The 115,343-nt window shown below is 36.1% G+C and carries 121 protein-coding genes, 1 other RNA gene, 1 pseudogene and 2 riboswitches (2 of these 125 running past the window's edge); of the genes and pseudogenes, 21 read left to right on the top strand and 102 right to left on the bottom strand.

Annotated features, from left to right (window positions below):
- Positions 1-68 carry the final stretch of a hypothetical protein gene (locus LRP84_RS05040; protein ID WP_230574072.1) on the top strand. The gene continues 364 nt to the left of window position 1, outside the view, so 68 of the gene's 432 nt are visible here — the last part of the coding sequence; its start codon lies beyond the left edge, outside the window; its stop codon occupies positions 66-68.
- Between the two features lie 323 nt (positions 69-391).
- On the opposite strand, the gene LRP84_RS05035 is transcribed toward LRP84_RS05040, so the two are convergent.
- From LRP84_RS05035 to LRP84_RS05005, 7 genes and pseudogenes are all read right to left on the bottom strand, one after another.
- A complete protein-coding gene (locus tag LRP84_RS05035; RefSeq protein ID WP_335379620.1) occupies positions 392-703 on the bottom strand; it encodes a 2-acyl-glycerophospho-ethanolamine acyltransferase in 312 nt (103 codons plus the stop codon).
- A gap of 22 nt (positions 704-725) precedes the next feature.
- A pseudogene (locus tag LRP84_RS05030) lies at positions 726-1,163 on the bottom strand (IS1595 family transposase); the annotation flags it as partial.
- 479 nt (positions 1,164-1,642) lie between these two features.
- Positions 1,643-1,891: a DUF4176 domain-containing protein gene (locus LRP84_RS05025; RefSeq protein ID WP_230574070.1), complete on the bottom strand. Its 249-nt coding sequence runs from the start codon at positions 1,889-1,891 to the stop codon at positions 1,643-1,645.
- Positions 1,892-2,094: 203 nt separating this feature from the next.
- Positions 2,095-2,286 (bottom strand): hypothetical protein, encoded by a 192-nt coding sequence (locus tag LRP84_RS05020; RefSeq protein ID WP_230574069.1) that lies wholly within the window; start codon positions 2,284-2,286, stop codon positions 2,095-2,097.
- A gap of 4 nt (positions 2,287-2,290) precedes the next feature.
- The gene (locus LRP84_RS05015) at positions 2,291-3,514 is read right to left on the bottom strand and encodes a T7SS effector LXG polymorphic toxin (RefSeq protein WP_230574068.1); all 1,224 of its coding nucleotides are present in this window, start codon (positions 3,512-3,514) and stop codon (positions 2,291-2,293) included.
- Complete coding sequence (locus LRP84_RS05010; protein ID WP_230574163.1) at positions 3,511-3,849, bottom strand: DUF3958 family protein; 339 nt, start codon at positions 3,847-3,849, stop codon at positions 3,511-3,513. Before LRP84_RS05010 ends, LRP84_RS05015 begins: the two co-directional genes overlap by 4 nt.
- Positions 3,850-3,917: 68 nt before the next feature.
- A complete protein-coding gene (locus tag LRP84_RS05005; RefSeq protein WP_230574067.1) occupies positions 3,918-4,193 on the bottom strand; it encodes a TIGR04197 family type VII secretion effector in 276 nt (91 codons plus the stop codon).
- Positions 4,194-4,574: 381 nt separating this feature from the next.
- On the opposite strand from LRP84_RS05005, the gene LRP84_RS05000 reads away from it, so the two are divergent.
- Positions 4,575-4,886, top strand: coding sequence for a BRO-N domain-containing protein (locus LRP84_RS05000; protein ID WP_230574066.1), 312 nt, complete (start codon positions 4,575-4,577; stop codon positions 4,884-4,886).
- A gap of 594 nt (positions 4,887-5,480) precedes the next feature.
- On the opposite strand, the gene LRP84_RS04995 is transcribed toward LRP84_RS05000, so the two are convergent.
- Positions 5,481-7,376: a hypothetical protein gene (locus tag LRP84_RS04995; RefSeq protein WP_230574065.1), complete on the bottom strand. Its 1,896-nt coding sequence runs from the start codon at positions 7,374-7,376 to the stop codon at positions 5,481-5,483.
- 240 nt (positions 7,377-7,616) lie between these two features.
- Here LRP84_RS04995 and LRP84_RS04990 point away from each other — a divergent pair, with 240 nt between their 5' ends.
- Positions 7,617-8,030: a hypothetical protein gene (locus LRP84_RS04990; protein WP_230574064.1), complete on the top strand. Its 414-nt coding sequence runs from the start codon at positions 7,617-7,619 to the stop codon at positions 8,028-8,030.
- Positions 8,031-8,921: 891 nt separating this feature from the next.
- On the opposite strand, the gene LRP84_RS04985 is transcribed toward LRP84_RS04990, so the two are convergent.
- A complete protein-coding gene (locus LRP84_RS04985) occupies positions 8,922-10,142 on the bottom strand; it encodes a YonV family putative phage-derived protein (protein ID WP_230574063.1) in 1,221 nt (406 codons plus the stop codon).
- Between the two features lie 308 nt (positions 10,143-10,450).
- A complete protein-coding gene (locus tag LRP84_RS04980; protein ID WP_230574062.1) occupies positions 10,451-10,708 on the bottom strand; it encodes a TscA family type II toxin-antitoxin system antitoxin in 258 nt (85 codons plus the stop codon).
- Between the two features lie 217 nt (positions 10,709-10,925).
- Here LRP84_RS04980 and LRP84_RS04975 point away from each other — a divergent pair, with 217 nt between their 5' ends.
- Complete coding sequence (locus LRP84_RS04975; protein WP_230574061.1) at positions 10,926-11,597, top strand: helix-turn-helix domain-containing protein; 672 nt, start codon at positions 10,926-10,928, stop codon at positions 11,595-11,597.
- Positions 11,598-12,093: 496 nt separating this feature from the next.
- Here LRP84_RS04975 and LRP84_RS04970 read toward each other — a convergent pair whose 3' ends face one another.
- From LRP84_RS04970 to LRP84_RS04960, 3 genes are all read right to left on the bottom strand, one after another.
- Entirely contained in the window at positions 12,094-13,107 is a 1,014-nt protein-coding gene (locus LRP84_RS04970; protein WP_230574060.1) for a tyrosine-type recombinase/integrase, read from the bottom strand.
- A gap of 108 nt (positions 13,108-13,215) precedes the next feature.
- A complete protein-coding gene (gene pbuX / locus LRP84_RS04965; protein WP_230574059.1) occupies positions 13,216-14,547 on the bottom strand; it encodes a xanthine permease PbuX in 1,332 nt (443 codons plus the stop codon).
- Between the two features lies 1 nt (position 14,548).
- Positions 14,549-15,142 carry a xanthine phosphoribosyltransferase gene (locus LRP84_RS04960; protein ID WP_098309356.1) on the bottom strand — a complete coding sequence of 198 codons (594 nt, stop codon included), beginning with the start codon at positions 15,140-15,142 and terminating at the stop codon, positions 14,549-14,551.
- A gap of 108 nt (positions 15,143-15,250) precedes the next feature.
- Positions 15,251-15,352, bottom strand: a riboswitch (purine riboswitch).
- Between the two features lie 371 nt (positions 15,353-15,723).
- Here LRP84_RS04960 and LRP84_RS04955 point away from each other — a divergent pair.
- From LRP84_RS04955 to dhp61, 4 genes are all read left to right on the top strand, one after another.
- Positions 15,724-15,870: a cytochrome c oxidase subunit 2A gene (locus LRP84_RS04955; protein ID WP_098309357.1), complete on the top strand. Its 147-nt coding sequence runs from the start codon at positions 15,724-15,726 to the stop codon at positions 15,868-15,870.
- A 30-nt stretch (positions 15,871-15,900) separates the two neighbouring features.
- Complete coding sequence (locus LRP84_RS04950; RefSeq protein ID WP_230574058.1) at positions 15,901-16,374, top strand: cytochrome c oxidase subunit II; 474 nt, start codon at positions 15,901-15,903, stop codon at positions 16,372-16,374.
- Positions 16,371-18,020 carry a b(o/a)3-type cytochrome-c oxidase subunit 1 gene (locus LRP84_RS04945; protein WP_230574057.1) on the top strand — a complete coding sequence of 550 codons (1,650 nt, stop codon included), beginning with the start codon at positions 16,371-16,373 and terminating at the stop codon, positions 18,018-18,020. Before LRP84_RS04950 ends, LRP84_RS04945 begins: the two co-directional genes overlap by 4 nt.
- A 123-nt stretch (positions 18,021-18,143) precedes the next feature.
- Positions 18,144-18,422 carry a protein Dhp61 gene (gene dhp61 / locus LRP84_RS04940; protein WP_230574056.1) on the top strand — a complete coding sequence of 93 codons (279 nt, stop codon included), beginning with the start codon at positions 18,144-18,146 and terminating at the stop codon, positions 18,420-18,422.
- Between the two features lie 38 nt (positions 18,423-18,460).
- Here dhp61 and LRP84_RS04935 read toward each other — a convergent pair whose 3' ends face one another.
- From LRP84_RS04935 to LRP84_RS04895, 9 genes are all read right to left on the bottom strand, one after another.
- Positions 18,461-19,978, bottom strand: coding sequence for a carboxypeptidase M32 (locus tag LRP84_RS04935; RefSeq protein ID WP_230574055.1), 1,518 nt, complete (start codon positions 19,976-19,978; stop codon positions 18,461-18,463).
- A 90-nt stretch (positions 19,979-20,068) separates the two neighbouring features.
- A complete protein-coding gene (locus LRP84_RS04930; protein WP_230574054.1) occupies positions 20,069-22,009 on the bottom strand; it encodes an ATP-dependent DNA helicase in 1,941 nt (646 codons plus the stop codon).
- Between the two features lie 133 nt (positions 22,010-22,142).
- Positions 22,143-22,328, bottom strand: a complete 186-nt coding sequence (locus LRP84_RS04925; RefSeq protein ID WP_230574053.1) for a DUF3921 family protein — start codon at positions 22,326-22,328, stop codon at positions 22,143-22,145.
- Between the two features lie 63 nt (positions 22,329-22,391).
- Positions 22,392-23,528, bottom strand: coding sequence for a THUMP domain-containing class I SAM-dependent RNA methyltransferase (locus LRP84_RS04920; protein ID WP_098309364.1), 1,137 nt, complete (start codon positions 23,526-23,528; stop codon positions 22,392-22,394).
- Between the two features lie 211 nt (positions 23,529-23,739).
- An RNA gene (gene rnpB, locus LRP84_RS04915) (RNase P RNA component class B) lies at positions 23,740-24,128 on the bottom strand.
- Between the two features lie 87 nt (positions 24,129-24,215).
- Positions 24,216-24,563, bottom strand: coding sequence for a cell division regulator GpsB (gene gpsB, locus LRP84_RS04910; RefSeq protein ID WP_098309365.1), 348 nt, complete (start codon positions 24,561-24,563; stop codon positions 24,216-24,218).
- 70 nt (positions 24,564-24,633) lie between these two features.
- Positions 24,634-25,188 carry an SLOG family protein gene (locus LRP84_RS04905; protein WP_230574052.1) on the bottom strand — a complete coding sequence of 185 codons (555 nt, stop codon included), beginning with the start codon at positions 25,186-25,188 and terminating at the stop codon, positions 24,634-24,636.
- A gap of 61 nt (positions 25,189-25,249) precedes the next feature.
- Positions 25,250-25,750, bottom strand: a complete 501-nt coding sequence (locus LRP84_RS04900) for a spore coat protein (RefSeq protein WP_230574051.1) — start codon at positions 25,748-25,750, stop codon at positions 25,250-25,252.
- Between the two features lie 445 nt (positions 25,751-26,195).
- Positions 26,196-26,642, bottom strand: a complete 447-nt coding sequence (locus LRP84_RS04895; protein ID WP_230574050.1) for a YppG family protein — start codon at positions 26,640-26,642, stop codon at positions 26,196-26,198.
- Between the two features lie 292 nt (positions 26,643-26,934).
- Between LRP84_RS04895 and LRP84_RS04890 the strand changes: the two genes are divergently transcribed.
- Positions 26,935-27,144 carry a YppF family protein gene (locus tag LRP84_RS04890; protein ID WP_098309369.1) on the top strand — a complete coding sequence of 70 codons (210 nt, stop codon included), beginning with the start codon at positions 26,935-26,937 and terminating at the stop codon, positions 27,142-27,144.
- Positions 27,145-27,250: 106 nt separating this feature from the next.
- Here the strand turns inward: LRP84_RS04890 and LRP84_RS04885 are convergent, their stop codons facing one another.
- The 3 genes from LRP84_RS04885 to LRP84_RS04875 form a co-directional block, all read right to left on the bottom strand.
- Complete coding sequence (locus LRP84_RS04885) at positions 27,251-27,601, bottom strand: YppE family protein (RefSeq protein WP_230574049.1); 351 nt, start codon at positions 27,599-27,601, stop codon at positions 27,251-27,253.
- Positions 27,602-27,614: 13 nt separating this feature from the next.
- Positions 27,615-27,857, bottom strand: a complete 243-nt coding sequence (locus LRP84_RS04880) for a hypothetical protein (protein ID WP_230574048.1) — start codon at positions 27,855-27,857, stop codon at positions 27,615-27,617.
- A gap of 531 nt (positions 27,858-28,388) precedes the next feature.
- Positions 28,389-29,390, bottom strand: a complete 1,002-nt coding sequence (locus tag LRP84_RS04875) for a DUF2515 domain-containing protein (RefSeq protein WP_230574047.1) — start codon at positions 29,388-29,390, stop codon at positions 28,389-28,391.
- Positions 29,391-29,495: 105 nt separating this feature from the next.
- Between LRP84_RS04875 and recU the strand changes: the two genes are divergently transcribed.
- Both recU and LRP84_RS04865 read left to right on the top strand, forming a co-directional pair.
- Entirely contained in the window at positions 29,496-30,098 is a 603-nt protein-coding gene (gene recU / locus LRP84_RS04870; protein ID WP_230574046.1) for a Holliday junction resolvase RecU, read from the top strand.
- A gap of 65 nt (positions 30,099-30,163) precedes the next feature.
- A complete protein-coding gene (locus LRP84_RS04865; RefSeq protein WP_230574045.1) occupies positions 30,164-32,755 on the top strand; it encodes a PBP1A family penicillin-binding protein in 2,592 nt (863 codons plus the stop codon).
- A gap of 44 nt (positions 32,756-32,799) precedes the next feature.
- Here the strand turns inward: LRP84_RS04865 and LRP84_RS04860 are convergent, their stop codons facing one another.
- The 17 genes from LRP84_RS04860 to LRP84_RS04780 form a co-directional block, all read right to left on the bottom strand.
- Positions 32,800-33,315: a YpoC family protein gene (locus tag LRP84_RS04860; protein ID WP_230574044.1), complete on the bottom strand. Its 516-nt coding sequence runs from the start codon at positions 33,313-33,315 to the stop codon at positions 32,800-32,802.
- Positions 33,312-33,968, bottom strand: a complete 657-nt coding sequence (gene nth, locus LRP84_RS04855) for an endonuclease III (protein ID WP_230574043.1) — start codon at positions 33,966-33,968, stop codon at positions 33,312-33,314. The genes LRP84_RS04860 and nth overlap by 4 nt, the downstream gene beginning before the upstream one ends.
- Positions 33,969-33,983: 15 nt before the next feature.
- Positions 33,984-34,691 (bottom strand): DNA replication protein DnaD, encoded by a 708-nt coding sequence (gene dnaD, locus LRP84_RS04850; RefSeq protein ID WP_098309377.1) that lies wholly within the window; start codon positions 34,689-34,691, stop codon positions 33,984-33,986.
- Between the two features lie 145 nt (positions 34,692-34,836).
- Complete coding sequence (locus LRP84_RS04845) at positions 34,837-36,024, bottom strand: pyridoxal phosphate-dependent aminotransferase (RefSeq protein WP_230574042.1); 1,188 nt, start codon at positions 36,022-36,024, stop codon at positions 34,837-34,839.
- Positions 36,025-36,042: 18 nt separating this feature from the next.
- A complete protein-coding gene (locus tag LRP84_RS04840) occupies positions 36,043-36,519 on the bottom strand; it encodes a cell wall elongation regulator TseB-like domain-containing protein (protein ID WP_230574162.1) in 477 nt (158 codons plus the stop codon).
- 7 nt (positions 36,520-36,526) lie between these two features.
- Positions 36,527-36,697, bottom strand: a complete 171-nt coding sequence (locus LRP84_RS04835) for a YpmA family protein (RefSeq protein WP_098309380.1) — start codon at positions 36,695-36,697, stop codon at positions 36,527-36,529.
- A gap of 366 nt (positions 36,698-37,063) precedes the next feature.
- A complete protein-coding gene (dinG, locus tag LRP84_RS04830) occupies positions 37,064-39,853 on the bottom strand; it encodes an ATP-dependent DNA helicase DinG (RefSeq protein WP_230574041.1) in 2,790 nt (929 codons plus the stop codon).
- A gap of 160 nt (positions 39,854-40,013) precedes the next feature.
- The gene (panD, locus tag LRP84_RS04825; protein ID WP_098309382.1) at positions 40,014-40,397 is read right to left on the bottom strand and encodes an aspartate 1-decarboxylase; all 384 of its coding nucleotides are present in this window, start codon (positions 40,395-40,397) and stop codon (positions 40,014-40,016) included.
- A gap of 12 nt (positions 40,398-40,409) precedes the next feature.
- Positions 40,410-41,258 carry a pantoate--beta-alanine ligase gene (gene panC, locus LRP84_RS04820; RefSeq protein WP_230574040.1) on the bottom strand — a complete coding sequence of 283 codons (849 nt, stop codon included), beginning with the start codon at positions 41,256-41,258 and terminating at the stop codon, positions 40,410-40,412.
- Positions 41,258-42,094 carry a 3-methyl-2-oxobutanoate hydroxymethyltransferase gene (gene panB, locus LRP84_RS04815; RefSeq protein ID WP_230574039.1) on the bottom strand — a complete coding sequence of 279 codons (837 nt, stop codon included), beginning with the start codon at positions 42,092-42,094 and terminating at the stop codon, positions 41,258-41,260. The genes panC and panB overlap by 1 nt, the downstream gene beginning before the upstream one ends.
- A gap of 399 nt (positions 42,095-42,493) precedes the next feature.
- Positions 42,494-43,474: a biotin--[acetyl-CoA-carboxylase] ligase gene (locus LRP84_RS04810; protein ID WP_230574038.1), complete on the bottom strand. Its 981-nt coding sequence runs from the start codon at positions 43,472-43,474 to the stop codon at positions 42,494-42,496.
- On the bottom strand, positions 43,459-44,652 hold the full coding sequence (locus tag LRP84_RS04805; protein WP_230574037.1) for a CCA tRNA nucleotidyltransferase: 1,194 nt from the start codon (positions 44,650-44,652) through the stop codon (positions 43,459-43,461). Before LRP84_RS04805 ends, LRP84_RS04810 begins: the two co-directional genes overlap by 16 nt.
- Positions 44,639-45,784, bottom strand: coding sequence for an N-acetyl-alpha-D-glucosaminyl L-malate synthase BshA (gene bshA / locus LRP84_RS04800; RefSeq protein ID WP_230574036.1), 1,146 nt, complete (start codon positions 45,782-45,784; stop codon positions 44,639-44,641). Before bshA ends, LRP84_RS04805 begins: the two co-directional genes overlap by 14 nt.
- A complete protein-coding gene (gene bshB1, locus LRP84_RS04795; RefSeq protein ID WP_230574035.1) occupies positions 45,781-46,485 on the bottom strand; it encodes a bacillithiol biosynthesis deacetylase BshB1 in 705 nt (234 codons plus the stop codon). Before bshB1 ends, bshA begins: the two co-directional genes overlap by 4 nt.
- Before the next feature lie 10 nt (positions 46,486-46,495).
- Positions 46,496-46,891 carry a methylglyoxal synthase gene (gene mgsA, locus LRP84_RS04790; RefSeq protein WP_230574034.1) on the bottom strand — a complete coding sequence of 132 codons (396 nt, stop codon included), beginning with the start codon at positions 46,889-46,891 and terminating at the stop codon, positions 46,496-46,498.
- A 14-nt stretch (positions 46,892-46,905) separates the two neighbouring features.
- A complete protein-coding gene (gene dapB, locus LRP84_RS04785) occupies positions 46,906-47,706 on the bottom strand; it encodes a 4-hydroxy-tetrahydrodipicolinate reductase (protein ID WP_230574033.1) in 801 nt (266 codons plus the stop codon).
- Positions 47,703-48,047: a nucleotide pyrophosphohydrolase gene (locus LRP84_RS04780; protein ID WP_230574032.1), complete on the bottom strand. Its 345-nt coding sequence runs from the start codon at positions 48,045-48,047 to the stop codon at positions 47,703-47,705. The genes dapB and LRP84_RS04780 overlap by 4 nt, the downstream gene beginning before the upstream one ends.
- 271 nt (positions 48,048-48,318) lie before the next feature.
- Between LRP84_RS04780 and LRP84_RS04775 the strand changes: the two genes are divergently transcribed.
- Positions 48,319-49,200 (top strand): YitT family protein, encoded by an 882-nt coding sequence (locus tag LRP84_RS04775; RefSeq protein ID WP_230574031.1) that lies wholly within the window; start codon positions 48,319-48,321, stop codon positions 49,198-49,200.
- 187 nt (positions 49,201-49,387) lie between these two features.
- Here LRP84_RS04775 and LRP84_RS04770 read toward each other — a convergent pair whose 3' ends face one another.
- The 30 genes from LRP84_RS04770 to LRP84_RS04625 all read right to left on the bottom strand — a co-directional run bounded on the left by LRP84_RS04770 (position 49,388) and on the right by LRP84_RS04625 (position 75,507).
- The gene (locus LRP84_RS04770) at positions 49,388-50,020 is read right to left on the bottom strand and encodes a uracil-DNA glycosylase (RefSeq protein WP_230574030.1); all 633 of its coding nucleotides are present in this window, start codon (positions 50,018-50,020) and stop codon (positions 49,388-49,390) included.
- Positions 50,021-50,188: 168 nt separating this feature from the next.
- A complete protein-coding gene (locus LRP84_RS04765; protein WP_098309395.1) occupies positions 50,189-50,872 on the bottom strand; it encodes a zinc metallopeptidase in 684 nt (227 codons plus the stop codon).
- A 121-nt stretch (positions 50,873-50,993) separates the two neighbouring features.
- Positions 50,994-51,776, bottom strand: coding sequence for a sporulation protein YpjB (ypjB, locus tag LRP84_RS04760; protein WP_230574029.1), 783 nt, complete (start codon positions 51,774-51,776; stop codon positions 50,994-50,996).
- Between the two features lie 72 nt (positions 51,777-51,848).
- Complete coding sequence (gene lhaT, locus LRP84_RS04755; protein ID WP_230574028.1) at positions 51,849-52,439, bottom strand: lipoprotein heptaprenylglyceryl N-acetyltransferase LhaT; 591 nt, start codon at positions 52,437-52,439, stop codon at positions 51,849-51,851.
- A gap of 285 nt (positions 52,440-52,724) precedes the next feature.
- Positions 52,725-53,492 carry a menaquinol-cytochrome c reductase cytochrome b/c subunit gene (locus LRP84_RS04750; protein WP_230574027.1) on the bottom strand — a complete coding sequence of 256 codons (768 nt, stop codon included), beginning with the start codon at positions 53,490-53,492 and terminating at the stop codon, positions 52,725-52,727.
- Between the two features lie 47 nt (positions 53,493-53,539).
- Positions 53,540-54,214, bottom strand: a complete 675-nt coding sequence (gene qcrB, locus LRP84_RS04745; RefSeq protein ID WP_098309399.1) for a menaquinol-cytochrome c reductase cytochrome b subunit — start codon at positions 54,212-54,214, stop codon at positions 53,540-53,542.
- A complete protein-coding gene (qcrA, locus tag LRP84_RS04740; RefSeq protein WP_230574026.1) occupies positions 54,215-54,727 on the bottom strand; it encodes a menaquinol-cytochrome c reductase iron-sulfur subunit in 513 nt (170 codons plus the stop codon).
- Between the two features lie 140 nt (positions 54,728-54,867).
- A complete protein-coding gene (locus LRP84_RS04735; protein WP_230574025.1) occupies positions 54,868-55,326 on the bottom strand; it encodes a YpiF family protein in 459 nt (152 codons plus the stop codon).
- A gap of 608 nt (positions 55,327-55,934) precedes the next feature.
- Complete coding sequence (locus LRP84_RS04730) at positions 55,935-56,471, bottom strand: ReoY family proteolytic degradation factor (protein ID WP_230574024.1); 537 nt, start codon at positions 56,469-56,471, stop codon at positions 55,935-55,937.
- 72 nt (positions 56,472-56,543) lie between these two features.
- On the bottom strand, positions 56,544-57,806 hold the full coding sequence (locus LRP84_RS04725; protein ID WP_230574023.1) for a tetratricopeptide repeat protein: 1,263 nt from the start codon (positions 57,804-57,806) through the stop codon (positions 56,544-56,546).
- Positions 57,807-57,915: 109 nt separating this feature from the next.
- Positions 57,916-59,199, bottom strand: coding sequence for a 3-phosphoshikimate 1-carboxyvinyltransferase (aroA, locus tag LRP84_RS04720; protein WP_437438759.1), 1,284 nt, complete (start codon positions 59,197-59,199; stop codon positions 57,916-57,918).
- Between the two features lie 204 nt (positions 59,200-59,403).
- Positions 59,404-60,516 carry a histidinol-phosphate transaminase gene (gene hisC / locus LRP84_RS04715; protein WP_230574022.1) on the bottom strand — a complete coding sequence of 371 codons (1,113 nt, stop codon included), beginning with the start codon at positions 60,514-60,516 and terminating at the stop codon, positions 59,404-59,406.
- A gap of 14 nt (positions 60,517-60,530) precedes the next feature.
- The gene (gene aroH, locus LRP84_RS04710; RefSeq protein WP_230574021.1) at positions 60,531-60,893 is read right to left on the bottom strand and encodes a chorismate mutase; all 363 of its coding nucleotides are present in this window, start codon (positions 60,891-60,893) and stop codon (positions 60,531-60,533) included.
- Positions 60,890-61,981 (bottom strand): 3-dehydroquinate synthase, encoded by a 1,092-nt coding sequence (gene aroB / locus LRP84_RS04705; RefSeq protein ID WP_230574020.1) that lies wholly within the window; start codon positions 61,979-61,981, stop codon positions 60,890-60,892. Before aroB ends, aroH begins: the two co-directional genes overlap by 4 nt.
- Positions 61,981-63,153 (bottom strand): chorismate synthase, encoded by a 1,173-nt coding sequence (gene aroC, locus LRP84_RS04700; protein ID WP_230574019.1) that lies wholly within the window; start codon positions 63,151-63,153, stop codon positions 61,981-61,983. Before aroC ends, aroB begins: the two co-directional genes overlap by 1 nt.
- A gap of 167 nt (positions 63,154-63,320) precedes the next feature.
- Positions 63,321-63,767 (bottom strand): nucleoside-diphosphate kinase, encoded by a 447-nt coding sequence (ndk, locus tag LRP84_RS04695; protein ID WP_230574018.1) that lies wholly within the window; start codon positions 63,765-63,767, stop codon positions 63,321-63,323.
- Between the two features lie 122 nt (positions 63,768-63,889).
- Positions 63,890-64,852, bottom strand: coding sequence for a heptaprenyl diphosphate synthase component II (gene hepT, locus LRP84_RS04690; RefSeq protein ID WP_230574017.1), 963 nt, complete (start codon positions 64,850-64,852; stop codon positions 63,890-63,892).
- 188 nt (positions 64,853-65,040) lie between these two features.
- Positions 65,041-65,748, bottom strand: a complete 708-nt coding sequence (locus tag LRP84_RS04685) for a demethylmenaquinone methyltransferase (protein ID WP_230574016.1) — start codon at positions 65,746-65,748, stop codon at positions 65,041-65,043.
- A gap of 37 nt (positions 65,749-65,785) precedes the next feature.
- Positions 65,786-66,529 carry a heptaprenyl diphosphate synthase component 1 gene (locus tag LRP84_RS04680; RefSeq protein ID WP_230574015.1) on the bottom strand — a complete coding sequence of 248 codons (744 nt, stop codon included), beginning with the start codon at positions 66,527-66,529 and terminating at the stop codon, positions 65,786-65,788.
- A 319-nt stretch (positions 66,530-66,848) separates the two neighbouring features.
- Positions 66,849-67,418 (bottom strand): GTP cyclohydrolase I FolE, encoded by a 570-nt coding sequence (gene folE / locus LRP84_RS04675; protein WP_154709048.1) that lies wholly within the window; start codon positions 67,416-67,418, stop codon positions 66,849-66,851.
- Positions 67,419-67,540: 122 nt separating this feature from the next.
- Positions 67,541-67,813 (bottom strand): HU family DNA-binding protein, encoded by a 273-nt coding sequence (locus tag LRP84_RS04670; RefSeq protein ID WP_001043860.1) that lies wholly within the window; start codon positions 67,811-67,813, stop codon positions 67,541-67,543.
- A gap of 288 nt (positions 67,814-68,101) precedes the next feature.
- On the bottom strand, positions 68,102-69,580 hold the full coding sequence (gene spoIVA, locus LRP84_RS04665) for a stage IV sporulation protein A (protein WP_230574014.1): 1,479 nt from the start codon (positions 69,578-69,580) through the stop codon (positions 68,102-68,104).
- Between the two features lie 191 nt (positions 69,581-69,771).
- Positions 69,772-70,482 (bottom strand): YphF family lipoprotein, encoded by a 711-nt coding sequence (locus tag LRP84_RS04660; protein WP_230574013.1) that lies wholly within the window; start codon positions 70,480-70,482, stop codon positions 69,772-69,774.
- A 21-nt stretch (positions 70,483-70,503) separates the two neighbouring features.
- Positions 70,504-70,707 (bottom strand): DUF2768 domain-containing protein, encoded by a 204-nt coding sequence (locus LRP84_RS04655; RefSeq protein ID WP_098309416.1) that lies wholly within the window; start codon positions 70,705-70,707, stop codon positions 70,504-70,506.
- 277 nt (positions 70,708-70,984) lie between these two features.
- Complete coding sequence (locus tag LRP84_RS04650) at positions 70,985-71,236, bottom strand: stage VI sporulation protein F (protein ID WP_230574012.1); 252 nt, start codon at positions 71,234-71,236, stop codon at positions 70,985-70,987.
- Positions 71,237-71,353: 117 nt separating this feature from the next.
- Positions 71,354-72,376, bottom strand: a complete 1,023-nt coding sequence (locus tag LRP84_RS04645) for an NAD(P)H-dependent glycerol-3-phosphate dehydrogenase (protein WP_230574011.1) — start codon at positions 72,374-72,376, stop codon at positions 71,354-71,356.
- A gap of 18 nt (positions 72,377-72,394) precedes the next feature.
- Entirely contained in the window at positions 72,395-73,705 is a 1,311-nt protein-coding gene (gene der / locus LRP84_RS04640) for a ribosome biogenesis GTPase Der (RefSeq protein WP_230574010.1), read from the bottom strand.
- 120 nt (positions 73,706-73,825) lie between these two features.
- The gene (locus LRP84_RS04635) at positions 73,826-74,014 is read right to left on the bottom strand and encodes a capping complex subunit for YIEGIA (RefSeq protein ID WP_230574009.1); all 189 of its coding nucleotides are present in this window, start codon (positions 74,012-74,014) and stop codon (positions 73,826-73,828) included.
- Positions 74,011-74,904, bottom strand: a complete 894-nt coding sequence (locus LRP84_RS04630; protein WP_230574008.1) for a YIEGIA family protein — start codon at positions 74,902-74,904, stop codon at positions 74,011-74,013. Before LRP84_RS04630 ends, LRP84_RS04635 begins: the two co-directional genes overlap by 4 nt.
- A 3-nt stretch (positions 74,905-74,907) precedes the next feature.
- A complete protein-coding gene (locus tag LRP84_RS04625; RefSeq protein WP_230574007.1) occupies positions 74,908-75,507 on the bottom strand; it encodes a YphA family membrane protein in 600 nt (199 codons plus the stop codon).
- 116 nt (positions 75,508-75,623) lie between these two features.
- Between LRP84_RS04625 and LRP84_RS04620 the strand changes: the two genes are divergently transcribed.
- The gene (locus LRP84_RS04620; RefSeq protein WP_098309423.1) at positions 75,624-75,758 is read left to right on the top strand and encodes a YpzI family protein; all 135 of its coding nucleotides are present in this window, start codon (positions 75,624-75,626) and stop codon (positions 75,756-75,758) included.
- A 388-nt stretch (positions 75,759-76,146) separates the two neighbouring features.
- Here the strand turns inward: LRP84_RS04620 and fni are convergent, their stop codons facing one another.
- The 4 genes from fni to LRP84_RS04600 form a co-directional block, all read right to left on the bottom strand.
- Entirely contained in the window at positions 76,147-77,196 is a 1,050-nt protein-coding gene (fni, locus tag LRP84_RS04615; RefSeq protein ID WP_230574006.1) for a type 2 isopentenyl-diphosphate Delta-isomerase, read from the bottom strand.
- A gap of 12 nt (positions 77,197-77,208) precedes the next feature.
- Positions 77,209-78,357 (bottom strand): 30S ribosomal protein S1, encoded by a 1,149-nt coding sequence (gene rpsA, locus LRP84_RS04610; protein ID WP_230574005.1) that lies wholly within the window; start codon positions 78,355-78,357, stop codon positions 77,209-77,211.
- Positions 78,358-78,574: 217 nt separating this feature from the next.
- Entirely contained in the window at positions 78,575-79,252 is a 678-nt protein-coding gene (gene cmk, locus LRP84_RS04605) for a (d)CMP kinase (protein WP_230574004.1), read from the bottom strand.
- 229 nt (positions 79,253-79,481) lie between these two features.
- Positions 79,482-79,655 (bottom strand): DUF5359 family protein, encoded by a 174-nt coding sequence (locus LRP84_RS04600; protein WP_098309426.1) that lies wholly within the window; start codon positions 79,653-79,655, stop codon positions 79,482-79,484.
- A 283-nt stretch (positions 79,656-79,938) separates the two neighbouring features.
- Between LRP84_RS04600 and LRP84_RS04595 the strand changes: the two genes are divergently transcribed.
- On the top strand, positions 79,939-80,910 hold the full coding sequence (locus LRP84_RS04595; RefSeq protein WP_302850568.1) for an asparaginase: 972 nt from the start codon (positions 79,939-79,941) through the stop codon (positions 80,908-80,910).
- Between the two features lie 98 nt (positions 80,911-81,008).
- On the opposite strand, the gene LRP84_RS04590 is transcribed toward LRP84_RS04595, so the two are convergent.
- The 11 genes from LRP84_RS04590 to LRP84_RS04540 form a co-directional block, all read right to left on the bottom strand.
- Positions 81,009-81,989 (bottom strand): YpdA family putative bacillithiol disulfide reductase, encoded by a 981-nt coding sequence (locus LRP84_RS04590; RefSeq protein WP_230574003.1) that lies wholly within the window; start codon positions 81,987-81,989, stop codon positions 81,009-81,011.
- Positions 81,990-82,106: 117 nt separating this feature from the next.
- Positions 82,107-82,637, bottom strand: coding sequence for a peptidoglycan recognition protein family protein (locus LRP84_RS04585; protein WP_230574002.1), 531 nt, complete (start codon positions 82,635-82,637; stop codon positions 82,107-82,109).
- 79 nt (positions 82,638-82,716) lie between these two features.
- A complete protein-coding gene (locus LRP84_RS04580) occupies positions 82,717-82,950 on the bottom strand; it encodes a DUF3961 domain-containing protein (RefSeq protein WP_230574001.1) in 234 nt (77 codons plus the stop codon).
- A gap of 747 nt (positions 82,951-83,697) precedes the next feature.
- Entirely contained in the window at positions 83,698-84,987 is a 1,290-nt protein-coding gene (gudB, locus tag LRP84_RS04575; protein ID WP_230574000.1) for a Glu/Leu/Phe/Val family dehydrogenase, read from the bottom strand.
- Between the two features lie 242 nt (positions 84,988-85,229).
- A complete protein-coding gene (locus LRP84_RS04570; protein WP_230573999.1) occupies positions 85,230-85,835 on the bottom strand; it encodes a genetic competence negative regulator in 606 nt (201 codons plus the stop codon).
- A gap of 77 nt (positions 85,836-85,912) precedes the next feature.
- The gene (locus tag LRP84_RS04565) at positions 85,913-86,812 is read right to left on the bottom strand and encodes a MerR family transcriptional regulator (protein ID WP_230573998.1); all 900 of its coding nucleotides are present in this window, start codon (positions 86,810-86,812) and stop codon (positions 85,913-85,915) included.
- A 27-nt stretch (positions 86,813-86,839) separates the two neighbouring features.
- Positions 86,840-87,616: a metallophosphoesterase gene (locus LRP84_RS04560; protein WP_230573997.1), complete on the bottom strand. Its 777-nt coding sequence runs from the start codon at positions 87,614-87,616 to the stop codon at positions 86,840-86,842.
- A 151-nt stretch (positions 87,617-87,767) separates the two neighbouring features.
- The gene (locus LRP84_RS04555) at positions 87,768-88,256 is read right to left on the bottom strand and encodes a LysM peptidoglycan-binding domain-containing protein (RefSeq protein ID WP_230573996.1); all 489 of its coding nucleotides are present in this window, start codon (positions 88,254-88,256) and stop codon (positions 87,768-87,770) included.
- A complete protein-coding gene (locus LRP84_RS04550) occupies positions 88,231-88,845 on the bottom strand; it encodes a CPBP family intramembrane glutamic endopeptidase (protein ID WP_437438758.1) in 615 nt (204 codons plus the stop codon). The genes LRP84_RS04555 and LRP84_RS04550 overlap by 26 nt, the downstream gene beginning before the upstream one ends.
- Positions 88,842-90,368, bottom strand: coding sequence for a RecQ family ATP-dependent DNA helicase (locus LRP84_RS04545; RefSeq protein WP_230573994.1), 1,527 nt, complete (start codon positions 90,366-90,368; stop codon positions 88,842-88,844). Before LRP84_RS04545 ends, LRP84_RS04550 begins: the two co-directional genes overlap by 4 nt.
- Positions 90,358-91,419 (bottom strand): YpbB family protein, encoded by a 1,062-nt coding sequence (locus tag LRP84_RS04540; RefSeq protein ID WP_230573993.1) that lies wholly within the window; start codon positions 91,417-91,419, stop codon positions 90,358-90,360. Before LRP84_RS04540 ends, LRP84_RS04545 begins: the two co-directional genes overlap by 11 nt.
- 233 nt (positions 91,420-91,652) lie before the next feature.
- Between LRP84_RS04540 and LRP84_RS04535 the strand changes: the two genes are divergently transcribed.
- Entirely contained in the window at positions 91,653-91,901 is a 249-nt protein-coding gene (locus tag LRP84_RS04535; protein ID WP_230573992.1) for a ferredoxin, read from the top strand.
- A gap of 351 nt (positions 91,902-92,252) precedes the next feature.
- Here the strand turns inward: LRP84_RS04535 and LRP84_RS04530 are convergent, their stop codons facing one another.
- Positions 92,253-92,831, bottom strand: coding sequence for an ECF transporter S component (locus LRP84_RS04530; protein ID WP_230573991.1), 579 nt, complete (start codon positions 92,829-92,831; stop codon positions 92,253-92,255).
- Positions 92,832-92,997: 166 nt separating this feature from the next.
- Positions 92,998-93,134: riboswitch (FMN riboswitch) on the bottom strand.
- A 363-nt stretch (positions 93,135-93,497) separates the two neighbouring features.
- On the opposite strand from LRP84_RS04530, the gene LRP84_RS04525 reads away from it, so the two are divergent.
- Entirely contained in the window at positions 93,498-94,181 is a 684-nt protein-coding gene (locus tag LRP84_RS04525; RefSeq protein ID WP_230573990.1) for a hypothetical protein, read from the top strand.
- Between the two features lie 32 nt (positions 94,182-94,213).
- Here the strand turns inward: LRP84_RS04525 and LRP84_RS04520 are convergent, their stop codons facing one another.
- The 13 genes from LRP84_RS04520 to LRP84_RS04460 all read right to left on the bottom strand — a co-directional run bounded on the left by LRP84_RS04520 (position 94,214) and on the right by LRP84_RS04460 (position 107,484).
- On the bottom strand, positions 94,214-94,828 hold the full coding sequence (locus tag LRP84_RS04520) for a peptidoglycan DD-metalloendopeptidase family protein (protein WP_230573989.1): 615 nt from the start codon (positions 94,826-94,828) through the stop codon (positions 94,214-94,216).
- Positions 94,829-94,913: 85 nt separating this feature from the next.
- A complete protein-coding gene (locus tag LRP84_RS04515; RefSeq protein WP_230573988.1) occupies positions 94,914-95,495 on the bottom strand; it encodes a cob(I)yrinic acid a,c-diamide adenosyltransferase in 582 nt (193 codons plus the stop codon).
- A gap of 266 nt (positions 95,496-95,761) precedes the next feature.
- Entirely contained in the window at positions 95,762-97,492 is a 1,731-nt protein-coding gene (locus LRP84_RS04510; RefSeq protein ID WP_302850571.1) for an ATP-binding protein, read from the bottom strand.
- Positions 97,493-97,524: 32 nt separating this feature from the next.
- Positions 97,525-98,241, bottom strand: coding sequence for a DNA-binding response regulator ResD (resD, locus tag LRP84_RS04505; protein WP_230573986.1), 717 nt, complete (start codon positions 98,239-98,241; stop codon positions 97,525-97,527).
- A 653-nt stretch (positions 98,242-98,894) separates the two neighbouring features.
- The gene (gene ccsB / locus LRP84_RS04500) at positions 98,895-100,052 is read right to left on the bottom strand and encodes a c-type cytochrome biogenesis protein CcsB (protein ID WP_230573985.1); all 1,158 of its coding nucleotides are present in this window, start codon (positions 100,050-100,052) and stop codon (positions 98,895-98,897) included.
- 14 nt (positions 100,053-100,066) lie between these two features.
- Complete coding sequence (gene resB, locus LRP84_RS04495; RefSeq protein ID WP_230573984.1) at positions 100,067-101,689, bottom strand: cytochrome c biogenesis protein ResB; 1,623 nt, start codon at positions 101,687-101,689, stop codon at positions 100,067-100,069.
- Positions 101,690-101,841: 152 nt separating this feature from the next.
- On the bottom strand, positions 101,842-102,363 hold the full coding sequence (gene resA / locus LRP84_RS04490; protein WP_230573983.1) for a thiol-disulfide oxidoreductase ResA: 522 nt from the start codon (positions 102,361-102,363) through the stop codon (positions 101,842-101,844).
- 120 nt (positions 102,364-102,483) lie between these two features.
- On the bottom strand, positions 102,484-103,212 hold the full coding sequence (rluB, locus tag LRP84_RS04485; RefSeq protein WP_230573982.1) for a 23S rRNA pseudouridine(2605) synthase RluB: 729 nt from the start codon (positions 103,210-103,212) through the stop codon (positions 102,484-102,486).
- 290 nt (positions 103,213-103,502) lie between these two features.
- Positions 103,503-104,033 carry a spore maturation protein gene (gene spmB, locus LRP84_RS04480; RefSeq protein ID WP_230573981.1) on the bottom strand — a complete coding sequence of 177 codons (531 nt, stop codon included), beginning with the start codon at positions 104,031-104,033 and terminating at the stop codon, positions 103,503-103,505.
- A complete protein-coding gene (locus tag LRP84_RS04475; protein ID WP_230573980.1) occupies positions 104,030-104,626 on the bottom strand; it encodes a nucleoside recognition domain-containing protein in 597 nt (198 codons plus the stop codon). The genes spmB and LRP84_RS04475 overlap by 4 nt, the downstream gene beginning before the upstream one ends.
- Positions 104,619-105,740 (bottom strand): D-alanyl-D-alanine carboxypeptidase family protein, encoded by a 1,122-nt coding sequence (locus LRP84_RS04470; protein WP_230573979.1) that lies wholly within the window; start codon positions 105,738-105,740, stop codon positions 104,619-104,621. The genes LRP84_RS04475 and LRP84_RS04470 overlap by 8 nt, the downstream gene beginning before the upstream one ends.
- A 229-nt stretch (positions 105,741-105,969) precedes the next feature.
- A complete protein-coding gene (locus tag LRP84_RS04465; protein ID WP_230573978.1) occupies positions 105,970-106,884 on the bottom strand; it encodes a superoxide dismutase in 915 nt (304 codons plus the stop codon).
- Between the two features lie 108 nt (positions 106,885-106,992).
- Entirely contained in the window at positions 106,993-107,484 is a 492-nt protein-coding gene (locus tag LRP84_RS04460; protein ID WP_098309452.1) for a DUF3907 family protein, read from the bottom strand.
- A 561-nt stretch (positions 107,485-108,045) separates the two neighbouring features.
- Here LRP84_RS04460 and mprF point away from each other — a divergent pair.
- On the top strand, positions 108,046-110,622 hold the full coding sequence (mprF, locus tag LRP84_RS04455) for a bifunctional lysylphosphatidylglycerol flippase/synthetase MprF (RefSeq protein WP_230573977.1): 2,577 nt from the start codon (positions 108,046-108,048) through the stop codon (positions 110,620-110,622).
- Between the two features lie 6 nt (positions 110,623-110,628).
- On the opposite strand, the gene LRP84_RS04450 is transcribed toward mprF, so the two are convergent.
- Positions 110,629-111,399 carry a DUF8832 domain-containing protein gene (locus LRP84_RS04450; protein ID WP_230573976.1) on the bottom strand — a complete coding sequence of 257 codons (771 nt, stop codon included), beginning with the start codon at positions 111,397-111,399 and terminating at the stop codon, positions 110,629-110,631.
- Between the two features lie 300 nt (positions 111,400-111,699).
- On the opposite strand from LRP84_RS04450, the gene deoD reads away from it, so the two are divergent.
- The 4 genes from deoD to LRP84_RS04430 form a co-directional block, all read left to right on the top strand.
- A complete protein-coding gene (gene deoD / locus LRP84_RS04445; protein WP_230573975.1) occupies positions 111,700-112,407 on the top strand; it encodes a purine-nucleoside phosphorylase in 708 nt (235 codons plus the stop codon).
- A gap of 312 nt (positions 112,408-112,719) precedes the next feature.
- Positions 112,720-114,537 carry a HAMP domain-containing sensor histidine kinase gene (locus LRP84_RS04440; protein WP_230573974.1) on the top strand — a complete coding sequence of 606 codons (1,818 nt, stop codon included), beginning with the start codon at positions 112,720-112,722 and terminating at the stop codon, positions 114,535-114,537.
- A 106-nt stretch (positions 114,538-114,643) separates the two neighbouring features.
- Positions 114,644-115,174: a tyrosine-type recombinase/integrase gene (locus tag LRP84_RS04435; protein ID WP_098309457.1), complete on the top strand. Its 531-nt coding sequence runs from the start codon at positions 114,644-114,646 to the stop codon at positions 115,172-115,174.
- Positions 115,175-115,337: 163 nt separating this feature from the next.
- Positions 115,338-115,343, top strand: the beginning of a protein-coding gene (locus tag LRP84_RS04430) for a DUF3924 family protein (protein ID WP_230573973.1). It continues 186 nt past the right edge of the window; the window shows 6 of its 192 coding nt (coding positions 1-6); it begins with the start codon at positions 115,338-115,340; its stop codon lies off the right edge, out of view.

The following is a 115,343-nucleotide window of genomic DNA, read 5'->3' as shown; positions in this document are numbered from 1 at the left end:
TGTACAGAAAAGCTGAGGATGGAACTAGATTCAAAGACGAGACCATTCGTTTAGACACTTCCATTTAGTTCACAAATGGGTGCTTATATTCAACGAATTCTTAAGACCCTAACGCACCCATCAATAAGGAAAAAGGGATGATTTTTTGGCAAAAAATAGTGGGGATTCAGATATTTTTAAACAAGTGGTAAAGAGGATTTGCAAAATTAACAATATTTCTCCCCAGAAACCTAGATTTGAAATCATCGACAAGTTTATGGTTATTAGTATTAAGAACCATTTAAAAGATGGAGTAGACTTAGATTGTTTTAAAATTTGGCTGTTTTCGTAAACTTTGTTTTTTTCCATTAGAATTTCATAAAATGTTGACTCGTAGCAGAGTCCCTTTTAACTAAGGTGCTGTTCTGAGAAATTCATCTATAAATTCCATAATTAAAGCATAAACGATAAGACTTATAGGCAATAAATTTACAATTAAAGCGAAAATTCTTTTACCTAAATGTTCTTTGCTGAACATAGAAATGATGCTCAAAGGTATACCGAATACAGAAAGGAGGAATGTGAGCAATGCAAACACTCTTATAATATAATTCACGCTATCGTCTAAACTTCTTAATAAAGTGTAAATTGGTAAGACAATAATCGTAGCCAGTGCTGTAAAAAACGAGATTTTAGTAAATATATTCAGATTTTTCCTTGCCAATAAATTCACCTCTCTTTTGTCTTTATGCTATGCTCCTAAGATTATTAACAGTGATTTTGTTTGATTTTTGACACGCTGAAATAAGCATTTGCTCCACTTGTTTTTCAAAGGAAAAATGCTTGTCCAATTCGAGCCATCTGAACCAATAAAGGTAGTTATCAAGGTACTTTGTTGCAACTCCTTGAAATCTTCTCATCCAAGTCTTTAAACGGCTATGAAAGTTGTTAACGTTTTGAATATGAAAAATTCCTTTCTTCACTCGTTGTTTTTGTCTGTCATTGATTGGTTCGTGCTTTAAACCCTTTAATTTAGCAAATTCCCTATAGTTAGTAGCTGTATCTGTGCATAGTAAAGATTTTGAGTCAATATATTTCCCGATAACAGCATCGATTTCTTCAGTTTTTACACGACCTGTTCCAGCTTTTAGAGCAATGATATTGTTGTTGCGTTTATTCTTAATGAAATCACAGTTTTATTAAGTTATTGTTAAGCCATATCTTAAAAACCAAACAATCGTTTATTCATTCCCCAATAAGGGAAGACCTCAACTAAATGTCTTCTTGTATCAATAAAACCAGCACATTTCAATATTTTATTTTCAGTAACGAACAAACATAAACAAAGAATACATACTGAAACCTTATCACAACTGCATTTATAAATTTCCACCTATTGTTTCTGTATAAGTACACTCTAACAATAACAATTAGTACTTTTGCAAATCTCTGTTCGCAACTTCTTATAACCAAAAAGACAGGTAGCTAAATCCACCTGTCTGCTTGCTAGTTAGGAATAATTTAATTATTCACTAAGCACTGAGTCATATAACCAAAAACATGATTTTTTTACTTTCATCATAGATACAAACACCTCAGAATTCATCCAAGGTGTTCAATGCATTTTTTACTAAAAGAATATATTGTAAACAAAAAACTTTATTTACAGCTCTACTAATTTCTCACGTAGCACCAATTCACTTTCAGTCATATAGCCTCTATGTAACTCTTCTACAATCTTATCATGATTAAAGCATAATACTCTTTCATCACCTAAATAACCAACAGGGTAAGGAACACCTACATAGTCAAAATCACGCTTATCTGCTGAAACAACCATTCTTCCGATAATCATAACGATTGGTTCTATATCTTCTAATTTAACAACTGAACCAATAGGTAGTAGTTTCATTTATTTATTCTCCTTTTTCTTCTTGATAATATAATCTATTAGAGTAATTCCACCTAGAACAATTACACCATAAATAGCCACGCCCAATGTATATATTATTTTTTCTTTTGCTGAAAATGGGCTATTAGTCTAGCAAAATCGTAATCACAATTGCTATGATTATTATAATTTTTGCTGATTTGAACATATTAACTTCGTTCTTCTCATTTATTTTTTAATTTTCTCCCAATAAAGTCTAGTAAATAAGTAAAGCCTACTGCTAATCCGCCAAAAATAAGTATGCAGAAAAACGTAAGAATACGGTCTCCTAATGATTGTGGAAAAAGCAACGAAAGAATAGCAATAATAGGTACTGTTATTAAATATATAGTTCTCATTTGTTTGAACGGACGCATATATTTACTCCTTTTTCTCTGGTTTTACAAAAAATCCAACAGCAAAGTCTTTATACAGAGGCGTATAAAATCCATTTTCAGCCCCCGCATGAAGCTTGAAACCAACATTACCAATTCCAAATTCAAAGCGTACAGTAAAGTCATTGTCACTAAAATAAGGAATAATGTCAGGTATATCAATTTTTTCAAGTAACACTTCATACTTGTGTGCTGTATATGAAGCGTCTGCTTTAAAACTATATTCATCAATCCCAAATGCACTACTAACATTTTGAAATTTTTGCGTTACTGTAGTTTTCTCTCCAATAAACTCTTCTTTTTCAATATTACTTTCTAAAAATGAAGCTTCCGCTTTAAAGCCAAACAAACCACCTGTATAGATATCTTCTATTATAGCCTCTTTATTTTTGCCGAAGTTAGCTTCTAAATTTCCAGTCAACAGTTTATTGTTGACTGCTGTTCCTCTTCCAATGTCAGTAGTTGCATCTACTACTGTACCTTCCAACTTTCCACCAAGACGATTCTCTTTAGCACCTTCTGCTGAACCTTTGAGAATTTTAGTTTTATCATTAGGTTCCTTTTTTAAATTAGCAAGTTTCTCGGCTTCACGAGCTTTATCTTCTGTAATTTTTTGAATAGATGCCGTCCACTCCATGTTCAACCCTTGATTACTAAATGTACCGCTGGCGGCATTAAAACCTTTCCCACTTTGAACTTCCGCAAGACCTTGAGCGATGCTGGCAGCTAATTGAAATGCTGTATCATAATTACTACTAGAAGTATAATTGAATTTATACAGATGTTCTAACTTTTCTTGAAGCTTCCGTTTCATAGTATAGTAAATCTGTATCATCGTCTGCGTGCCTGGCATGTTTTCACTCATTGCTTCCATCGTTGCTATCATTCTCTCAATCTCTCGAATTTGTGCTAGTATTTCTTGTTCGATAACATCTGTTGAAGCGACTTGTGATTGAAAGTTATTTGGAAAAGCATTATTTTGACGAATTAATTCTTCACACAAATAAATAATTCCTTGAGCTAAAGGACGAAAGGTTTGTGCAAAGAATGTTTTTGCGCTATTGTAAGTTTGTCCTTGCAGAACAGCATCACCAACAAAAGCATCAATCGAACTGATGGCTTGTTCCATTCCTTGAATAGTTGCAGCGCAAAAAGCATTCATACTTTGTGATTGAGCTTGTACTTCTCCTAGATACATATTTAAACTCATAAATTCACCTCCCGTGCTAAACTTTGTCGTTGATAAATAAAGTCATTTTCGAGATTACTAAGGTTTTGTTTTTCTTTTAGCAACGTTTCTTTTTGCTCTTCTAATTCGTGAGTAAGTTTTCGCTCGAGTTGACATACATCTTGACGCAAATTATGAAAGAATTTTCCTAGTTCTCTATCGTTATGCCAAGTTTCTAATATTCGTTCAAATAGACAATAACTTTGACTTTTCCATTCATAAAAATCTGTTTCCGTTTGTCCTTGTTTTTGCATAGCGTATTGATTTTGATATTGTTCTTCTGATAGACTTCTTAATTTTTCGTTTAACTGATTAATTTATTTTTGAATATCTTGGCTCATCTTTTTCCTCCTACTATTATTTTATATTTGCGTAGGTTGTCATTTCAGCGAAAAGTTTGTTGAAGTTCGTTATCCATAAGCTCAAAATCCTTTGCTACAGAATGAATGTTGTTAATTCCTTGTTGAAAGGCATCATAAAATTGTTTCGTTAACCCTAAAGCTTGTTGATTTGCTTCTTGCGCTTTGTAGTTAACAGATAACGTTGTACGTTCCGCCTTAGTTATATGGCTATTTGTCGCACTTTGAATTGTGTTAGCAGCCGTTCCCATTTGAGTAGCAATTTGTCCTGCCATTTGAAAATTACTTTGAAATTGCCCCATTACTTGAATCCTCTCTATATTTTCTATCTAGTCTTTCAGATTTTATAATTTTTCAACTTCTCCATAACTTTATAAACTATGAAAATTATACCATATCTTTAAAAATGAAAGTTTCACAAAAAGTCCCTAATTATCGGATTCTTTCCTTTTTACATATTATCAATTAAAAAATACACCACGTTAGAAGATAGTGATTGCATACGTAATTTTCAATTATTCATTTTCCTGTTTTCTTATCTTTTTTGACGCTTCCTTCCATTGTTAAGAACCTCCTTGGAGTCCTTAACTGTGCTGTATATGGTAATTTCATTATAGCGGATAATCTTGGTATTTCTATGTTTCAGATTTTGCAGTTCAAAAAGAAGGATTATTTATAGAGAAGTGCTTGGAAAGCAATTTAGAATATATGGGGATGCTGACAATCCCCTCTTTTTAGCAAAAGATGTGGCTAATTGGATTGAGCATTCGAATACATCAAAAATGCTAAACTCCATAGATGAAGAAGAGAAAATCAAATCTACCTTGACTATAACTAATGGTTATAAGCAAGGTCACGGTGGACTTCGAGAGAATACAGAACAGTGGTTCTTAACAGAAGATGGTCTATACGAGATTCTCATGCAGTCACGAAAGCCAATTGCTAAGGAATTTAAAAAGGAAGTTAAACGTTCTAATGCTCTTAAAGTCTATTAATTTGCTGAACAAGTGATTACATTATGTGTCACTTGTTTAGAGATATGTTTTTAATAGAACAAATACCTAATAAAATCAACATTTTATTACGATTGTATCAAAAAAAGGATAGCATTGTAGTAGCTACCCTTTTCATCGTTAAGAGCCTCTTTGGATTCCTTAACTGTGTTGTATATGGAAATTAAATTATAGCGGATATCTTGGTTTTATAGACTATAATTTTGCTTCATAATACCTTTCCTATATGAAAAGGCTACCTTCGCATTGTAAGATAACCTTCTGGTTTATTTGTTACTAATCCAACTAAAGTACTTCAGTTGTTAAGAACATAGCCGCTACAGAAGCAGAAAACATTGATATAATCATGCACTCGGCACAATTCAACGAAAGAAACGAAAATCACCTGCTATCCACTGCACCACATTCGGTTCGTAAAGTCATTAGGCGTTATTATATCAATGGTTATGCCATGTTTAAGTATTTTTCATTGCTTGTTATACCCAAAAACAATGATACTGAAGCATGTTCATAATTAAAAATAATAAAATACGACCTATCTTATCATGAGTTAGGTCTTCGCCATTTCACTTATTGTCATCTATCCTCTTTAATACATAAGTCATCATTTATTTTAATGACTATTATGACAAACAGTTTAAGAATCAAGTAGTAATCTGACTCGTATTGTTTCTCGTCATTAGTATTTGTTCCATGTAAGTATTTATTTCGAATATCATAACCATTGGTAAATTTTGATTTATTGAGATAATAGTCAAGATAATCTTGTTCATTTCTTGAAAACAGGCTATTTTCAAAATCAACAAGATTACGAGTACTTAACTCCTCTAACAATACTTGTGTATCCTTAGAATAATGCCAATAGCTCATTACATCTTTATAATACAGCTCCTTAAGAATATATATGACTCTTTGGTCAACAAACTCTAAGTAGCCCATGTTATTTTCACAAATCAAGTTATTATCGAATAACCATTGCATTCCTTTCAGTTGATACTCTTCAAAATCACTTCTATTTAATTTTTCAGCAATCATCAAGTTAAAAAAATTCTTATATTTATCTTCTTTATTTGGTAAATAAAATATGCCACTCTGGTCAGAAAATAATAAATATGAAGCTGTTTTATACCAGTCACTCGAAGAGTAAACATACTTCTTTTTATTAAATGACTTAATATCTTTATTTTTAAAACTTGAAGATGACATTTGAATTAATTCCTGGTCTATCACCCCATCTTCAATCAGAGTATTATACTGTTTAAAAATTCTATCTATCTCAGGAAGAATAGTTCTGCACTTTTCGAAATATGATGCTTCACTCGAAGGCATTTTAACGATGAAATCATTAATCTGAAATTCTTCTTTCATATATGCATCAAAAAACCATTCAATCATTTCTTCCAATCTTACACCAAGAACATTTAATACATTAACATAACTATATATCTCTGCATTAGACAACATTTCTTTGAAATCAAAAAAGGATGATTGGTAATACAAATGTTCTGCTTGTGGTCTAAGTACTGACTCTAGAGTACTGCTTTCACTTTTTTTAGAGTCGATTGCTAATCTCATCTTCAAATCCGTAAATCCGAATAGATAAATAAAATTATTCCAAAGTGTAGGATAATCAATATTTTCTTCAATCCACTTTCGACTTACCTTGATGTCTGCCGTTCTACCATCCATAGTAATTAATATAGCTTCATCTTGTTCCTGCGGATAAGAAATCATTACTCCCGATTCAATACCTATTCCGTTATTAAAAATTTTTTCTTCCTCTTCTTTAGCTTTCCTCTTGGCATGCAATTTGATTTTATCAGATATACTTAACCCCTTATTTGTTGGGAAGTTAATGATTTTTCTCAATACATTTATATTAACTAGTGGTGAATCAATATATTCATCAATTAAATTTAATATATCTGTTTCATTCAAAGATGGTGGCAAATATAAATCATTTTCTTTTAGATACTTTGATAGAATTGTCTCTGCATTCTTAGAGTCAGATAATAACACATCTTTAACTGCTTCATTAAAATACTCAGTCAATCTCTTAAACTTGAGTACTATATAAATATGTATATTTCCCTTTTCAAGAAATCGTCTAAAATCATTAATTTCAATTTTTTGATATAAATTGTAAACTTCAAGAACTTCAAAGAAATCATCTTTGGTATCCAAGTCAACTTCATCATATAGGTTGAGGAAGACATCCTTGTAACAGCCCATGAAGATACCGATTTTTTGTTTTATTTTTTTCTCATAAGCTTTTATATCAACACTTGTCTCTTTAACGATATGGTCACTAAAGCCTTCAATGTTTATATATTTTAAAATATTATGAAAGTCTAATAAATCAGTGATACCCCATTCAGAGTCAATAACCTCATTATTAACTTTTTTTACTATTTTTTCTAGTTCCCAACCACAAGCCATATCAGACTCAGAATAGAATTTAATCCTTGACATATGTTCTCCTTTCGTTACCTTTTAGATTCTTTAGCTATATTTCATTATCATCTTCTCTCTTATCATCCACTATTCATTTCACTAAGTTATTACACCTTACAAACCCTATTGTATCAAGGATATAAAAAGGTGCAATAACTTTTAAATTATTGCACTTTTTCACTTTCAATACTAAATCAATACGATAATTCATAAAATTACTTTGAGTTTTTGAAGTATGAATTAAGGGAGGGAGATTGTTTGAAAAGAATATTGTTTTTCTTTTACGTGTTAGCTATGGGTCTTATTGGAGTATTTGCTGTAGGAACGAACCAAGCAAGCGCAGCTAGTGTTTATTTTGAAACTGAGGATGGGGAATATGATAATTGGATTACCACAACTAGCTCTAGAAATGATGTAGAAGTTATAGTAGTCAAAAGTACTTTATGGAGAACGAATGGATATGGCAGCGCTCAAGCTTCTCCAAGTCAATTACAGGTTCGTTTATGTAATACTTCTACTTGGGCTTGTACAGGGTGGAAATCATTCACTTCATATGGCGATGGATGGGCGAAATTTTATGATATGAAAGTCGGAACTTTTGTTGTAGATATTCGTGATAATATATCAGGTCAATGGGTATATGGTACGAACAATACTTATTTATCCCGGTAGAAACTCTTATTTTGGATAGCAGGTTTACAAAGAAGAATGATAGAGGTTGTTATTTCGCCTCCATCATTCTTTTGTTTTAGCTTAGTAATTTAAAGATTATTGCACCCAATGCACCAAATCAAAGGCATTTCTTACTACTTGTAATCGGGAAAACAAAGGTGTTCACTAGTGTTATTGCTATACAAAAATACAATAAATATCATGTCCTAAATGGATGATTTAATTGAGAAAGTGATAATAAGACGGATATTAGTGCTTCCCTCGCAAGCTAATAAAACCAGAGTTTTATAAATCACCTGCAAACCTATATCTCCATTTTGAATAAGATATGGGTCATTAAAATAGAATGTCCCTTAAACAACACACCTGACTACGTGCTAATTAATAACTCCGTAAGGTGTAGGACTTTCTATACCGAATCTGGAAATAATGTTATTAACAAATCCGATAGCCAATACAAATTTCGAAAGAGGTTCAATATTAACAATGCCAGTGTACGCTTACTCAAGATGACTAAGGCTGACAAAAAGAGGTTTCTAGAAAGGAAAGCTGCTGCAGATAAAACAATGCGGTAGAAGATAGAACCGGCAACTGCCGAGAAGGCACGAAGCGATAGCGTAGTGACGGGCGTGGACAACGCCTTCTTAGTCTCTTTTAAAAGCTTTTTAGGCTTGTCAGCCCGTCACTCGTTCGTTCCTCACTCTCTCCTCCCCGACCATGGGGCTAATCTCCGCTTCGCTACGATTAGCCCCATGTATATGAAAATTTCCTTATTCGACTACCTATGCATTTTCATATATTCCATTATAAGAAATTCAAACACAACCCCTACAGCACCAAGGAATTCAGCAATCACTTATGCAAAAATCTACATAGATACTTCTGACTTCATCACTCTACAACAAAGACATCATCCTTTTCAAACCATGCTACTGCTTCTCCATTTAGATACTTCTCTAACAAGCCTCTCATTCTGCTTGAAGGGATATACAATTCAATTGTTTCTCCACGTCTTACTCTGCTTCGGAACAACCATTGAATTAATTCTGACAATGCCCAAAAATCCTCATCAACATTGACGTTATGATATTGAAAGAACTTCTTTTCAACGGGATTCATAAAGCGATTGGCAAGATATATACATACTTCCTTGTTGATATAGTCATTTGTTGCTCTCGCAGTAAGTGAAACAAACTGTTTTTTTGCTGACTTTGGTGTCAATTTTTTCTCGAAGTCCTTTTGGCAAGTCCACATCACTTTATCTGATTTAACCTTGCATTTGTTCCAATAGAAATTGTATCCGTGACTTTGAATTAGCTTAACCATTTCTTTGTCCTTGATATTATCAGTTAACCATCTTTTGCTGAATGCCCCTCTTTCATCTCCAACAGCATTCATATTCTTCTCATTATACCTATTTGGATAATAGATATTGATATTTTGCTTTAGGAGAGCCACATTTTCTTGCGTTGGTCTAACATATGGAATTAATTCATAACGACCAGTTTCATGGTCAAATTCCACAGAATTGAAATGCATCGGTACTCCAAACATTTTGAAATAATACCGCTGTGATTGCCCCCAAAACATGTATGTGAGTATGGTTACATTTTTAAATGCTTTAAATACTGATACAGGAAACGTCCAAAACATTGCTGCATCATTGAAAATCATCAAATTGTTAGTCTTGGCTAACCTTTCAATTCGTTTGAATGTTCCATCGTATTTCTCTTTTTTCCAAGTTACAAAACCATCCTCATTCACCGTAACATATGGTTCATTTTCATCATGCCCAAGCAATAATTTAATATCATCTTTCGAAATATTTGCCTGTTCAATAACATTTGCTACCTCATCTAAGATTAGGGTATAGTTATGAGATTTGATAAAAGTTAATGTCGCTTCATCAATATTCGAAAATAACGCATGAGTACTGACAATGTCTTTTCCAAGCCTTACTAATCTCTTTAAACTGTCCAGTTTTGTAACGTTGTCTTTGTCCACATCAGGTTCTGAGAATTTCCTATTTGTAACAGAGTTTTTAATTCGTTTGACTTCAGATAAAAATGGAGTGATAAACATAAACTTTTCTGATTCATTAGCTTCATTCATACGTTGAATTGCCCAAGAAGTCTTACCCTTTCCACATGTTGCATCCACTATTTTTAAGCTTTCACATTTCTGTAAGTAATTCAATATGTTTAACACTCACTTTCATTTTCAGTATTTATTCTAGTTGTATCTAAAAGCTTTCTACCTTAAGCCGCTATTTAGAGACTTTAGGTAGTTAATTCTTAGATAATATTAATGTAGTGCCAATTCCATTTTAATTGTTATTTTTATTGTTTAAGGAATAGCAACCCATCTTTATTGATTATGCACTTCTTATTTTGGTGACTATACTAGTATTCTAATAGGAATCAATTTTCTAATTTACACTTGTATTTATCAATACCCTCTTTTTCATAAAAGTAATTATGTTGACTTAGTTGTTCTGCAATAAATTCAATCATAAACTGTAAATGTTCCTCTCTTGTTTTTGTGAATACAGTTACCCCTTTGCTAGATAATGTACGATACTCGTAAAATTCATCTCTATCTGATGCTGTAGATTCAAGTAAATCCATTACAAACTCTAAAATTTCATTGTTATCTTTTTCGATTTGTTGCTTGTTCATAATTATTAACCATCCTTTTTAATGATTTTGTTTTTTATAAATACAATTGCTTCCCTTTTACAAGAATAAATTTATTGTAGTATAAATATGCTACAATGTAAATAAAATTTACGTAATTGAGTTATAAAAACTTTACAAATTACACTTTATCGCCATTTTGTAGTATGTTATAATTTACATAAATCACATTTTGTTTCACTATTGGAGGAATACAACTTTGAGTATCACTAATTTCGGAAAAGATATTAAAGCACTAAGAACAAAGAGAAAGCTTGGTTCTAGAGAATTATCACGCTTAGTTGGGAAGGCTGAAACATATATTTCGCAGCTTGAAAGAGGATTGATTAAGAAGCCTGACTACACTACTGCGTACGATATAATGAAGCACCTAGGATGGGAAGAGAACAATATTGAAGATTTTCTCTACAATTTTTATCACATTGCATCCCCAGAGAAGATTAATGCTGAAGCAGAGGAAGTAGCGGATTGGGAAGAACGAAGAGCGAGGGAAATTGAAGAAATTTGGATACAACGGAAAGAAGAACTTAGTGACGTTGAACAATATCAACAAGATAAGTTAACTCTCCCTAGAAAGAACTTTGAAAGTAAATGGATGATGGATTTACATGAACAACTCAAAAAGAAAAATCAAGAGATTAAGGAGGAACTTTCATTTAACATCGATAAGAATATACAAACTTTCGAAAATGTCATTAATAATCTACATTCTTTGTTAACCTCCCTGAGAGAGGATAGAGAGAACTTTAACTTTTTTATTGGTTTATTTGAAAATGATTTAACCAATCTCGGTCAAGAAAGCAAGGACAAAATATTAAAAGCAGTGAAAGAAGAAATAAATAAGCACAATCAAAATAACACACAGGTATAGAGAAATCTACTCTTCCCCAAATCTAGGAGAGCAGGTACATCACTGCTCTCTTTATTTATATCTGTAAATCCGACATTCCTTCATAATCCTATTCTCTGCAAGCAGAAACATGTTTTTTATCTTGCCTAATTGCCCTCGAAGAACCTATGGAAAATTCCTGGATTATTAACTAGCTGAACACAATGTTCCTTTAGTCCCTTCCTCTTCAAAACAGTAACGAAAATAGAGGAATTTCCCCTCCCTTCTTAATATAGCAGCGTTTCACAGAAATTTTTCTCGTATCGGAGGTTTTAATACCGTATACGCGTAAATTAAGGTGCTATCCTCCCTTTTCCTAACAAGACTACTATGAAATTTTGGAATCAGAAGAAGAACCATCAGCTTCGTGGGCATCGCGGTTCTTTTTCTTTCGCTTCAAAAACTCTTACTTTAAGCAATGCTTAAGAAAGCAAATGCCTAATAGAAAATCAGTACAGCTTTCAATACCAAAATTCTTTTACCTTCCCCTTTTAAACTTCTGACGCAATTTCACTACAGGGCTATATAGTTCATGTTGGTTTTTAATCATTTGTTCATCAAACCTCACATACTTCCTTGTAGTAGAGATTTGACTATGACCAACGATTGACTGCAAACTGAACAGCGAACCGCCTTCTGCTAAAAATTCTGTACAAAATTGCCTACGAAAATCATGGCAAGAAAACCGCTTCGTTATACCTGCCTTTTCAACATATCGTTTCAGATTTCTTCGGAAAGTGTCCTCCGATAAATGCTCACCATACCAATTTAAAAACACATACTCACTTTCAAAATGTGCTTGATTCTCATTAATTAATTCCATTAAGAGCCTTACAGTATGGCTAGACAACGGAATGATTCTAATTTTACGTGTTTTATTTTTACTTGCAGGTAATATAATTCGTTTTGCCTTAATCTCAAGTTCTGAAACGACAAGATTTATTGCTTCGTTAATTCTCATTCCACTGTCATAAAGGAGATTCATTAAAACATAGTCTCTAAATTGCGGATAGTTCTTCACGTCGGGTATATTAAATAGTCGCTTCATTTCTTCTTTTGTCAAAGGTTGAAATGGCGTTTCATCAATTTTTAAAAAGCGAACAGATTCTGCTGGATTTATTTCAACTATCTCCTCCTTAAATAGTAAGTTATAAAAATTTTTTAAAAAGCGGATTCTTGCATTAATCGTCTGTGGTGATAGACCTGCCTCTTTTGTTTTAATATTCATATGTTCTTCTCTCATATAATTCATATACTCACGAAGCAGAAAAGAGTTCACATCACTTATCTTCTGAACATCCTTATGGAATTCTTTCAGCCAATTCGTAAAGAAACGAAAATGTTCATCGTAACTAATTAATGTTGTTTCTCGCAATCCTTCCGATTTCTTGGCAGATAAAAAGTAATCATATGCTTGTTGAAAGTCGAAATCATACAAATTCTTTTCATTATTCTCGGATACTTTTCGAACACTAATTCTTTTTCTTTTCATAAAAAAACGCCACCTCTAAATTCATTCCAAAAGGAAAGAAAATATAGACGACGTTTTAACATATTTTAGACGGCAATATGTTGGATAAAGATAACGTATTAAATCCGTTTAACCTGCAAAGTTTGCTACGCTTTTTTCGCTCTTTGCAACCTGCTCTTCTTTTACTTTCGTTTGTTTTTGCGGAATCATATTAAACACAATATTTAAAAGTACTGCTGATGCACTTCCTAATACAATTCCGTTATCTGTTAAAATACGAACGCTCTCTGGAAGCTGCGAGAATAATGTTGGCACAACTGTTACGCCAAGACCAATTCCAACAGAGCATGCAACAATTAATAAGTTTTCCTGTTTTGCAAAGTTAACAGCGCTTAACATTTTAATGCCATATGCCATAACCATTCCGAACATTGCAAGCATTGCACCGCCAAGTACTGGCGTTGGAATAATTGTTGTTAATGCTGCAATCTTCGGAATAAATCCAAGTACAATTAACATACCGCCACATGTATAAATGACAACACGATTGCGCACACCTGTCAGTTGCACAAGACCTACATTTTGTGAATATGTCGTATACGGAAATGCGTTAAAAATACCACCTAACATCATTGCAATTCCTTCTGCACGATATCCTTTTGCCAATTCTTTTTCACCAATTTTTTTGTTACAAATATCCGATAGTGCGAAATAAACTCCTGTTGCTTCGACAATTCCCACACAAGCAACGAGAATCATTGTAATGATAGGTGTTAATTCGAATGTTGGTGTACCAAAGTAAAATGGCTGTACACCATGAAACCAATCTGCTTCCGCTACAGCTTGTAAACTTACCTTCCCCATTAACGCAGCAATTGCTGTACCAAATAATAAACCTAATAAAATAGAAATAGAGCGAATGAAACCATCAAAAAAACGGTACATAATGATAATAAATAACAACACTCCGAATGCTAATGCTAAATTGGATAAACTACCGAAGTCTTTACTTCCTACACCGCCAGCCATGTCATTAATCGCTACTGGAACTAATGTAACTCCAATAACTGTTACAACTGATCCAGTAACAACTGGTGGAAACAGCTTTACAAGTTTTCCAAACATACTAGAAAATAAAACAACAAATAGTCCTGCTGCAATAATAGAACCATACACAGCGGATACCCCATATTGCTTACCAATAGCAATCATTGGTCCAACTGCTGTAAAAGTACAACCTAACACAACTGGAAGTCCAATACCGAAAAAACGATTCGTTAATGCTTGTAAAATAGTTGCAATGCCGCACATTAATAAATCAATTGACACTAAATACGTAAGTTCACCCTGATTTAATCCGAGTCCGCCTCCAACAATGAGCGGAACGATAACTGCCCCGGCATACATTGCCAACATATGTTGAATACCAAGAGATGCAATCTTAAGAGGGTGTTGCTTCATCTTACTTCACCTCCGCTGCCGCATGTTCGACAAAACGAACTGTACCATTATCAAGCGATGCGATTTCTGCCAGCGATTCTACGCGAACGCCGCTCTCACGTAATTTACTTCCTCCATCTTGAAATGCTTTTTCAATCACGATTCCGATACCCGCTACTGTTGCTCCTGCTTGCTGTACTAAGTTCATTAAACCAAGTGCTGCCTGACCGTTCGCTAAAAAGTCATCAATAATAAGGACGCGATCGTCTTCATGTATATATTGTTTCGATATAGAGATTTCGTTCGTTTCTTGTTTTGTATAGGAATATACTTTTGCAATATACATATTATCTTGTAACGTTAACGATTTACGTTTTCTTGCAAAAACAACTGTTACACCAAATTCTAATGCAGCCATCACAGCTGGAGCAATTCCTGAAGACTCAATCGTCACGATTTTTGTAATTTTCTCGTCTTTAAAACGCTTTGCAAATTCTTTTCCGATTTCTTGCATAAGCACTGGATCAATTTGATGATTTAAAAATGCATCCACTTTTAACACATCATCTGACAATACTTTTCCTTCTCGCATAATTTTCTCTTGTAATAATTTCATGGTTTGTTCCCCCTCTTATGCAAATAAAAAACTCCAAAAGCAGCCTTCACCCAATACAAGTGAGGGACGTGCTTTTGGAGCTTTGCAAAAAAAGAATGCAACTATAGCAATATATTCGTCCTCACTCATAGTCGAAGCATTTACGGTACTTCGGTAGAAACTTGCAGGCCATATCCCTGCGATTATATGAGTGTTGCTAATCTATTTATTTATAGAAGGATTATAACTCACTTTCTTTACTTTGAAAAGCATTTTACGAAAAAACACGTACAAATTTAAAAAATATACAATTTTCGTTCGACTTTTTGAAACCTCTTTCATTTTGAAATGATACCTATTTTTTAAGAACTTCAAAACCACTTAGCTTGCTAGCATTGTGAATGAACCATCTACTTCACATTTTTTTCACAATTCCTCATTACAAAATCTGTAACAACTCACGATTTATCAATTTTTCATCATAAACATAGTTTTAATTGTATCAATGAACAATTTTTGAAAGCACCACCGTCTATGTGGAAATTATCAAAATATTTCGTATGATAAAAATGTAAGATTCACTTTCTCGGGGAGGGAGAAAAATGGGAGAACGTAAACTACAGCCAGTCGAAAACAAACAACAAAAGAAAAGTTCACTAAAAGGGACATTAATTTCTGTTTTTTTGCTTGGCTTCTTTTTAATCTTCACATGGTTTAGTGTATACCAAATTTTTTTAAATCGATTGTAATGTTATTGGTAAACAAAGGGGAGATGGGATATGCACTTGCATAAATACGAAAAAATTTGGCTCATTTTCGGTATCGGTTCATTATTTGTATTTTTAGCTATAATTGGAGTAAGCGCGTTTTATATGGGAAACCAGCCGCCTAGCTGTTTAACAACAATTGATCCAGAAAAAGTAAATGCGACTGCCCCGTTTGATCATCCTGGTGTAAAACAAGTTGGTAAAGATCATTATCAAGTAACAATTGTCTCACAAGCATTTTCCTTTACACCAAATGTGATTAAAGTGCCAAAAGGAGCCAAAATTGACTTTGTTGTCACAACGAAAGATGTTGTGCATGGCTTTGAAATTGCGGGGACAAATGTGAATATGATGGTTGAGCCCGGCTATGTGAGCACAGCTTCTCAAGTGTTTCAAAAGACTGGTGAGTATTTAATCGTATGTAATGAATATTGCGGGACAGGCCATCATATGATGAGCGCGAAAGTAGAGGTGACTGACAAATGATACATGTTCAAGATAAAATATATAAAAAAGATGCCAAACTTGCGATGGCTCATATACATGTTGCATTTATCGCTCTATTTTTAGGAGGGGTATGCGGGTTACTGCAAGTACTTGTCCGATCTGGAAAATTTAATCTTCCAGCTGGAATTGGTTATTATCAAGTACTAACAACACATGGCGTGTTACTTGGCCTCGTATTAACAACATTTTTTATTATCGGCTTTTTGTTTGCTTGTATGAGCAAAACTACTGGGACTCTTTCAAAAGGAGTACGAACAACAGGCTGGATTGGTTTTTGGCTTATGACGATTGGAACAACCATCACTGCTATTTTTATACTATTAAATAAAGCTACTGTTCTCTATACATTTTATGCTCCGTTAAAAGCTCACCCTGGTTTTTATATCGGTCTTACTCTCGTTGTTGTCGGCAGTTGGTTTAGCGGCTTTGCAATGTTTGCTCATTATCGCACATGGAAAAAGCAAAACAAAGGAAAAACCGGTCCATTACTTAGCTTCATGGCTGTTATTACAATGCTGCTTTGGCTCGTTGCCACTCTTGGCGTTGCTGCAACAGCACTCGTACAATTTATTCCTTGGAGCTTAGGCATCGTTGATAAAATTGATGTCCTTGTTAGCCGAACATTATTTTGGTACTTCGGCCATCCACTCGTATATTTTTGGCTTCTCCCTGCCTACATGGCATGGTATGTCATTATTCCAAAGATTATTGGCGGAAAAATTTTTAGTGATTCACTTGCTCGTTTATCGTTTATTTTATTCTTATTGTTTTCTGTTCCGGTTGGATTTCACCATCAATTAACAGAACCAGGTATTGACCCAGGGTGGAAATTTTTACAGGTCACCTTAACATTCATGGTTATCATCCCTTCATTAATGACAGCATTCTCTCTATTTGCATCATTTGAGCAATATGGCCGCTCAAAAGGAGCAACCGGACTATTCGGCTGGCTGCGTATGCTTCCATGGTCCGATGCTAGATTCTTTGCACCGTTCGTCGGAATGCTTATGTTCATTCCAGCCGGGGCAGGAGGACTTGTGAATGCAAGCCACCAATTAAACCAAGTAGTTCATAATACAATCTGGATAACAGGACACTTTCACTTAACGTTAGCCACATCTGTTGTACTAACATTTTTCGGCATTGGCTATTGGCTTATCCCCCACTTAACAGGACGTGTTATGACAAAAGAAATGAATCGCCTTGCGATGATTCAAACTTGTGTATGGGCACTTGGAATGTTCTTCATGTCTGCTGGGATGCACTTTGCTGGACTATTAGGAGCTCCGCGCCGCTCTTCTTTTTCCACATATGGAAATGCACCGCAAGCTATTGAGTGGATACCGTATCAAATTGCACAAGCAGTCGGAGGAACAATCTTATTTGTCGGCATTATATTAGCAATCATTATCTTTTTAGATCTTGCTTTCTTTGCACCAAAAGGGCACACTGAATTTCCGGTTGGAGAAGTATCTGATGCGTCTGATCAACCGCCAATTGTCTTTGAAAATTGGAAACTATGGCTTGGAATTACAGCACTGCTTATTTTATTCGCATATACCATTCCATTTATGGATATGATTCAAAATGCACCGCCAGGTTCGAAAGGTTTTAAATTCTGGTAATATAGCAAGCAGAGGTGCTTTTTTAGCTCCTCTGCTTTTTCATTCAATAATGGTACACGTTGAAGGAATTCTCATTACTTGCTGCGAATGTACTCTATAATATACGTGTATGAAGGAAGTGCAATGAGAAATAAATATACAAGTTATTCTAAATTGGAACTTACATATCAATACAAATTTATCGATATCGACCTAGTAAATAAACTATTTACTATAGACATTATTGATGTGAAAAGCGGAAAAATTATACTGACAATCTCTATTGATTTAAGCAAAGATACAATTGAAATAGAGGGAAACCTTGAAGATTTCCCCCACAGTATCGAGAAAACTATATTTTCTTTAAAATCTACGGCTAACGATTGCATTAAAAATAATATTTCCAATCCCGATCAACTCTAAAAAGAAAACGAGCTACAATAAATAGCTCGTTTTCTCTCTTATAATTCGTAAATTCCTTTATATTTCCCTTCCAAATAATCCGCTAAATAGTTCGCATTTAATCCTTCACCCGTTACATCTTGCAAAATTTCTAACGGTTTTTTCATTTTTCCATATCGGTGAATATTTTTTGTTAACCATTCACGAATTGGTGCAACATTTCCTTCTTCTAATAGTTCATCAAAATTTGGAATATCTTCTAGCATCTTATGCTTGAATTGTGCTGCATACATGTAACCGAGCGCATATGATGGGAAGTATCCGAAATCTCCACCAGCCCAGTGTACATCTTGCAGTACACCTTGTGCGTCATTTTCCGGACGGATTCCTAGGTAGTTCTTCATTTTTTCGTTCCAAACAGATGGTAAGTCTTTTACTTCTAATGTTCCATCAAATAATTCTTTTTCAATTTCATAACGAACCATCACATGAAGTGGGTACGTTAATTCATCCGCTTCGATACGAATGAAAGATGGTTTCGATTCATTAATTGCATCGTAAAACTCATCTACAGATAAACTATTAAATTGACCATCTGTATATTGTTTTAATAGATCATAATTCTTTTTCCAGAACGACTTATTGCGACCAATAAAGTTCTCAAAGAATAAAGATTGTGATTCATGAATACCCATAGATGTGCCATCACAGAGCGGTGTATCTTCTAACTCTTTTGAAATATTTTGCTCATACACTGCATGACCGCATTCATGAACTGTTCCAAATACTGCCATGCGGAAATCATTTTCATCATAGCGTGTTGTAATGCGGACATCACCACGATTTAATGTAATTGCAAATGGGTGTACAGTTTCGTCTAAGCGTCCTGCATCAAAATTATAATCCAATTGCTTTAATAGTTGTAAGCTAAATTGTTTTTGCTGCTCTTTGGAAAAATGTTTACTTAAAGCTTCCGTTTGCAACATTTTATTTGCGTTAGCAATTTCTCCAACAAGCGGAACAATGCGCTCACGTAATTGTCCAAATACGCGGTCTAATACTTCTACTGTTACACCAGGTTCGTACATATCTAATAATGTATTATACTTGTATGTTTCATAACCCCAATATGTAATAAACTTCTTTTTAAATTCAACAATTTTTTCTAAGTATGGACGGAACATTTCAAAATCAGATTTTTCGCGTGCTTCTTCCCACACACTTTCTGCTTTTGCCTGTAGTTTTACAAATTCTTCATATTCATTCTTTGGAATTTTCTTATTTCGATCATATTCTTTTCGGCACTCTTCTACAGTTTTTCTTGTCACATCTGAGAGTTTTCCTTCTGCAATTAACTCTTCTAACCCTATTAAATAGGCCTCCATCTCTTTAGAAGTTGACATATCGAACACTTCTGCCGAAAGCATACCAATTACTTCAGAACGTTGATCTACACCGTTTTTGGGCGCACCTGTGCGTAAATCCCAAAATATAAGGTTTAGCGCTTCCTCATAATTCATCATTTTCTTTATAAAAGCTAGAAACTCTTTTTCAATTTCATATGTAACTGCCGTCATATTCAAGACCCTCCTTTTCCTACTTCACTTTAATTCAACACAAATGCGCAAATTCCTCTTATATATAAATAAGCTTGGCATACGCCAAGCTTATTGTAATATTTCCCCTTCTACTGGGAGAACTTGTTTAACAGCTTCTACTACTTTCTCATTCTCACCTTCTGATAAGAATAACGAAATATATCCTTTATCTTCACTCGTACGAATTAAACGCCCAATTCCTTGACGAAGGCGTAAAATCATATATGGTACATCAACATCCCAAAACGGATCATTTACGTGCTTGCGCTTCGCTTCAAATACAGGATCATTTGGAGGGAATGGAAGCGACCAAATAATAACGTGAGATAACGAAGAACCTGGAATATCTAAACCTTCCCATAAATGAACTGCACATAATACCGTTTCCTCTTCATTTTGGAAACGAGAAACAAGCTGACTAATCTCTTGATCTCCTTCATATAAAAACGGTACTGACATTTGTTCTTTCCCTACATATTCTTTAAATGCTATTAATTCTTGTTTTGTACGGAATAGAATCAATGTGCGTCCATTTGTTTTTTGAATTTCTTCTAATGCATACTGACATTTTCTTTCCCATTCGTTCGCTTTTGCATATGTCGGTAAGTACACTTTCATCTGCTCTTCATATTCAAACGGGGAAGCAACTGAGAATGATAAATAATCTTTTACCCCTAAACTATTTGCAGTAAATGCAAATGAATTGTTTTCTGATAATGTCGCAGATGAGAAGATGTACGGAATTTTTTTGGAGAATACTTTTTCTTGCAGCACTTCTTCTACAGCACGCGGCATAATAACAAGCGTAAAGGCACCATCACCTTCTTCTCCCCACGTAATTACATTTTTCTCATGCATGAACAATCGTAATGAATGCTCTAATACATCTAAATGTTCGTCAACAATATTTAAATCGTATGTGTTTACTGTGTGCATTTCACTTTCAAAAACAAGCGCGTCGCCAACTTCAGAAATTTTTGCATATAATCGCTTTGCCTCTGTCGTTACTTTTTCTGTTAATCGAATTTCTAAACGGTCAGAACCAGCAATTTCTTTCTTACTTTCTTTTAGCGCTTCAAAGAACTGTTCCGTTTGCCAAATTGTTTCTTCTACTAAATGAGCGAACTCTTCGCGAATATCATTTTGCAGTAATCTTGTTAAAAGTTGTTCCATCATTGTTTGTTTTAAACGATACGTAAGTGCTTTTTGCGCTGCATATTCTACAAGATGCCCTTCATCGAAGACAACGCAGCTACTTTCCGGTAACAATGGCATTTGTCCTTCACGTTTACGTGCATCATACGTCCAAATATGATCCATGTAGAAATCTTGCGAACAAATAATTAAATCTGCTGCTTTACGATAATGTTCACGAGATAATGTTTGTCCACAGCGATGACGAGACTCACATGTGAAACAATCCTGGAAAAAGTCCCAAGATACTTTAGACCATTCTTCATCGTTTAATAACGGAAATTCTTTTCGATCGCCGTAATGAGTAAAGTTTTGCATTGTTCCATGATCAAATACGAATTGAGGCAATTCATAATATAAATCTTCAATCACTTCCGGAGCTCGTCCACTCATTACATCTTCAAGTTTACGTAAACATAGGTAATTATCCATTGATTTTGCCAAACGTACATCGACAGATAATCCTAATGCTTCTGATAATTTAGCAATGTCCCCTTCTTCTTTCACGAGCTGCTCAATCAACGTTTCGTCCGCACAAGCAATAATAGCTGGCTTCCCTGTATAACGTGCATAACAAATCGCATAAAGAAGGTATACAATCGTCTTTCCTGTCCCAACACCCGCTTCAGCAAACATTACTTTCTTCTCTTGAAATGCTCGTTCTAATTGGAACGCCATAAAAATTTGCTCGTCACGCTCCTCAAATCCCTTTTCTGGTAAAATGTCGTAAAATACGTCTCCAATCCACTCATTTAACTTGTCGAAAAAATTATCTTGTTTCCCCACTTCAAATGGCAGCTTTTGCTTCGTAAACATCGTATTCCTCCAACTACATAATTTCTATATAAAAAAGACAGAGCAACCACTCATAAAAAGAGCAGTTGCTGTTTTCTTGTTGCTTACATAACAAACGAGCGAAAAAAGTTTTCCTAGTTGCAGGAAAACTTCTCTACTCTATCAATGATTTTAAATACCGTTTATCAATTAATGTTTCATGTGATAAAGCTGATAAATATTCTTCACGTGCTCTTTGTAATTCATGATCCGCTACGCCGTGAAGGTTTACTTCTTTTTCTAATTCATCATACGTTCGATGAATAGCCTTTTGAATCATAGAAAATTGCAAACCATCCATTAGCGCTTCCTCCTTTAGATTATCGCATAATAGCAAGTATATGCGTTCTAAAGAAATTTTATACTAATCACGCGGCGGGCGTTTGCCAAAATACTGATAGTAATCAGTGCGAATAAATCCATTAAATAATTTTCGTTTCTTTGATGCATCTTTGCCGTACCATTTCTCAAACTCTGGATGGCTTGTTAATATATATAAAGACCAAGTATCCAGCGGTCGGAATGCTTGTCCCATCTCTGCATACATTTTTTCAACAAGAGGCTTTTCACTTAAACGCTCTCCGTATGGAGGATTCGTCACAACATAACCATATTCCTCTTTTGTTGTAAAATCTTTTACTTGCATTTGCTTAAATGTAATAAGATCACCAAGCCCTACTTCATCAGCATTATCTTGGGCAACTTGTACCATACGATGATCAATATCTGATCCGATAATTTGAAGCGGTTGATCATAATTGGCTAAGTCTTCCACTTCTTGACGAGCTTCATCCCAATTTTGTTTACCAATCCAACCCCATCCATCAGAAGCAAAATCACGGTTAAAGCCTGGAGCAATATTTTGACCAATTAATGCGGCTTCAAGTGGAATCGTTCCAGAACCGCAAAAAGGATCTACAAACGGGCGATCTGGCTTCCAGTTGGTTAACATAATTAATGAAGCTGCCAATGTTTCTTTTAACGGTGCTTCCCCTTGTCCAACGCGGTATCCACGCTTATGAAGCCCAACACCACTTGCATCAATTGTCAACGTTGCTACATCTTTTAATAGCGCAACTTCGATACGAAATAGCGGGCCATTCTCTTCAAACCATGTTGTGCGTCTATATGTACTTTTTAATTTTTCAACGACTGCTTTTTTTACGATACTTTGACAATCAGGTACACTAAATAGTGTAGATTTAATTGATTTACCGATAACAGGGAATTCTCCATTTTCCGGAATATAATCCCCCCAATTTAGCGCCTTTGTTTTTTCAAATAATTCATCAAATGTTGTTGCCTTAAATTCACCAACTTTAATTTTCACACGATCCGCTGTACGGAGCCATAAATTACTGCGACAAATAGCTTTTTCGTCCGCTTCAAACGTTACTTTCCCATTATCTACCTGGCATTCATAACCGAGATTGCGAACTTCTCTTGCAACAAGTGCTTCAATTCCCATTGCAGCAGTTGCAATTAAAGTAACTTTTCCCATTTCCATTCTCCTCATATATATAATCAAACACTCATTGGCAGTAACTGTTCTCTGCTAATCAGTTAAAATCATAACATTTTATTTCACTTCAATTGTATTAAATTTGTAAAACTTTCTTTACCATTTTAACTCACATTCCAAAAATTAATACAAATAAAAAGCCCTCCTCTTACAAAGGAGAGCTGAACAAACTCATGATTGGTTCATAACGTTCTGTAAGCCATGTTCTGTACCTTTGTACTGCAAACGGCCCACGCCTCGTACTCCGGTGGCAATCATCTATCTACAGAGCAATTGCATCTGTCTTTTCCCATCGTTCATTTCCTTAGGAAAAGTTCCCCTACCAATATTTGGGTTTCTCGCTCGTGGGGTTTACCTCGTTCCACTCCCATCATTTCTTCTGGGACTTCGTCACTGTGGCACTTTAAAGGTAGTCAAACCATATCCAATGGACTTAGGTTTTTTCCCTGCCGTTAATCCAGCTTTACGCCAGAATACCCTAGCTTATGACTTCGCTAGGCACGAACACTACGACCATCTCAGGTCGTGCGAGCATGGACTTTCCTCTACAACAAAGCGTTGCAGCGATTACCCAAACGTTATGACATGAATTAGTATAGTGGAAACATAAATATTTTGCAACGTTTTTTGCATGTAAATTGCTACAAGTTTATTTAGATGCTTCCATTATTCGTACAATTTACTTCCAAACACAGCTTTTTCCAAATTCGACAGACGTTTTAAAATATCTGTATTCGTATTATTGTAAACTGGTTGCGGAGTAGGAACAGGAGCTGGAGTTGGCGCTGGCTGAGATTGTACTTGTTGTGCCATTGCTTTTTGTTGCTCCAATTCTTGCTTTAAACGTGAATTTTGTTGCTGTAATTGTTCAATTTCTTTATGGAATGCTTCATAATCCTTAATAATCATGTCTAAAAATTTATCTACTTCTTCTTGTTGATAGCCTCGCATTCCCGTTTTAAACTCTTTTTCTAAAATATCTTTCGCTGTTAACTTAATTTTATCAGAAATCATTTAGGTCACCTCAAGTCTTTACCAAAACTTTCATTAAGTAAATTTTTTCAGAAACAGTCCGTTTTGTCAATCATATATCCTTATTCCACTGTTCTTCTTCTATTATATCTTGTAAATCAGAAAAAAGTATAAAATAACATTGATAATTTTGGGCTTCTTCCTTTTTTTTCGCTGCTTCTACGATGTATTTAGGACTTCCTGGTTTCTCTTCATCATACATAGCAAGTAATGCATCACTTTTTTCAATGAAAAATTGATTTTTTAGCCGGAATTGTTCTGGGCTTTCATATTTCCGCTTCGTTATACTATCAACGTGATCTGCTTGTGAGAGAATACATTCATAATACTCCCGATTGTTTTCCTTCCAATTTTCTTCCTGATCTAAAAAAGGGGTAAATACAGCTAATTTCAAATCTGGATATTCCAATTGCAAATCAAATACAACTTCGGCTGTCCATAGTTCTACCCCTAATTGTCCACTAATTATAACCCATTCTAATCCTTCTTCTAACAAAGGAAGCAGCCTTTGATGTATCGCTTTTTTTATGTAAGAAATTCCAGGATGGTCATTTGAAAAAATCCCTAATTCAAATGGCTTATATCCTGTAACAGCTACAACTTTCATATGAAACGCCCCTTCTCTTTTCAAAAAAAGAACTAGCAATTTGCTAGTTCTAGCATAACACTTACTTTTTAAACATGCCACCAACATTTGGGCTTGGTGGTAACATTGCTGGACTTACACTTGGGCCAACATTTGGGCCTGGTGGTAACATTGCTGGACTTACACTTGGGCCAACATTTGGGCCAAGTGGCGATACTTGAGGACCACCTGGGCCAAACCCACCAAATCCACCAACATACACTGGATCAGCAGGGGATATAACATTTGCAGCAGAGTGTGTTTGTGGGAAATAATGCTGAGATTGCACTACCTGATGATGAACGTGTTTTATATGTGTTGGGTGAATATGAGGGACCACCGTTTTTGAGCATGTGTGTGTTACACAACATTTTGTCGGATGCACAATAGGAGGTGTTGTTGTAATTGGTGCCACTGCTCCCCCGAAAGGTGCTGCTCCCCCGAAAGGTGCCACTGCTCCTCCGAAAGGTGCTGCTCCCCCGAAAGGTGCCACTGCTCCCCCGAAAGGTGCTGCTCCCCCGAAGCAAGGATGACAAGGATACATAGTTTTCTCTCCTCTCACAGTTTGAAAATGAGCTTACACTTTACAATATGAGAAAAGAGTAAAAGCCGTTTGTTACAAACACCTATTTCTATATCGGAAATTTGTCTATAAAAAATGTTTAAAGTTTGTAAAAATAAAAACAGTTAATGTAATCATGACAAAAAACAAAAGTAAAATAACCTTTTTCACATTCGTCCTCTCCATACATCATATTTTAACGCTACTGTCATTGTAAAATGGATAGGAGGTCCGAACAACTATTTTTTATGACATTTCACATGCAAAATTTGGTTTTTTACTAGATTACACATATCATCTGTATTTTAGGAAATCCTTCTTCAATCCTTTACACATATTGCCCTATATAAAAGATAAAAAAACTACCCTTATGAGCCCGATTCGTTCAACTAACCTTTCATGGGAAAAACACCCATGAAAGGAAGTTTCACTTTATAAAAAAGCCCCCTACTTGTTTGACAATACCGGTAATTTGATTCATTGCATTCATCATTTGACCTGCAGTACCCATCATTTTATTAATGTCATAATTTCCATCAGCTGTTTTAAACTGCGATACAAAACTAGAAAATTGACTTGGCTGTTGCTGTTGCTTTGTATAATTTTGTTTATTCATCATCGGATATGGCGTATGTGGATGAAAAGAAGATTGAATAGGTTGTTTCGGTGGATAAAACATTGGTTGATTCATTGGTTGATTCATTGGTTGATTCATTGGCTGATTCATTGGCTGATTCATTGGCTGATTCATTGGCGGAAGTTGAAAAGGTTGAAAATAATTTGTTTGATTCATGTAGTAAGGCATAAAAGGATACATATTATAACGTAAGTATGGATCTTGTTCAATCTGATACATGCTGGAATGTTGAAACATACATTCTCCCCCCTCTAACAGTTTTCTATATAGTTAGAATATGAAATCGTAAAAAAATTGTGTAATCATCCTATAAGTTGAAAATTCCAGCGTTGACTAACTCTCTCACTAGCCAGTACTAGTCGATTCCCCTTTTTCCAAATCATTACCATGAAAGGTAAAAGACAACCGATAGTTGATAAAGTAATACAAATTATACCTTATGCAAAATTTAAATTTTCAAAAAAATAAAAAAGTAAGCGTTTGTATGCTACCATTATATAGAAAAGATTCTTATGGGGGAGGAATCAGCATGGTATTAGGGGATTTAAAACAAGATTTTTTCGAAAAAAAGGGATATGAACCTGAGGATTTGAATGAGTTACTTGATTTTGCAAGACATTCTTATCTACAAGGAAAAATTTGCTTATCACAGTATAGAAGTGTAACACGTGAACTAGAAACAATTGGAGCTACAAAACCAGCTTACGAAACAGAAAAAAATATCGTGACAGAAGTATAAAGGGAAACTTCCATCAGTGGGGATTTTCTTCACCCCCACTGATGGTTAGTTGAACCAATCCCGCCGTTAATGCGGGATAAAAATAAGAGGGGATTCTCCCCTCTTATCACTTACATTGTTCTAAAATATTTTGTAATGTATAATGAATTGCCTGGTGTGTTTCATAAAAACGCTTCCCATTCATTTTCTGTGCAAAACACTGTAAAGAATTGCTTTGTAAATTTGTACATACTTGTTCAATTTGCTGTACATGTATATATTTAGGCTTTGCTCGATACAACCACTCAAGCGCAAGTTGTTTCCATTCTTCTAATCCTTTATCTACTAAAGACACGAATGGCTTTATATCATGATAGAAGTCAAACTCAAGTTCTTCACTTTCTCTTTTTTTTATAATTGTTTCATCGTTATATCCAATTAATTTCTTTGTCATTTCAATCAATGTTACATATTCCACTATTTCCACCTACTTATATACTAACTGCCACTACTTGAAACGTTTGTACCCAATTACCTTTCTCTTCATGCTGCAATAATTTTGCTTCCATATGCTTTATATGCATTTCCATTATCTCTACTTTATTAACTACAAATTCCCTTTTATCCTTAAGCGCATGATTAACTCTAAGTGACACGTTCATTTCAAGCAAATCAAGAGTATTTAACATCTGATCCATTTTTTTCATTACATCCTCTTTCTGAACCATTTTCATCTTCAACATGCCTCCCTCTTTGCTTTCCTTTTGTCATTAATTCGACAGCTCTTTTTTTGCTCCTGCATGCTTGACAAAACTAGTTTTAATTCGGCAAAGAAAGTGATTTTTTGTATGAAGTTTATGAAAGTGGCAACAATACGAAAGGGAGGTGTTGACAATGGCTAAAAACAAAAATGAAAACAAGAAAAACCAAACTCAAAACAAACAAAATAAACCAGAAACAGGAAATCCAAAATTAGATGGACCAAATTTCCCTGCTACATAAAGTGAAACTTCTTTTCATGGAAACGATTTTCTTCCGTGAAAAGTTAGTTGAACCAATCGGGCTCTTACGGTTGGTTTGATTTCCTTCCCGCTCTTACTTCTTACCAACCGTTTGAGCGGGATAAAGTGAAACTTCTTTTCACGGAAACGGTTTTCTTCCATGAAAAGTTAGTTGAATCAATCGGGCTCTTACAGCTTGTTTAAATTTCTTCCCGCTTTTCATGAAGCGGGATTTTTTTATTATATCATGAATAATGAATTCTGTTAAAAAAGATCATTGAGTGAAGCAAACAAGTGTAATTGCTTCTGCTTGTGTAAAAACCATTCTGTAATATCAATGTCTATTTTCGGTTCTTCAAACAAAAACAATTCCTCTATATCCATTCCTGAATGAAACCAATCTTTCTCAGCATCACGATGATGTGAAATGACAGAAAATACATCGCGAAGCTGAGGAGTATCTTGCTCCTTAAAAGTAAGGAAGTATTGTTCATAATCTAACCTCGCCCCCGTATGAACTGTTTGAGAGGAAAATGTATAAAAAGAATCCTTATAAGTTGGATGAAATAATAACCATGCTAATCGTTTCCCTAGCTCAATTCTCTTTATTAGTGTTTCGAACTGACGTACGGAGAAACCATATAATTTCCCATTTACTGTTGGAAATATCACTGCACTAAAATGAAACAATTCCTGAAATTTGAATAATAATGTTTGGAATACATGCTTTTGATAAAAAGGATGCTCAATTACCGGCTTTTGGATGATATGTTGTTCATTAATAATAAGAGCCGTCATCAGTCGATCCTCTTTTTTTTGATTCCAAAAATAATCCCATTCCACTTCCATAAATATGGAAACAGAAAATATTTGCAACAAATGAAACAGAGGCTTTTCCATTTGTTTACTATATTCATACAATAACAGCTGAGGATATGCATCTAAAAAAATAAGCCAATTTGCACGTTCATATGTAAGAAATAATTGTTTACGTATCTCCTTGGATAAAACTTTTGGATAATATTTTCCTTCTAAATCTGTCATATTCCAGCCTGCATTTCGAGATACCATACTGGCTAAAAATGACCAACGAATTTCTTTATTGCATTCATAGTATTCTTTATAAGCATGCGTGCGCGAAATATTATCAACATTAGCAAGGAGAGTTTGTTGTACAATACGATGCACGAGCTCTTGCTCTTCCTTTGTATAGGAAGCAATCTTCCTTTTTTGTCTTATTTTTTCATATTCGCTTTGTGCAAACATAATGTTTTCACCTCTTCTCTGTATTCAAAAAAATCGCCTATTTTTCATTTTTTTTGATATAATCACCATTGTAAGTGATTCTATGCAAGTTGGAGTGGACAAACCATGACCATTCGTTACCCAAACGGAAAAAAGTATAATGAAACGCAGCAAACTCATACTGTGCCTACAAGAAAACATACTTATAGTAATAGAGGTATGTCACTTGAAGAGGAACTAAACGAAACAAATCAGTACTATTTAACGCACAATATTGCTTGCGTCCATAAAAAGCCCACCCCTCTTCAAATTGTAAAAGTCGATTATCCGAAGCGAAGTGCTGCTGTGATTAAAGAAGCGTACTTTAAGCAACCTTCTACAACCGATTACAACGGTGTATACAAAGGTAAATACATTGACTTTGAAGCGAAAGAAACTAAAAATAAAACAAGCTTTCCACTACAAAACTTCCACCTTCACCAAATTAAACATATGAAGCAAGTATTAGCTCATAGTGGTATTGCATTTGTTATTATTAAATTTACGCTTTACGATGAATTTTATTTACTAGAAGCAAAACATATCATTACATTTTGGAATCGACAAGAAACTGGTGGACGTAAATCGATTACAAAACAAGAAGTGGAAGAGCATGGATACTTATTACCGTGCGGTTATCACCCCCGCATTGATTATATTCATACACTAGACACACTTTATTTTTCGTGATAGAGTCAACAATAAGGCTCATTTTTCGACTTTTGGGGAGGAAATGAAAGGTAGGAGAAAGTATAATGTCAGAAAATTATCGTTCTCGTGAAGAACGAAAACAAGCGAAAAAACAGAAACAAGAACATCCTAAAAAAGCGAAACCAAAGAAAAAAGGTTCTTTTCTACGTAAATTTCTAATCACTTGCTTATTAGTCGGCATTGTGACACTAGTAGCTGGGGTTTCTGCTTTCTTTATTATGATAAAGGATGCTCCAAAATTAGATAAAGCAAAACTTGAGGTTCCATTATCAACAAAATTTTATGATAAAGACGGCAATTTCATATATGAATATGGTGCTGAAAAGCGAACGAAGGTCACATATGATCAAATTCCAAAAGTAGTAGAAGATGCCTTCCTAGCTACAGAAGATGCACGCTTTTATGAGCATCATGGAATTGATTTTAGGCGTACTGCAAAAGCAATTTTCTTAAATATAACCGGAGACTTCGGTTCTCAAGGTGGTAGTACAATTACACAGCAAGTTGTTAAAAACTATTTCCTAACGATGGAAAAAACAACAAAACGTAAAGTACAAGAATGGTATTTAGCTTACAAGTTAGAGCAGCAATATTCAAAACATGAAATTCTAGAAATGTACTTAAACAAAATTAACTTAGGTAACCGTTCTTACGGTATTGCAACAGCTGCACAGAATTATTATGGAAAAGATTTAAAAGATTTAACATTAAATGAGGCAGCGATGCTTGCAGGATTACCACAGGGTCCTAATATTTATGATCCTACAAAACCAGAAAATGTGAAGGCTGCAACAGAACGACGCGATACAGTATTATATTTAATGAACAGACATGGCTATATTACGAAGAAAGAAATGGAAGATGCGAAAAAAATTCCAGTAACGGAAGGTCTTAAGCCATCTCAAGAAGTCACACAAATGCCTTATCAAGGATTCTTAGATGCCGCTGTAAAAGAAATCGAATCACAAATTAAAGATGTCAACATTGGTTCTGATGGTCTTTCTATTTATACAACATTAGATCCAAAAGCACAGGACTATGCAGATAAAATGATGAACACAGAAGACATTATTAACTACCCGGATGAAAAATTCCAGGGTGCATTCGTATTCATGGATACGAACTCAGGCGAAGTTCGTGCAATCGGTAGCGGACGCGGTGAAAATAAAGCAACATTTAAAGGACATAACATGGCTATTGATTCAGAACGCCAAGTAGGTTCTACAATGAAACCAATTTTCGATTATGGTCCTGCTATTGAATATAAGCAATGGTCAACGTATCATCAAATTGACGATTCGCCGTATAAATATTCCTCAGGTCAAGAGGTTCGAAATTTTGATAACAGCCACAAAGGTCCAATGTCAATGCGTGATGCATTAGCACAGTCCCGTAACGTGCCTGCTGTGAAAACTGCTAAAGAAGTCGGTTTAGATAAAGCACAAACTTTTGCTGAAGGACTTGGTATGAAATTTGGAGAAAATGGTGTATATGAATCAACAGCAATCGGAAGTAACACTTCATCTCCTCTTGACATTGCTGGTGCGTATGCATCATTCGGAAGTGGTGGTGTATATCATAAACCACACTTCGTAACAAAAGTTGTGTATCCTGATGGCAAAGAAGTGAACTTTACACCAAAAGGAAAACGAGTAATGAAAGATTACACAGCATATATGACTACAGATATGCTTCGTAGTGTTGTGGATTCTGGTACTGGTAAAGTAGCAAATATTCCATCGTTAGACGTTGCTGGTAAAACAGGGACAACAAACTATACTGCAAAAGAACTAAGCGATTATGATTTCCCTGCTTCTGGAAGTCCTGATAGTTGGTTTGCAGGCTATACACCACAATATACAATGGCTGTATGGACCGGATATAGTAAAAAGAGCGAAGGATATATTGATAAAAATTCATCAGCTATCGCACAACGTATGTTTAAAGCGATGATGAGTGAATTTGGAACTGATAACTCTCGTTTTGAAATGCCAAGTAGTGTAGAACGCATAAATGATGAGCTTTATGTTAAAGGTGCTAAAAAGGATGTTATTAAAAAGGTGCAAGTAGATGCTCCAAGTGGCTTACAAGCTGCATATGATCAATCTTCTAATAGCATTCAGCTAAAATGGGCTGGTTCATCTGATGATGTATCCTACTCTGTAAGCTACAAAGGCAGTGATGGTTCCAGCGGAAGTCCACAAATAAGTGGTACAAGCGCAACAATTAGCGGCGTACAACCTGGTGCTACCTATACCATTTCTCTCGTTGCGACAAAAGGTAATAGTTCTAGTGCTCCGGTAACAGCGACGGTAGTAGTACCTGGTGATGATGCTAAGAAAAAAGCTGAAGATGATGCTGCTAAGAAAAAGGCTGAAGAAGATGCCGCTAAGAAAGCTGAACAAGATAAACAAAATCAAAACAACGGAAATCCACCAGCAGGTGAAGGAAATACACCACCGGGTGGCGGAAATACAACACCTGGTGGTGGAAATACCGCACCGGGTGGCGGAAATACAACACCAGGTGGCGGAAATACAACACCGGGTGGCGGAAATACAACACCGCCACCGGGTGATGGAAATCATCCGAATCCACCAGCAGAAGGTGGAAATCCAAATAAACCGACTCAATAATAACGATAACAAGCTACACACTAATAAAAAAGAAGCCATCTTCTCTACCGAGAAGATGGCTTCTTTTGCATAATGAGTACTCTTACATATAACTTTTCCAATTCTTCATATAACTGTGTCAGCTGAATAAAAGAATGATAATGATCTGGCTGTTTCATAATAAATAAAAAACGTTCCATAAAGTTAACTGGTTTTTTTTCTAATCTTTCTATTTGTTCATTTATATCCTGTAAACTGACAACATGTATTCCATTCATCCAGTGTAAAATAGATAAAAGATGTCCTGCATATCGTACCATCGGATCTTTTGCTTCTTTTCGGCTTCGGTTTCGAAATAATATAGAAATCTCTTCTTTTTGTTCTTTCCATAAGCTTAATACAGTAGAAATACTCATTTCTATCTCATTCCATGGCTTATATCGCTGCTCGATATCAAAGAGAAAGCACGTCTCTTTTAAAAGCTCTCCAAATGATTTTTCTGCATTGTATTCAATGACAGTCTCTTCTTCAAAGAAAGGACTACACCGAAAATCATTTGGTATTTCAAGTACTTGCTTCATTTCTTCTCCTTCTCTCTCATGCGTTTCTTACCTTCACGACATAGCTCTAACAACCTGCATTCTTCGCACTGAGGACGCTGCGCCTTGCAGTGATAGCGCCCAAAAAAGATCATACGATGATGTGTTACGCCCCACTCTTCCATCGATACTTTCTTCATTAATGTCTTTTCTACTTCTAATACAGAATCTTTCCATTTGCAAAAGGCAAGTCGTTTACTAACGCGCTCTACATGCGTATCAACAGCAATGGCTGGAATACCAAATGCAACGGAGACAACAACGTTTGCTGTTTTTCGTCCTACACCTGGTAACTTCGTTAACTCATCTCTATCTTGCGGCACTTCTCCACCGTATTCATCAATAAGCATACGGCATAGCTTTTGAATATTTTTCGCCTTATTCCGATACAAACCAATAGAACGAATATCCTGCTGCAATTCTTCTAAAGACACGCTTAAATAATCTTCTGGTGTTTTATATTTTTGAAATAGATTTTTTGTTACTTTATTTACAAGAACATCTGTACACTGCGCAGATAGCGCTACCGCAATAACAAGTTCAAATGCGTTGTCATGATTAAGTTCACAATGCGCTTCTGGGTACATTTCTCCCATTACATCAAGGCAATGTCTAATTTGTGTTTTATTTAGCATTTTTTCCTCCTACCATTATTGCTCTAGCCAATTATAAAACGGCACTTTTCCTGTATACTTCGTTTCTTGGCGTGATACTTGCTGATTTCGTTGCTGATTTTCTCTAAATTTCCGTCCTTGGTTCTGTGCTTGATCAACCGTTTTAATTCCGTTCTTCTTCCATTCAAACAATATGCGATCGATATAACGAAAGTTCAATTTTCCACTCATAACAGCTTCGCGAAGAGCAGTTTGAATTAAAAGTGGATCGTGATGATCCTGATCTTGCCACATTGCTAACGTCTCGCACTCAAATGGAGATAATGGTCTGCCAAATTCATGCTCAAACACCGTATATAAATTTATTTGTAATTGTTTTTGTTCTCGCTCTTCCTCTTCAATATTTTCACTCATTAAAAAGTGTAATATCTTTTCCCAAAGAGGCTGTAACGAGTAGCTTTCGCAAATCATTGCTGCGGATTTACGTCCTCCTTCTAGCGCTAAAAAACCTTTTTGAATTAACGCTTGAATAATTTCCATACACTTTGTTTGCGTAATGGTCATCCGCTCTGCAATTTCTCCTGGTGTTGGGAAAGAGTTTCCCGACTCTAAAAATGTATGGACATGCAACAGTACCATGAACTCTACTTCATTTAAACCGAGTTTTTTATAGTGCATCATTAATAATTTTGGAATCGCAATGCTGCCTTGTTCAAACCACTCTAACATGATTTTTTTCTTCATAATCAAACACCTCACTTTCTAGTATAACACACCTCTTCACATTTCTTTTTGACACAATTCGTCAAAAAAACCTCCCTATACGAAAGGGAGGCATCATTTGAACTGTCTAAAATAATTAGCAAAGATAGAAATGAAAGAGCTACGCTTAGCCTTTCATTTTGTTTTTCATAAATGTATTAATACGTTCTAACGCTTTCTCTAATTGTTCAAGTGAAGTTGCGTATGATAAACGAACGTTATTTGGTGCTCCGAATCCTGTTCCTGGAATGAGGGCAACTTTCTCTTCCTCTAATAATGCTTTTGCCCATTCATCAACTGATTCATAACCAGCTAATGCTACTGCTTCTTTCACATTCGGGAACAAATAGAATGCTCCTTGCGGTTTAATGCAAGAGAACCCAGGAATTTGAATTAGTTTCTCATAAACGATATTTAAGCGCTCTTCAAATGCGCTGCGCATCATTTCTACAGGTTGTTGGTCTCCAGCATAAGCAGCAATCGCTCCGTACTGCGCAATTGAAGTAGGGTTTGATGTACTGTGGCTCGCTAAATTCGTCATCGCTTTAATAAGTTCTTTATTACCTGCTGCATAACCAATGCGCCATCCTGTCATTGAGTGCGATTTTGATACACCGTTAATAATAAGAGTCTGTTCTTTTAATTCATTAGAAATCTCAGCAATTGATGTATACTCTGCATCGCCATAAATTAATTTCTCATAAATTTCATCAGAAACAATTAAAATGTTATGCTCTAAGCATACTTGCCCAAGCTGCTGCAACTCTTCTTTGCTATAAATCATCCCTGTTGGGTTGCTAGGTGAGTTAATAATTACGGCTTTCGTTCTCTCTGTAATCACTTCACGCAATTGCTCCGGTGTGATTTTGTAATTATTTTCTTCTAATCCATCTACATATACTGGTTCACCACCTGCAAGCTTTACTTGCTCTGGATAACTTACCCAATACGGAGTTGGAATAATAACTTCATCACCTTCATCAAGTAATACTTGAAACAGCGTATATAAAGCATGCTTTGCACCGTTACACACAATAATTTGAGATGGTTCATAAGATATACCTTGGTCACGCTCAAACTTTTTGATAATTTCTTGTTTCAGCGTAGCTAATCCACCTGTTGGTGTATATTTCGTATGACCTTCTAACATCGCTTTATGAGCAGCATCCATAATATGCTCTGGCGTATTAAAGTCAGGCTCTCCTGCTCCTAATGCAATTACATCATGTCCCTCTGCTTTTAATGCTTGTGCTTTTGCTGTAATTTCTAACGTTGTAGACGGTGTTAGAGCAGCTACTCTCTTTGCTAATTTCATCCCGAGTTCCCCCTGCACTTATTTTTCAATGCTATATCGTTTTAAAAACTTACCATCTTCGAATGCAAGATAATAGTAAGTGTAACGATTTTCATCATCAATATATGTAACTTCCCATAATGGAACATTGTTTTCAGCGCCTAATTTTGCTTTCACAAATTGCTTTGGCTTTCGCTCTTTAGCAACAATTTGCAACGCCTCTTTTTCAGAAATACCTTCGCTTGCTTTTCGCACTAGAATATCTCCTTTTTTCTCAGGCACCCAAACGATATATTGTTCTCCTTTTTCATTCACACCTTGTACAACTTCATATGGAGCTTGACCGTTATAATAATCGACTTTTGTTACTTCTGTAAGTTTTGCTTTTTCTTTTGCAATCTCAACTGTTTTCGATTCTTTCGGAACTTTTTTCTCCATCGTTGTATTATAAATGTGTACCCCATATAAAACGACAGCAACGATTACAATAAAAATTGTCAAAATCCACTTTTTCATTGTATCACTACGTTCTGTAAATCGTAAATATTGCTGTCTCTTTTTCTTTTTCATCTAATGCTAATCCGAACATCAGATCTTTTTCTTTTAATGTTCGATTTAAACTATCAACAATCTTGTATAAATCAGACGTGTATCCAAGACGCGTCGTTGATAGTACTTCAATTTTTTTCTCCATAAAAACTCCTCCGTTACACAAAATTTCTAATTATAGAAGAACGCATTGCGGTTACAATAAGAGTACATTCTTTATAAACCCTGCTTCATCACCCATCTATTATAGCAGGACATGTTCTTCAAAAAAAGGTTTGAAGTCGAAAACCATCGTATTTCTATACTTAATGTAAGAAAAAATAAAATTTCCTCCTACCCACAGGTAACGCCTGAAGCAAATTTGCTTTAGGCGTTAATTTTTATCATGCTATTGGCAAGCTGTAGGACCCCGCCTCAACATTCCGAGAAATCAAAGAAAATAGATGAAAGATAACTGCTAATCCATGAGTGAGGGATGGAGAACCCCTTCACTCATAGGAGCTTCACCTTATTATTCCATTTTTTCTATTAAATCATCTAACGGTCCTTCGTACAATGGAATACTCGGAATAGATTGAACAAATCGTTTCCCGTAAAACGATGAGGTGAGACGACGATCTAACACAAATACTGTTCCTGTATCCGTCGTTGTACGAATAAGACGTCCAAAACCTTGTTTAAAACGAAGAATTGCTTGTGGCAAAGCAATCTTTGTAAATGAATCTTCTCCTTTTTCTTTTAGCCGTTCACTTTTCGCTTGCATCATTGGCTGATGCGGTGATGTAAACGGGAGACGAACAATTACAAGACAGCTTAACGCTTCTCCTGGTATGTCAATTCCTTCCCAAAAACTGCTTGTCCCTAATAAAATGGATTTTTCAAACTCCTGAAACTTTCGAATCATTCGGGTACGGCTACGATTATGGACACTTTGTGTTAACAAAAGAAATTCTTCCAGCGCCTCTTCCTTTTTCAATACTTCAAATGTCTGTTTTAACATTTCATATGATGTAAATAAAACAAGCATTCGACCATTTGTAGCTTTAGCAATCTTCATAATATGTTCAGACACTGCTCTTACATACTCTTCTTCACTTACATGTTTTATATGCGGAACATCTGTTGAAACCATTAATTTTACTTGATCTGCATAATGAAATGGTGATGGAATCGTTAATGTATTTGGTGTAAAATCCACTAATCCAAGCTCTTCTTCTATATAATCAAATGTATCATTTACAGTTAAAGTGGCTGAAGTAAAAATAACGCTTCGTTTACGTGTTAAAAATTGATCTGCAAATAAATCGCTTATATCAACTGGCTGTGCATATAGGATAGTCGAATGAATTGTTCCTTTCGTTTCAGCTTCCATCCATGTCACATGACCCGTATCTTCTAAAATAAGTTTCCGTAAAGAATGGGTCATCTTAGAAAGTACCTCTATTAGATGTACAAACTCTCCCGTAATCATATTCATTTCCCATTCATTTTGCTTTTGTAACATCTCGCCTTGTTTTTCTAATAACGTCAGCAATATGCCTAGCTGATGCACAAAACGGTCCGTTAATTCAACAATACTGCGCCAAAGCTTTCCTCTTTCTTTCTTTACATCATAACGGTACATAAGCGGCATATTTCCAGGTGCGTGTTCTTGCTTTGTTTTTTGAAATATAAATGTACGCAGCATTTGGAACAGCTCATCTGCGTCAAACTTAATTTCTTTCAACGTACGACTAATCATTTGAAACGTAGAACGAACAGCAATTTGCGACTGCTTCATCATATCGTACACTTTAGCTAACACATCAGATGTTTCTAACGTACCAAAACGCGATAAAATAAGTTGAAAATACATACAAGAAAATTGCTCTCCTAACGCTCTACTTGCCGTTTCTTCCAGATGATGAGCTTCATCAAAAATAATATGTTCACATGATGCAAGTAATGATTCTTCACTTACGAAATCTTGGAACAATAAGGTATGATTTGTGATTACAACATCAGCAAATAATGCTTTATTTTTTGCACGCTGATAAAAACAGCGGCTAAACCACGCACTTTTCATGCTATTTGGACTATGAGCATCACTACAAATACGCTCCCATAATAACTTTCCTCCAGCTGGAATATTTAGCTCATCTCGATCTCCTGATTCTGTATCAAGAAGCCATACTAAAATTTTCGCTTTCGTTAATGCATCATCGTAATGATTGTCCACTTCGCCCAGTGCATGCTCAAATTTATGTAAACACAAATAATGCTTCCTTCCTTTTAACATCGCTACTTCAAACGGGAACGGAAGTATTTTTTTCAACAATGGAATTTCTTTTGCTAAAATTTGTTGTTGCAACTGCACAGTTTGTGTACTAATGACTACCGGCTGTTCTTTTTCTTTCGCATAAAAAATACTAGGCAGTAAATACGCTAGTGTTTTCCCTGTACCTGTTCCCGCTTCAATTAACGAAAACCTAGAGTCTCTAAGCGCTTCGTAAACTTCATTTATCATCAGCTGCTGTCCTTCTCTTTTTTCAAAAGACGGCATTACTTCAGCTAAGCGCTGCATCGCTTCTGTTAAAAAAGAAGAAAAATCAGCAATATTCTCCTCACCTACTTGCAATGTATAATTGCGTTTGCAAAGAGCAATATTTCGGTGTATATCATATTTTTTCTCGTCATCTGTTCCATGTATCATTTTATTCAAAATACATGAAGACATAATGTCACCAATGTTACTTTGGAACATATCGCTTAATTCATATAACGATTGCAATGTAACGAGTGGTAAACTTTCCATTTTAGAAAGTAATTGTAAAAATATCTCTGCTGTCACCATCGCATCACTATCAGCACGATGAGGCTGATCATGGTCAAAGCCATATCTTTTTGCTAAATCACGCAATTTATAACTATCAGCTGTCGGCAATAAAATATGTGCCAGTTCAACTGTATCAATTTTCGGACATGTTACTTCTGAGAATCCAGCTTGCCGTAATTCTTCTTTCAAAAAATTCCAATCAAAATGAACGTTATGCGCAACGAAGTACGCACCTTGTAATAGTTCAATAATCATCGGCGCTACATCTCGGAACAACGGGGCTTGTCTCACAAGTGTTTCATCAATTCCCGTCAATTCTGTAATAAATGGTGGAATGTCCCGTTCAGGATTTATAAAAGAAGAGAAAATTTCAAGAATTTCTCCATCCTCTACAACAACTGCTGCAATTTGAGTAATTTTATCTTTCCCATCTTTCCAGGCATTCCCTGTCGTTTCTAAATCGACTACGACATAACGCTTACTCATCTATGACACCTCAATTTCTTACCTTTCAAACAACAAAAATTTCTATAGTGTTACTATACCACGTTTTCACTCATCTTAATGGAAAGATACGAAAAATGAAATGATTTTGCTTTCGTACAAGAAAAGCTATCCCTTTCGCAGAGATAGCTTTTCTTATACATTATAAAATTGTGCCTGCTTTTTCCGCTCCAAGCATTTCCACAATTTGATTATTGTCATCTAAAACAGCAATTTTCGGAACATGTGTTAGTACTTTTTCTTCTGAAACTAGCCCGTAGCAAATGATAATAACTTTATCGCCTGGCTGAACGAGTCGAGCAGCTGCGCCGTTTAAACAGATTACCCCTGTGCCGCGTTCTCCTTTTATAACATATGTTTCTAAACGAGCACCGTTATTATTGTTTACAATTTGCACTTTCTCATTTTCAACAATACCAACTGCATCCATTAAATCCTCATCAATTGTAATACTTCCTACATAATTTAAATTTGCTTCCGTTACCGTACCTCGGTGTAACTTCGCTCTCATCATTGTGCGAAACATAGTTGCTCCTCCTTATTCAACCGTAAATGTAATATTATCAATTAATCGTGCATTTTCAAACTTTACAGCTATTGCAATAATCATACGCCCGCTTACTTTCTCAACCTCAGTTAAATTCGGATACGCATATAGATCAGCATAATCGACAACACCATGTGTGTTCGTTTCAATATATTCTTTAATGAAGTTCGTAATATTTTTTGGATTACGCTCCCCTTTAGCAGCTCGTTCTTTCGCCGTGCATAAGCTTTTATATAAATGCGGTGCTTCTTGGCGTTCTCTCTCTGATAAATAAATGTTGCGAGAACTACGTGCTAAGCCATCTTCTTCGCGTACAATCTCAACTGGCACAATTGTAACGGGAATATTATAATCATCCACAAATCCCTCAATAACTGCTACTTGCTGTGCATCTTTCATACCAAAATACGCACGATTTGGCATTGTAATATTGAAAAGCTTCATCAATACAGTTACAACTCCAGCAAAATGACCTGGTCGCTGCTTTCCACATAAAACATCCGTACGCTTCACAACTTCAATATTCGTTGTTCGCTGCGCTGGATACATTTCTTCGACACTTGGATAAAATAAATAATCCACTTCTACTTCACGCGCTAAGCGCTCATCACGCTCAATATCACGCGGATAACGATCTAAATCTTCATTCGGACCAAATTGCAACGGATTTACAAATATACTTAACATAACAATATCATTTTCTTTTTTCGCTTGTCTCAGTAATGTTAAATGTCCTTCATGCAAATAGCCCATCGTTGGAACGAATCCAACTTTTTTTCCACTTGCACGAAGCTCTCCCGCGATTTGCTGCATCTCTTGCACTGTCGTAATAATACGCATTATTGTTTTCCTCCGTATAACGCTAAGCATTCTTCTTCTTTCATCGTAAACGAATGTTCTTTCTCTGGAAATTGTCTTACCTTTACTTCATGAACATATTGTTCAATACCTCTTACTATCTCTTCTTGCACAGACGTGTATTGCTTCACAAATTTCGGAACGCGTTGTACACCATACGTAATAAGATCGTGATATACGAGAACTTGACCATCCGTTTCATTACCAGCGCCAATACCGATGGTTGGAATTGACAATTGTTTTGTTACAAGTTCCGCTAATTGCATCGGTACACACTCTAATACAAGCGCAATTGCTCCTGCCTCTTCGCATTTTTTAGCGTCTTCTAACAACTTCTTCGCACTTTCTGCATCTTTTCCTTGCACTTTATAGCCACCTAGCACACCGACAGATTGCGGTGTTAATCCAAGATGTGCTACAACCGGAATGCCTGCATTCGTAAGGAAACGAATGATTGATACAACTTCATCTGCTCCTTCAACTTTTACTGCATGCGCACCGCTTTCTTGCACAATACGGCGTGCATTATGCATTGTTTCTTGCAATGAAACGTGATAAGACATAAATGGCATATCTGTTACAACAAATGTATTTTTCGCGCCGCGGCGCACTGCTTTCGTATGATGAATCATATCATCAACTGTTACTGGAATTGTTGAGTCATAGCCGAGCACAACCATGCCAAGCGAGTCACCAACTAAAATCATGTCAACTTCTGCTTCTTCAACAAACTTTGCTGATGGATAGTCATATGCAGTTACCATCGCAATCGGCTCACTCTGTTCTTTCATTTTCAAAAAATCCGTTACAGTTTTCAAAAACTTCTCCTCCTTTACCTGGAGAGAGGAGATGGCCGGATGAAAAAACATATAAAAAACCCTTCTAACCATAAAAAGGCAGAAGGGTAGTATCATTCGGCAACATTCATCCCTCTGTCCTAGTCCTATTTTGGATCAAGGCAGAATCCACATTTTTATTTCGCTTTTCCTAAACAGCGGTGCAGTTCCCATTGATACTGCCCATATTCGATCTTATTATAACAAATAGCAAAACATAATTGCTATACTTTTCAAAAAAAGAAACTCATTTTTCACATACAATAGCCCTTCGCTTCTTTTTAAGCAAAGGGCTATATATTGATGCTAATCTAATGAGCAATGAGACTTCGTTTTTCATAAGCAGCAAAGAAAAGAAGTGCAAAATAGCTGCTAAACGTTTTACTTTACTTCAATATCAGCTGAATGAATATGATGTACGACTCCGTCATGATCTTCCAGTATAAGGACCCCGTCAGCAGTAATTCCTTTTGCAATGCCTGTAATCGTATTTGTCATCGTACGAGCTATAATTTCTTTTCCAATACTCACAGCGTAACTTTCCCACAGAAGCTTAATAACTGAAAAACCACGATCTAAATATTCTTTATATAACTTTTCCATCTGCAAGAAGATTTGCTGCATAAGTTCAGCTCGTACAACCGGTTTTTCGGCTTTGATTGCTAAAGATGTCGCAATGTGCTGGATCTCTTCGGAAAAATGTTCTTGTTTTTGATTCACATTAATGCCAATTCCAATAATAACAGCATTAATTTTATCAGGATCTGCCTGCATTTCTGTTAAAATCCCAACTACCTTCTTCCCGTTAATTAAAATATCATTCGGCCATTTAATTCCAACAGAAAGATTTGTACATTTTTCAATTGCCTGCGCTACGCTAACGGCAGCTAACAATGTTAATTGTGGTGCTTGATGAATCGGAACTGTTGGGCGTAAAATAATGCTCATCCAAATTCCTGTCCCCTTTGGTGAATACCACTTTCTACTCAATCGTCCGCGTCCTGCTGTTTGCTCCTCAGCAACAACAATGGTTCCTTCAGCTGCTCCCTCATACGCAAGACGTGCTGCAATTTGCTGCGTAGATGTTACCGATTCTTCAAAGAATACCGTTCTTCCTAAAAACTCTGTTTGCAAACCAAGATGAATTTCATTTGCCGTGACTTTGTCCGGTTTACTTGCAATGCGGTATCCTAAGCGCCGTACGGCCTCTAATTCATACCCTTCACTCCTTAGATCTTCCATATGCTTCCATACAGCTGTTCTTGAGCATCCAAGCTTTTCGCTAATCGTTTGTCCCGATAGAAATTCGCCATCAGCTTCAGAAAAAATTTGCAATAACTGTTTTCTTATAGAAGATTGCATCTATGCAGCCACTCCTTTATACGCTCTTTCTCATTTTCTAGTCGTCCGTATACTACTTCTTCTTCAATTTTTTGTAATACATTAGCAACCCACGGCCCTGCTTGTTCATTTGTCCATGATAATAAATCATTCCCGCTGACTTGCAATTGCTGACGATTATGAATTGGTAAATCTTCATATACCTTTTCTACACTCTTAACATTCGAATTTGAATATGTATTCATGACAGCTTCGTATACACGCTCTGCCATAAGAGCAATATCTTTCCCAGCTTTATATAATAAAAATACATTCCATCCTTGTTTTTCTCGTACTCTCACATATAATAAAACGGATACAATATCTTTTATTTTTTTATTCGAGAATTTCCATTGTCGTAAAAAAACAGATGGATGTTCTTCTCTAATGCAATATAAAAAGAACGCCCACGCCTCAGTGTCATTTTTGAAAAAGCTCCAATCATACTCTGCCGATTTTGAAATAAAGTCTCCGCACATTTGTAAATAAGGTAAATGCTCATATAATTTCGTTTCTACTAACAGCTGAAGTGCTTTTGCGCAATATGTACCGACAAGTAGTTTTTCAAATTCGGCTGTAATTCTCTCAATTGCTATATGTTCAAGTAAATGTCCATACTTTATAATGGCTTGTTTTGTTCCTGCTTCTAATGTAAATCCAAGTGTACTAACAAAGCGAATACCGCGCATCATACGAAGAGCATCTTCTTGAAAACGATCTGCTGCATTTCCTACAGTTGCAATTTCCTTTTTAGCAATGGCTTGTTGTCCGCCAAATAAATCAACTATTTCTCCGGTCTCCGTCATAGCAATTGCATTCATTGTAAAATCACGACGCTGCAAATCTTCGTCTAACGAACGAACAAATTGAACACTGCTCGGGCGACGAAAATCTTCGTAGTCTCCCTCTGTTCGAAATGTCGTTACCTCATATGGAACATCTTCTTGTACAACAATGACCGTACCGTGTTCAATTCCAACAGGCACGTGACGCGGGAATAGACGCATTACATCTTCGGGCAAAGCTGATGTTGCAATATCGATATCACCAATTGGTCTTCCAATTATATAATCGCGCACGCTCCCACCTACAAAATACGCTTCAAAGCCATTTTGTGTTAACGTATTAATAATTGGAACCGCTCGTTTAAATCGTTTCATATTTGTCATCCCTTAATATGTCATAATAAATTGCTTCATACTGTGAAACAATCTTTTCTGAGCCAAATTGTTCATACGCCACTTGCATTGAACGTTTGGCCATTTTAGCATGTAATGTATCATCTTGAAGAAGCTGTATTGCTTGCTGCGCAACGCCTTCTATATCTCCTACTCCACATGTATATCCCGTTTTTCCGTGCTGAATGACTTCAGGAATACCGCCAATACGCGTACCAATACAAGGGACACCGCACGCCATTGCTTCAAGCAGTACAAGCCCAAAACTTTCTTTCTCCGATAACAATAGCATTACATCACTCATTGCCAGAAGCTCAGCTACATTATCTTGTTTTCCTAAAAATAGGACACGATCTTCAATTCCTAAATTTTTCACGAGCTGCACAATCGTACAAAATTCAGGACCATCACCAACAAGCAATAGTTTTACTTTTGCTTGTTTTACAATGAGCGCGAATGATTGTACCACATCCTGAACACGCTTTACTTTGCGAAAGTTCGAAATATGAATTAATACTTTTTCATCTTTTTGTATACCATATTCTTTTCTTAACTGTGACATATCTCGTTGAAAATACACACGCTCATCAATAAAATTATAAACCGTTTCAATTTCTTTTTGCGTGTTTACTAATTCATATGTTTCTTCAATGAGTGAATGGGATACAGCTGTCACAACATCTGATTGTTCAATTCCAAAACGAATTAAATTATTTAAAGAAGGATCCGATCCTAATATGGTAATGTCTGTTCCATGTAATGTTGTTACAATTTTAATATTATCTCCAATCATTTGCTTTGCCAAATATGCGCAAATCGCATGTGGAATTGCATAATGCACATGCAATACATCTAACTTTTCTCTATGCGCTACTTCTGCCATTTTACTTGCTAACGCCAAGTCATACGGCGGGTATTGAAAAACAGAGTATTGATTAACTGTTACTTCATGAAAATAAATATTTGGATATACTTTATTTAAACGAAATGGCAATCCTGATGTAATAAAATGAATTTCATGTCCTCGCTCTGCTAACAACTTTCCTAATTCCGTTCCAACCACTCCAGAACCGCCAACAGAAGGATAACAAGTAATCCCTATTTTTAATTTCATTTTACTCCTCCTATTAAATCTTCATCTAATAGAAGTGGCCTTTTGCTCATAAACCCTTCTGCATATGTCACGCCAACTTCTTTTCCAAACATTTTTTCACGCGCTACAACCGTTTCTACATACCCTTCTGTCAATGGGGTTTTTACACCGTTTACTCCTTTTGTAAATTGACTTTCATATGCTTCTAGCGCAGCAATCTTATCAGAAATATATAAACTAATATCAATACAAAAATCCGGTTTACGAAAGCCATTAATCATGTAAAAATAGAGTGATTGAACGCGATGCGGTGGAAGCTCCGGCATATATTTACGAATTCCCGCTGAAAAGATGGCTTCTTCTACAAGTTTTGCACAGTTTGCATGATCTGGATGACGATCTTCATAAAATGGTACGAAGACAAGCTTCGGTTTATATGTACGGATAATTTTCACAATCTCTTGAATATACTCTTCTTTCATATATAGGCCGCGGTCTGGCATCGCTAGATTCATGCGCTTCTGTACACCAAGCCTGCTAGCTGCTTCTAGCGCTTCCTGTTTTCTCAGTTCTACCGTTCCATTAGAAGAAAGATCCGCCTCTGTTAAATCACAAATTCCAACTTCATACCCTTGTTTTGTATATTTCGCAATCGTACCCGCCATGCCGATTTCAACGTCATCGGCATGGGCACCAAAAGCTAAAATATGTAATCCGTTCATGTCGTTCCCCTCATTTTCGTAGCTTTCGATAATCTAAATCGCCCCGTTTTAAGGCATGCATTAAAAGTTCCGCACTTGCCATATTGGTTGCAAGTGGAATTGAATATACATCACATAAGCGAAGGAGCGCATTCACATCCGGTTCATGTGGCTGCGATGTCAATGGATCACGGAAGAAGATCACCATATCCAAGTCGTTTTTTGCAATCATTGCACCAATTTCTTGATCGCCCCCAAGCGGACCAGATTGATATCTTGTCACAGACATACCTGTCGCCTCCATAATTCGAAGACCTGTTGTTCCTGTTGCAAATAACATATGTTTCTCTAAAATAGGTTGGTATGCATGCGCAAACGAGACCATATCATTTTTCTTTTTATCATGGGCAATTAAGGCAATCTTCATCTTTATTTTCCCCTTTAGTCAATAATATTTTCTAAACCATATACGAGATGGTCTAATTGCATCACTGTTTCAATAGAAAGTTTTACTCCTGACATAAATGATGCACGGTTAAAGGAATCGTGACGAATCGTTAACATTTGTCCATCCCCGCCAAATAGTACTTCCTGGTGTGCAATCAATCCTGGTAACCGTACGCTATGAATATGGATACCATCAACATTTGCCCCGCGTGCACCTTCTAGTTGCTCTGTTTCATTTGGATGCCCTTGTTGTTTCGGTTCACGATTTTGACGAATTAAATCTACTGTTTTCACAGCTGTACCAGACGGAGCATCTAATTTTTGATCATGATGCAATTCAATGATTTCAACATCTTGGAAATATTTCGCTGCCATTTGAGAGAACTTCATCATTAAAACAGCTCCAACTGCAAAGTTTGGCGCAATAATTGTACCAACTTGTTTCTCTTTTGTTGTTTCTATCAATTTTTGCAGCTCTTCTTCTGTAAAACCTGTTGTTCCGATAACAGAACGGATTCCTCGCTCTACCGCAAGTGTTACGTGTTTCTTTCCGATTTCTGGTGTTGTTAAATCAAGCAAAACATCTGCTTCCACTTCATCTAAACAAGTATGTAAATCCGCATAAATTGGAGCATCTATGTTAGGTAATCCAGCAATGTCAGAAATTTTCTTGCCACCGTGTTTGTAATCAATAGCAGCAACTAAATTGAAATGTGGTGTTCTCTCCATAAGAAGTACTGCTTCTTGCCCCATACGTCCTCGTGGCCCTGCAATAATTACTTTAATCTCATTCATTCCATCTTCTCTCCCTCTTCAATACGTGTCCAGCGATCTTTATCACGTGTGTTAAATTTTTCCATAACTATATTATGAGCTGTTTCTAAATCAATGTTTAAGCTATTTGCCATACAGATCATAACAAATAACACATCGCCAAGCTCTTCTTCAATTGTGCGTTCTTTTTCTGTGCTTTTCTTTGGCTTTTCACCATAATAATGATTAACTTCCCTCGCTAGCTCTCCCATCTCTTCTGTTAAACGAGCTAGCATAGCAAGTGGACTAAAATATCCTTCTTTAAATTGACCAATATATGCATCTACTTCCTTTTGCATATCTTTCATTGTTTTTTGTTCCATGTTATTCACCTCTAATCCTTCTTTTATCATGTTAGCCAATTCATGACGATTTGACAAATATTATCGCATGTTATCTCTTATTTGCCACGTTTTTGAGGATACACTATGAAAACTCCCGTTCCCCTTTAAATCTTCAAATGGGAGTTTCCCCATGTATTACCTTTCATAAATGCATAACACGCGTGGAGTTTTCTTGCCAATTTTCCGATAAATTACGTATACTATCAATAAGAACAAGATAAGGTGATGACTACATACTAGGGGGATTTGCATGAAATTAAACTTAAAAATACAAAATATTCTTTTTATCCTGATTGGTTCTGCTATTTTCTCATTTGGCATCGTTAATATTAATATTGAAAATCATTTAGCAGAAGGTGGTTTTACTGGAATTACATTACTTCTTTATTTCCTCTTTTCACTAGACCCGTCTTATACAAACTTAATCTTAAATATACCTATCTTTTTTATAGGTTGGAAAATGCTCGGTCGTACGACATTTTTATATACATTAATAGGGACATTTAGTGTTTCGTTATTTCTCTGGATTTTTCAGCGTTATGATATATTTAATATACATTTAAACTTACAAAATGATATGATGTTAGCCGCTTTGTTTGCTGGCTTATTTATTGGTGTTGGGTTAGGAATTATTTTCAAGTATGGCGGCACAACAGGTGGAGTCGATATTATTGCACGGCTAGCTCATAAATATATCGGCTGGAGCATGGGGAAAACTATGTTCATGTTTGATGCCGTTGTCATTATCTTATCAATCCTTACATATTTATCATACCAACAAGGAATGTATACATTAGTTGCCGTGTTTATCGGAGCAAAGGTTATTGATTTTATGCAAGAGGGAGCGTACGCTGCAAAAGGAGCAACAATTATATCTGAGAAAAATGATGAAATTGCCGCAAAAATTTTATCCGAAATGGATCGCGGAGCAACTTTCTTAAAAGGAATTGGTACATACACAAAAATTGAACGAAATGTTTTATATTGCGTTGTTGCTAAAAATGAAATTGTAAAACTTAAAAGTATTATTACATCTGTTGATCCACACGCTTTCGTTGCTGTAAGTGATGTGCATGATGTTGTTGGCGAAGGATTTACGCTCGATGAGAATAAAAATCCGTTACACAATTAACTATACATGTTCTTAAAAATAACTTAAAAACCCCTTTCTTTTTAGGGGAGGACGAGAGCCTCTGGCCGTGCATAGAAGCGGTCAGGGCTTTTTTCTACCACATACGAGGTTTTAAAACAAAGAGAGAAAGCGAGTGCAGGTCCTGTTGTATTCTGTATAGCAGCGACTTAGATGTCGAAATATTAAACTAAATATGCTCTCTCAACTTTTCTAAATCCTCATGGATCAAATCCAATAAACTACGATTATAAAAAATTGAAGCAGGATGAAATGTCGGGAAAATTGTATAGGCTTTCTCTGTCCAAGTATAAGTTGCATGATTAGGATCTGCTAGTCGCCGAACAGGTTGCGTAAACACTTGACCATGCATCTCTGACACTTTTTTGTCTGAACCAGCTAAACGTTTGAGCGCAATATTTCCTAGTGTAACAATAATAGGTGCATGAATATGCTCTATTTCATAATCCAAAATTGGAGCGTGGGCAAGTATTTCCTGTTGATTCGGCGTACGATTATATTTACGTTTCACTATTTCTCCGCTTCGCTCTCGTTTCTCCCCCCATTTATATGGCCGACTACGTACTGCACTAGTAATGTATACTTCTTCTCTTGTCACACCAACCCGCTTTAGAAAATCCATGAGCTGATTACCAGCTCTTCCGCTAAAAGGTATCCCATTATGAATTTCTGTTTCGCCCGGCGCTTCTCCTACAAGCATCATCTTGGGATTTTGTGGTCCTTGTCCATATACAAAACCTTCAACAGGATAGGGGGCCATTCTCTCTTTCGCTTGCTTCACTAATAACTCTGGAAATTCCATGTTTAGCACCTCTGCTTGTCTCATTTGTATTGAAACAGCTAACTCTTCAATTATCCTTACACAAACTTCTCAAATTACACACATTTATTAATAAAACCCATCACAAGAACTTCAATAATTATGAAAACAAAAATACAAAATAAAAAAGACTATCAAAACTGATAGTCTTTAATCATCATTACGCTGCATACCTGTATAAATTAATAAAAGACGAAGCAGTTCAAATACTGCAACTGCCGCTGCTGCGACATACGTAAGAGCTGCTGCATTTAATACTTTACGAGCTTGGCCATATTCGTCCGTTGATACAATGCTAAGCGCTTCAATTTGCTTCATTGCACGTTTTGATGCATCAAATTCAACTGGCAATGTAATAAGTTGGAATAACACACCTGCTGCCATTAGGATAATTCCTAATAACAATAAATTTGACATACGTGCAAACATACCGATCATAATGAAAATCCACGACATATTTGAACCAAAATTTGCAACAGGAACAAGCGAATGACGGAAACGCATAAAGCTATAATCTTTTGCATCTTGAATCGCATGCCCAACTTCGTGTGCAGCTACCGCTGTCCCAGCAACAGAATGTCCATAATAATTGTCTGTTGATAAACGAACTGTTTTCGATCTTGGATCATAGTGGTCAGATAAATGTCCTGGTGTTTCTTCTACCGCTACATTGTACAAACCATTCTCATCTAAAATTCTACGAGCCACTTCCGCACCTGTCATACCAGAAGTTGAATACACTTGTGAGTATTTACTATATGCGCTGCGTACTCGAGACTGTGCATACAACGGTATGATCATGATGATAGCAAAGTAAATTAAGTAAAAACCCATCATGAACCTCCAATAAAGTTATGTCATATAGTAATAACCATTCTATTTTCTTCTCGTAACATTGTCAACAAAGAAACCTTACAACAGAGGTTCTATATTTCACTTCGTTTGAAAAACAATTTTATCTATTCTTCGAATGCATTGCACTTTTTTGTTTTTCTTTTTCCCCTTTATATTTTCTCCAACCAACATACGTTAATGTAAAAATGATAATACCTCCTGTTACAGTCATAAACCATATAAGCGAAGAATCTACCTCGTCCCTTTTCGCCAGGCGAAAAATTTTATTTAAATCATCTTTTATAATTCCCACTTGTGTTTGACCACTCTTATTTTGGATCATCATATAACGAAATTCATCTAAATACGACAAATGAGAATTCACACGTTGCAATTGTTTTTCCGGCAAGGCAATCATTAAACTTGGATAAATAATATCAAATTCATGCAAAAATACATTTAACGATTGTTGAAAACGATCATGTTCTCCTTTTTGCATTGCGTTTTCGATTTGTCCAAATGCACTCATTACATTTTCTTCCCGCTCCATCCAAAGCGGCTGATATTTCGATACTTCTGCATCTAACACGAGACGAAGTGCTAGCACATTATCTATCTTTATTTGTTTACTTATTTCTTGTCCTTCTAAAGATTTCAGTGCTTTCTCATAAGCAAGCGAAATAACGCGAATATGCTCAGGCTCTATTTTCTTTGTTTGATTGACCGTTAAAAACTGCTGTGAAAAATGTGTTAATATTTGCGTCGCTTTGTCGTATTCTTCTTGTTTTACAAACTGCAACGAGTCATCTAATAATCCATTTAGCTCATTCCAATTAGCTGCATATATACGAACAGGAAACAATATAAACATAAACGCTATGATTCCAGCTAATACTCTTTTCATTCTTGTCCCCCCTATAGCTTCTAATACAAAATATGTAGAGTGGGACAAGAATAGAACAGAGAGATTCATTTACTACAGTGAAAGCTGAAGACGACGCTCCCGCATGCAAAGGTAGTATGTAATTCCTAAAGCTATTATACTGAGCCAAAATGTGAAATAACCAATTGGTTGATAGTACATATCTAGCACACCATACCGCGGCATTTGTCTAAATACATAATCAATGATGTCATTATGCAGCGTCCAAATAGCTGCAACTACAAAATGCCAACGCTTTATGCGGTAAAATGGAGCATACAGTAAACCTTGGATAGCCATTGCACCATGAGACACAATCAGCATATATCCTGACCACCCAATATCTCCTTGTACAATAAGCAGCAATATGTTCATTCCAACAGCCCATACACCGTATTTAAATAAAGTTACAATTGCCAGAGCCTCCATCAATCCCCAATTTTTCCTTTGAAGAAAAGCGATTAATACAAATACAAAAAACAAACTAGCTGTTGGACTATCTGGAACAAATGGCAAAAATATAAAAGGCGTTTCAATTAACTGATATTGATACCATATGTATCCATATATCGTTCCAAAAATGTTTACAATGAGTAAAAGCCATAAAAAGGTGCGTTCTCTCAATATCAAATATAAAAATGTCACGTTTTGATCCCTCAACTTTCTTAACATACAGTCATATTATAGCAAATTTACCTATATACAGTGCAATTTCTATAGGTGTATATCTTACAGTCTGTGAATAGCGGGATAAAGTGAAACTTCCATCAGTGGGGGGCTTCATCCCCCACTGATGGTTAGTTGAACCAATCGGGCTTTTACGGGCAGTGTCTTCTTCGCTTTTCTCTGAATCTTGAGGTGGGGGTCTTACTGCCCGTTAATGCGGGATAAACTAGAAAAACTGACTGCAAAATTGCAGTCAGCATTCGTTTACTTTTTATTATATTTCTCGATAAATTCTGTTACTTTCTTCAACTCTTCATCTGTGCCTTTAAAGACACCTTTTGGCATTGCACCTTTTCCCTCTTTTGCGATTTTCGCAATTTCCTCCGGCTTTAATGTCAAGTTTTGCAGTGCAGGTGCAGCTGCTCCCCCTTGTAAGTTATCACCGTGACATGTTAAACATGTATTTTTTTGCATAATTTTATAACCGTCATCATTTTTATCAACTTGTACCGTTTTTACAATCGCACCTTGTCTTTTCGCAGCTGCCCAGTCATGTGTTGCAACAGATTGCCACGTTAAGAAAACGATGGATGCTAATGCTAAAAGCATAAAACCTGTTGCGGCCGGGCGTTTAAATGGACGGCGTTCCGGTCCTCGATCAAGAAACGGAGCAAGTAATAACGCGCCAAATGCGATACCTGGCATAATAAATGCTCCAATAACAGTATATGGACCAGATGCATAAGAATACTTTAACAATTGATACAGAAATAAGAAGTACCAGTCTGGAAGTGGGATATACCCTGTATCTGTAGGATCTGCAATTCTTTCAAGTGGTGATGGATGCGCCACTGTCAAACAAAGATAGCCAATTAAAAAGACTGCACCAACCATCCACTCTTTTAATAAAAAGTTTGGCCAAAATGCTTCTGTTTTCCCTGGATATTCGGAGTAATCTTTCGGAATATTCGGTTTTCTAACAGCAGGTACTCGCGAATCTCCGACAAACTTCATCCCTTTGCCACGATGCATAATCTCCCTCCTTTAATTATGTTCTTCCCTTATAATCTAGTAACATCTTATAGCGGACCGGAAATACCTTGTTTGCGAATCATGATGAAGTGAACTGCCATTAATCCGAGAAGTGCGGCTGGCAAGAAGAATACGTGAATAGCAAAGAAGCGAGTTAGTGTTTGGGCACCGACAATTTCGGAGTGGCCGGCAAGCAACGTTTTTAAATAAGATCCAATAAGCGGTGTTTGCTCCGCGATTTGAAGCCCTACTTTTGTTGCAAATAATGCTTTCATATCCCATGGTAATAAATATCCTGTAAAACCTAATCCTAGCATAACAAAGAAAATAAGTACTCCAACAATCCAGTTTAATTCACGAGGCTTTTTATAAGCACCTTGGAAGAAAACTCGAAGTGTATGTAAAAACATCATAACGATAACAAGACTTGCACCCCAGTGATGCATACCGCGAACAATTTGTCCATATGCCACTTCATTTTGTAAGTAATAGACAGATTCCCACGCATTTTTAATATCTGGTACATAGTACATTGTTAAAAACATACCTGACAAAATTTGAATAACTGTAACAAAAAACGTAAGTCCTCCAAAACAGTACACGAAAGCTGAAAAGTGATGCGCTGGATTTACATGTTCCGGTACTTCATGATCGGCAATATCGCGCCATAAAGGGGTAATATCTAACCGTTCATCTACCCAATCGTAAATTTTATTTAACATCTATTTCGCACCTCCTCTTGGCTTCGCTTTACCTAAATAAAGCGTTCCATCTTTCACCTGTGATTGAAACACATCAAGCGGAGCAAGAGGCGGTGTTCCTTTTACATTTATACCATCTTTTGTATAACGTCCTCCATGGCACGGACAATAGAATTCATTTGGATGTGACTTGTCCGAATTCCAGTTCACCGTGCACCCTAAATGTTTACAAACTGGAGAGAATGCTACAATGTCTCCGCTTTCATCTTTGTGAACCCACGCTGACTTTGGTTCTTCTGATTTATACCAGCCGTCAACTTGTTTTACTTTAAAGTCGAAACGCTTCGGTTCAGTCGTAATATCCTTTACCTGTGCGACTGCAACCATCTCTCCCCCTGCTTCTTTCCTTAAAACTGGATCAAGCGCAAAGCGCGTCATTGGCATTAGAATACCAGCTGCCATAAATCCCCCTACACCTGTAAGAGTGTAGTTTAAAAACTGTCTTCTTGACACCTTGTGTTCTTTCTCACTCACGAAAATTTCCCCCCTCTATCAGAAATTGTCCCCCGTGAAAAACTAATATAAAAGATAAAAACTAGGACACTATCATGATATAATACCCTACTACATTGGTCAATATCATACTAATCACAATTATTAAAACTATCAATTTATTATTTATTTTCCCACTTTTCAGTTAATTTTTCCATAATATTTTTTATTTGCGCTTGAATTATTTCTCTTTTCGCTTGATCACTAAGCTGTTCTAGCGGTAGTGCTGGTAAACAAAATAGTTTTTCTGTCAATTCATGTTCAATTTCTTTCCAAGAAAAATCACTTGTGATCAACGCAATATGCTGCAAACCTTGTTCTTTCAAATAGTTCGTCCATTCTTGTAAACGATGCTTCTCACTTACATATGCCCCTTCTACATACGTAAATGCGGGTAATAAAAATACTCTACCTTTATACTCCCTCTCTAACTCTCTTGTTAAAGCAGAAATAAATTCTCCTTCTACAGCAGCTTCCTTCATCCCCTTTTCAAGCGAAATTGAAAGAAGTGGTATAATTCCCGTATCAATATACTCTCTAGCTTGTTCGTATTGCAATACATCTGCTACAGCCCATTTCACACTTAATAGCCCCCTTTTTCCCTTACTCCCACTCTAATGGACAGTATGACCTCACCCCCATACTACTTACCCATAAGAGCTTAATTGATTTAAATTATTTCTGAAAGAAGTCCCCATTTTCAAACATGTGAAGGGCAATAGCCCAGCGGTAAGGTGGGGATGAAATTCGGTTAGGCACAGCCTAAAGTAATTCCTGGCAAATACACACATGTTTTGCCCATCCATATAAGGATGTAGTTTCCCTTCGCCAATGTTTGTAGGTGTTAGCAACTTCTTATGAAAGAAGGCTTGTGGTTGACCGTTCCTTCCCAATCAGAACTGTTACAGAGCCACAATAGAGCCAAGAACTAGGGAATCATTCTTGGGTATGCAGCCTACGAACGTAGTCCACATAGGACTACGGCTAGGCAACCAGAGCTTTTTACAAGCCCTCACTTCAAAACGCGTTAGCATTTAAGCGGTGGGTAGTTGACCTAATCATAAAGAAAGTTTCACTCTATTTCTATTAAACCATACAGATAAAGGTAAAAAAAGAAAAACCATCTATAAAAGATGGTTTTTCTTTGCAATAGTCTAAAAATTTTCATAATTACTTTTCACAGATAAGTTTATAAGCATTTTAACTCGTCTGTTAACTTGCGGAATGTTTCTTCATCATGAGTATCAAGCGCTTCGTCAATTAATTTCAAAAGTCGTTCTTTCCGAAACGAATATACGCTTTCTTCTAAAAATCGCTCTGCTAATAAACGATCTTTTTCATTTACATCGATATTCTTCGGTAAATATGGATTTTCTTCTAGCACTGCCACATAATTCGCATTTTGAAAAGATGATTTAAAATTGAGCTGAATATAAATATCTTCATCTCTGTTTAAGCGAATATCATGAAATGATTTTTCCGCATCAGTCGTCATTACATTTTGTTTATAAAAATGAAACGGTAAATCTTTCACGCAATTCGCTGACATTACCAACCCACGCGGACAATATTTCGCATGCTCTACAAAATGCACCTTATCCATTAATTGATCATGACTCATTAAATAATTTAAAATCCAAACACATTCTCGCTGTTTCAGTTGGTAATTATTTAAAAACCATTTTACAAAATCTTTCTTTTCATTCACAGAAACAGGGGTATTCATAGCGCTTAATCCCTCCTCTGTCCTTCTTTTTTCTTTTTACATTCAAGAAGCAGTATTCAGTTTCCTTCCAACTTATGAAAAATCCTCTAAATTATATAATAATTCTTCAATATGAGTTTGTGTCGGATCTAGCTGTAATAAACGTGTAAATACTTCTTTCGCCTCTTTTCGCAATCCCTCTTCTAACAAGAAGTAACCGTACTCCTCCAAGAAATCTGGATGATTCTTAAAAGAAGTATATGCGCTTTGGTAATGATTTAATGCTTCCGAATACAATTCTAATTGTTTTTTCGCATGTGCAATATCCCAAAGTAATTGCGTGTCCGTTTCCCCATTATCAATGGCTTTTTCTATAACAGCAATCACCTCTTCATACCTTTCTTCTTCCTTTAAGATGTATGAATACTTTAAGGTAGCCCCTAAATGCGACGGATCAAGCTCTAATGCTTTCTTAAGCGAATCTTCTGCTTCATTTCTTTTCCCTAGCTTCGCTGCAACATTAGCAAACTCTACATAAAATGGTATTGATAGTTCGTCAATTTTTATTCCTTCTTGAAGCGTTTCATAACTTTCTTGAAGCATCCCTTCTTTTTCATAGCATTTCGCCAAATACATATATAAAGATGCATATTCTGGATCTAATTCTTTTAATTCTTCCCATACACTGATTGCTCTTTGGTACTGTTCTCCTTGATACAACGTAAACGCAAATCCAAATAAAGAATGAATATCCTTCTGCTCCTCTAAACCTTCCTCATAATAAGAAATTGCTTCACTCCATTGCCCAAGTGCGCTTAAATTTTCAGCCAATCGAAGCGGAACAACAACACCGCCCATCACTTTATGTTCTGGAAGTAATGATTCATAATATGGAATTGCTTTACTATCTTCTCCTTTACTGCTATACAATTCCCCAAGCCCGAAAGCAATTACCGGCTCATCTGGCATCATCGCTTTCGCTTTTAATAATTTTTGCTCTGCTACTTCGTCAAAACCTTGCATTTGATATAAATCAGATGCAAGGAGGAGAGATTGAACATATAATTCATCATTCTCTTGAATGTCGTGAAGTACTTCAATTGCTTCATCTTCTTTGTCTAAATCAATATATAACTCTGCTAAAAATAACGTGAATTCACTTTCTTCTGGGTATAGCAACCGTAAATCCTCTACTATTTCTAGCGCTTGATCTACAAACCCTAGTGTATAATAATAACGAGCAATTTCATACTTTTCTTCATCCGTACCTTGTTTTACTTGCTCTGCTAATAGTTGTAATCCTTTCTCTGTTTCTCCGCTTTCAATATATGTAACAGCTTGTTCAAACTTTTGCATAACTAGCTCCTTTATCTAAATACTTATGTAAATTCCATAATAAACAACTGTTTCCGTGTAAGCAACAGTGTGAAGAAGAAAAGAACCTTCTCAAAAAGAAAAGATTCTTTTAGTTTTGCAGCATATGTAACTGTTCAAAGAAGTTCGGATATGACACAGCTACTGCCTCGCTATTTTCAATCGTAACTTCTCCATCTGCTATACACGATGCAATCCCTAACATCATACCAATACGATGATCACCATGACTATTTACCACGTTTCCATGTAATTGCGTTTTACCATGCACAATCATACCATCTTCTGTTGCTTCAATATGTGCTCCTAGTTTTTTCAATTCATTTACAACTGAATCAATACGATTCGTTTCTTTTACTTTTAATTCTTCCGCATTTTTAATCACAGTTGTCCCTTCTGCTTGCGTTGCTAACAGTGCTAAAATTGGAATTTCATCAATTAATTTTGGGATGAGCGCACCGCTAATTTCTATTCCTCTTAATTGTGAGGTTTCAATTGTAATATCACCGCTTGGCTCAAATTCTTCATTGCGAATATTCTCTATTGACAAATTCGCACCCATTTGTGATAACACATCAAGAATTCCAGTTCTTGTAGGATTTAACCCAACATTTTTCAACACAATCTTACTCTTTGGCACAATTGCACCTGCTACTAAGAAAAAAGCAGCTGAAGAAATATCTCCCGGCACCTCAATATTCACTGCAGAAAGCTTTTGACCGCCTTCTAATGAAACAGTTAATCCGTCAACAGTAACGCAACAACCAAATGCACGTAACATACGCTCTGTATGATCACGAGATTGTAATGGTTCTGTCACTGTTGTCACGCCTTCTCCTTGCAGTCCTGCAAGTAAAATAGCTGATTTCACCTGTGCACTTGCAACGGGAGAACGATAATGTATGCCTTTTATATTTCCCCCTCGAATAGAAAGAGGCGTAAATTGTCCATCTTCTCTTCCATCAATTTTAGCACCCATTTGACGAAGAGGTTCTGTAACACGTTTCATCGGACGCTTTCCAATTGAAGAATCTCCGATAACTGTACAATGAAACGATGCATTTGATAGTATACCAAGCATTAACCGAATTGTCGTTCCTGAGTTTCCAACATCTAATACTTCCGTCGGTTCTACTAGTCTTTGTAATCCTTTTCCATATACAGTGACATCGTTACCCTTTTGCTCAATCTTAATTCCTAACTGTTGAAAACAAGCAATCGTACTTAAACAATCTTCACCCTGAAGAAAATTTGTAATCTTCGTTGTTCCTTCTGCAATTGCCCCAAACATAACAGCGCGGTGCGAAATAGACTTATCTCCAGGAACAAAAATCGTTCCGTTTAATTCATTCTTAAGCTTTGTTAATTGTTTCACCTCTATCACCTCTATTAATGTTCACGTATGTATTCTTTCTTTATCTCGCTATTTTTGGACAGTAAGAGCCCGATTGGTTCAACTAACCATCAGTGGGATAAAACGTCCACTGATGGAAGTTTCACTTTATTGTACTTCTTTCCTTCTTCTTTACGCAAATAGGATGAAAAGAAACGACTCCTAATGATGGAGTCGTTTCTTTTCTTATGAATATGTCTCTTCTTTTTTCAAATTCTCTTCTACAAGTTCAGTAAGCACCGCAATAATCTCCGCGTTCTCTTCTTTCGTTCCAACCGTAATCCGAATACCGTTCGGTAAACCAAGTGGACCACCGGAACGAACGATGTATCCTTTTTGTAGTAGCCTTTCAAATACTTCATCTCCTGGAAGACCAAGCTCTAAAAAGATAAAATTCGCCTGTGATGGATAATAAAACACTTGATACTTCTCACAAAAATCATAATATTGCTGTAATCCTTTATTATTCACTTTCACACACTCTTGTAAAAACGCTTGATCTTCTATAGCCGCTTGTGCAACTACCTGTGCAATTGATGACGTATTAAATGGTAATCTTGCTACCTCTAACGAACGCATTAAGCTTTCATTTCCTACCGCATAACCAATGCGAAATGATGCTAATCCGTATGCTTTTGAAAATGTGCGTAGTACCATAAGATTTTCATACTTCTCTAGAAGTGGTAATGTTTGCGGATAATCTTTAGCCCCAGCATACTCATAGTATGCTTCATCCATAATAACAAGTGTTGTTTTCGGAACTGCCTCTAAGAATGAAAGTAACCGCTCCATTGAAACGTACGTTCCTGTTGGATTATTAGGGTTACAAATCCATACGATACGTGTATGCTCATCAACTTGTGCAAGCATTGCCTCTAAATCATGTGTACCCTCTTTTAAAGGTACTTCACGTACTTCTGCTTTTTCAATTACTGCATGATGACGATATTGTGAAAATGTCGGCTTTGCCATGACAACATTTGTTCCTTCTTGTAACAGAGAACGGCTAATCATTTGAATCACTTCATCTAAGCCGCTACCAAATAAAATTTGTTCCTTTTTTACATGAAGGTGATCTGCTAATTTTTCACGAAGAGCATACGCTGCACCGTCTGGATAGAGCGCATATTGCCCATCTAACGATGCCAAAGCTTCAGCTACACGTTTTGAACATCCAAATGGATTTTCATTTGATGCTAGCTTTACAATTTTAGATAACCCATATTGTCTCTTTACTTCTTCAATATTTCTACCTGGCACATACGCCTTTAACGACAATAATTGCTCTTTTACTTTCACTGGAATTCCCCCTATTATTTTTGTAAATCGGGCCTTAGCTGCACCGCTTTCTCTAAATAGATATGATGAATTTCATGCTGTAGTTTATTGGTCATAACCGTCATCATAACGCGAATACATTTCTCAAGAGCATTTGGCACTTCTATTTCTTGCATACACATGACCGGTACATAAGACCAACCCTTAATACGCCTTAATACAGCTGCCGGAAAACATGCATTTATATCTGCTGTTGTGGAAATTAATACAGATACAATATCAACAGGAGAAACTCTATTATTGCTTGCCATTTCTTTCACTAAACGCTCTGTTGCAGTCAATATTTCCTCTATTTCATTACAATCGACTGTAGTTGCGCCGCGAATCGCGCGAATCAAATAGACTCCTCCTCTCTTTGAAATGCTTCTAAAGCCGTTCGGACGGTCTCATCTGAAATAGATACGACATCCACTACCCCAATCTCCTGCATAACGACCATACGAATTGTTCCACCATTCGCTTTTTTATCTTGTTTCATCACTTGAACGAGGCGATTCACATCAAGTTTACTTGGCATGCTCGGATAGCCATATGCAGTAAACCACCGTTTAATCTCCTTATATTGAAGGTCTTTTTCATATATTTGTTCACTTAAAAAGATGGCAAATAACATGCCGATTGCAACACCATCACCATGTGTTATATTTCCATATCCCATCTCTTTTTCCAGAGCATGTCCAAGTGTATGCCCAAAATTTAAGTAAGCACGAACACCTTTTTCGGTTTCATCCTCTGCAACAATTTTTGCTTTTACTGGAATCGCGCGCTGCAGTGTATAAATTAACTTATCATCCCTTAAATCAGTCAATGTTTTCACTTCTTCACGCAGCCAATGATATAATTTTACATCCCCAATAAACGAATGTTTAATTACTTCTGCAAAACCAGAGCGCCATTCTTTTTCTGGAAGAGAATTTAAAAACGGAGTATGATAAATCACTGCCTCTGGCTGATGAAATGCACCAATCATATTTTTCCCAAGCGGATGATTGATTGCAACCTTACCTCCAACTGCACTATCATGGGCAAGTAACGTTGTTGGTACCTGTACAAATCGAATACCTCTCATAAACGTTGCTGCAACAAATCCCGCTAAATCTCCAATCATTCCACCGCCAAGTGCAATAATAAGCGAATGACGATCTAAGCCTTTTTCAAGCGCAAACGTTTGAACCGCATAATAATTTTCAAACGATTTTTCTTTTTCACCACTCGGAATAACAAATGAAAACACATCTTTTTCTAATTGCAAAGTATTTTTCACTTCATCTAGATGGAATGAAGCTACCGTTTCATCAGAAATCAGTAGAATACTTGAAACGGCTGGTTTCATATTTTCTATAATCTTTGATAATTGTAACAATGCATGAGCTCCAACATACACATTATATTGTTTGGAACCTGTTTGAATCTGTATTGTCTTCATCAAAATTCCCTCGCATATTCGTTATGTTTATCAATATTTTCACGAATTAAATCAATGCGATCCGTCCCAAATTGTTCAATCACGGCTGTAGCCAGTTCCCAAGCTACAACAGCTTCCGCTACAACACTTGCTGCTGGTACAGCACAGCTATCAGAACGCTCAATACTTGCTTGAAACGCTTCTTTCGTATCAATATCAATACTTTGCAGCGGTTTATATAAAGTTGGAATTGGTTTCATGACTCCGCGAACAACAACTGGCATACCTGTCGTCATACCGCCCTCTAATCCACCTGCATTGTTTGTACGTCTCGTATATCCATTATCTTTATCCCATAAAATCTCGTCATGAACAAGACTTCCTGGCTTACGAGCTGCCTCAAAACCAATCCCAATTTCCACACCTTTAAATGCATTAATACTCATAATTGCAGCTGCAAGTTTTGCGTCTAATTTACGATCATAATGCACATAACTTCCAACACCAACTGGCATACCTTCTATAACAACTTCGACGATCCCTCCGATAGAATCTCCGTTTGTTTTTGCATCATCAATTGCTTGCATCATTTTCTGCGCTGCTTCTTCATCTAAACAACGAACAGGAGATGCCTCTGTAATCGTTTGTAACTCTTCAATAGAGTTATACGACTGCTTCTCCGCTTTCACTCCTCCAATTTCAATTACATGCCCTGCTACTTTTATACCCAGTTCTTCTAAAATGCGCTTTGCAACAGCTCCAGCAGCTACACGAACCGTCGTTTCTCTAGCTGAAGAACGCTCTAATACATTGCGCATATCGCGATGACCATATTTAATCGCACCATTTAAATCTGCATGTCCTGGACGAGGTCGTGTAATTTGTCGTTTCATCTCTTTTGATTCTTCCTCTGTTAACGGCTCTGCTCCCATAATTTTTGTCCAATGTGTAAAATCACGATTTTCGACAACGAGCGTAATTGGTGCACCAATTGTATATCCATGACGCACACCACTTAAAATTTGAACTTGATCTTTTTCAATTTGCATGCGGCGTCCACGGCCATGCCCTTTTTGTCTTCTTGCTAATTCTGTATTAATATCCTCCGCTACTAAAGGTAAACCTGCCGGAATCCCCTCTAATATTGTCGTTAGTTGTGGTCCGTGAGATTCACCAGCTGTTATATATCGCATCGGTTATTCCCCTTTACTTCAGTATTTATGTAACACTATATCATAACCTCTATTGATTCGTAACTAATATGAAACAAAAAAGCGCAAGAAGGAATTCAGACATCCTTTCTTGCGCTTTTTCACTATATTCACTATCTTTAAAGCGTTTACAAATTATTTCAAAATAATTAGTAAATCCACTCATTCATTGATCTAGAATACTCAACTAACTCTTCTTTGTTAAAGAAAATACCGATTTCACGTTCTGCACTTTCAAGAGAATCTGAACCGTGAATAATGTTTTTCGCAACAGTTACTCCAAAGTCACCGCGAATTGTACCAGGTGCAGCTTCATTTGGTCTTGTTTTCCCCATCATGTTACGAGCTGTCTCAACAACACCTTCACCTTGCCATACCATTGCAAAAACAGGTCCAGATGTAATGAAATCTACTAATTCACCGAAGAAAGGTCTCTCTTTATGTTCAGCATAATGCTGTCCAGCAATCTCTGGTGTTACTTGCATAAGCTTAGCACCAACTAATTGAAAGCCCTTTCTTTCAAATCTAGCAACAATCTCCCCAATGACTGCACGCTGTACACCATCTGGTTTTACCATTAAAAACGTTTTTTCCATAATAAATCTCTCCACTTCCTATTATGTATGTAATTGTACATCCCCAAACACATAGTATCACCGTTATCAAAATTGTGCAACAGTTTTGAAATGGAGAGATTATTATTTTCCTCGAAAAACATTTAAAATTTACGTTTCCCTATATACTTTGCAACATTTTGCAATGCCAGTTTCGCCTGTCCACGAGGCAATGGCTTAATAACTTCTAATGCTTTATGTAAATATCTTTCACTAAATGCAAAAGCTTGATCAATTGCATTACTATTTTTGACCGCTTCAATAATTTCTTTCATTTCATTTGAAGGCGTATTTTCATTAACTCGAACAATTCTCTCGCGAAGTTTAGGATCTTCCATCGCATATAAAGCAGGAAGTGTAATATTACCTTGTAATAAATCTCCCCCTGCCGGTTTTCCAAGCTTTTCTTCTGTCGACACAAAATCTAAAATATCATCAATAATTTGATAAGACATGCCAACAAAGTAACCATACCAAAACAAACGATTGACTGTATCACGACATGCACCAGATGCAATTGCCCCTAATTGACAACTCGCAGCAATTAAAAGTGCCGTTTTTCGTTTAATACGGCGTAAATATGTTCGTAAATTTTGTCCAAAATCATACTTATCTTTAATTTGCTCAATTTCTCCTTTACACACTTCAAGAATTGTATGCGATAATGCTTTATGTACTTCTGGACTTTCTAAATTTGTAATGCACTCTAGAGACTTTGCAAATAAATAATCACCTGTATACATTGCAATGCGATCGCCCCAGTTTGCATTTACAGTCGCACTCCCTCTTCTTAAAAGAGCGGCATCAATTACATCGTCGTGCACAAGAGAAGCCATATGAATAAGCTCTAATGCAACGGCAACATGTTTAATTACATCAAGCTTATAATCTCCAAATTTTCCCGCAAGCAGAACGAAAACAGGTCGGATTCGTTTTCCACCGGCCTCAATCAGTTGCAACGCAGCTTCTTCCAGCAATTGTTGCTCAGAAGCAACAACTACTTTTAGTTCTTTCTCAATTTTATCAATATCCGATCGTAAAAAAGAATACATAAGTTGTAACTTCATATCGTTCACCTTAACCTAAAACTTCTTTTCTATTTTTATCCCGCTTTAAAGGGAAGTAAGACTCCCACCTCAAGATTGTGAGGAAACAAAAAAATAAAGATAGGCGGGAGAGAACCGCCCGTTAGAGCCCGATTGATGATACCTTTCCATCAACAAGGAATACAGTTCCTACTGATGATAATTTCACTTTATTTCGGCTTATAACCTAAGTGCATTGCTGCTACTCCAAAAGTAAACGGCTTTACTCTTACTTGTTCTAGTCCAGCTTCTTCAAACATACGAGCCAATTCTTTCATTCCTGGAAATGTGCTTGCTGATTCTTGTAACCACGAATATTCTTTATAACTTTTAGCAAATAGCCTTCCGAATAAAGGCATAATGTATTTAAAATATAAAAGATAACCTTGTCGAATCCCAATCATTGTCGGCTGCGATGTTTCTAAGCAAATAACCTTCCCACCCGGTTTTACAACACGAGTCATCTCTTTTAATACCTGTATATAATCCGGCACATTTCGGAGTCCAAATCCAATTGTGACATAATCAAACATATCATCCTCAAAGGGTAGTTCCATGGCATTACCATGAATTAATTCTACTCGATCCAATTGTAAAGCTTCCACTTTCTCTTTTCCAACCGAAAGCATATTTTTACTAAAATCTAATCCATATACTTTTCCATTTGAACCGACCGCATCAGCAAGCGCAATTGTCCAGTCAGCCGTTCCACAGCATACATCAAGCGCTGTGCTCCTAGGTTGAACATCCATAATTCGCATCGTTTCTTTGCGCCATGCTTTATGTCTTTGAAAGCTAATAACTGAATTCATTACATCGTATTTATTGTATATCTTCTCAAATACGTCATGTACTCTTTCTTCTTTTGATTGTTGCATGCTTTTACCCTTCTTCCAACTGTAAAATTCAAAATACTCAAGTCGCCTCTTTCAATGTGGAAAAAAATGTTTCAATCCCTGTATCATCTTGCATCAAAGTATTAATTTGACTTCGTATCTTTTTTATCGATTCGTTGTATACGTTTTCCACTTTCGTTTTATCATCAGAAGATAAAATCTTTTGAAATGCCGTAAATACTGGCGACGATTCTTTCTTCAAGAATATTTGATACTCAGTTTGCAAACGAGCTATTGCAAATATATTGTTAATTGTTGACTTTACATGTTTCACTTGAAAATGATCACACGTTTTTTGTAAAAGAGCCGATTCAATCATTCCTACACTGCTTAACATTTCTTCTATCGTTTCATATGTTTGCTGATATAACATAATTTTGTGTTCATTAATCTCTTTAATACCTTCTGCCAACGCACGAATCAGTACGATATCATGATTCATTGAAAGTAAATAATAATATAGCCCACTATAATAATCCCCTGCTAATACTGTTAGTTGGCGCCGCTTATGAGACCCATCCGTCTCCTCTTTATTTGATACTTTCTCATGTGTATCTAAAGCAATTTGTACAAGCATAATGGTTACTACGTAATGTTCAATTTGCTCTCTATGTAAGTTTGCACTTTTTAAAATGGAATATAAGAACGCTAATTTTTTTTCATCAATAACTGGTTCTTCAATGTACTTTATAAAATAAGGATGGCGTAGTTTTTTATATAGCTGCTCCTTTATATCCGTAAACCCTCCGTAGATGTTACCCACAAAAATCACCCTTGTTTTCTAATTCATAAAACCTATTATAACACATTCATTCATTTTTCTATAAAGAAAACTTGACGAAACGAAACAAAGTAAAAATTGATCTTTATTTCCCCTTATCCTGGCCGTTATATTGGTATAAAGTGGAACTTCTATCAGTGGTTTTTTTCATCCCCCATTGATGGTTAGTTGAACCAATCGGGCACATGCCAGCAGTTATTCCCCACCTATCTTCTCCGCTTCTCTCTGAATCTTGAGATGAGGGGTCTTATTGCCCACGAATAGCAGGATAAAAAAAGAAAAGCAGTTTCCTGCTTTCCTACTAATTAGTCTTAATAAAAGATAGAATCTCCGCACGTGCTGGTGCGTCCGTTTCTAACACACCACGCACTGCAGTTGTTACAGTTTTTGCACCAGGTTTTTTCACACCGCGCATTGTCATGCACATATGCTCTGCTTCTACAACAACCATTACACCATGCGGCTCTAACACTTCCATAATAGAATCTGCTACTGTTGATGTAATTCGTTCTTGCAATTGTGGTCGACGCGCAACTGTATCTACTGTACGTGCCAATTTACTTAACCCTGTTACTTTTCCACCACGTGGAATATATGCAACATGAGCAACGCCATAAAACGGAACGAGATGATGCTCACACATAGAAAAGAACGGAATATCTTTTACCAATACAAGCTCTTCATGCTCTTCACCAAACACTTTATGTAAATGTTCTTTTGGATCTTCATGCATACCAGAAAATACTTCTGCATACATCTTCGCAACACGTTTTGGTGTATCTAATACTCCCTCACGATTTGGATCGTCCCCAATTGCTTCTAAAATAAGACGTACTGCATGTTCGATCTGTTCTAAGTTTACATTTGCCATCCGCTAGCCCTCCCGAATAAAACCTAAAAATACTACGAACACATTCTAGCATATATATGTTTTTAAAAGCAAAAAGAAGAGTTTCCAATAAGGAAACTCTTCTTCCCCGTAATATGTAAGGATTATTTAACCGCATCTTTTAGCGCTTTACCAGGTTTGAATGCAGGTACTTTGCTTGCCGCGATTTCAATTTCCTCACCAGTTTGTGGGTTGCGTCCTTTACGAGCCGCACGCTCACGAACTTCGAAGTTACCAAATCCGATAAGTTGTACTTTATCACCTTGCTTTAAAGCTTCTAAGATGGAATCAAAAACAGCGTCAACTGCTTTTGTTGCGTCCTTTTTAGAAAGGGAACTTGCTTCTGCAACAGCATTGATTAAATCTGTCTTGTTCATGCCATTCACCTCCTCCCAAAGATACGACTGTATAATGATCATAAAATGAGTCTTACCTTCATTTGTAGGCAATTTTTACAAATTCTATACTACAAAGATGTAGATAAAATCATTATCAAGGCCTATATTATACGATTCTCCTTTATAATTCAATATTTTTAAAGAAAATGTTGCCACGAAAATGTGAAAAACTGATGAAACTTGACAATCACCTATAAAGTGTTAGATAATGGCATTTTGTTTTTCTATGAAAAACAAAAAAAGACTCCCCAATAAGGAGTCTTTCAATTATAAAATAATTGCTATTAAGCCGCCAGATCCTTCATTTATAATTCGTTCTAGCGTTTCTTTTAATTTATAACGAGCATTTTCTGGCATTAATGATAATTTTGCCTGAATCCCTTCTCGAACGATAGAGCTAAGTGATCGCCCAAAAATGTCCGAATTCCAAATAGAAAGTGGGTCATCTTCAAAATCTTGCATTAAATAGCGAACAAGCTCTTCACTTTGCTTTTCTGTTCCAATAATTGGTTCAAATGTTGATTCCACATCAACTTTAATCATATGAATAGATGGGGCAACAGCTTTTAATTTCACACCAAAGCGCGATCCATGTCGAATAATTTCCGGCTCATCTAAGCTCATATCTGCTAGTGCCGGTGCTGCAACACCGTATCCTGTTTGTTTTACCATTTTTAGTGCATCTGCAACTTGATCATATTCCGTTTTCGCATAAGCGAAGTCAAGCATTAACTTTAATAAATGATCTCTACCACGAATTTCAACGCCTACCACTTCTTTTAAAATTTGATCGTACAATTCATCTGGTGCATATAAGTCTATCTCTGCAACACCTTGCCCCATATCAATTCCTGCAAGACTTGCACGATCAATAAATTCATATTGACTAAATTGCCATACAACGCGGTCAACATCACGAAGACGCTTAATATCTTTTACTGTTTCTTGGACAGCCTCTTGATAGCTTTGACGAAGCCAGTGGTTGTCATTTAACACCATTACCCAACTCGGAAGATTTACATTCACTTCTAAAACTGGGAACTCGTATAATGCCTCGCGCAGTACATTATATACATCCCCTTCTCTTAACCCTTCTACGCTCATTGCTAACACTGGAATATCATATTCTTCTACTAAACTTTGACGAAGTTGTTCTGTATCAGGATGATATGGCTGTACTGTATTAATAATCATAATGAAAGGTTTTCCTACTTCTTTTAATTCATTTACGACCCGGCCTTCCGCTTCAATGTAATCACGGCGGGGGATTTCTCCAATTGTTCCATCAGTTGTAATAACTACACCTATTGTAGAATGTTCTTGAATTACTTTCCGTGTCCCAATTTCCGCTGCTTCATGAAATGGAATCGGTTCTTCATACCATGGTGTATTAATCATACGTGGTCCATTTTCGTCTTCATATCCTTTCGCTCCTGGGACAGTATAACCTACACAATCTACTAAGCGGATATTCACATCGAGTCCATCATCAACATGGATAGAAACCGCTTGGTTTGGAACAAATTTGGGCTCCGTTGTCATTATTGTACGTCCTGCTGCACTTTGCGGCAGTTCGTCTTGTGCACGCTGACGATCCGAATCGTTTTCGATATTAGGAATAACAACTAGCTCCATAAACTTCTTAATAAAAGTAGATTTTCCTGTTCGAACAGCTCCTACAACCCCTAGATAAATATCACCGCCTGTACGCTCAGCGATATCTTTAAAAATATCAACCTTTTCCAAGTGATTCCCTCCCTCAACATTTTTGGGAATAAATCATGATTATTCTTGTAGTTTGGACTGTACAGCATATGATTTTGTCCCAATTTCATATGACTATTTAAAAAGAACTTTTTGTATACGATGCAAATGTTTCAAGAAGTTAAAAACCCTTCTTCTAGAACTTATTCGTTAGAAGAAAGGTTCATGACTTATCACTTAAAAAAAATTGGTTCTTTGTTCTTTACTGTATACGGTAAGGAATACACCGGTACAAATGGAGTATGTTTCACAAGCAACTGGCGAATATCTTCTCCTTCTTTCACTTCATCACCATATTTTTGTAACATGTCGTATAAGTCAACGCGATAATCAATATATACTTCACCTTTCTCATCAATAACAAAAGGTAGATTCTTACCAGAATATGGGCTTTCCACTTGAGGAATTTCTTTATATCCCATTTTTTTATAATCAAGCTCATACACACCATCTGTAATTATTTTTTTAAACGGTGGATATTTATGCTCATCACGATAGATTTGTAGTTTCAACTTTAAATCTTGAATCTGTTCAGCCGTTCGAACATCAATTAATTTCACAGTTGGATTTGTTTCTACATCAACTAATACATACTGATAAATGCCTCCGCTTTCAAAAGCATTTCCAGGTGGTTCTTGCATAAGCCCAGGCGTAATCTTTTGAAAATCAATTGGATATTTTTGATAGATTGGTGTATTCATATCGCGTGTTTTAATAGGCAATATATTATCATTTTGTTCTCTATATGTATTAACTGCTGTTTGCACCGCTTGTAATTGATCTTCATATGGTACTACATTTTGTTGTACTTTTTCTTTCGGATATAGACACCCAGATAACATGCTGGTGCAACACAATACGATAATCATTAGCGTTTTCTTCATCAGAAATCCGTCCTTTAGTTTCTATTGTTCAATTGGCCCACTAAATACAACAAGAAAAATAATAAGTCCCGACACAATCATACAGGCATATGCAAACAAAGCTGTAAACCCTTTCAAAAACGTATTCTTTATTTTATGGCGACTTAACAAAATGAAAATAACAGCAATAAACATGAGAGCCATTGCTCCCAAAGAAAACCACATCTTTATAAGTCCAACAGACATATATACACCCCTTTATTTTAATGTATTTTCCTACTATTTTAACAAATTATAACTTTTAAACAAATAGAAACAATTTATTTATTCCATTCAAACTGAAAATAAGACGAAACTTCACTACCGAAGGACTAACGGTATACATTCACATATAATGAAACCAATAAAAAACCGAAGCGAACGAGACCTTTTCGCTTCGGTTGACCAAATACTCCCACAAACAGCTCATATTCATTCCTTCATCATATCGTATGCAATATATATAACAGTGGTTTCTCGTACTTTATTTTTTAAACATTTTACTTAATGAGCTAAAATCGGTTGGCATGTTATTATTAATAATCGCATTTACAATTTGATCTTCTTTCTCTTTTGATACATCTCTTCCTGCCATCGTTGCAACTTGATGAATTAACTGACGTAATACTTGCTCATCTCGCAAATTTGCATTTTGAACAGAAGAAGCTAATTTAAAAATATCATCTTTATTTACTTTCGATTGCTTTTCAATATTGTTGAATAAATTATTATCCACCTTGTTCACCCTCTCTTGTAATCTACACTTCATCGTATGCAGAAAAAAAAGAATGGTGAAAAGACCCAAAATAAGAAAAAGCTGTACAAATGTATCTTTACACTTGTACAGCTTTTCTTACAACAAATCTGGAATTTCTTCTACTTCGTGTTTACGTACACGCCCCATCAGCGTTCCAACAGCATCTTTTACATTTTTTCCATTAAATAATACATCATATAAGACAGCTGTAATTGGCATTTCTACATTCATTTTCTTTGCCATCTCATGTGCAGCTTTTGTTGTCCGCACACCTTCAACAACCATCCCCATATTATCTAACACTTCGTTTAACGAGCAACCTTTACCAAGCAAGTTACCAGCACGCCAATTTCGGCTATGGACACTCGTACACGTTACAATTAAATCTCCCATACCTGTCAAGCCAGCAAACGTTAAGGGATTACCACCCATTTTACGACCCAAACGAGCAATTTCTGTTAAACCACGCGTCATAAGTGCCGCCTTTGCATTATCACCTAAACCAAGTCCATCAGTAATACCAGCAGCAAGGGCAATAATATTTTTTAACGCTCCGCCAAGTTCAACTCCAACAATATCTGGGTTTGTATATACACGAAAATAACTATTCATAAATAAGTCCTGGACTTCTTCAGCTGCTTCCATACGCTTTGCAGCTGATGTAACTGTTGTAGCTTGACGCAATCCAACTTCTTCTGCATGACTCGGTCCCGATAAGACAACAACATCTCGAATGAGATGTTCCGGAATTTCTTCTTCAATCACTTCCGAAATACGCTTTGAAGTTCCCGGTTCAATTCCTTTACTCGCATGAATCCATGTAATTGGCTGCGAAACAAGTTCTTTCATATTTTGCAATACTTCTCTGTATGCTTTTGTAGGTACAACGAGAAGTACTGTATCTACCCCTGCTAATGCTTCTTCTAAGGAAGGATAGGCAACGACACTGGCTGGCAATGTAATCCCCGGTAGATAACGACTATTTTCATGTTTTTCATTAATTTCATTCATGAGTTCTACTCGGTTTCCCCAAAGACGTACATCATGGCCGTTGTCAGCTAATACCATTGCTAACGCCGTTCCCCAGCTACCTGCTCCTACTACTGTGATTTTTTTCATAAAATCACACCCTCTCCATTAGTCTCGTGCTCTTGCAATAACTTTAATCGGCGTTCCTACGAAACCAAACGCATCACGCAGACGGTTTTTCAAGAAACGCTCATACGAGAAGTGCAGTAACTCTGGATCATTTACGAATACAACAAATGTCGGTGGTTTCACCGCGACTTGTGTTGCGTAGAAGATTTTCAAACGTTGTCCATTATGTGTTGGTGTTGGATTCATTGCAACAGCATCCATAATTACGTCGTTTAAAACGTTTGTTTGTACACGAATACTATGACTTGCATTTACCTCATTAATAACAGGAAGCAATGTATGTGTACGTTTTCTCGTTTTTGCAGATAAAAATACGATTGGTGCATAATCTAAAAATTGGAAGTGAGCACGAATATTCTCTTCGAATTCCTTCATCGTTTTCTCATCTTTTTCAACCGCATCCCATTTATTTACAACGATAATAACAGCACGACCTGAATCATGCGCATATCCAGCGATTTTTTTATCTTGTTCAATAATTCCTTCTTCACCATCTAAAACAACTAAAACAACGTCAGAGCGTTCAATTGCTCGAAGCGCGCGAAGTACACTATATTTTTCGGTACTTTCATATACTTTTCCTTTTTTACGCATTCCTGCAGTATCAATGATAACGTAATCTTGTCCATCTTTACTGTACGGAGTATCAACTGCATCACGAGTTGTACCCGCTACATTACTAACGATTACACGCTCTTGACCAAGCAATGCATTTACCATTGATGATTTCCCAACATTCGGACGACCAATTAAACAGAATTTAATTGTTTCATCATCGTATGCTTCTTCTTCAATTTTCGGGAAATGTTTTGCTGCTTCATCTAATAAGTCTCCTAACCCTAAACCATGTGTACCAGAAATCGGAAATGGCTCTCCAAATCCTAACGCATAAAAATCATAAATATCGCTGCGCATCTCTGGGTTATCTATTTTGTTGACCGCTAATACAACCGGCTTTTTAGAACGATATAAAATCTTTGCAACCTCTTCATCCGCAGCTGTTACACCGTCGCGACCATTCGTCATAAAAATAATAACATCAGCTTCATCAATCGCAACTTCTGCTTGTTGACGAATTTGTGTCAAAAATGGCTCGTCCCCAATATCAATTCCACCTGTATCAATAACGTTAAACTCATGATTTAACCATTCTCCTGCACTATAAATACGATCTCGTGTTACACCAGGAATATCTTCTACAATCGACACTCTTTCCCCAACAATTCTATTGAAAATAGTAGATTTTCCAACGTTTGGGCGTCCTACTATTGCCACTACCGGTTTTGGCATATACTTTCATCCTTTCTATTCGCTTCTGTTATTATGTAAAAAACCCTTCTTTGTGCAAGAAGGGATTTGCATTCCAGAATATTTCTCTTCATATCAAAACATCTCATATTATAGCACATTTCAAGAATGTTTCACAATAATATATAAGTTCTCTTGTAAGCGATGTGCAATTCCATCTATAATCGCCTCTAAATTATTGGCTACAAACTCCATTTCTTCTACTGTCTCACATACAAACAATGGAGCACCACCAGCGAATTTTTCTGGAATTGTTGTAATGACAGCAAGAATACATTTTTCTAATATCATCCTTTATCTCCCCTTCCGTTAGGAGCCTCAGAAGCCATATGAACCGCACTTTCTAACGTCGGAACATTTCCGATAACTTGGATAGCTTTCTTCACATCTTGATCTTGCGGCAAAACAAACACACCTATTCTTCCATCATTTAAATCCCGTTTTGCAAGTGGTACAAGTGCTGGTGTTCCAGAATCTCGATAAATACCAAGTGCAACAGACATATCATGCAAAATGGCTTGCCTTTGACCTAAATTCGCTAATGTTATTCGTGCATCAATAGACTTTGGTTTCAAAATAAACCCCATGCCATACTTCATAATTTCTTTTTGTCTCGCTGGTAAACCAATATTCATAATATAAATATTATCTACATAAAGACCAGCTCCTTCAAAATGCGGTGGCACATGTTCAATTTCAACAAGGTCGCGCAGTCGTTTACCAGACATTAACATTTTCGAAACAAAGAAACTTATTATTCCAGCAAAAATACCGGCATACCACGATTTAAACCCTAAATACGCAAAGCTGGTTACAAAAGATGTTAACATCGCTAAATAGTTACGGCTTTCAAACACAAGTGCAATTCCTTCAATATATGTATTACCCCGTGGGACAAGCTCATATCCGTCTAGTTGCTGCAGTGTATTACGCTCCATATTACGCACATCACGAAACTGCGATGCCGCTAATGTCAGAAATGTAATGGCGGAGAAATCTTTCTTCAAAATAGATGGGATTGCAACTGCCCCAAGAGCAGACGCAGTAATTCCCATTGCAATATGAATAATCTTGCCATGCAAGCGAGTTGGATACTGCCTTGTATCAGTTTGAAGCATTAAAATTCGTGTAACTGTCCCAACAATTACTCCAAGTAAAATGGCCGATGTATATGAGTTCATAAACTACCCTTGCCCCTCCTTCACTTGTTTTTGCTTAAATTGCCCTGTGTATGTCATTATTTTTCCAACGCCATATAGAAGACTAAAGAACATTGTGGACACAGCAATCATATTAAAAAACTGCAAGCTTCCCAGTTGATACGGAAAATTGAAGTTCTTTAAGACAAAAGCTACAAACAACTCACCTTGCAAAACCCCTACATATAATCCCCATATACGTAATAGACGGTCTCGATGCAATAAAATAGATGTATAAACGAGAATACCACTCAGCATCCATGTACGATTTATGACAATCCAAATTGGATCGTATAATTCTATTAAAGAAAAACTTGTATATAGCATTGCAATTATAAGCGCACAAAGTAAAGTATAGATTTTTTTCCATACTGAATATACTGCAATTCCAACAAATGAAATTCCGCCCAGCAAAAGAGCATTTACTGAGATTGTAAAAGAAGAAATTGAAATCACTGTTTGCGAACAACTAATAAATAATAAAATGGCAGCACTAACACAAAGTCTAAACGTATCTTTTTTCAAAAAAAATGTTGCAACAATCCATCCCATCCACGCTAAAAAATAAAAATAACTTCCTTCCACGTTATCACCTCCTATTATTTCCATTATGGGGATTTTTCATGAAAAATAATCCTGTTCCACAGCTGCATATTTTTAAAAATAACAGCAACACTTTGTACTAAGGAGGTGGGGACACCATGGGTAAAGATCGTCAAGAAAAAAAATTGAAACAATCGCGACGTGTAGAATCTGATCGCAGTCAGTCACTACAATATCCGGGCGCAACAGGGTTCGATACACCGGAGCAAGCGCGAAAACAAAATCAACATTAAAACAAAAACAGCCAACGTGTCGTTGGCTGTTACTTTGTTACTCGGTATTAATGAGCAGTAAGATTTCTGCCTCGAAATTCAAAGATGTATCTTATAAACAAAAAAACAACCGAACGGTTGATTTTTCCCTTGCTCTATCAAACAATAAAGTGAAACTCCCATCAGTGGAGGTTTTCTTCATCCCCCACTGATGGAAAGCCCGCTCAATCGGGCTTTTACGGACAGTAAGACCCCCACGCCTCAAAGATAGGTGGGGGGTCCTACTGTCCGTTAATGCAGGATAAAAAACCAATTAACAGAGCTGGCTACCAGTGCAGAATGCAAAAAATACAGCGTTAAGGATTCACTTTATTTTTACTTCGCCAAAAACCCCCTAGATAGAGTTCGTTCAGCGCTTACTATATATTGTTGTATCAATCCCACGCTGGATAAGCCAATGGTATGTATCACCATTAATAACAATCGGCACTCGTTGAAGCTCAGCGATTGTTCGCGCCCCCAGCGCTGTCATTATAAACTGCAAATCTCTATGTAGTAATTCTATTTCTTCTATTAATTTCTCAATACCTTCATTTATCAGTATTCGTAAAAAATGGCCAGCACATGCCGCAGCCGATGCTCCTAATGCTAATGCTTTCGCTACATCAAGTGCTGTTTGAATACCACCCGATGCAATAATAGAGAGGTTTTTTTGTATAGAGGATGCTTCAATTAAAGACGAAACAGTCGGAATGCCCCACTCATTGAAATAAGGAAGCACTCTCTGCCTTCTTTCATTTTCAACCGCAGCAAAGTTCGTGCCGCCATAACCGCCAATATCTATAGTAGAAACACCAACATTGGCTAAATTCTCTACCGTTTCTTTACTCATACCAAAACCAACTTCTTTTACTATAACAGGAACAGAAGAATACTTTACAATTTGTTCGATTCTCTCTAATGTACCTGTAAAATCTCTATCGCCTTCTGGCATTGTCAACTCTTGAATAACGTTCAAATGAATTTGCAATGCATTTGCTTCAAGCATATCAACAGCTCGCTGTGCTTGTTCTACTGTTGCTTCGCTTCCTAAGTTTGCAATAACAATTCCATTCGGATTCGTTTTTCTCACAATTTTATAAGATGCAGCTTCTTGAGGATCTTTTAACGCTGCCATTTGCGAACCGACAGCCATCGCAAGCTGATGCTGATGCGCCGCCCAGGCTAGTTGTTCGTTAATATGTAGTGTGTGCTCTCCGCCACCACCAGTCATCGCATTGATAAAAATCGGCGAACTTAGAGAAAGTTCGCCGATTTCCGTTTGAAATGATATACTTTCATAACTTATATTTGGTAAGCTTTGATGAACAAAAGCAATGTCACGAAAGCCATGTGTACGAGACTGTCCGGTAGAAAGAGCATACTCAATATGTTCTAATTTACGCTTTGCTCTTACCACACATATCCCTCATTATTTCTTTAATTTTTTTAGCTGTTCTCCAATAATATCACCTAATTGGAATGTTGCAGAATCAGAAGCTGGTTCATATTTACTGTAATCTTCTGTTACATTATTTTCTTCAAGCGCTTCTTTTATACTTAAGGAAATACGCTTTTCTTCTGAATGAACTTCTAACACCTTTACTTTCACGTCTTTTCCGATTTCTAATACTTCATTCGGATTTTTCACATGACGATTTGCAATTTGTGAGACATGTACAAGCCCTTCTACACCAGGAAGAATCTCAACAAACGCTCCGAAAGTAACAAGGCGTTTTACTTTCCCGTCTAATATATCGCCTGTTTTTACTTGATTTGCAACATTCCCCCAAGGGCCTGGCTGCGCTGCTTTAATAGATAGAGAAATACGCTGTGTATCAGCATCAACAGATAAAACTTTTACTTTTACAGTTTGTCCCTGTGTTAAGACATCAGCTGGTTGTTCTACACGGTCATGAGAGATTTGTGAAATATGAACTAAACCATCCACACCACCAACATTTACAAACGCTCCGAAATCAGTTAAACGTTGTACCGTTCCTTCTACAACATCGCCTTCTTTTAAAGAAGCAACCGCTGCTTTTTTCTTCGTATCTAACTCTTGTTCTACGACTGCCTTATGAGAAAGAATAACACGATTTTTCTCACGGTCTAATTCTACAATTTTTACTGCTAATGTTTTCCCTTTATAATCAGTAAAATCTTCGACGTAATGCACTTCTACAAGTGAAGCAGGAATAAAACCACGCACACCAAGGTCAACAACTAGACCTCCGTTAACGATATCTTTGATTGTTACATCAAATACTTCACCTGATGTAAATTTCCCTTGTAATACTTCCCATGCTTTTTCTGCATCTACAGCACGTTTAGATAACACTAGATCATCATCTTCTAATTTAATTACTTTTAATTCAAGAGTTTGTTCTACTTCTACAACATCGCCCGCTTTTTCAATATGGACATTCGCCAATTCACTAATTGGAATGACACCATCAGTTTTGTACCCAACATTCACAAATACTTGCTTTTCTTCGACCTTTGTTACTGTACCTGTAACAATGTCACCTACTTGTAATGCCTTTGTGTCGACAACTTCTTCATTCATTTTTTCTACCATGGAAATACCTCCCTACTGAAATGTCAAAGCATCTTTATGTATATACGAAATGGAAACAATAGCTTCCATTTGCATGTATGTAAAATATTTAGAAAATACCCTCTTTTACTAACTTCTAACAAATCGATGGATTTGTCAAGGAAATTGTCTCATTAATTAACAGGAAGAATCGTATGTTTCAAGAAACAAAAATAAGGAAAGAGGCTATCCTCTTCCCTTATTTTGCGAACGTTACCGATACAATATCCATAATCTTTTGAACTACTTCTTCAATAGATAAAGATGTTGTATCTAATTCAACTGCATCCTCGGCTTTCTTTAACGGAGACACTTCACGTTCAGAATCTAATTTATCACGGCGCGCAATTTCTTCTTTTAGTTGTTCTAAATTAGATGTAAATCCTTTTTGAGTATTTTCTAAATGTCTTCTCTCTGCTCGTTCCTCAACAGAAGCTAACATGAAAATTTTCACTTCCGCATTCGGCAATACGTGCGTTCCAATATCGCGGCCATCCATAACAACGCCGCCTTTTTCTGCTAACCCTTGCTGACGACGTACCATTTCTTCACGAACGAGACGATGTCTTGCCACAATTGATACACGATTTGTTACTTCTGGTGTGCGAATCACTTCTGACACATCTTGTCCATTTAAAAAAACAAGTTGTACATTTTCTCTATGTTGAAATTTAATATCTATATTTTTTATGACTTCCATTAACTTTTCTTCATTTTCAATATCAACACTTTGCTGCAGTGCCGCATACGTTACTGCGCGATACATTGCACCCGTATCAATATAAACATAAGAAAGTTTTTTAGCAACAATTTTGGCAACCGTACTTTTTCCTGCAGCTGCAGGGCCATCAATTGCAATCGAAATTCGTTTATCCATTGTAACACCCCATTTTTCACTTATAAAAACAGAAGGAAAAGCAGGTACGTCCCCCCTGCTTCTCTCATGATTGTTTCACTTTGCATTAACAGGCAGTAAGAGCCTGATTGATTGATTGAATTAACGATCGACGTGGAGAAAAATTCTCCTACTAATAATCGTTTCACTTTATTCCGTTTCAAGTCCTCAACTATTGTAGCATAATCCTTCTTAGAAGCAAATGAAAAAGCTATTGATTCACCTCTAAAATATTTGTCATAACCCCTTTTGTTACTCCTTCATAATATACAACTTTTGATACATATTTCGCTATATGCTCTTGGGTTAAAAGTAATTGGACAATACATAGACAAAGACATTGTCCAATAAGTAAACGAATTAAAATCTTCTCTATTTTCTTCAAACTCCACATCTCCTTTTACTTATTATCTCGCTACTTTTTGTCAGCAAAACTCCCGCTTCAAGATTTTGAGGAAACAAAGCAGATAGATTGTAAATAACTGCTGGCATACGTCCGATTGGTTCAACTAACCAACAGTGGGGATGAAGCCCCCCCACTGTCGGAAGTTTCACTTTATTTTCATTGTGATAATCTCTTATAAGTTTTATACTTTTTCATTGTCGAATTCAGTCAAATCATGTTATGTTCTTAATGTATTTTCATTGATTGGAGAGGGGTAAAGGCATTGAAAAAAATTCTTGTTTTACACACAGGTGGAACAATTGCGATGGAAGAAGATAAAGAAACTGGGGTTGTTCAACCTGGCGCGCAAAATCCACTTTTAAAATTCATTCCAAATTTAGAAGAAGATATCGATTTAATTGTTGAAGATGTCTTTCATCTTCCATCTCCTCACATGACACCAAATGAAATGCTGCAATTGCAAGTCATGATTGACGAGAAGGTTAAGAACGATAACGTGCAAGGAATTGTTATTACACACGGAACAGACACGTTGGAAGAGACAGCTTATTTTCTTGACTTGACTGTACAAGCCGATGTCCCAATTGTCGTGACAGGAGCAATGCGTTCAAGTAATGAATTAGGTGCGGACGGTTTATATAATTTTTTATCAGCAGTTAAAGTTGCTAGTAGTGAAGAAGCAAAAGGAAAAGGTGTCCTTGTCGTATTAAACGATGAAATTCACTGTGCAACGAATGTGACAAAAACACATACAAGTAACGTAGCAACATTCCAAAGTCCACAATATGGGCCAGTTGGAATGGTAACGAAGCGCGGCGTTGTCTTTCACCAAGCATTAGTACATCACGAAAAATATGCCGTTACACAAATTACAAAAAATGTTGTCGTATTAAAGGCATATGCAGGTATGGATGATACGTTATTAGCTGCAATTGAACAGCTACCGGTTGATGGAATTATCATCGAAGCACTTGGACAAGGAAACTTACCGCCACGCACACTTCCTGCACTGCAACGTTTAATAGCTAAAGATATTCCAGTTGTTCTTGTTTCTCGCTGCTTCAACGGCATTGTTCAAGATGTATATTCTTATGAGGGTGGCGGTAAACAATTGAAAAACATGGGCGTTATCTTCACATATGGTTTAAATGCTCAAAAAGCACGTATTAAGCTGCTTGTTGGGCTAGAAGTAACAAAAGAACAAATAGAGATTCAAGCTATGTTTAAACATTAATATACAATTGTAACAAAAAAACACCTCCTTAATTCGCATTCCTAAAGCTACGAATTAGACGGAGGTGTTTTTCATTTGTCACCATTCATTAATAAATTTTACTGTTCTCGCTCTGCAATGATTTTCACAATCGCGTCTCCATGAAATCTACCATTTTCTATAAAAATTTCATTCGCATTATTACCAGCAGCAATTACACCAGCAATAAAAATCCCTTCCACATTCGTTTCCATCGTTTCCTCTTTATACAGTGGTCTTCCTGTTTCAGAATCAATTTCTACGCCCATTTTCGTTAAAAAACCATGATCTGGATGATAGCCTGTCATGGCAAAGACATAATCATTTGAAATTGTATACTCTTCGTTTCCTACTGTATACGTGGCTGTATGTTCTGTAATTTCTTTTACATGTGCACCAAATTCCATTTTTATCGTACCTTGACGAACTAACGCTTCAAATTCTGGCAAAATCCATGGTTTAATACTTGGAGAATACACTTGTCCTCGATATAAAACCGTCACACGCGCTCCGCATTTTACAAGTTCTAATGCCGCATCTACACTTGAGTTCTTTCCCCCTATTACTACAACATCGCGATTAAAATAGGGATGTCCTTCTTTGAAATAATGCGCCACTTTTTCTAACTCTTCTCCAGGAACATTCATATAATTAGGATTATCATAATACCCAGTTGCAATAATAACGTATTTTGCTTTGTATTTTTCTTGTTTACCGTCACTCTTTACTGTTTTAACAAGAAAGAAACCCTCTTCTTTCTGTACTTCTTCTACTCGTTCAAAAGCGTTCACACGTACCTGTTTCCGTTTCACTACTTCTCGATAATATGCTAATGCTTGATTCCGAACAGGCTTACGGTTTTCTGTAATAAAAGCAACTCCACCAATTTCTAGTTTTTCACTAGAAGAAAAAAATGTTTGGTGTGTTGGGTAGTTATAGATTGCATTAACAATATTTCCTTTTTCAATGACAAGTGGATTAATCCCAACATTTTGCATGGCAATCGCTGCTGCTAATCCACATGGCCCGCCTCCGATAATAATCGCTGTTTCTTTTTGCATATAAAGCTCATCTCCTAGTCTTCTGCTCTCTATCCAAACAAAAAATTACAAAACAAGAAAAAACCTACTTTCAACAGTAGGCACCTATCTTTATTGTATTCATTTTTCATATATTTGTCATCTATACGATACGTACATGCGATAGACGTCCGCTAAAAACTGTCGAAAAGGTATACCTTGATTACTTAATACATGTTCCGGATCAATTTTACGAGCAGGGTCAAGCTTTTTATGCGAAACGATAGCTTTCCTTGGATTTAAACCAAAATTGTGACACAAATACGCATGATACCAAGTAAAACGTGTATACGCATCCCAAAATTTTATATTTCCACCGTAGCAAAGTTCAACACCGATCGCTGCGCTATTAGCATTGTAACCAAATATTTCATTATCTGTCGGAACGTTGTACCGAACATGGTAGGCTACCTCATTGATTGGAATAATCTCTAATATAGTTTTATCATCAATAAATGTATGAGCTGAAGCTTTCGGTTGCACTTCATTAAAATAATCTCGATTCCCAACCGCATTGCTGCCGGGATTTCCAGTATCATGACTGACAATAAAACGAACTTTTGAAAGTCGAATTCCAGATCGAGAGCCTCCGTGTTTAATATAATTTCGCTGTATAGGAAACTTCGCCATTCACATCATCTCCGCTCTTATAAAATCACCTTCCTAATCTTATATGTATTCAGATGATGTGACTCTAACGCAAACATTATTATGAAAACAGAAAATCCATCATATTCGAAACAAATATCATAAACAATAGCACACTTACTGCCACCGTATAAAAACCATAAAACCAAATTTCATCTTGCTTCGTTTCTAACCCAAAGAAACAATTCACTGTATGTAGGAAGGAAGAGCGTTTCACATGCTTTTTGGGTAAAATTTCAACTCGTTCCATTACATTTGTTGGCATTACAAAACGTTGTTGTGCAGTCATTTTCATTCTAATCTCTCCTTTATTCGATTGGTGAGAGCCTTCCATCAAGGATTCCGATGGAAGTTCCACTTTATTTTGTTTCCGTGTTTCTATCTAAGAAGAGTATAGCACAAACGTTCTGTTGGAACAAGTGTTCTTTTTTGTTTTTTTATAAACTGAAACTTCCATCAGTGGTATTTTTATCCCCCCATCTTCCTCGCTTCTCTCTAAATCTTGAGGTAAGGGTCTGTCCGCAAATACCGGGATAAATTCATGTAACTCATAAGCAATGCAATTAATACCATTGTAGCCGCAATGACTGGTCTAATAATGCGCCAAACAACAGAGAGATAAAGTGAAACTTCCATCAGTGGGGGTTTTTTCATCCCCCACTGATGGTTAGTTGAACCAATCGGGCTTTTACGGACAGTTATCCCCCACCTATCTTCTTCGCTTCTCTCTCACTCTTGAGGTGGGGGGCTTACTGTCCGTTAATGCGGGAGAAATACTTCCCATAGTATCTAAAAGGCCTGATTTTGTTCGTTTATTTTTTCTTCTAGTCTCTTTTTTAAATCCACAATTCGCTTCTCTAATTCATCTACCCGTTTCGCTGGATCTATCGCTACTTGTGAGCAGTAAGAGCCTGATTGGTGAGAGCTTTCCGTCAGGGTGAGAAACTCCCTAATGAAAGTTTCATTTTATCTTATAATATAACTACAAAAAAACCGCAACTTCCTTTACAGGAAATTGCGGTTTGCATAATCAATAAGCGGTTTATACCCAACCTCTGAAGCGGCTTGCTTCTGCCATTTTACGAACACCAACCATATAAGCTGCTAAACGCATATTCACTTTGCGAACTTGCGCCGTTTCGTAAATAGAATTAAATGAGCTTACCATTACTTTTTCTAAACGAGCTTCTACTTCTTCTTCTGTCCAATAGTAACCTTGGTTATTTTGTACCCATTCAAAGTAAGAAACTGTTACGCCACCAGCACTCGCTAATACGTCTGGAACAAGTAAAATACCACGTTCTGTTAAAATTTTTGTTGCTTCTAACGTTGTAGGGCCATTCGCTGCCTCTACAACAATTTTCGCTTTAATATCCGCTGCATTTTCTTCTGTAATTTGATTTTCAATTGCAGCTGGTACTAGAATATCACATTCTAGTTCTAATAATTCTTTATTTGAAATTGTATTATTAAACAATTTCGTTACTGTACCAAAGCTATCGCGACGGTCTAATAAGTAATCAATGTCTAAGCCGTTTGGATCATGAAGTGCACCGTAAGCATCGGAAATCGCAATTACTTTTGCTCCCGCATCGTGCATAAACTTCGCTAAGAAACTACCTGCATTTCCGAAGCCTTGTACAACAACTCGTGCACCTTTAATGTCAATACCACGTTTTTTCGCCGCTTCACGAATACAAATCGTTACGCCTTTCGCAGTTGCTGTCTCACGGCCATGAGACCCACCTAATACAAGCGGCTTACCTGTAATAAATCCAGGTGAGTTAAATTCGTCAATACGGCTATATTCATCCATCATCCATGCCATAATTTGTGAATTTGTAAATACATCTGGAGCTGGAATATCTTTCGTTGGACCTACGATTTGGCTAATTGCTCTTACATAGCCACGGCTTAATCTTTCTAACTCACGGAAAGACATTTCACGTGGGTCACAAATGATACCACCTTTACCTCCACCATACGGCAGATCAACAATACCACATTTTAAACTCATCCAAATCGAAAGTGCCTTTACTTCGTTTTCCGTTACATTTGGATGGAAGCGGATACCACCTTTTGTTGGACCAACAGCATCATTATGCTGAGCACGATATCCTGTAAATATTTTAACAGTTCCATCATCCATACGAACTGGAATCTTTACTGTCATCATACGAATTGGTTCTTTAAGTAATTCATATACCTCGTTTGGATAACCCAATTTCTCTAGGGCTTCTTTAATAACAATTTGTGTCGAATTCAACAGTTCGAAGTGTTGTTCTCTTTGTTGTGTTTGTGTTTGTGTTTGAGCTCCCTTTTCGGCTACCATAGTAAGTAAACCCCCTGTAATTTCACTTGTTTAGTAAACCTTCATTGCCTAGTATACACTCTTAAAATAGGAATGCAAGAGAAAACGCTAACAAATATATACAAACCTTTTTATTTTTTGCAAACGTTTTCAATTTCATTATAGTCTTTTTATTCTTTTTAGAAAAGCGAAATACGTTAAAAACTAATATTTTTTATATAATGATTAAATATTTTACATAAAGAAAACCTCAACTGTATCACTTAGCTGAGGTTTTCTTTTGTGATAAAATACTTATATATTTGCTCAATTGCTTCATTCGCCATAAGTTCTTTTCCATATTCCATCATTCGATAAATTGTAATTGTAGAAGAGCTGCCAAACTCTGCTAAAATGGCAATCATATCTTCTTTCAATAACATAGTAGAATCTTCTTCTAACCATAGGTAAAAACGATTTTGCCACGCATAAAGCTTTCCACCTGTTACTCCAAGACTATATAAACGACCCGCTAATGCAATTACATCCTCCAATGAAGCAAATTCGTATAGTATATGTTCGCTCTCATCAAGAGTAACTTGCATTTCAATAAATTCATCTTGAAATTCTTCTTCCGTATCTGACTCTTGATTTTCTTTCGTAACAATAACAACCATACCTTGTGCTTGTAACGAAAACACCTCTACCGCAATTGGACCATCCGCTTCAAAGCCGAGCTCTTTATTCGCTTCTTGCATCATATCTCGAAACAGTTGTTGTACTTTCGGCGCATTTTTCCATAAATCTTCCTTTGTAAGTCCACGTTCTGACAAATCGTCGAACGTCAGAAAGATTTTAATTTTATTGTAATTTAAACGTTCCAACCTCATCCCGTAACCTCCTTACGCAACCGTTGCATCTAATTTTTATTATATGAAACAGAAAATAGATGGTTCTTTCCGAACAACTATTCTGACATTTTTAACCATTCATCCCATTCTTCTTTCGTATCCCCAACAAACCAGTTACGAGTCTCTTCGTTTTCTTCATCAGAAGTAAACTCAAAGGCAAAACCGCTAAGCCCAACACAAAGGTTTGCATATTGTTCATGTAATCTCTTTGCAAGCCGAACACTTGTCATTACATTTTCTTTTATCGTACAAGAAATAAACAAGATTTTAGGATTTACTTGTTTGATTACATCATCAATATCAACTTCTTCTATGCCTGTCCCAATATAGATTACTGGATAACCTTTTCGGCGCAAATATGTTGTAAAAATAAATAATCCAAGTTCACATAATTCCCCTGGAGCGCATATAGAAAGCACCTTTGGTAGTCCTGTATTAATGGGCATACTATGATGCATCATTCCGATACGCGAGCGTAAAAACGAAGTCGCATACCGTTCTTCTGCACTTGTTATTTTTTCATTCAAGCGCATATCCTTTAACCTTACAAGCAATTTTATTAACACATCTGCAATCACTTTATCTATAGAAAAAATACTAAAAGCTTCATCCAGTAACTCGAGAGCTTGCATTTCATCAAATTTTAACAAAGAATAAAGGATATCGTCTACTAAAAGTTCTACTTTATTATATTCTATTTCTGATAAATTGTGATTTTGTAATTGGTTATTTTCTAATAAACTAACCGCTTGTCCAATGGTAAACCCTTGATTCACTTTGTTAATAAGCCACTTTAATATTTGAACATGTTCTTCTGTATATAATCGGTGTCCAGCATTATTACGCTTCGGTGCAATGATTTGATACCGTCTTTCCCAAGCTCGCAATGTTCCTGGATGTATACCGAGCATATTTGACACCACTTTAATATTATATTTACCTATTGAACTTGGCATATCTCTTCCCACCTTAAAAAAACAACGTCAATCTTTTCTTTGTAATGTAATCAAATGCGTTTGTGCAGGAGCACGAAAACGCAATGGTACAAGTGTTGTTCCATAACCATTACTTACAAACAAAGTCGTATGTGGATATTCATAAATTCCACCTTTCAAAAAACGTGTAGAATGAAATAACCGAATTTGTCCACCGTGCGTGTGACCACTTAATACACAGGAGATATTTTCTGTTCCATTTAATTTATATACGATATCAGGATTATGACTCACAAGGATACGAAATCCCTCTTCTTCACAATCTGCTAATGCTAAATCTAAACGATCACGTTTCAAACTTACATCGTCAACACCTAGTAACCATATTTTTTCTCCAAACTCTGATTCAAATAAGATCCCTGTATTGTCTAAAATTTTCACTCCATTTTGAAGAAGCAACGCGTCTAATTCGTGAAAATCAATTTCATAGTCATTATTCCCCCAAACAAAATACACTTGTCCCATTTCATTTAACCGTTTAATATTATCAACTACTCGTGTTAGCGGTACACCTTGTTCAGCTAAATCTCCACCTATAATAACGAGATCTACTTTCCCTTTCACTTGCTGTATTAAAGTTTGAGAAATCGTTCTTCTGTGAATATCCGAAATAAAAAAAATGCGTACTTCTCCAAAACTAATTGGAAACTCCGCAAACGATACGGTGTGTTCTAACAATGTATCACGCATCGCTTCTCTATACATCATAACAAAGCAAACAATCACAACGCATAATATGAAACAACCTAGTAATCCCCATGTCATACACTTTCCTCATCTTTCCTCTTAACAAAATCTAACCACATAATAACACATCACCCCAGCAAGTGAAGAAAAACCCTCTACTTCTGTAGAAGGTTTTTCTTCATCCCGTCATTCGCGGGCAGTAAGGTCTCCCGCTGATGGAAGGTTCACTTTATTTTTTCGGTTTTGGTTCTGGCTTCTTCGGAATTTTTAACACTTGCCCTGGTTCTAACTCTTCTGCTACTTCATTATATTTCTTTATAATCGCTTTCCCATCTTCATTCGGAAAATATTTCTTTGCAATATCTTCGAGCGTTTCTCCCTCTTGCACTGTATGAAACTGAAATGTCTCTGATGGTGATGACTTTGATTCATTATCGGTTTTCTTTTTTGAATCAAAAGAAATAACTTCAAATGCACTTTTTTCAGAATTGGCACTCGATTCCGCTTGCTTCCCCTCCATGTAACGCTCTGTATACCATAAAATACTTATTGGAAGAAGAATAAATAATAATGTTAAAATCCGAACAAAAAAGTGCTTTATTTTAAATTTTGATTTTTTCTTGTCTTTATGAACTTCACTACGCGGCGGTAAACCCTCTCCTTCTTTTTCCGTTGACTCTTTCATGTTCTCTTCAAACTCCGTTGTCTGCTTCGCCATATCGGTCACCACCATCTTCCGTTTGCTTTCTTAATTGCAATCCCATTATGAAATCGACTAAAAAATGCGCAAAAATCGTGATCAGTAAATTACCAGTCCATTGAAATACAAAACCAAATACACTACTAATCATCAATACAAAACAAAATAAAAACGGCTTAGTAATATAACGAATATGTAAAACTGCAAATACAACACTCGCAAAAATTAAACCAAAATACGTTTGTATCACGCCACGAAATAAAAATTCTTCTGCTATTCCAATTAAAAGGGTGACAGCGAACACGCGGAAAACAGACATTCCTTGAAACATACGATCATTAATCCCACCATCATCAAACCACGATTCAGGAAAAAAATGCATCGCAATGTAATCAAGTAAAACAATCACACAAGCTACTCCGCCACCTATTAGAAAAATAGATGAAAAATCCCATTTCCATAAAGCAAGAAATGCGTCCATACTCGGAAATAATATATAAGCTAACAAGATTCCAATACATATAATGATCGCTTGCGTAATATATAAATTAAGTCGGATTTCTTTTAGACTCATGTCTTCAATACTTGTCTTGCGTATATCCATCATTCCTCCATTCTGAATCCGAAGAGCAATTGTAACTCTGTTTCCCAATTATAGTCGAAAACAGGTTGCCTCGCTTGTCTTTTTTTATAATCTTCTATATGAATCCCGCAATAGTCACAGCAATTTTCCGGCTGCGTTTCCTTTACATATCCAAACTGGGAAAGAATTGCTTCTCTTTTACAATCTGTTCGTCGCATCCATTTTTTCATCGTTTCTAGTTGACCGTATTTATTATAAAGCCGAGTTTTCACTTCTGCAATTAACTTCCGCTCCGCTTCATCTGACAAGGATTCAATCATCAATTCTCTACGTTGTATGATTTTCATCTTTTCAAAATGATACCGAATAAATCGCCAATGTTGTTCACTCAATCCTGCTGTATTGTAGCAAATTTCTTCTACACCTTCTAACGGTAATACTTGGGTGTGAAACATTGTTTCTCGTAATAAAGAAAATAAAAAACGTATTTGTTGTTCATTTGGTAATTCTTCTTCAATAATGGAGATTGGCAACTCATGATCAAGCGGACTACATAGCAAAATAGCAATGCTTGGCTCTCCATCTCGCCCTGCCCGTCCAATCTCTTGCAAATAAGACTCTATATTTGTCGGATAATGAAAATGAATAATATAGCGTGTGTTTTGCTTATTTACTCCCATACCAAATGCACTTGTACACACAACGAGCTGGAGTTGATCATTCATAAATTGTTGCTGAATTAACATCCGTTCTTCATGTTCCATTCCACCATGATAATGCGCAACATCTGCAATCCCTTCACTTCTTAAATACGCTGCAAGACGTTCAGTCCAAGCTCTACTCGAACAATAAATAATGCCAGGACTTTGTAAATATTTCACATGAGATAACAGCACTTCTTTTTTCTTTTGAATGGTTTGTACAAATTCTACTTTCATAGCAATATTAGGACGATCAATCGAATATAAGTGCTGCCTCACATCTTTCAAATTTAAACTTTCAATAATATCTTGTAATACTTCTTTCGTAGCAGTAGCTGTTAAAGCAAGAACCGTAGGATGGCCCATCGATGCAATAACTTGATCTAGCTTTTTATAATCTGTTCGAAAATCATATCCCCATTGAGAAATACAATGTGCTTCGTCCACAACAAATAAAGAGATATGAATTTTCCTTAATTCTTTTAGCAACACATCTGATTGCAGCATTTCAGGAGACACGAATACAAATTTATAGGAATGCAACCGCCGCATAGCTTCTTTTTTCTCTGCCATTGTTCGAAAGCTGTTAAAGGCAATAACTTGATTTTTCACCATGTATTTTAACTGTGTAACTTGATCTTCCATTAATGACAATAGCGGTGAAACAATGAGTACCGTTCCATCTTGTATAAATCCTGGAAGCTGATAACAGAGCGATTTCCCCCCTCCAGTTGGCAGCATCGCTACAACAGAATTTCCATTTAATAAGTCTGCAATGACTTCCTTTTGCCCTGGCCGAAATGTCCGGTACCCAAACCACTGATATAAAACATCTTCAAGCTTCATGTAATCCCCCTACTCGCGCTAATACAAGACGAATTTCAAAATAGGAAACATGCTCTCCAGCAGTTTGTTTTAAGACTCGCAGCTTCCGCGTTTGTAACTGCTCAATCATTTTCTGTATTTGTTTCATTTTTTCTTTTTCTACAAATTGCTCCACCTGAAATTCTTTTTCACGCAATGCAATTTCTACAATATGATCCTCAATTGTCGCTACTTTTAATTTTCTTATCCTAGCAATTTCCTCCATAGTTCGTCCTTGCTTCCATAGTTGATATGTTTTTTGTGTTGATATACTAAATAAATCTGCTTTTTCATTCGGATACGCAATAATTTGTGCCAATAACGGAAAATTCTGCTGATGATTTTGTACATGTTGAATGATGAAATGAGTCGTTCCCCAAAATAAAAGATATACTCGAAACGCATCTTGCTTCATCATATCTCCAAGTTGATCTATTGTATAACCAATACGATGGTATCCTGTTAGACGATATACGAAAATGGTTGCTTCTAGAGAGGTAACATACATTAATATTGAATTTATTTCTTTATATAACTGTTCCGCTAATTGTCCTCTTGAAACAGGAGAGTTCATAATAAATCGTTTTACCCACATCGTGATTTCTGTATCTTGCTGAATTGGAAGGAATTTCACATATTTCTGTTGCAAATTAGATACAGTTTGCACAATTAAGGATAACCTTTTCCAAAAGCTCTCTCCAAGTTCGCCGTATTGCAAACCGTGTAAATATTTCGGGAAAGAAAAGAATTTTCCCCATTCGTTTACTTGTTTCTCTCCCATTTCAGATAAAATGTAAGTATTTTCATGCACACATGTAATAAGTTGCTTGTTTAATAATGCTTCAATCTGTTTATCATAATCATGACGTCTTAAAGATTTATGTACACTAAACAAAAAGGAAAGATGAAACATATTCCCATCTTGCAATGTTTGTGAAGAACGTTTCCCTTTTAAAAGGTGATAAATAGAAGAAACCGTTCGTTCACCTTTTAATTGTTTTAAACAGTATAGTACGGTATATTGTAGCTGCAACGCTTCTTCCACCCTTTCACGCTTCTTCTACTTTCATTGTAACAAAATGCATCATATTTAGATATTTTTAAAATTTTATGTACAACTATAGAAATTAGTTGACACATTCAATTGATAAGAATTATCATTATAATTTTGTATTGAAAAGTTTCAAAAACCGTTTTACAATAAGGTTATAATTTTTCATCAGTGTTCTTATATACATATACATATTATTTAGGGGGTATACAAAAATGGCAAAATATACAATCGTTGACAAAGATACTTGCATTGCATGTGGAGCTTGCGGAGCAGCTGCGCCGGACATTTATGATTACGATGATGAAGGCATTGCATTCGTAACACTTGACGATAACAAAGGTATCGTTGAAATTCCAGATGTATTAATTGATGATATGATGGATGCATTCGAAGGTTGCCCAACTGACTCTATCAAAGTGGCAGATGAAACATTCGACGGTGACGCATTAAAATTTGAATAGTCTTATTGTTGACTTCAAAAATCCCCCTCAAATAATGAGGGGGATTTTTTTACACTTTATTTTCTTCTATGAAGCACAACTTTCACTAGTCACTCATCCTAAATTTAGTGATCAGTCTCATCAAACAGACTCTTACGGCTCCTTATGCGAAATAAAGTGAAACTTCCATCAGTGGGGGTTTTTTTCATCCCCCACTGATGGTTAGTTGAACCAATCGGGCGTATGCCAGCAGTTATCCCCCACCTATCTTCTTCGAGTTCCTCACAATCTTGAAGTGGGGGTCTTACTGCCCGTTAATGTGAGATAAAAAAACATCAGCAGAAAAACTTCCACTGATGCAAAACCTTCTATTTATGCATTTTTCATTTTCGCAAATACCCATACTTTCAATCGAGAAAATAAAGGAACAAAAATAATTGTTACTATAATTCCTTTAATTATATTAAAAGGTAAAATTCCCGCTACAATTATTTGACGCATTGCATCGTTAGACATAGCAGGTTGACCTAAGAACCAAGTGTAAGCTGGAAAAATGATGAAATAATTTAATACACTCATAATTACTGTCATCATAATTGTTCCGAACATTAATCCTGTTGTTAAACTTTTTACTGTGCGATGTTTACGGAATAAAAGAGATGCCGGAAGAATAAAGAGACATCCAGCAACAAAATTCGCCACTTCTCCTACAGGTACGCCCGTTAAATCTCCTTGAATACTATAATACAGGACGTTTTTTATCCCTTCTACAATTACACCTGAAATTGGCCCAAAAATAATGGCTGCAATTAATGCTGGGACATCACTAAAATCAATTTGCAAAAACGGCGGCAGCCCTGGAAGTGGAAAATCCAGCATCATTAATAAATACGCAATGCTGCTTAGCATCGCAACGCTCATCATTTGTACTACACTCTTCTGTTGTTTCATGTTTCTCTCTCCTTTTCCATCGATCATCTCATGGAAAGTGGAAAGGCTCTGCTATGCCTAAATATATTCTTGTATGAAAAAACCCTTCGCGTCCGAAACGCAAAGGGAGAAATTTTAGGCACATCAAACAGACGTTCAAACATTTATCTTTTTTGAACGCTCGAACCTCCATCTTCTCCCATCCAGACTGTACTGTCGGCTTTGGAATCGCACCAAATCCTGCCTTAACGGCTCGCGGGCTTAGAACAAAAATACATGTTCATCACCGCCGGTCGGGATTTTCACCCTGCCCCGAAGATAGACCGATATTCTATTTTCCACATCATTATACAACAATTTTAAAACAATGTGAATGAAAATGCTTCTTTTTCACTCACATTGTGCAACACCTTTCTATACTTAGCAGTCCCCCACCTCAAGATGCAGAGAAAAGCGAAGAAGATAGGCCGGGGATAAAGAAAACTTCCACTGAGGGAAATTTTCTTTATCCAGTCACATTCTCATAATTGCATGCCATTCTAATAATAAGTAAATAATATGACAAAAAAGAACAAATTTTCGTGTTTGTTCTTTTTTACCCACAATTCTCTAGCCATTTATACGTGAAAGTGATAAGATATGATATTGTTAAGAAAAACAGCATTTTCTTACAATGGAGGAAATGTCATGAGTAAAGAAAAAAAACTGCCTATTCGAGAAATTATGAAAAAAAATCTTCGCAAAGAATACTTTTATTTAAAAAAGGAATTGCTGTTCTATTGTCCTCTTGACTCAGGTAAATTCTCAAGAGATACATATTATGCTGCTTTTGATGAAGATGGCATTAGTGTATATCAATATGATAAAAATTCAGACAGTAAACTAAGACTTTGCGAAAGACATCCATGGAAAAGCTGGAAAAAAGTCAAAATTGATCATTATTTAACAAAAACTCATTTTGTCTTTCAAGGAGAACGAAATTGGATTCTTTCTCTTTTTCATCAAGGAAAAAAGGCAGAAAAAATTATTCAAACTTATACATCCCTAGAAACAGAAATTGTTTCCAGATCATTTTTAAAAAAACTGCCTGGTTATCGATCTAATACAGCATTGAATATGTATATTGGGACTATTTGCTATACTGTGCTTATTGCATTTTTATTAAAATTGATTCTCCCATTTCAAATTCAAATTGCTTTGTATTCGCTATCTCTCGGCTGTATGCTGCTCGGTCTTCTTTGTTTTGCTATCGGTCTTATTGAACCTACTCTTGTCTTATTTAGAACAAAAGAAAAAACACGAGCTAAAGTGTTTTATTATTATAGCTATTTAATAATTGCTGGATTTGCATGTATCTTTATTTTTTGGTAACAAGTGAAAGAGCTAGTCTTCCTAGCTCTTTTTCAATTAATATGTAATTTTTGCGACGGATAAATTGTATCTTTTTGCAAATAATTTTTCACTTTTAATTCTTCAACAGTTGTACCAAACTTCCTAGCAATACTGATCAATGTATCACCTTTTTGCACGACATATACAGAAGCAGATGCTACCGTATTAGGCTTTTCTTGAATCATTTGCAGCGGATTCACTGCATTTGTTTTCGCTATCGTCCAAGCCCCTTTATGAACTTCTAAATGTAAGTGAGCACCATTCGATTGTCCTGTATTCCCTACTTGACCAATTTTTTGCCCTTTTAAAACTGCATCTCCCTCTCTCACAAGTCGCTTATTCATATGGGCATATACAGCTTCATAATCTTCATGTTTAATAAACACAACATGCCCGTAGCTATCAGAAAAATAAGATCTTGTTACAACACCATCTTGCATAGCTGCTATTGAAGTGCCGATCGGTGCAGCAATATCAATCCCAAAATGTTTTCCATTTCTCGTTCCAAAATAATCGCTAATTCTCCCCTCTACCGGCCACGCCCACCGCTTTTCTTCAGCAGCACCTTCTGTTTGTGCTATAAAAAAGACACAAAAGAAAAGCAAAATGATTTTTAAAGCTTTCATTATAAATCCTCCGTTTTCTAAATAACAATCACACTTTCTCTATTTTGGTTGATTATAGCAAAAAGTATACAAAAAAAGAAAGAGCCTATTTCTCTTTCTTCTCCTCTTTATCTCGAAATACAATCCCGCTTCTCTCATATTCTACATCATTCACATTAGAACGAGCGTTCACAACTCTTGCAACTGCAAATAAATAATCCGATAATCGATTTACGTATTGCAAAACATATTCATTAATCTCATCTTGTTTCTTTAAAGAAACAATACAACGTTCTGCTCTTCGTGTAACAGTGCGAGCAATGTGAATAATAGCTGCTCCTTGACTTCCTCCTGGTAAAATAAAACGCTCAAGTGGCGGCGCTTCTTGTACATATACATCAATCCTTTCCTCTAGAAAAGTAATGATGTCTTCTGTTACTTTATACGGAATTTTTCTCTTCACAATTGCTAAATCCCCGCCACAATCAAACAACTCATGCTGAATTTTTTCAAGTTCTTGATGAATATCTTGAAACAATTCACCCTGCAACAATGTCATCGCATGTCCAATAAACGAATTCGCCTCATCAATTGTTCCATACGCCTCTACTCGCAAATTGTCTTTATCTACGCGTCCTCCAATAAGGCTTGTTTGCCCCTTATCTCCTGTCTTTGTATATAGCTTCATGTTTTCTCTCCTTATCTCTCTTTTTCATTCTTCTCTTATATTAACATTCCTTTTATTTTTCATTAAAAAAAGCTTATCAAAAAGATAAGCTTAAAAATTCGCATATAATTCCATCATACTTATCCCGCTATTCGCGGGCAATAAGACCCCCGCCTCAAAATTCAGAGAGAAGCGAGGAAGATAGGTGAGAGATAACTGCTGGCATGTGCCCGATTGGTTCAACTACTATCATTTTGGGATGCTCTCCCAATGATGGTAGTTTCACTTTATGTTGGTAAATATACAGAGAATGTTGTCCCCTTATCTACTACACTCGACACTGCAATCTTACCATCATGTCCTCGTACAATGTTTTTTGCGATCGCAAGTCCTAACCCTGTACCACCTGTTTTCCCGCGTGTACGAGCCTTATCCGCTTTATAAAAACGTTCAAATAAGAATGGAATATCATCTTCTGGAATACCAACCCCAGAATCTTCAACTTCGAATACAATTCCGTTACTTTTCTCATCAATAATAAGTGATACCTTACCACCTGTATTTGTATGCCTTAAAGCATTATCAATTAAATTTGTTAACACTTGTTCCATCCGATCCGGATCAAAAGAATGCTGCTCTATAGAAGTGCGAAAATCAACTGCTAACTGCACTTCTTTTTCCTTTGCTATCCCTTGGAATTTCCGTGCAATCTTTTCAACAAATGGAACAATATCTACTTCCGATATATGTAATTCTACGTGACCGCTCTCCATTCGAGCTAAATCTAATAATTCATTTACAAGGCGGCCTAAGCGTACAGATTCATCATAGATAATTTGCACAAATTCATGTACTTCTTCTTTCGTTTGAACAATGTCATCTAAAATTGCTTCACTATATCCTTGCAGCATAACCATTGGTGTACGTAATTCATGCGATACGTTTGCAATAAAATCTTTACGCATTTTTTCAAGGCGGCGTTCTTCCGTCATATCACGAAGTACCGCAACAGCACCGCGAATCTTCGTCTGATTGTACAGCGGTGTCATCAGTACAACATAATTACCTTTTTCTAAATTAACTTCTATCACTTGTTGCTGTTCGCTTTCTACAACGAGATGAAACAGTTCAACAAGCTCCGATGGCAAACTCACACTTAACTCTATCTCTTTTTCTTCATACCATACTTGTAAGAAACGCTCTGCTGGCGGATTAATTACAACAACTTCTCCTTCTTGATTTAACGTAATAACACCATCAGCCATACTACTTAAAATACTAGAAAGCTGTTCTTTCTCTTGTTGCAACGCATTAATATTAAACTTCAATTGTTTCCCCATTTGATTTAAAGCTGTTGCAAGTTCACCAATCTCATCTTGCGAAACCGCTGGTACCTTCGCATCGAATTTCCCGCGTGCTACTTCAAAAGCTACTTCGCGCATTTTACGAAGTGGGGCTGTAATTCGAGTTGACAAGAAAAAGGCAAAGAATGTCGTTAAAATAATCGCAATCCCCGCAGATAAAAAGATAAAATCCGTCGATTTTTCTATTCCTTGTTTTGGTACTTGTAACGATTGATATACAAAGACCGCACCATCTTTTGACGACTTTAACGGAACCCCGACAATCATAATATCATTGTCAGGATTTTTCTTATTATTTTCATCTGGGACGGTTTTAATTTTTTGTACCTTTTTACGTTCTGTAAATACTGCTTGTAACTCTTTGTCATTTTTCAAATCAGTTAGTGTTAGCGTTGCCAATCCTTTTTGTGCCGGAGAAGCAGATATTTCATTATTATCTTGCACAATAATAATACGCGAAAGGGGGTCAGCAAATTTATATGCGATATGTTCTATCGTCTGCTCATCCGTCCCCTCTTCTATTAATTCAGAAACACTCGTTGCAACATTCGTAAGCCTTGTTTCTCCCATTGTTACATAATAATTATCAAAAAACTGCGAAAGTAAAATGGCAACAAAACCAAGCACGAAGGAAACAAGGAGAAGAATCGTCATCCATAATTTCCCTACTACACTTTTCCAAAGCATTAATCGTTCACAACCTCAAACTTGTAACCAACACCCCATACAGTTACAATCATTTTCGCTGCATCTGCTGACTTTTTACTTAACTTCTCACGCAGACGCTTTACATGTGTATCAACTGTGCGTAAATCACCGAAAAATTCATACTGCCATACTTCTTTTAATAACTGCTCTCGGTCAAATACTTTATCAGGTGCCTTCGCTAAAAATAGTAATAATTCATATTCTTTTGGTGTTAAATTCACTTCTTCTCCATCAGCTGTAACACGATGTGCGTCATTATCAATTGCGAGATGAGGAAATACAATAACATCTTTTGTTGTCGTATCTTGCGTAAAGAATGTCGTTGTAACTGAGCGACGTAAAACAGCTTTTACACGTAGCACAACCTCGCGTGGGCTAAACGGTTTTACAATATAATCATCTGTACCAACTTCAAATCCTTGTACGCGATTCACTTCTTCTCCCTTTGCCGTTAGCATAATAATCGGTGTTGCTTTTTTCTCACGAATACCTTTACACACTTCAATGCCATCTTTTCCAGGCATCATAATATCTAAAAGAATTAGATCATAATCATTTTGCAACGCTTTTTCTAACGCCGTCTCACCGTTGTCAGCCTCATCAATGATGTACTGCTCTCTCTCTAAATACATTTTTAACAAACGACGAATACGATCTTCATCATCTACAATTAAAATCTTTAATTCATTTTCCATCGCAACCCGCTGTACATGTAAATGTCACAACGGTTCACACCTACCTTTCTCCAATAAAGTGAAACTTTCCTCAAATTTGGTTTCCACTGAGGGTTCGTTGAACTAATCAAGTGCATATTAGTAGTTATCTCCCACTTGCCTTCTATTCCTCTGAATCTAGTGAGGGGGATATCCTAATTGCTAATTAGAACAGAATAGAGCCCTAAACTTACCCTTATCTCATTTTCATAGACAAAACCTTTCATGATTGAAAGTTCACCTTTGCATTATGTTTCACAAAAATAATAAAATTTGTTCATAGTTTTTCCAAAAATATGTATGTTTCCTGAACAATATAATTTGTCCTCGACATCATTTTACAAAATTCTCTTATACTTTGTCATGTTTTTCTCAAAAAAGAAAAGAAATTGACAAAAATAAAATAGGAAAGTGACGGTTACCTTCCTATTTTATCCCGCATTAACGGGCAGTAAGACCCCCACCTCAAGATTCAGAAAGAAGCGAGGAAGATAGGTGGGGGATAACTGCCCGTAAAAGCCCGATTGGTTCAACTAACCATCAGTGGGAGATGAAAAAACTCTCCACTGATGGAAGTTTCACTTTATCCCGCATTAATGAATCGTACGACTTGACTCGTTGAACTTCAATTATTGTTATGCATATGAATGCAGGCCTGCAATCACTAAGTTTACCACAACAAAGTTAAACATAATAATTGCAAATCCGATTACTGCAAGCCATGCTGATTTTTCACCGTGCCACCCTTTAGACAAGCGTAAATGTAAAAAGGCTGCATAAAAGAGCCAGGTAATGAGTGCCCAAACCTCTTTTGGATCCCATCCCCAAAAACGTGTCCATGCAATTTGCGCCCAAATCATCGCAAAGATTAATGCGCCTAACGTAAAGACTGGGAATCCAATTGCAACAGAGCGATATCCAATTTCATCAAGTAAATCACTATCCACTTTTTTTACTACTGGTTGAATCGCCGCTGCTACTCGTTTACGTAAAATCAATCTTAATAGGATGTACAATCCGCTTCCTATAAATATCGACCAAATCACTGTGTTTAATTTTTTCGCATTAATAATAGCAGGTGTTTCTATTGCAGGCTCAAGTTTGTCGGTTGTGACTAACTTTCCTTCATGAGGTCCTACTAAAGCAGGTAGATTGTACACCATTTCTGCTTGCTGCTCATTTTTATCAATCCATTGAAATTTCGCTTCGTATTTTATACTTGAAAAAACTGTTGTCACCGCTACAAATCCAACAACACAAATAAGCGTAAACAGTACTGTTTCAAGCCAAAATGTTCGCTTGCTCCGTTTTGACTGGTCCACATTTTTCAGTAAATATATAACACCGGTAATAAAACTAATTGATAAAATAGCTTGTCCAGCAGCTGCTGTTGTTACATGAATATGTAGCCAGTTACTTTTTAATGACGGAATAAGCGGTGTAATTTCTCTTGGAAACATACTCGCATAAGCAATGAGTAAAATAGCAACTGGAAGAGCAAATAATCCAAGTATACTTGTCCGGTACATAAAGTAAATAATAATAAATGCACCAACCATCATCATACCGAAAAATGTCCCAAATTCAAAAAAATTACTAACTGGCGCATGTCCTGATGCAATCCATCTTGTAACAAAGTAGACTAATTGCGCCGCAAAACCTAAAATAGTAATACTTATCCCAACGTTTGCCCACTTCCGTCCTTTTTCTTTAATCGCACCTCCAAAAAACAACGTTGCAATTAAATATAATATGAAAGCAGCAAATAAGAAATTACTACTTATTTCTACCATACTCTCTCCCCACCTTAACTAATTTTTTTCTCATTGACTTTATCATTTGGCTGTGGAATGCTTGTCCCTTCTAAGACTTTTTCTATCTCTTTTCGCAAACCATACCAATTTTTATTTGTATGCCCAGCAATCCACCATTCATTGTTAACACGTTGTATCCAAATACGTCGATGATTCCAATACATACCTTGAATAACACCGACCATGAAAATAAACCCTCCCAGAGCTATAATCCAAAGTGTCAAATCTTTTCGTACAGTAAGCGCTGTAACGTTACGCGTTTCTACACCTGCAAAAGACATTTTGTATAAATTGTTTCCTTCTGGCTCTATATTTTGTTGAATTCCAACAAAGCTCACTTCTCCATTTGGTGTTTCGGGTGTAAACATTTTAAATACAAACGCTGGATTATTAGGTAGCTTCGTTTTTGTATTCGGTTTTCCACTTTCATCAAAGTAAAAGTCCGGAAAATAACTTAGCAACTGCAGAGAGTATCCATTTCCTAAATCGTATGTTTCTTTTGGATTTGCTAGATCAACTGTAATTGGGCCCCATTTTTGGCCACTTTCTTTCTTTTGTAAAGCAAAAGACATTTTACTAAATTCGCCCTCTTTAAAATCTACTTGATAAAGAGCATAGTTATCAAATTTAAGAGGTTCATTCACTCGAATGTTATACTCTTTCACTTTCTCAAGCTTTGGCTTTTGACCAGCAATATTTTTTCCAACTGCTTTATATAATACAGCATTTGTTTGATAGTTTTTCGGAATTATCTTATTCCCAACTCGATCAATCGCATCATCAAAGACTTCATTTTCTTTTCCTTTATCATAGACTTCTTTAATGAATTTTTCATTCTTCAAATAATACTTTCCGTCTGTTCCTGGGATTTCTTTCATTTCACCTTCACGAAGCCAAAGCGATTCATCTACATACATACCAGGGACAAAACGCAGCATCGTTCCAAATAAGAAAATAATAAGACCAATATGATTTACATATGGACCCCAACGAGAAAAACGTCCTTTTTCTGCTAGAATGTTATCATTTTCCACTCGTACATTGTATTTTTTCTTTTTCAAGTTTCCCTTAACACATTCAATTTCTTCTTTTGTTGCTAGTGCTACTCCGTATAACCGCTGCCTCTTTAAAAAACTCGGATTCCTTGTTACGCCTTGTTTTTTCAGCGCTTTATACAAAGGAATAACTCGGTCTAAACTACATATAACGAGAGAAACCCCGATAGATGCAATTAACATCATATACCACCAAGAGCTATATAGATTGTCAAATCCTAATTGGTAATACAATTTTCCAAGAAAACCATACTGCTGTTCATAGTATTCTCCCGGCGTAACATTTGGTGGGAGATACATTTCTTGTGGAAAAATCGTCCCCACTCCAGATGCGATAAGTGTAATAACAATGAGCCATACTCCAACTTTTACGGAAGAGAAAAAACTCCAAATTTTATCCACAACTGTTTTTGTATGTGTAAGAGACCGCCGTGCACTTCCTTCATATCGCATATCTAATAATTTTGTATCTTTCTCATCTTCAAAAGGCTTTCCGCAAGCTTCGCAAAAGATTGTACCAATTGGGTTTACATGACCGCAAACACACTTTATTTGTTCCAAATCCCTCACCGCCGTTTCTTTTCTCTATGTATCTATGTTTCATAACGTTTTCACTGAATAATCAGAATTTTACTGATAGGTACTGAAATTACAAACAGCACCTCAATTGACCAATACTACCTGTACAAATATATTTTCTATACATTTCTCATTTATGGAGTAATTTTCTTTAAATATTCTTCCATTTGTTCTTTAGATTGTGTACCTGTAATTTTTTCGACAATCTTTCCGTCCTTATCAATTAAAAACGTTGTTGGTAACGGTCCTACATCATATGTATTTAAAATTTCTTGTCCTTTATCAATTGCTACTGGAAATTTCAGTCCATATTGATTCACAAAGTTTTTCACAGCAAGTTCTGTTTCATCTGCATCTAATGCCACTATTTCGACACCTTTTTCTTTATATTTCGGATATAATTCATTCATATATGGCATTTCTTTCTCACAAGGTCCACACCATGTTCCCCAAAAATTTAAGAAAACACCTTTTCCTTTTAAATCTTTTAACGTAATTTTTTTACCTTCTAAATCAGTAGCAACAAAGTTTGGCGCTACCTTTCCAACTTGTGCTTTCTCCTTATCAACAAAAAAGTTTTGATATAACGTAAACCCTACCGCCCCTCCTAATATGAGCAAAATGATTACACGAAATAACAGCCTATTTTTCTTCACGGTGTCTCCCCTCTCTTAACTAAATAAGTAAGTTTAGCACATACTAAGCTTTTCTATGTATTCGCTTCTATCAGCAAAGATTTCTTTACTGATAGAAGCTTTCATCCCTGTTACTAAATACTATCTTGGTTTCGTTGAAGCAAGAGCACGAAGTTGTTTTACTTCATGAGGAGATAATTCTCTTGCATCTCCTGGGCGTAAATTACCTAACTCTAAAAAGGCATACCGCTCACGCTTTAATTTCATCACTTTACATCCAACTGCTTCAAACATTCTACGCACTTGGCGGTTTCTTCCTTCATGAATTGTCAATTGTACAATTGCAATCTCTTTACGTTTATCCCAAGAAAGGATTTTCACACGTGCAGGCGCTGTTTTTCCTTCTTCAAGCATGACACCTTTTTCTAACATGCGGATTTTTTCACCAGTTAGTTGACCTTTTACCTTTGCCACGTATGTTTTTTCAACCTTATACTTGGGATGCATTAAAATGTTCGCAAAATCCCCGTCATTTGTCATCAATATTAAACCAGATGTATCATAATCTAATCGACCGATTGGAAAAAGACGCTGTGGAATTTCTGCAAAGAAATCTGTGACCACTTTTCTTCCTTTATCATCAGTTACACTCGAAATAACACCAGTTGGTTTATATAATAAAAAGTAAGCAGGTGTTTCTTTTTCAAGAGGAATGTTATTTACCTCAACTTTATCTTGCACACTCACCTTCGTTCCTAGTTCGGTCACGACTTTACCGTTAACCTTAACTTTACCTTGTTGAATGAGTTCTTCTGCTTTTCTTCTTGATGCAATACCTGCTTGTGCTATTACCTTTTGTAGTCGTTCCATTTCGTTTCTTCACCTCAAATTCATCTTACCTTCATTAGAAGGACTTGGCAACTGCCTAGCCTGCTCGACAATTACCCTTACTTACCATAAACAACATTGCCAACTTTGTAAGCTAATAAAGGAATAAAATACGATTCTCTTCTTTATTATGGTCTATTTCCTTCCATTTGCTTACGACAAACGTTCACGGTTTTGTCAAAAATAATCCATAAAAAAGCCACTATTAAGCGCATTCTTAATAGTGGCTGTATCCGTATTATAGTCTAATTTGAATAAAAAATGAACCATTATTACTGAAACATAAGTGAAACAAATACAATTGAGCACACAATACCAATTAAATCAGCAAATAAGCCAACTTTTAATGCATCGCCCATTTTCCGAATCCCAACCGCTCCAAAATAAACTGTTAAAATATAAAAAGTTGTATCTGTACTTCCCTGCATCGTGGAAGCAAGTCTCCCAATAAACGAATCCGGCCCATATGTGGCAATTAAATCCGTTGTAATGCTTAGTCCTGCTGATCCAGAAATCGGACGAATAAGTGCAAGCGGAACAATTTCTGCTGGCACATGAATAATATCTAACATTGGTTTCATTACATGAATCATTGCATCTAACGCTCCTGAAGCCCGAAAAATTGAAATAGAAACGAGCATACCAACCATAAATGGTAAAATAGATACAGCAATTTGAATTCCTTCTTTTCCCCCTTCTACAAATGACTCATATGTCGGCACTTTTTTTACTGTCCCATATAATAAAATAAATCCAATCACGCACGGAATTATCCACAGGGAAATCATATTGACGATACTCATTTTTTCTTCCCCTTTCTACTTCTTCTTCGGTAAAAATAACGATCAATCCAAATGGCACCAATCATAGATAGTACTTGGGCGATAAACGTTACCCCTACAATTTCGGTAGGGTTTGCAGAATGATACGTCATCCGAATTGAAATAACCGTAGTGGGAATAAGCGTAATAGCCGACGTATTTAAAGCAAGGAATGTTATCATAGAGCGACTTGCAAAGTCTTTCCCTCCATTTAGCTCTTTTAAATGCTCCATTGCTTTAATCCCCAGTGGTGTAGCTGCATTTCCTAAGCCAAAAAAATTTGCCCACATATTAGATAAAATAAACCCCATCGCTGGATGATCCTTCGGCACTTCTGGAAACAATTTTTTTACAACAGGCATACACAATGCAACAAGCTTCTTTAATAGTCCCGCTTCTTCTGCAATTTTCATTAAACCGAGCCAAAAAACAAGAACGCTAATAAGTCCAATACAAATGGTTACAGCACTTTTTGAGCCTTCAAAAACTGCTTTATTTACTTCTTCCATCGTCCCATTAAACATTGCATAAACAATGCCAATTAACGCCATCGCAACCCAGACAAGATTAACCATCTGTTTTCACACCTAACATATGTGAAAATACTTCTTTAAAATCTCTCCAAAACAAACCTGTTGTCGCAATAAGCTTTCGTTTACTATAAAATAAATTACGCTCTCCAATTTCTTCTCCATTTAGATAAGCAACAGCGCGTCCTACTTTCTCTCCATCTGTTATCTTGGCTGTTTTATCAAATTCAATTTTTAATGTGACCTTTTTAAACTCCTCTTTTGTTAGCGGCACTAACAAATCATTTTTCGTATATATATGATTTGTATACTTTTTGTCTTGAATTTCCGAAAGTACTCCCTTTTTTAGTACTGTAGTTGGTATATACTGTTTAAAACCTTCATTAAATAAATACTTATGATCATCCCAATCACTCGAAGCCTGCAATGTTACAACAATCAAATCTAGCCCATCTTTTGATGCAGTTGTTACAAGTGTTCGACCTGCCTTTTTCGTAAACCCAGTTTTTCCTCCTGTTGCATACTCGTACATAGAGGTAACAAGCTTATGTTTATTTTTCCATGGATAATCCCACGCTTGTGACTGATAAGTTTTCGTTCCAAAAATTTTACGAAATGTCTCATTTTTCATGGCGTACCGTGTTAACTGTGCCATATCATATGCTGAAGAATAATGTGTCCCATCCCCATCTAAACCGTGCGGGTTAGAAAAATGTGTATCCTTCATTCCAATTTGTGCGGCCTTTTCATTCATTAAATAGACGAACCCATCCGTACTTCCGCCAACATATTCTGCAATTGCCTGAGCTGCATCATTTCCAGAACGTAGCATTAAACCGTATACTAAATCTTCTAGCGGTACTTTCTGTCCTGGCTTTAAATAAATAGCCGATCCTTCTACACGAACAGCCGTATTGCTAATTGATACCTTTTCTTTCATTTTTCCTGATTCGACTGCCAAAAGTGCGGTCATAATTTTTGTAATGCTTGCAATTTTTTCAGATTCATGCTCTAACTTTCCATATAGTACACGCCCCGAATGCTGCTCTATCAACACGGCATTACGAGCACTAACATTATTCATTTGTGCATATGTATCATTGGGTAACATACTTGCACATATCATAATAAGTGCTATCACAATCCATCTTCCTCGCATATATTCACGTCCTTTTTGGCACTTTTTGTACAAGTGTATGCTTGGACATTTAAAATATGAATGGAAGTTGAGGTAGAGGACTTACTGCCCGCAAACAGCGGGATAAAGTGAAAACTCCATCAGGGAGATTTTTTTATCCCCTACCTATCTTCCTCGCTTCTCTCTAAATCTTGAGGTGGGGGTCTTACTGCCCACAAATAACGAGACAAAAAGACGCATCACGATGCGTCTAATATGGTATCCACTGAAGTTCTTTTACACTTTCAAATCTTTTCTCTACATCACCCCAGTTGACAATATCCCACCAATTCTTAATATATTCTTCCTTTCGGTTTTGATATTGTAAATAATATGCATGCTCCCATACATCAAGTACTAACAGAGGGAGTGTATCCCATTGCGTAAATAATTGATGAAGTGTACTTTGTAAAATCTCTAATCGCCCGGAACGAGGTGCCCAAACGAGAATTGCCCATCCAGAACCTTCCACCTTTGCTGCTGCTTCTGTAAAATGTTTTTGAAAACGTAAAAAGCTCCCAAAATCTTTTTCAATTTGCCTCGATAAGTCTCCATGTGGGCTACCACCACCATCTTTTTTCATATTGTTCCAAAAAATAGTGTGTAAGTAATGTCCGGAACCATGGAAAGCAGCTTCTCTCTCCCAATGCTTTATTAAATCAAATTGATTTGTTTTTCGTGCTTCTGCCATCATTTTCTCTGCTTTATTCAATCCTTCTACATAACTACGATGATGCTTATCATGATGAAGCATCATAATTTCCCTTGAAATATACGGTTCAAGTGCATTATACGGATATGGAAGTGGCGGAAGAGTATGTCCCCCAATCGGTACAGAAGCTTCTACATAATTTCTTTCGTATAATACATATTGTTCTGAATCAGACATTAACGCCTCTTGTAAGTAATGTTGAATATGTTCAACATCATCACTAATTTCATAAACAAACTCCGCATCATAATCATATTCATTTTCTTTAATACGATCTAATAACATTTGAATTTTATATGCAAGCATATGGACATCATACACTTCCGTTGCCCGGTTATCTAATACGTGGAGAACACTTTCGCACCAACTTTCAACTTCATGAAAGTAATCGGTAAACACTTCTTGCTGACTCATATGTCACCTCCATCAATGCTATCCTTTTTAAATATATTCGAAAGTATGAGCGTATATGACGTTTCAAAAAGCAAAAGAAGCTAGGAATCACCTAGCTTCTTACAGTAGTTAATATTTTTGTATCATTTTCGTTTGATAGTCTGTCTCATAATATTCTAATTCTTCGCGCAACATTTGAAATTTCCCTTCTAACTCTTGCATCATTCGTTCAATAGAAAAAGGAGGTTGTTTTTGAAAGGCAATTGAATTCTTCCCTGTATAAGCTGATCGGCTATTTTCATACCAATAATCATTTTTCGGTGAAAAAAACTCTGCAATCACTTGATGATAGATTTTATATAACGTTCTTTGCGCTGCATTTTTTCGAAACGGCTCATTATTCATTACTACGCAGCAAGCATCTAACCCTTCTTCACAAAATACAAGTAAACGTCGAATTGAAGCTAACAATCCAGCAAAATACTGTTCATCGCCTTCAGGTGTTTCTTCTAATAATAAAGGTAATGTATGATTATTTACATATTTTGTGATCACTTCAATTACTTCTTCCAAAAAAACAGTTACTTGCCGCGTTTGATTTTCAACCATTAAATTCGACATGCTAGTTTCTCCCCTCACCATTTTAACGGATTTTCGAAAATTGCTTATGCTGCTATTATTGTTTCTTCATCAAAATATACGCGATATTCTTCTAGCGTATTAATATGAAAACGCTCTAGCTGTTTCTGTTTTTATCCCGCACTAACGGGCAGTAAGACACCCACCTCAAGATGTAGAGAAAGCGAAGAAGCTAGGTGGGGGATAACTGCCCGTTAGAGCCCGATTGGTTCAACTAACCATCAGTGTGGGATGAAGAAAACCCCCACTGATGGAAGTTTCACTTTATCACATAAGCTAGCGCAACATATATGTTTTGATTTTCGATTTTAAAAAGCAGATTTCCTTCAAAAAGAATAAATTCTTGCAAAATTTCTTCAAAATAAAACATGAAACGCCTTTTCTATTCTAACTTGTATGTTAGAATAGAAAAATTTTTTTAATATGCTAAATTACATTTTTTAGTTTATAGCTTTTGTAACTGAATTTTCCTTTTTATTTTTACTGAAGTTTGTCATAATAAAAATATTGCCTCAGTTTTCTTATACAAGGAGAGTTGTCTTTATGTCGTTTTCATGGAAACGTATGTTACAAGTCGGAAAATTTATTTTCCCCTTTGTTGTACTAACAGTTGTGTTTTTTCAAGCACGAAAAGAACTATCAAACATCTCATTTCGAGAAGCAGTTGAAACGATTAAAAACATTCCATCTGGTGGTTTTTTCTTAGCCGTTACACTTGGTTTATTTGCTGTTGCTACAATGTTCTTTTATGACTTTGTTATGCTGCGGCATTTGCAAGCAGATATACCAGTTAAAAAGGTTTTCCGCATTTCTTGGATTGCTAATACATTAAATGGATTTATTGGATTTGGTGGTCTTATGGGGGCAGGTATACGTACAATGTTATATCGTCCTTATGTACAGGAGAACGGTAAACTTCTTAAAAGTATCGCTTGGATGACAACGGCTTTTATTAATGGATTAGCATTATTATCCTTTCTTGGCCTCATCGGCGTAATAGATACAAGATTTGTTTTACAAGAAAAACCTTGGCTATGGCCGGTTCTCATCTTTTTTGCTCTTTTTGTCCCATTATACATAGGTGTTTCAAAAATAAAAAATCGCAAACGAAATACAGAAGAAGCAGAACAAGTAGAACAAAATCCAACTGTCCTCTATTCACTTGTTTCATTAATAGAATGGGTATCGGCGGGTATTGTTATGTATGTCATCTTACTTCTATTTGGAATTGAAGTAGATTTCCGTCAATTTCTCGGTGTATATGTCATTGCAGCTCTGGCTGGCGTTATTAGCCTTGTGCCAGGAGGACTTGGCTCCTTTGATCTTGTTTTCTTAGCAGGACTAGAACAGTATGGATTCGATACGAGTGTATTGCTTCCTGCTATGTTATTATATCGCCTTGTATATTATATTTTACCATTTGGACTCGGTTTGGTTTTTGCAGCGTTTGAAATGACAGGAGCTGCTTTAAAGAAATTTGAAGATAAACCGTTTATTGCACCTGCCCTCGAAACAACTGGAGTCATTTGGACGTTACAACGTGATTTTCTAAGAAAGCTCGGTTCTTGGGCATCTGCTGCGTTAACAAGCTTTGCAGGAATCATGGTGATTTTCTCCACTATCTTTCCAACAAGTATTGAACGCGCCCATGTACTTCATATTTTAGTCCCTAAATACCTAGTACAGATTTCTTTTAGTTTATCGCTAACATTTGGTATTTTGCTCGTTATTTTATCAAGCGGCATTTATCATGGAACGAAGCGCTCCTACTATATGACGATTGTATCCCTAATCGGAGCCGCGATTTTTAATACATTAAAAGGAATTGATTTAGAAGAAACCTTTATCTTACTCATTGTACTCGCTGTACTATATATGATTCGTAAACGATTTACACGTGAAAAAGTGGAGGTTTTATTCTCAGATGTAGTAAAAGTATTCCTCTTTTTACTTATTACATTGTATCTCTACAAAAACCTAGGGGTACTATTTGCGGAAGCAAAGGAAGTGTTTAAACCTGATTTTGTTGTTCGTAATATTAAACAAGTACAACGAAGTGCATTTGCTGCAGCCTTTTTTGTACCAAGCTTTTTACTAATTGGTTCCATTATCGCAAATCGCTATCGAAGTAAATTTCCCGGGCAACCTTTCAATCCGAAACGGCTGCAACATTTTTTAGATGAACATGGTGGGAACGTGTTAAGCCATCTTGGCTTTTTAGGAGATAAGCAGTTCTTTTTCAGTAGCGATGGCAAAGCGATGATTCAGTTTTCTCCTACAGGTAAACGTCTTATTGTACTCGGGGATCCAATCGGACAGCAATCTTCTTTTCGTAAAGTATTAGAAGAGTTTCTAACAGAAGCGGATCGTTTCGGATATATTTGTGTATTTTATCAAATTGAAAGTAAATGGATGAGTTTATATCATGATTTCGGTTACAACTTCTTCAAACTGGGGGAAGAAGCGGTTGTCGATTTAAACACTTTTACAATATCCGGAAAAAAAAGAGCTGGATTGCGTGCAACTTTTAATCGTTTCGAACGAGAAGGTTATACCTTTGCGATTCACGAACCTCCATTTGCAGATGAATTGTATGATGAACTCAAAAAAGTATCAGATGCATGGCTTGGTGGAAAAAAGGAAAAAGGCTTCTCTCTTGGCTATTTAGATCGTGATTATGTGAACCGTGCGCCGGTTGCAACACTTTCTGATGCTGATGGTCAAATCATTGCCTTCACAACATTGATGCCTGTATACCAAAATGGTGAGTTATCTGTTGATTTAATGCGTTATTACCCTAATGCACCAGGTGGAATTATGGATGCTATTTTCATTCATTTATTCCAATGGGCAAAAGAAAATGGATATCACTGCTTTAATATCGGAATGGCTCCCCTTTCTAACGTTGGGTTATCGGCACAATCATTTTGGTCAGAGCGCGTCGCAGCAGCCATTTTCAACAATGTTCGCTATACATATAGCTTTAGCGGCCTGAGACATTTCAAAGAGAAATATAAACCAGCATGGAGCGGGAAGTATTTAGCATTTCGGAAAAATCATTCATTGCCAATTACAATGCTCGCTGTAACAAAATTAATCGGAAAACGAAAAGACAGCTAAAACTTCTTAGCTGTCTTTTCGTTTCTGAACTTGTAATACAAACTGCTCCTCATATTTCTCTCCGTTTATATAAAAAGTACCCCATATTTTATAAATCCCTTCACTCGGAAACGTAACGCGAAATTGCAATTGTCCTTCATCATTAACAGGAACAACGTACAAGAAATGTTGTTTTTTTTCATCTACTATGCGCAGTGCAGCACGTTCTCCTGTATTTGAGCGAAATTTTAGTTTTTGTCCTTTTTCCATTTGAAATTGAAACGTTAATGTTTCCTCTTCATTCGGATGTAACGTACGAAATAAAAGCGATGCTTTGTAAGTACCAATGTTTTTTGTTAATACACTATCTACAGCGATTGGCCTTTGTTTTTTTTCTTCTTTATTGCCTACTATAATATTTTTTTCAGCAAACTGTTTTGTTGTATTTCCTATTTCTTCATATAAAAAAATTGTATATTCCCCTTCTTTTTTAAATTGATACGTGGTTTTATATGAACCATTACCAGCAAACGTTGGTCTCATCTGATACGACTGCGCTAACTGCTTGTCCACAATAAATATCCGAATGTGGTCGTTTACACCACGAATCTCATTCCCTTTTTTATCTTGTAATTGAAATGTAATATGTGCAGTTTTATTTACATCGATATCATCAAGTTGCCACTTCACTTGTTGTACTTGTCCGGTTGTTTCTTCGCTGCTTTTGTATTTTTTCATATAAAATCCGCCAAGAACAATAAGAAGCAAAGCGATAATTCCTATTATAAGATTTTTCACGAAATCACCTATCTACTTTTTGATAAATTGTAACATAATTCAGACTATTTTATATATAAAAATATCTAACCTATATTCTTTTTTTGTGCAATTATTTTATCTTACACTCTCTCCACCTATCTTCCTTGTCTTTTCATAATCTTGAGGTGGATTTTGCCGCCCATAAATAGCAATATAAATAGAAATACACGATTGAAAACACACTATTGAAAACGCTCTACTTCGTGTATACTACAAAGAGAAAACTGCTTAATCGATATTATAATTTATATCGATTGCTACATAATGAGGAGGATATTTATGAGCGTTCATATCGGAGCTAAAGAAGGCGAAATTGCTGAATCTATTTTATTACCCGGAGACCCTTTACGTGCAAAGTATATTGCAGAAAATTTTTTAGAAGATGTAACATGCTACAACAATGTACGAGGTATGCTAGGATTTACAGGAACATATAAAGGCAAACGTGTCTCTGTTCAAGGAACAGGTATGGGGGTTCCTTCCATTTCCATTTATGTAAACGAATTGATTCAAAGTTATGGTGTAAAAAACTTGATTCGTGTGGGAACATGCGGTGCGATTCAAAAAGACGTAAAAGTACGTGATATTATTATTGCAATGACTACTTGTACAGATTCTAACATAAATCGTTTAACATTCCCTGGATTTGATTTTGCGCCGTGTGCAGACTTTGAGTTATTAAAGAAAGCATATGATGCTGGTGTAGAAAAAGGTTTACATATTCGCGTTGGTAACATACTAACAGCTGATGTATTTTACCGTGAAAGTATGGACATGGTGAAAAAACTTGGCGATTACGGTGTTTTAGCTGTTGAAATGGAAACAACTGCACTATATACATTAGCAGCAAAATACGGTGTAAATGCATTATCTGTTTTAACAGTAAGTGACCATATCTTTACCGGTGAAGAAACTACAGCTGAAGAGCGTCAAACGACATTTAACGAGATGATTGAAATTGCATTAGATGCAGCAATTCAATCGTAATTTTCAAAAGAACTTGTCATACGTCTGGCGAGTTCTTTTTTATCTCGCATTAACGGGCAGTAAGACCCCACCTCAAGATTCAGAGAGAAGCAAGTAAGATAGGTGGGGGATAACTGCCCGTAAAAGCCCGATTGGTTCAACTAATAATCAGTGGGGAATGAAGAAAACTCCCACTGATTAAAGTTTCACTTTATATGACTTTTTGAAAAAAACTGTCTCAACAAGCGACAGATTTCCTCTCCTACTCTCTTTATTCGTTTGCTATAATAAGAAGACTACTATTATGGAATTTACAATTTATGAGGTGAAGAAGTGAAAAAAAGAAGCATTGTGTTTAAGCTTTTTCTATTAACATCAGCATTGTTTACTGCTACATTTTTACTCTTTTTCCTTGGACAATCACTGTTTTTAGAAAAATTTTATATAAAGAAAAAAATTCATACGGTCCAAACATCTTTTGAAAAATTTGTAAGTAAATACGAAAAAAGCGATCAGACATTTGAAGATCTTTCAAAGCTAAGACAAGAATTTTATGAAAAAACAAATGCTGAACTCGTCTTACTAGATCGTAATGGCATTATTCAGGATGATAAAAATTATCACATTGAACTTGTTGATAAGTCTAATAAAACATTTTTCATTCCACTCAATAATATTTTCACAAACGATGAATATTCTTCGTTTATAAAATTAGGATTAAACATTAATGATCCAATCAGTGTACAAGGTATCTTAAAACAAGATATGATTATTCCTATTACAATTACTACTGCCGACAATAGAATATGGCAAAATGATAATATCATTTCAGACTTGAAACAATTTGGTATACAACTTCAAGATGTGAAAAGAACTTTATATACACAGGATTACGGTGTTGGTGTTAGCAAATTTGAAGGTACTATTTCAAAACTGCACATTCCTACCTCAACTGATATTCGTCTTGCAAATAAAGATACATTAATCCAAGGCATTCAGCACTGGGAGCTTTCTGTCGCATTAGGAAAAACAAATACAAATGAAATGACGACGTATACAATGGGCGGGGAAAATGAAGTGAAAAATCAGGTTTTTGTTAAACCCGTTTATAAAAATGGTGAAATAAAAGAATTTGCATTTGCAATGACATCACTGCAGCCCGTTGATGAAGCTATGCTTGTTTTGAAAGATTATTACGTTTACGCATTAATTATCGTCTTTATTGTCATTATTTTATTGTCATTCTATTACTCAAAAATCATTGCAAAGCCGCTTATTAAAATGAACCGTGTTACAAAGAAAATGGCGAACTTTGATTTTTCTGAAAAGCTTCCTATATCAACAGACGATGAAATTGGAAGCTTATCAAGTAGTATTAACAGCCTTTCTGTAAATTTAAAAGATCGAATTGACAAATTGCATGTAGCAAATACAAAACTACAGCAAGATATTGAAATAGAAAGACAGCTAGAGAAAACAAGAAAAGAATTTATCTCTGGCGTATCCCATGAATTAAAAACACCGCTAAGTGTAATCCGTAGTTTCGCTGAAGGCATTAAAGATGGTGTAAGTAAAGATACTACGTATTATACCGACGTTATTTTAGAAGAAACTGATAATATGAACCGCCTTATTGTCGAAATGCTAGAACTTGCAAAACTTGAATCTGGCACATATAAATTAGAAATTGAAGCTTTTTCAATCGGAGAATTAATCCAACAAGTTTATACAAAGCTATTATTTAGTATCGAAGAAAAAAATTTACACGTAGAGCTTGCATTAGATCCAACTATTTATGTACAAGCAAATCGCAATCGCATTGAACAAGTTGTCGTCAATCTATTAAGTAATGCAATTCGTTACACACCAGCTGGGAAACAAGTAAAGCTATCTGTCATTGAGTATGAAGAAACGGTAAAAGTAGAAATTGAAAATAACGGTACGCCGATTCCTGAAGAAAGCTTAGATAAAATATGGGACCGTTTCTATCGATTAGACGCATCCCGTAGCCGTCATACAGGTGGAACAGGCCTAGGCTTATCCATTGTAAAAAATATTTTAGAACTTCATCATGCCGATTACGGTGTGTATAATAAAGAAAATGGTGTTGCCTTTTATTTCGACTTACAAAAAGCAAAAGAAGTCAAATAATTTGTTCTAATTTCACGAGGAGTTCACATGAAATTCACATACTCCCTTTATAGTAATAACTAGTTAATCCTTTCCTTTACACATATAAAAGAGGAGAGTGCGTGAAATGAAACAAGTAGGACAACCAATTCAAAATGAAAAACAATTAGAAAAAATCAAAGATATACTATTACAATCATCGAAGCGTGATGCTTTATTATTCGTGTTAGCTGTGAATTCAGGATTAAAAGTAAGCGAGATTTTACAATTAAAAGTTGGCGATGTTATTGATGAAAATGAACATGTTCGTCATTCTATTTTGTTCTATAATGACAAAATGAAAAAACATAAATGGTTCGCTGTAAATGAAGAATTGCAACATACTATCGAACAATACATGAAAGAGCGAAAAGTATGGAAACGAAATGAACCATTATTAAAATCTCAAAAGGGAACAAAGTCTATTACAAGACAACACGCTTGGTACATTTTAAATAAAGCGGCAAAAGAAGTTGGTTTAGAAGGGATTAGCTCACATACACTTCGCAAGACATGGGGATATTGTGCTTACAAATCTGGTGTAGATATTGCATTTTTACAACACTTTTTTGATCATAACACCCCATCCAAAACTTTAAAATACATCGGTATTGCTTAGTCATAATTACTGTAAATAGATTTTAAAAAAGGTAACTATTTTGTAAATAGTTACCTTTTTTAATCCAATAAACTCTATTGTTTTCTTTACCATCTTAATATATCTTTCTCTTTTCTTGTTTCTCCTATCTTCTAGTGATACTCTAGTAGTAGGGGGGAGAAATATGAAC

Origin of the sequence: Bacillus rhizoplanae, assembly GCF_917563915.1 — a bacterium.
Classification (GTDB): domain Bacteria; phylum Bacillota; class Bacilli; order Bacillales; family Bacillaceae_G; genus Bacillus_A; species Bacillus_A rhizoplanae.
Note: the sequence above shows the minus strand (reverse complement) of the source record. Positions and strands in the feature narration are given on the sequence as shown.

Bases quoted from the DNA above. Each gene is read 5' to 3' on its own strand.
- folE (WP_154709048.1), bottom strand. From the start codon at position 67,418: ATGGCAAATGTAAACTTAGAACAGATCGAACATGCAGTACGTCTTATT.
- LRP84_RS04730 (WP_230574024.1), bottom strand. From the start codon at position 56,471: ATGAATACCCCTGTTTCTGTGAATGAAAAGAAAGATTTTGTAAAATGG.
- LRP84_RS04535 (WP_230573992.1), top strand. From the start codon at position 91,653: ATGGCAAAATATACAATCGTTGACAAAGATACTTGCATTGCATGTGGA.
- LRP84_RS04960 (WP_098309356.1), bottom strand. From the start codon at position 15,142: ATGAAATTATTACAAGAGAAAATTATGCGAGAAGGAAAAGTATTGTCA.
- aroC (WP_230574019.1), bottom strand. From the start codon at position 63,153: ATGCGATATATAACAGCTGGTGAATCTCACGGACCACAACTAACGACA.
- LRP84_RS05005 (WP_230574067.1), bottom strand. From the start codon at position 4,193: ATGGGGCAATTTCAAAGTAATTTTCAAATGGCAGGACAAATTGCTACT.
- LRP84_RS04970 (WP_230574060.1), bottom strand. From the start codon at position 13,107: ATGAAAAGAAAAAGAATTAGTGTTCGAAAAGTATCCGAGAATAATGAA.
- LRP84_RS04620 (WP_098309423.1), top strand. From the start codon at position 75,624: ATGGGTAAAGATCGTCAAGAAAAAAAATTGAAACAATCGCGACGTGTA.
- LRP84_RS04515 (WP_230573988.1), bottom strand. From the start codon at position 95,495: ATGAAGCTATATACAAAGACAGGAGATAAGGGGCAAACAAGCCTTATT.
- LRP84_RS04935 (WP_230574055.1), bottom strand. From the start codon at position 19,978: ATGACGGCAGTTACATATGAAATTGAAAAAGAGTTTCTAGCTTTTATA.
- LRP84_RS04470 (WP_230573979.1), bottom strand. From the start codon at position 105,740: ATGCGAGGAAGATGGATTGTGATAGCACTTATTATGATATGTGCAAGT.
- LRP84_RS04865 (WP_230574045.1), top strand. From the start codon at position 30,164: ATGTCAGAAAATTATCGTTCTCGTGAAGAACGAAAACAAGCGAAAAAA.
- LRP84_RS04840 (WP_230574162.1), bottom strand. From the start codon at position 36,519: ATGAAAAAGTGGATTTTGACAATTTTTATTGTAATCGTTGCTGTCGTT.
- LRP84_RS04550 (WP_437438758.1), bottom strand. From the start codon at position 88,845: ATGATGGATATACGCAAGACAAGTATTGAAGACATGAGTCTAAAAGAA.
- LRP84_RS04945 (WP_230574057.1), top strand. From the start codon at position 16,371: ATGATACATGTTCAAGATAAAATATATAAAAAAGATGCCAAACTTGCG.
- panC (WP_230574040.1), bottom strand. From the start codon at position 41,258: ATGCGTATTATTACGACAGTGCAAGAGATGCAGCAAATCGCGGGAGAG.
- LRP84_RS04525 (WP_230573990.1), top strand. From the start codon at position 93,498: ATGAGTAAAGAAAAAAAACTGCCTATTCGAGAAATTATGAAAAAAAAT.
- LRP84_RS04950 (WP_230574058.1), top strand. From the start codon at position 15,901: ATGCACTTGCATAAATACGAAAAAATTTGGCTCATTTTCGGTATCGGT.
- LRP84_RS04805 (WP_230574037.1), bottom strand. From the start codon at position 44,652: ATGAAACGATTTAAACGAGCGGTTCCAATTATTAATACGTTAACACAA.
- LRP84_RS04530 (WP_230573991.1), bottom strand. From the start codon at position 92,831: ATGAAACAACAGAAGAGTGTAGTACAAATGATGAGCGTTGCGATGCTA.
- LRP84_RS04635 (WP_230574009.1), bottom strand. From the start codon at position 74,014: ATGATATTAGAAAAATGTATTCTTGCTGTCATTACAACAATTCCAGAA.
- LRP84_RS04765 (WP_098309395.1), bottom strand. From the start codon at position 50,872: ATGGGTTTTTACTTAATTTACTTTGCTATCATCATGATCATACCGTTG.
- gudB (WP_230574000.1), bottom strand. From the start codon at position 84,987: ATGGTAGCCGAAAAGGGAGCTCAAACACAAACACAAACACAACAAAGA.
- LRP84_RS04955 (WP_098309357.1), top strand. From the start codon at position 15,724: ATGGGAGAACGTAAACTACAGCCAGTCGAAAACAAACAACAAAAGAAA.
- LRP84_RS04880 (WP_230574048.1), bottom strand. From the start codon at position 27,857: ATGAAAATGGTTCAGAAAGAGGATGTAATGAAAAAAATGGATCAGATG.
- gpsB (WP_098309365.1), bottom strand. From the start codon at position 24,563: ATGATTTCTGATAAAATTAAGTTAACAGCGAAAGATATTTTAGAAAAA.
- LRP84_RS04905 (WP_230574052.1), bottom strand. From the start codon at position 25,188: ATGAAAGTTGTAGCTGTTACAGGATATAAGCCATTTGAATTAGGGATT.
- LRP84_RS04995 (WP_230574065.1), bottom strand. From the start codon at position 7,376: ATGTCAAGGATTAAATTCTATTCTGAGTCTGATATGGCTTGTGGTTGG.
- LRP84_RS04685 (WP_230574016.1), bottom strand. From the start codon at position 65,748: ATGCAACAATCAAAAGAAGAAAGAGTACATGACGTATTTGAGAAGATA.
- LRP84_RS05025 (WP_230574070.1), bottom strand. From the start codon at position 1,891: ATGAAACTACTACCTATTGGTTCAGTTGTTAAATTAGAAGATATAGAA.
- LRP84_RS04770 (WP_230574030.1), bottom strand. From the start codon at position 50,020: ATGGAATTTCCAGAGTTATTAGTGAAGCAAGCGAAAGAGAGAATGGCC.
- ccsB (WP_230573985.1), bottom strand. From the start codon at position 100,052: ATGGTAGAAATAAGTAGTAATTTCTTATTTGCTGCTTTCATATTATAT.
- dapB (WP_230574033.1), bottom strand. From the start codon at position 47,706: ATGAATGAGATTAAAGTAATTATTGCAGGGCCACGAGGACGTATGGGG.
- LRP84_RS04585 (WP_230574002.1), bottom strand. From the start codon at position 82,637: ATGGCGAAGTTTCCTATACAGCGAAATTATATTAAACACGGAGGCTCT.
- cmk (WP_230574004.1), bottom strand. From the start codon at position 79,252: ATGGATAAACGAATTTCGATTGCAATTGATGGCCCTGCAGCTGCAGGA.
- LRP84_RS04475 (WP_230573980.1), bottom strand. From the start codon at position 104,626: ATGGTTAATCTTGTCTGGGTTGCGATGGCGTTAATTGGCATTGTTTAT.
- panD (WP_098309382.1), bottom strand. From the start codon at position 40,397: ATGTTTCGCACAATGATGAGAGCGAAGTTACACCGAGGTACGGTAACG.
- bshB1 (WP_230574035.1), bottom strand. From the start codon at position 46,485: ATGAACGGATTACATATTTTAGCTTTTGGTGCCCATGCCGATGACGTT.
- deoD (WP_230573975.1), top strand. From the start codon at position 111,700: ATGAGCGTTCATATCGGAGCTAAAGAAGGCGAAATTGCTGAATCTATT.
- LRP84_RS04835 (WP_098309380.1), bottom strand. From the start codon at position 36,697: ATGGAGAAAAAAATTGAAGTACTATCAACGACGCGTCTTGGATACACG.
- ndk (WP_230574018.1), bottom strand. From the start codon at position 63,767: ATGGAAAAAACGTTTTTAATGGTAAAACCAGATGGTGTACAGCGTGCA.
- LRP84_RS04435 (WP_098309457.1), top strand. From the start codon at position 114,644: ATGAAACAAGTAGGACAACCAATTCAAAATGAAAAACAATTAGAAAAA.
- hepT (WP_230574017.1), bottom strand. From the start codon at position 64,852: ATGAAGTTACAACTTATGTATTCTTTTTTACGATCGGATATTGATAAA.
- rluB (WP_230573982.1), bottom strand. From the start codon at position 103,212: ATGGAACGACTACAAAAGGTAATAGCACAAGCAGGTATTGCATCAAGA.
- LRP84_RS04980 (WP_230574062.1), bottom strand. From the start codon at position 10,708: ATGAACAAGCAACAAATCGAAAAAGATAACAATGAAATTTTAGAGTTT.
- nth (WP_230574043.1), bottom strand. From the start codon at position 33,968: ATGCTAAATAAAACACAAATTAGACATTGCCTTGATGTAATGGGAGAA.
- dhp61 (WP_230574056.1), top strand. From the start codon at position 18,144: ATGAGAAATAAATATACAAGTTATTCTAAATTGGAACTTACATATCAA.
- aroB (WP_230574020.1), bottom strand. From the start codon at position 61,981: ATGAAGACAATACAGATTCAAACAGGTTCCAAACAATATAATGTGTAT.
- LRP84_RS04925 (WP_230574053.1), bottom strand. From the start codon at position 22,328: ATGGATGGTTTGCAATTTTCTATGATTCAAAAGGCTATTCATCGAACG.
- LRP84_RS04780 (WP_230574032.1), bottom strand. From the start codon at position 48,047: ATGGAACAAAAAACAATGAAAGATATGCAAAAGGAAGTAGATGCATAT.
- LRP84_RS04570 (WP_230573999.1), bottom strand. From the start codon at position 85,835: ATGAGGTTGGAACGTTTAAATTACAATAAAATTAAAATCTTTCTGACG.
- LRP84_RS04645 (WP_230574011.1), bottom strand. From the start codon at position 72,376: ATGAAAAAAATCACAGTAGTAGGAGCAGGTAGCTGGGGAACGGCGTTA.
- LRP84_RS05020 (WP_230574069.1), bottom strand. From the start codon at position 2,286: ATGCGTCCGTTCAAACAAATGAGAACTATATATTTAATAACAGTACCT.
- LRP84_RS04545 (WP_230573994.1), bottom strand. From the start codon at position 90,368: ATGAAGCTTGAAGATGTTTTATATCAGTGGTTTGGGTACCGGACATTT.
- LRP84_RS04875 (WP_230574047.1), bottom strand. From the start codon at position 29,390: ATGTTTGCACAAAGCGAATATGAAAAAATAAGACAAAAAAGGAAGATT.
- LRP84_RS04670 (WP_001043860.1), bottom strand. From the start codon at position 67,813: ATGAACAAGACAGATTTAATCAATGCTGTTGCAGAAGCAAGTTCCCTT.
- LRP84_RS04460 (WP_098309452.1), bottom strand. From the start codon at position 107,484: ATGTCGAATTTAATGGTTGAAAATCAAACGCGGCAAGTAACTGTTTTT.
- qcrB (WP_098309399.1), bottom strand. From the start codon at position 54,214: ATGTTAAATAAAATTTACGATTGGGTAGATGAACGGTTAGATATTACC.
- LRP84_RS04895 (WP_230574050.1), bottom strand. From the start codon at position 26,642: ATGTTTCAACATTCCAGCATGTATCAGATTGAACAAGATCCATACTTA.
- LRP84_RS04660 (WP_230574013.1), bottom strand. From the start codon at position 70,482: ATGAAGAAAACGCTAATGATTATCGTATTGTGTTGCACCAGCATGTTA.
- der (WP_230574010.1), bottom strand. From the start codon at position 73,705: ATGCCAAAACCGGTAGTGGCAATAGTAGGACGCCCAAACGTTGGAAAA.
- recU (WP_230574046.1), top strand. From the start codon at position 29,496: ATGACCATTCGTTACCCAAACGGAAAAAAGTATAATGAAACGCAGCAA.
- LRP84_RS04465 (WP_230573978.1), bottom strand. From the start codon at position 106,884: ATGAGTCAGCAAGAAGTGTTTACCGATTACTTTCATGAAGTTGAAAGT.
- LRP84_RS05015 (WP_230574068.1), bottom strand. From the start codon at position 3,514: ATGAGTTTAAATATGTATCTAGGAGAAGTACAAGCTCAATCACAAAGT.
- LRP84_RS04920 (WP_098309364.1), bottom strand. From the start codon at position 23,528: ATGGGAAAAGTTACTTTAATTGCAACTGCTGCAATGGGAATTGAAGCA.
- rpsA (WP_230574005.1), bottom strand. From the start codon at position 78,357: ATGGTAGAAAAAATGAATGAAGAAGTTGTCGACACAAAGGCATTACAA.
- LRP84_RS04985 (WP_230574063.1), bottom strand. From the start codon at position 10,142: ATGAATGAAGCTAATGAATCAGAAAAGTTTATGTTTATCACTCCATTT.
- dnaD (WP_098309377.1), bottom strand. From the start codon at position 34,691: ATGAAGAAAAAAATCATGTTAGAGTGGTTTGAACAAGGCAGCATTGCG.
- LRP84_RS04725 (WP_230574023.1), bottom strand. From the start codon at position 57,806: ATGCAAAAGTTTGAACAAGCTGTTACATATATTGAAAGCGGAGAAACA.
- LRP84_RS04560 (WP_230573997.1), bottom strand. From the start codon at position 87,616: ATGACATGGGGATTACTAGGTTGTTTCATATTATGCGTTGTGATTGTT.
- bshA (WP_230574036.1), bottom strand. From the start codon at position 45,784: ATGAAATTAAAAATAGGGATTACTTGTTATCCTTCTGTTGGCGGTTCT.
- LRP84_RS04900 (WP_230574051.1), bottom strand. From the start codon at position 25,750: ATGTATCCTTGTCATCCTTGCTTCGGGGGAGCAGCACCTTTCGGGGGA.
- spmB (WP_230573981.1), bottom strand. From the start codon at position 104,033: ATGAGTATCGTCAATATGATTTCCCTGTGGATAATTCCGTGCGTGATT.
- LRP84_RS04750 (WP_230574027.1), bottom strand. From the start codon at position 53,492: ATGCATCGTGGCAAAGGGATGAAGTTTGTCGGAGATTCGCGAGTACCT.
- LRP84_RS04890 (WP_098309369.1), top strand. From the start codon at position 26,935: ATGGTATTAGGGGATTTAAAACAAGATTTTTTCGAAAAAAAGGGATAT.
- LRP84_RS04655 (WP_098309416.1), bottom strand. From the start codon at position 70,707: ATGTCTGTTGGACTTATAAAGATGTGGTTTTCTTTGGGAGCAATGGCT.
- LRP84_RS04845 (WP_230574042.1), bottom strand. From the start codon at position 36,024: ATGAAATTAGCAAAGAGAGTAGCTGCTCTAACACCGTCTACAACGTTA.
- LRP84_RS04860 (WP_230574044.1), bottom strand. From the start codon at position 33,315: ATGAAGCAAGTACTTGAAATACCAAATGATTTTCGGTGTAGTCCTTTC.
- LRP84_RS04930 (WP_230574054.1), bottom strand. From the start codon at position 22,009: ATGTTTACGAAGCAAAAGCTGCCATTTGAAGTGGGGAAACAAGATAAT.
- LRP84_RS04775 (WP_230574031.1), top strand. From the start codon at position 48,319: ATGAAATTAAACTTAAAAATACAAAATATTCTTTTTATCCTGATTGGT.
- LRP84_RS04590 (WP_230574003.1), bottom strand. From the start codon at position 81,989: ATGCAAAAAGAAACAGCGATTATTATCGGAGGCGGGCCATGTGGATTA.
- ypjB (WP_230574029.1), bottom strand. From the start codon at position 51,776: ATGAAAAGAGTATTAGCTGGAATCATAGCGTTTATGTTTATATTGTTT.
- dinG (WP_230574041.1), bottom strand. From the start codon at position 39,853: ATGAGTAAGCGTTATGTCGTAGTCGATTTAGAAACGACAGGGAATGCC.
- LRP84_RS04565 (WP_230573998.1), bottom strand. From the start codon at position 86,812: ATGCCAAGTTCAATAGGTAAATATAATATTAAAGTGGTGTCAAATATG.
- mprF (WP_230573977.1), top strand. From the start codon at position 108,046: ATGTCGTTTTCATGGAAACGTATGTTACAAGTCGGAAAATTTATTTTC.
- LRP84_RS04510 (WP_302850571.1), bottom strand. From the start codon at position 97,492: ATGACGATTCTTCTCCTTGTTTCCTTCGTGCTTGGTTTTGTTGCCATT.
- LRP84_RS04580 (WP_230574001.1), bottom strand. From the start codon at position 82,950: ATGAAAATGACTGCACAACAACGTTTTGTAATGCCAACAAATGTAATG.
- pbuX (WP_230574059.1), bottom strand. From the start codon at position 14,547: ATGAAGCAACACCCTCTTAAGATTGCATCTCTTGGTATTCAACATATG.
- LRP84_RS04520 (WP_230573989.1), bottom strand. From the start codon at position 94,828: ATGAAAGCTTTAAAAATCATTTTGCTTTTCTTTTGTGTCTTTTTTATA.
- LRP84_RS04810 (WP_230574038.1), bottom strand. From the start codon at position 43,474: ATGCAATCTTCTATAAGAAAACAGTTATTGCAAATTTTTTCTGAAGCT.
- LRP84_RS04555 (WP_230573996.1), bottom strand. From the start codon at position 88,256: ATGGCGAAGCAGACAACGGAGTTTGAAGAGAACATGAAAGAGTCAACG.
- resD (WP_230573986.1), bottom strand. From the start codon at position 98,241: ATGGAAAATGAATTAAAGATTTTAATTGTAGATGATGAAGATCGTATT.
- mgsA (WP_230574034.1), bottom strand. From the start codon at position 46,891: ATGAAGATTGCCTTAATTGCCCATGATAAAAAGAAAAATGATATGGTC.
- LRP84_RS04630 (WP_230574008.1), bottom strand. From the start codon at position 74,904: ATGAACTCATATACATCGGCCATTTTACTTGGAGTAATTGTTGGGACA.